The 107,480-nt window shown below is 72.6% G+C and carries 114 protein-coding genes, 2 tRNA genes and 1 pseudogene (2 of these 117 only partly in view); 65 read left to right on the forward strand and 52 right to left on the reverse strand.

Annotated elements, in window-relative coordinates:
* Together ACIBG4_RS21135 and ACIBG4_RS21140 are read left to right on the forward strand one after the other, a co-directional pair.
* Window positions 1–80: the 3' end of a YciI family protein gene (locus ACIBG4_RS21135; RefSeq protein WP_397203227.1), read on the forward strand. Its footprint begins 328 nt before the window's first position; the window shows 80 of its 408 coding nt (coding positions 329–408); its start codon lies beyond the left edge, outside the window; it ends in the stop codon at window positions 78–80.
* Window positions 81–86: 6 nt separating this feature from the next.
* Entirely contained in the window at window positions 87–1,232 is a 1,146-nt protein-coding gene (locus ACIBG4_RS21140; RefSeq protein ID WP_397203228.1) for an RNA polymerase sigma factor, read from the forward strand.
* 53 nt (window positions 1,233–1,285) lie between these two features.
* Here the strand turns inward: ACIBG4_RS21140 and ACIBG4_RS21145 are convergent, their stop codons facing one another.
* The 4 genes from ACIBG4_RS21145 to ACIBG4_RS21160 form a co-directional block, all read right to left on the reverse strand.
* The gene (locus ACIBG4_RS21145; RefSeq protein WP_397203229.1) at window positions 1,286–1,864 is read right to left on the reverse strand and encodes a dihydrofolate reductase family protein; all 579 of its coding nucleotides are present in this window, start codon (window positions 1,862–1,864) and stop codon (window positions 1,286–1,288) included.
* 82 nt (window positions 1,865–1,946) lie between these two features.
* Window positions 1,947–2,432 (reverse strand): SRPBCC domain-containing protein, encoded by a 486-nt coding sequence (locus tag ACIBG4_RS21150; protein WP_397203230.1) that lies wholly within the window; start codon window positions 2,430–2,432, stop codon window positions 1,947–1,949.
* Window positions 2,433–2,564: 132 nt separating this feature from the next.
* Entirely contained in the window at window positions 2,565–2,972 is a 408-nt protein-coding gene (locus ACIBG4_RS21155; RefSeq protein WP_397203231.1) for a DUF6069 family protein, read from the reverse strand.
* A 211-nt stretch (window positions 2,973–3,183) separates the two neighbouring features.
* Complete coding sequence (locus ACIBG4_RS21160) at window positions 3,184–4,041, reverse strand: helix-turn-helix transcriptional regulator (protein ID WP_397203232.1); 858 nt, start codon at window positions 4,039–4,041, stop codon at window positions 3,184–3,186.
* 86 nt (window positions 4,042–4,127) lie between these two features.
* Between ACIBG4_RS21160 and ACIBG4_RS21165 the strand changes: the two genes are divergently transcribed.
* The 3 genes from ACIBG4_RS21165 to ACIBG4_RS21175 all read left to right on the forward strand — a co-directional run bounded on the left by ACIBG4_RS21165 (window position 4,128) and on the right by ACIBG4_RS21175 (window position 6,344).
* On the forward strand, window positions 4,128–4,910 hold the full coding sequence (locus ACIBG4_RS21165) for an SDR family NAD(P)-dependent oxidoreductase (protein ID WP_397203233.1): 783 nt from the start codon (window positions 4,128–4,130) through the stop codon (window positions 4,908–4,910).
* Window positions 4,911–5,054: 144 nt separating this feature from the next.
* Window positions 5,055–5,729, forward strand: coding sequence for a LuxR C-terminal-related transcriptional regulator (locus ACIBG4_RS21170; protein ID WP_397203234.1), 675 nt, complete (start codon window positions 5,055–5,057; stop codon window positions 5,727–5,729).
* Between the two features lie 78 nt (window positions 5,730–5,807).
* Window positions 5,808–6,344 (forward strand): hypothetical protein, encoded by a 537-nt coding sequence (locus ACIBG4_RS21175; RefSeq protein ID WP_397203235.1) that lies wholly within the window; start codon window positions 5,808–5,810, stop codon window positions 6,342–6,344.
* Window positions 6,345–6,491: 147 nt separating this feature from the next.
* Here ACIBG4_RS21175 and ACIBG4_RS21180 read toward each other — a convergent pair whose 3' ends face one another.
* A complete protein-coding gene (locus ACIBG4_RS21180; RefSeq protein WP_397203456.1) occupies window positions 6,492–6,758 on the reverse strand; it encodes a MerR family transcriptional regulator in 267 nt (88 codons plus the stop codon).
* A gap of 681 nt (window positions 6,759–7,439) precedes the next feature.
* On the opposite strand from ACIBG4_RS21180, the gene ACIBG4_RS21185 reads away from it, so the two are divergent.
* The gene (locus ACIBG4_RS21185) at window positions 7,440–8,237 is read left to right on the forward strand and encodes a class I SAM-dependent methyltransferase (protein WP_397203237.1); all 798 of its coding nucleotides are present in this window, start codon (window positions 7,440–7,442) and stop codon (window positions 8,235–8,237) included.
* 48 nt (window positions 8,238–8,285) lie between these two features.
* On the opposite strand, the gene ACIBG4_RS21190 is transcribed toward ACIBG4_RS21185, so the two are convergent.
* Complete coding sequence (locus tag ACIBG4_RS21190; RefSeq protein WP_355437851.1) at window positions 8,286–9,122, reverse strand: EamA family transporter; 837 nt, start codon at window positions 9,120–9,122, stop codon at window positions 8,286–8,288.
* Window positions 9,123–9,235: 113 nt separating this feature from the next.
* Here ACIBG4_RS21190 and ACIBG4_RS21195 point away from each other — a divergent pair, with 113 nt between their 5' ends.
* Window positions 9,236–9,841, forward strand: a complete 606-nt coding sequence (locus ACIBG4_RS21195) for a helix-turn-helix domain-containing protein (protein ID WP_397203238.1) — start codon at window positions 9,236–9,238, stop codon at window positions 9,839–9,841.
* Window positions 9,842–9,905: 64 nt separating this feature from the next.
* Here ACIBG4_RS21195 and ACIBG4_RS21200 read toward each other — a convergent pair whose 3' ends face one another.
* On the reverse strand, window positions 9,906–10,730 hold the full coding sequence (locus tag ACIBG4_RS21200) for an SDR family NAD(P)-dependent oxidoreductase (protein ID WP_397203239.1): 825 nt from the start codon (window positions 10,728–10,730) through the stop codon (window positions 9,906–9,908).
* A 59-nt stretch (window positions 10,731–10,789) separates the two neighbouring features.
* Window positions 10,790–11,416: a TetR/AcrR family transcriptional regulator C-terminal domain-containing protein gene (locus ACIBG4_RS21205; RefSeq protein ID WP_355452139.1), complete on the reverse strand. Its 627-nt coding sequence runs from the start codon at window positions 11,414–11,416 to the stop codon at window positions 10,790–10,792.
* A 114-nt stretch (window positions 11,417–11,530) separates the two neighbouring features.
* Between ACIBG4_RS21205 and ACIBG4_RS21210 the strand changes: the two genes are divergently transcribed.
* The 5 genes from ACIBG4_RS21210 to ACIBG4_RS21230 all read left to right on the forward strand — a co-directional run bounded on the left by ACIBG4_RS21210 (window position 11,531) and on the right by ACIBG4_RS21230 (window position 16,365).
* The gene (locus ACIBG4_RS21210) at window positions 11,531–12,745 is read left to right on the forward strand and encodes a cytochrome P450 (RefSeq protein ID WP_397203240.1); all 1,215 of its coding nucleotides are present in this window, start codon (window positions 11,531–11,533) and stop codon (window positions 12,743–12,745) included.
* Between the two features lie 26 nt (window positions 12,746–12,771).
* Window positions 12,772–12,972, forward strand: coding sequence for a ferredoxin (locus tag ACIBG4_RS21215; RefSeq protein WP_355452145.1), 201 nt, complete (start codon window positions 12,772–12,774; stop codon window positions 12,970–12,972).
* A 147-nt stretch (window positions 12,973–13,119) separates the two neighbouring features.
* Window positions 13,120–14,283, forward strand: coding sequence for a hypothetical protein (locus ACIBG4_RS21220; RefSeq protein ID WP_397203241.1), 1,164 nt, complete (start codon window positions 13,120–13,122; stop codon window positions 14,281–14,283).
* A 140-nt stretch (window positions 14,284–14,423) separates the two neighbouring features.
* Window positions 14,424–15,026: a polysaccharide deacetylase family protein gene (locus tag ACIBG4_RS21225; protein ID WP_397203242.1), complete on the forward strand. Its 603-nt coding sequence runs from the start codon at window positions 14,424–14,426 to the stop codon at window positions 15,024–15,026.
* A gap of 94 nt (window positions 15,027–15,120) precedes the next feature.
* The gene (locus tag ACIBG4_RS21230; RefSeq protein ID WP_397203243.1) at window positions 15,121–16,365 is read left to right on the forward strand and encodes an MFS transporter; all 1,245 of its coding nucleotides are present in this window, start codon (window positions 15,121–15,123) and stop codon (window positions 16,363–16,365) included.
* A gap of 13 nt (window positions 16,366–16,378) precedes the next feature.
* Here ACIBG4_RS21230 and ACIBG4_RS21235 read toward each other — a convergent pair whose 3' ends face one another.
* Window positions 16,379–16,975 (reverse strand): TetR/AcrR family transcriptional regulator, encoded by a 597-nt coding sequence (locus tag ACIBG4_RS21235; RefSeq protein WP_397203244.1) that lies wholly within the window; start codon window positions 16,973–16,975, stop codon window positions 16,379–16,381.
* A 146-nt stretch (window positions 16,976–17,121) separates the two neighbouring features.
* Here ACIBG4_RS21235 and ACIBG4_RS21240 point away from each other — a divergent pair, with 146 nt between their 5' ends.
* The gene (locus ACIBG4_RS21240; RefSeq protein ID WP_397203245.1) at window positions 17,122–18,660 is read left to right on the forward strand and encodes an MDR family MFS transporter; all 1,539 of its coding nucleotides are present in this window, start codon (window positions 17,122–17,124) and stop codon (window positions 18,658–18,660) included.
* Between the two features lie 58 nt (window positions 18,661–18,718).
* On the opposite strand, the gene ACIBG4_RS21245 is transcribed toward ACIBG4_RS21240, so the two are convergent.
* Window positions 18,719–19,072: a hypothetical protein gene (locus tag ACIBG4_RS21245; protein ID WP_397203246.1), complete on the reverse strand. Its 354-nt coding sequence runs from the start codon at window positions 19,070–19,072 to the stop codon at window positions 18,719–18,721.
* A 100-nt stretch (window positions 19,073–19,172) separates the two neighbouring features.
* Window positions 19,173–19,958, reverse strand: coding sequence for an alpha/beta fold hydrolase (locus tag ACIBG4_RS21250; RefSeq protein WP_397203247.1), 786 nt, complete (start codon window positions 19,956–19,958; stop codon window positions 19,173–19,175).
* 322 nt (window positions 19,959–20,280) lie between these two features.
* On the opposite strand from ACIBG4_RS21250, the gene ACIBG4_RS21255 reads away from it, so the two are divergent.
* Window positions 20,281–21,732: an N-acetylmuramoyl-L-alanine amidase gene (locus tag ACIBG4_RS21255; protein WP_397203248.1), complete on the forward strand. Its 1,452-nt coding sequence runs from the start codon at window positions 20,281–20,283 to the stop codon at window positions 21,730–21,732.
* Between the two features lie 83 nt (window positions 21,733–21,815).
* On the opposite strand, the gene ACIBG4_RS21260 is transcribed toward ACIBG4_RS21255, so the two are convergent.
* Window positions 21,816–22,328 carry an NUDIX domain-containing protein gene (locus tag ACIBG4_RS21260; RefSeq protein ID WP_397203249.1) on the reverse strand — a complete coding sequence of 171 codons (513 nt, stop codon included), beginning with the start codon at window positions 22,326–22,328 and terminating at the stop codon, window positions 21,816–21,818.
* Between the two features lie 186 nt (window positions 22,329–22,514).
* Between ACIBG4_RS21260 and ACIBG4_RS21265 the strand changes: the two genes are divergently transcribed.
* Complete coding sequence (locus ACIBG4_RS21265; protein ID WP_397203457.1) at window positions 22,515–23,567, forward strand: calcium:proton antiporter; 1,053 nt, start codon at window positions 22,515–22,517, stop codon at window positions 23,565–23,567.
* Between the two features lie 59 nt (window positions 23,568–23,626).
* On the opposite strand, the gene ACIBG4_RS21270 is transcribed toward ACIBG4_RS21265, so the two are convergent.
* Together ACIBG4_RS21270 and ACIBG4_RS21275 are read right to left on the reverse strand one after the other, a co-directional pair.
* Entirely contained in the window at window positions 23,627–24,370 is a 744-nt protein-coding gene (locus tag ACIBG4_RS21270; protein ID WP_397203250.1) for an ABC transporter permease, read from the reverse strand.
* Window positions 24,351–25,325, reverse strand: a complete 975-nt coding sequence (locus ACIBG4_RS21275; protein ID WP_397203251.1) for an ATP-binding cassette domain-containing protein — start codon at window positions 25,323–25,325, stop codon at window positions 24,351–24,353. The genes ACIBG4_RS21270 and ACIBG4_RS21275 overlap by 20 nt, the downstream gene beginning before the upstream one ends.
* Window positions 25,326–25,608: 283 nt before the next feature.
* On the opposite strand from ACIBG4_RS21275, the gene ACIBG4_RS21280 reads away from it, so the two are divergent.
* From ACIBG4_RS21280 to ACIBG4_RS21325, 10 genes are all read left to right on the forward strand, one after another.
* The gene (locus ACIBG4_RS21280; protein ID WP_397203252.1) at window positions 25,609–26,631 is read left to right on the forward strand and encodes a GH25 family lysozyme; all 1,023 of its coding nucleotides are present in this window, start codon (window positions 25,609–25,611) and stop codon (window positions 26,629–26,631) included.
* A gap of 55 nt (window positions 26,632–26,686) precedes the next feature.
* A complete protein-coding gene (locus ACIBG4_RS21285; RefSeq protein WP_397203253.1) occupies window positions 26,687–27,214 on the forward strand; it encodes a C40 family peptidase in 528 nt (175 codons plus the stop codon).
* Between the two features lie 82 nt (window positions 27,215–27,296).
* Complete coding sequence (locus tag ACIBG4_RS21290) at window positions 27,297–27,500, forward strand: transposase (RefSeq protein ID WP_397203254.1); 204 nt, start codon at window positions 27,297–27,299, stop codon at window positions 27,498–27,500.
* Between the two features lie 79 nt (window positions 27,501–27,579).
* Window positions 27,580–27,652 (forward strand) — tRNA-Thr (locus ACIBG4_RS21295).
* A 371-nt stretch (window positions 27,653–28,023) separates the two neighbouring features.
* Window positions 28,024–28,097: transfer RNA gene (locus tag ACIBG4_RS21300), tRNA-Met, on the forward strand.
* A gap of 70 nt (window positions 28,098–28,167) precedes the next feature.
* The gene (gene rpmG / locus ACIBG4_RS21305; RefSeq protein ID WP_019632658.1) at window positions 28,168–28,332 is read left to right on the forward strand and encodes a 50S ribosomal protein L33; all 165 of its coding nucleotides are present in this window, start codon (window positions 28,168–28,170) and stop codon (window positions 28,330–28,332) included.
* Between the two features lie 232 nt (window positions 28,333–28,564).
* A complete protein-coding gene (locus tag ACIBG4_RS21310; protein ID WP_397203255.1) occupies window positions 28,565–29,014 on the forward strand; it encodes a MaoC family dehydratase N-terminal domain-containing protein in 450 nt (149 codons plus the stop codon).
* A complete protein-coding gene (locus ACIBG4_RS21315) occupies window positions 29,014–29,442 on the forward strand; it encodes a MaoC family dehydratase (RefSeq protein ID WP_397203256.1) in 429 nt (142 codons plus the stop codon). The genes ACIBG4_RS21310 and ACIBG4_RS21315 overlap by 1 nt, the downstream gene beginning before the upstream one ends.
* Before the next feature lie 182 nt (window positions 29,443–29,624).
* A complete protein-coding gene (locus ACIBG4_RS21320; RefSeq protein WP_310707057.1) occupies window positions 29,625–29,750 on the forward strand; it encodes a hypothetical protein in 126 nt (41 codons plus the stop codon).
* Window positions 29,751–29,810: 60 nt separating this feature from the next.
* Window positions 29,811–31,316 carry an aKG-HExxH-type peptide beta-hydroxylase gene (locus ACIBG4_RS21325; protein ID WP_397203257.1) on the forward strand — a complete coding sequence of 502 codons (1,506 nt, stop codon included), beginning with the start codon at window positions 29,811–29,813 and terminating at the stop codon, window positions 31,314–31,316.
* A 96-nt stretch (window positions 31,317–31,412) separates the two neighbouring features.
* Here the strand turns inward: ACIBG4_RS21325 and ACIBG4_RS21330 are convergent, their stop codons facing one another.
* Complete coding sequence (locus ACIBG4_RS21330) at window positions 31,413–34,475, reverse strand: AfsR/SARP family transcriptional regulator (protein ID WP_397203258.1); 3,063 nt, start codon at window positions 34,473–34,475, stop codon at window positions 31,413–31,415.
* 167 nt (window positions 34,476–34,642) lie between these two features.
* Between ACIBG4_RS21330 and ACIBG4_RS21335 the strand changes: the two genes are divergently transcribed.
* The 4 genes from ACIBG4_RS21335 (at window position 34,643) to ACIBG4_RS21350 (ending at window position 38,474) form a co-directional block, all read left to right on the forward strand.
* A complete protein-coding gene (locus ACIBG4_RS21335; RefSeq protein ID WP_397203259.1) occupies window positions 34,643–35,464 on the forward strand; it encodes a BTAD domain-containing putative transcriptional regulator in 822 nt (273 codons plus the stop codon).
* 64 nt (window positions 35,465–35,528) lie between these two features.
* Window positions 35,529–36,530: a hypothetical protein gene (locus ACIBG4_RS21340; protein WP_397203260.1), complete on the forward strand. Its 1,002-nt coding sequence runs from the start codon at window positions 35,529–35,531 to the stop codon at window positions 36,528–36,530.
* 74 nt (window positions 36,531–36,604) lie between these two features.
* Window positions 36,605–37,666: a UDP-N-acetylmuramate dehydrogenase gene (locus ACIBG4_RS21345; RefSeq protein WP_397203458.1), complete on the forward strand. Its 1,062-nt coding sequence runs from the start codon at window positions 36,605–36,607 to the stop codon at window positions 37,664–37,666.
* 241 nt (window positions 37,667–37,907) lie between these two features.
* A complete protein-coding gene (locus tag ACIBG4_RS21350) occupies window positions 37,908–38,474 on the forward strand; it encodes a TMEM165/GDT1 family protein (RefSeq protein WP_310707052.1) in 567 nt (188 codons plus the stop codon).
* Between the two features lie 7 nt (window positions 38,475–38,481).
* On the opposite strand, the gene ACIBG4_RS21355 is transcribed toward ACIBG4_RS21350, so the two are convergent.
* Together ACIBG4_RS21355 and ACIBG4_RS21360 are read right to left on the reverse strand one after the other, a co-directional pair.
* Window positions 38,482–41,358, reverse strand: coding sequence for an ATP-binding protein (locus tag ACIBG4_RS21355; protein ID WP_397203261.1), 2,877 nt, complete (start codon window positions 41,356–41,358; stop codon window positions 38,482–38,484).
* Window positions 41,359–41,477: 119 nt separating this feature from the next.
* Window positions 41,478–41,624, reverse strand: coding sequence for a hypothetical protein (locus ACIBG4_RS21360; RefSeq protein ID WP_310707050.1), 147 nt, complete (start codon window positions 41,622–41,624; stop codon window positions 41,478–41,480).
* Window positions 41,625–41,910: 286 nt separating this feature from the next.
* On the opposite strand from ACIBG4_RS21360, the gene deoC reads away from it, so the two are divergent.
* From deoC to ACIBG4_RS21380, 4 genes are read left to right on the forward strand one after another with little or no spacing between them, the layout of a single operon-like run.
* The gene (gene deoC / locus ACIBG4_RS21365) at window positions 41,911–42,840 is read left to right on the forward strand and encodes a deoxyribose-phosphate aldolase (protein ID WP_397203262.1); all 930 of its coding nucleotides are present in this window, start codon (window positions 41,911–41,913) and stop codon (window positions 42,838–42,840) included.
* Between the two features lie 8 nt (window positions 42,841–42,848).
* Window positions 42,849–44,273: an aldehyde dehydrogenase family protein gene (locus tag ACIBG4_RS21370; RefSeq protein WP_355435368.1), complete on the forward strand. Its 1,425-nt coding sequence runs from the start codon at window positions 42,849–42,851 to the stop codon at window positions 44,271–44,273.
* Window positions 44,263–44,460 carry a hypothetical protein gene (locus tag ACIBG4_RS21375; protein ID WP_310707047.1) on the forward strand — a complete coding sequence of 66 codons (198 nt, stop codon included), beginning with the start codon at window positions 44,263–44,265 and terminating at the stop codon, window positions 44,458–44,460. Before ACIBG4_RS21370 ends, ACIBG4_RS21375 begins: the two co-directional genes overlap by 11 nt.
* Window positions 44,453–45,304, forward strand: coding sequence for an aldehyde dehydrogenase family protein (locus ACIBG4_RS21380; protein ID WP_310707046.1), 852 nt, complete (start codon window positions 44,453–44,455; stop codon window positions 45,302–45,304). The genes ACIBG4_RS21375 and ACIBG4_RS21380 overlap by 8 nt, the downstream gene beginning before the upstream one ends.
* Window positions 45,305–45,316: 12 nt before the next feature.
* Here the strand turns inward: ACIBG4_RS21380 and ACIBG4_RS21385 are convergent, their stop codons facing one another.
* Window positions 45,317–45,508 carry a BBE domain-containing protein gene (locus ACIBG4_RS21385; RefSeq protein WP_397203263.1) on the reverse strand — a complete coding sequence of 64 codons (192 nt, stop codon included), beginning with the start codon at window positions 45,506–45,508 and terminating at the stop codon, window positions 45,317–45,319.
* A gap of 97 nt (window positions 45,509–45,605) precedes the next feature.
* Between ACIBG4_RS21385 and ACIBG4_RS21390 the strand changes: the two genes are divergently transcribed.
* Complete coding sequence (locus ACIBG4_RS21390) at window positions 45,606–46,502, forward strand: LysR family transcriptional regulator (protein WP_397203264.1); 897 nt, start codon at window positions 45,606–45,608, stop codon at window positions 46,500–46,502.
* 16 nt (window positions 46,503–46,518) lie between these two features.
* Here ACIBG4_RS21390 and ACIBG4_RS21395 read toward each other — a convergent pair whose 3' ends face one another.
* Window positions 46,519–47,649 carry a serine hydrolase domain-containing protein gene (locus ACIBG4_RS21395; RefSeq protein ID WP_397203265.1) on the reverse strand — a complete coding sequence of 377 codons (1,131 nt, stop codon included), beginning with the start codon at window positions 47,647–47,649 and terminating at the stop codon, window positions 46,519–46,521.
* Window positions 47,650–47,810: 161 nt separating this feature from the next.
* Between ACIBG4_RS21395 and ACIBG4_RS21400 the strand changes: the two genes are divergently transcribed.
* Window positions 47,811–48,848, forward strand: coding sequence for a YihY/virulence factor BrkB family protein (locus tag ACIBG4_RS21400; protein WP_397203266.1), 1,038 nt, complete (start codon window positions 47,811–47,813; stop codon window positions 48,846–48,848).
* A gap of 98 nt (window positions 48,849–48,946) precedes the next feature.
* Here the strand turns inward: ACIBG4_RS21400 and ACIBG4_RS21405 are convergent, their stop codons facing one another.
* A complete protein-coding gene (locus tag ACIBG4_RS21405; protein ID WP_397203267.1) occupies window positions 48,947–50,407 on the reverse strand; it encodes an amidase in 1,461 nt (486 codons plus the stop codon).
* An 80-nt stretch (window positions 50,408–50,487) separates the two neighbouring features.
* Between ACIBG4_RS21405 and ACIBG4_RS21410 the strand changes: the two are divergent.
* Window positions 50,488–51,687, forward strand: a pseudogene (locus ACIBG4_RS21410) (pyridoxal-phosphate dependent enzyme).
* Here the strand turns inward: ACIBG4_RS21410 and ACIBG4_RS21415 are convergent.
* The 4 genes from ACIBG4_RS21415 to ACIBG4_RS21430 all read right to left on the reverse strand — a co-directional run bounded on the left by ACIBG4_RS21415 (window position 51,677) and on the right by ACIBG4_RS21430 (window position 56,257).
* On the reverse strand, window positions 51,677–52,357 hold the full coding sequence (locus tag ACIBG4_RS21415) for a hypothetical protein (RefSeq protein ID WP_397203268.1): 681 nt from the start codon (window positions 52,355–52,357) through the stop codon (window positions 51,677–51,679). The pseudogene ACIBG4_RS21410 and the gene ACIBG4_RS21415 overlap by 11 nt on opposite strands.
* Before the next feature lie 32 nt (window positions 52,358–52,389).
* Window positions 52,390–54,876, reverse strand: a complete 2,487-nt coding sequence (gene hrpB, locus ACIBG4_RS21420) for an ATP-dependent helicase HrpB (protein ID WP_397203269.1) — start codon at window positions 54,874–54,876, stop codon at window positions 52,390–52,392.
* Window positions 54,863–55,237 (reverse strand): ArsR/SmtB family transcription factor, encoded by a 375-nt coding sequence (locus tag ACIBG4_RS21425; protein WP_397203270.1) that lies wholly within the window; start codon window positions 55,235–55,237, stop codon window positions 54,863–54,865. Before ACIBG4_RS21425 ends, hrpB begins: the two co-directional genes overlap by 14 nt.
* 102 nt (window positions 55,238–55,339) lie before the next feature.
* Complete coding sequence (locus ACIBG4_RS21430; RefSeq protein WP_397203271.1) at window positions 55,340–56,257, reverse strand: TIGR03620 family F420-dependent LLM class oxidoreductase; 918 nt, start codon at window positions 56,255–56,257, stop codon at window positions 55,340–55,342.
* 200 nt (window positions 56,258–56,457) lie between these two features.
* Here ACIBG4_RS21430 and ACIBG4_RS21435 point away from each other — a divergent pair, with 200 nt between their 5' ends.
* Window positions 56,458–57,621 carry an MFS transporter gene (locus ACIBG4_RS21435; RefSeq protein WP_397203273.1) on the forward strand — a complete coding sequence of 388 codons (1,164 nt, stop codon included), beginning with the start codon at window positions 56,458–56,460 and terminating at the stop codon, window positions 57,619–57,621.
* Entirely contained in the window at window positions 57,593–57,970 is a 378-nt protein-coding gene (locus tag ACIBG4_RS21440) for a hypothetical protein (protein ID WP_397203274.1), read from the forward strand. The genes ACIBG4_RS21435 and ACIBG4_RS21440 overlap by 29 nt, the downstream gene beginning before the upstream one ends.
* A gap of 5 nt (window positions 57,971–57,975) precedes the next feature.
* On the opposite strand, the gene ACIBG4_RS21445 is transcribed toward ACIBG4_RS21440, so the two are convergent.
* Window positions 57,976–58,806, reverse strand: coding sequence for an undecaprenyl-diphosphate phosphatase (locus tag ACIBG4_RS21445; RefSeq protein ID WP_397203275.1), 831 nt, complete (start codon window positions 58,804–58,806; stop codon window positions 57,976–57,978).
* 40 nt (window positions 58,807–58,846) lie between these two features.
* Window positions 58,847–59,668, reverse strand: coding sequence for an NAD(P)H-binding protein (locus tag ACIBG4_RS21450; protein ID WP_397203276.1), 822 nt, complete (start codon window positions 59,666–59,668; stop codon window positions 58,847–58,849).
* 74 nt (window positions 59,669–59,742) lie between these two features.
* Here ACIBG4_RS21450 and ACIBG4_RS21455 point away from each other — a divergent pair, with 74 nt between their 5' ends.
* The 4 genes from ACIBG4_RS21455 to lipB all read left to right on the forward strand — a co-directional run bounded on the left by ACIBG4_RS21455 (window position 59,743) and on the right by lipB (window position 62,073).
* Window positions 59,743–60,663: an AraC family transcriptional regulator gene (locus ACIBG4_RS21455; RefSeq protein WP_397203277.1), complete on the forward strand. Its 921-nt coding sequence runs from the start codon at window positions 59,743–59,745 to the stop codon at window positions 60,661–60,663.
* Complete coding sequence (locus tag ACIBG4_RS21460; RefSeq protein ID WP_397203278.1) at window positions 60,660–61,166, forward strand: HAD domain-containing protein; 507 nt, start codon at window positions 60,660–60,662, stop codon at window positions 61,164–61,166. The genes ACIBG4_RS21455 and ACIBG4_RS21460 overlap by 4 nt, the downstream gene beginning before the upstream one ends.
* Window positions 61,167–61,228: 62 nt before the next feature.
* A complete protein-coding gene (locus tag ACIBG4_RS21465) occupies window positions 61,229–61,411 on the forward strand; it encodes a PspC domain-containing protein (protein WP_397203279.1) in 183 nt (60 codons plus the stop codon).
* 26 nt (window positions 61,412–61,437) lie between these two features.
* Window positions 61,438–62,073, forward strand: a complete 636-nt coding sequence (gene lipB / locus ACIBG4_RS21470; protein ID WP_355434934.1) for a lipoyl(octanoyl) transferase LipB — start codon at window positions 61,438–61,440, stop codon at window positions 62,071–62,073.
* Window positions 62,074–62,081: 8 nt separating this feature from the next.
* Here lipB and ACIBG4_RS21475 read toward each other — a convergent pair whose 3' ends face one another.
* Window positions 62,082–63,611: an amino acid permease gene (locus ACIBG4_RS21475; protein ID WP_397203280.1), complete on the reverse strand. Its 1,530-nt coding sequence runs from the start codon at window positions 63,609–63,611 to the stop codon at window positions 62,082–62,084.
* Window positions 63,612–63,684: 73 nt separating this feature from the next.
* Entirely contained in the window at window positions 63,685–64,611 is a 927-nt protein-coding gene (locus ACIBG4_RS21480; protein WP_397203281.1) for a zinc-binding dehydrogenase, read from the reverse strand.
* 113 nt (window positions 64,612–64,724) lie between these two features.
* On the opposite strand from ACIBG4_RS21480, the gene ACIBG4_RS21485 reads away from it, so the two are divergent.
* The gene (locus ACIBG4_RS21485; protein WP_310707026.1) at window positions 64,725–65,276 is read left to right on the forward strand and encodes a helix-turn-helix domain-containing protein; all 552 of its coding nucleotides are present in this window, start codon (window positions 64,725–64,727) and stop codon (window positions 65,274–65,276) included.
* 66 nt (window positions 65,277–65,342) lie between these two features.
* Here ACIBG4_RS21485 and ACIBG4_RS21490 read toward each other — a convergent pair whose 3' ends face one another.
* Complete coding sequence (locus ACIBG4_RS21490; protein WP_397203282.1) at window positions 65,343–65,945, reverse strand: TetR/AcrR family transcriptional regulator; 603 nt, start codon at window positions 65,943–65,945, stop codon at window positions 65,343–65,345.
* Window positions 65,946–66,050: 105 nt separating this feature from the next.
* Between ACIBG4_RS21490 and ACIBG4_RS21495 the strand changes: the two genes are divergently transcribed.
* Window positions 66,051–67,127 (forward strand): Gfo/Idh/MocA family protein, encoded by a 1,077-nt coding sequence (locus tag ACIBG4_RS21495; protein ID WP_397203283.1) that lies wholly within the window; start codon window positions 66,051–66,053, stop codon window positions 67,125–67,127.
* 48 nt (window positions 67,128–67,175) lie between these two features.
* Here ACIBG4_RS21495 and ACIBG4_RS21500 read toward each other — a convergent pair whose 3' ends face one another.
* A complete protein-coding gene (locus ACIBG4_RS21500; RefSeq protein ID WP_397203284.1) occupies window positions 67,176–67,721 on the reverse strand; it encodes a type 1 glutamine amidotransferase domain-containing protein in 546 nt (181 codons plus the stop codon).
* Complete coding sequence (locus tag ACIBG4_RS21505; protein ID WP_310707022.1) at window positions 67,721–68,101, reverse strand: DUF2809 domain-containing protein; 381 nt, start codon at window positions 68,099–68,101, stop codon at window positions 67,721–67,723. Before ACIBG4_RS21505 ends, ACIBG4_RS21500 begins: the two co-directional genes overlap by 1 nt.
* A 46-nt stretch (window positions 68,102–68,147) precedes the next feature.
* Here ACIBG4_RS21505 and ACIBG4_RS21510 point away from each other — a divergent pair, with 46 nt between their 5' ends.
* From ACIBG4_RS21510 to ACIBG4_RS21535, 6 genes are all read left to right on the forward strand, one after another.
* The gene (locus tag ACIBG4_RS21510) at window positions 68,148–69,788 is read left to right on the forward strand and encodes an ABC-F family ATP-binding cassette domain-containing protein (protein ID WP_397203285.1); all 1,641 of its coding nucleotides are present in this window, start codon (window positions 68,148–68,150) and stop codon (window positions 69,786–69,788) included.
* Window positions 69,789–69,906: 118 nt separating this feature from the next.
* Window positions 69,907–71,718, forward strand: a complete 1,812-nt coding sequence (locus ACIBG4_RS21515) for an ABC transporter substrate-binding protein (protein WP_397203286.1) — start codon at window positions 69,907–69,909, stop codon at window positions 71,716–71,718.
* Complete coding sequence (locus tag ACIBG4_RS21520; protein ID WP_310707019.1) at window positions 71,715–72,770, forward strand: ABC transporter permease; 1,056 nt, start codon at window positions 71,715–71,717, stop codon at window positions 72,768–72,770. Before ACIBG4_RS21515 ends, ACIBG4_RS21520 begins: the two co-directional genes overlap by 4 nt.
* Window positions 72,767–73,663 carry an ABC transporter permease gene (locus ACIBG4_RS21525; protein ID WP_397203287.1) on the forward strand — a complete coding sequence of 299 codons (897 nt, stop codon included), beginning with the start codon at window positions 72,767–72,769 and terminating at the stop codon, window positions 73,661–73,663. The genes ACIBG4_RS21520 and ACIBG4_RS21525 overlap by 4 nt, the downstream gene beginning before the upstream one ends.
* A complete protein-coding gene (locus ACIBG4_RS21530) occupies window positions 73,663–74,673 on the forward strand; it encodes an ABC transporter ATP-binding protein (protein ID WP_397203288.1) in 1,011 nt (336 codons plus the stop codon). The genes ACIBG4_RS21525 and ACIBG4_RS21530 overlap by 1 nt, the downstream gene beginning before the upstream one ends.
* Entirely contained in the window at window positions 74,670–75,689 is a 1,020-nt protein-coding gene (locus ACIBG4_RS21535; protein ID WP_397203289.1) for an ABC transporter ATP-binding protein, read from the forward strand. The genes ACIBG4_RS21530 and ACIBG4_RS21535 overlap by 4 nt, the downstream gene beginning before the upstream one ends.
* Window positions 75,690–75,889: 200 nt before the next feature.
* On the opposite strand, the gene ACIBG4_RS21540 is transcribed toward ACIBG4_RS21535, so the two are convergent.
* The 4 genes from ACIBG4_RS21540 to ACIBG4_RS21555 all read right to left on the reverse strand — a co-directional run bounded on the left by ACIBG4_RS21540 (window position 75,890) and on the right by ACIBG4_RS21555 (window position 80,677).
* Window positions 75,890–76,531, reverse strand: coding sequence for a response regulator (locus tag ACIBG4_RS21540; RefSeq protein WP_397203290.1), 642 nt, complete (start codon window positions 76,529–76,531; stop codon window positions 75,890–75,892).
* Window positions 76,528–77,766 carry a sensor histidine kinase gene (locus ACIBG4_RS21545; protein WP_397203291.1) on the reverse strand — a complete coding sequence of 413 codons (1,239 nt, stop codon included), beginning with the start codon at window positions 77,764–77,766 and terminating at the stop codon, window positions 76,528–76,530. Before ACIBG4_RS21545 ends, ACIBG4_RS21540 begins: the two co-directional genes overlap by 4 nt.
* Window positions 77,767–77,846: 80 nt before the next feature.
* Entirely contained in the window at window positions 77,847–79,259 is a 1,413-nt protein-coding gene (locus tag ACIBG4_RS21550) for an alpha/beta fold hydrolase (protein ID WP_397203292.1), read from the reverse strand.
* Window positions 79,260–79,486: 227 nt separating this feature from the next.
* Entirely contained in the window at window positions 79,487–80,677 is a 1,191-nt protein-coding gene (locus tag ACIBG4_RS21555; protein WP_397203293.1) for an FAD-dependent monooxygenase, read from the reverse strand.
* Between the two features lie 73 nt (window positions 80,678–80,750).
* Here ACIBG4_RS21555 and ACIBG4_RS21560 point away from each other — a divergent pair, with 73 nt between their 5' ends.
* Window positions 80,751–81,317, forward strand: a complete 567-nt coding sequence (locus ACIBG4_RS21560) for a TetR/AcrR family transcriptional regulator (RefSeq protein WP_397203294.1) — start codon at window positions 80,751–80,753, stop codon at window positions 81,315–81,317.
* A gap of 367 nt (window positions 81,318–81,684) precedes the next feature.
* Complete coding sequence (locus tag ACIBG4_RS21565) at window positions 81,685–81,822, forward strand: hypothetical protein (RefSeq protein ID WP_310707011.1); 138 nt, start codon at window positions 81,685–81,687, stop codon at window positions 81,820–81,822.
* A 123-nt stretch (window positions 81,823–81,945) separates the two neighbouring features.
* On the opposite strand, the gene ACIBG4_RS21570 is transcribed toward ACIBG4_RS21565, so the two are convergent.
* From ACIBG4_RS21570 to ACIBG4_RS21580, 3 genes are read right to left on the reverse strand one after another with little or no spacing between them, the layout of a single operon-like run.
* Window positions 81,946–82,584, reverse strand: coding sequence for a maleylpyruvate isomerase N-terminal domain-containing protein (locus tag ACIBG4_RS21570; RefSeq protein ID WP_397203295.1), 639 nt, complete (start codon window positions 82,582–82,584; stop codon window positions 81,946–81,948).
* A gap of 19 nt (window positions 82,585–82,603) precedes the next feature.
* A complete protein-coding gene (locus tag ACIBG4_RS21575; protein WP_355434979.1) occupies window positions 82,604–82,918 on the reverse strand; it encodes a multidrug efflux SMR transporter in 315 nt (104 codons plus the stop codon).
* A complete protein-coding gene (locus ACIBG4_RS21580) occupies window positions 82,915–83,541 on the reverse strand; it encodes an FMN-dependent NADH-azoreductase (RefSeq protein ID WP_397203296.1) in 627 nt (208 codons plus the stop codon). Before ACIBG4_RS21580 ends, ACIBG4_RS21575 begins: the two co-directional genes overlap by 4 nt.
* Window positions 83,542–83,618: 77 nt before the next feature.
* Between ACIBG4_RS21580 and ACIBG4_RS21585 the strand changes: the two genes are divergently transcribed.
* Complete coding sequence (locus tag ACIBG4_RS21585) at window positions 83,619–84,164, forward strand: TetR/AcrR family transcriptional regulator (protein WP_397203297.1); 546 nt, start codon at window positions 83,619–83,621, stop codon at window positions 84,162–84,164.
* A 90-nt stretch (window positions 84,165–84,254) separates the two neighbouring features.
* Here the strand turns inward: ACIBG4_RS21585 and ACIBG4_RS21590 are convergent, their stop codons facing one another.
* The 4 genes from ACIBG4_RS21590 to ACIBG4_RS21605 are packed head-to-tail and all read right to left on the reverse strand — an operon-like array spanning window position 84,255 to window position 87,153.
* Entirely contained in the window at window positions 84,255–85,034 is a 780-nt protein-coding gene (locus ACIBG4_RS21590) for an SDR family oxidoreductase (RefSeq protein ID WP_355434987.1), read from the reverse strand.
* A gap of 32 nt (window positions 85,035–85,066) precedes the next feature.
* Window positions 85,067–86,005: a ribose-phosphate pyrophosphokinase gene (locus ACIBG4_RS21595; RefSeq protein ID WP_310707005.1), complete on the reverse strand. Its 939-nt coding sequence runs from the start codon at window positions 86,003–86,005 to the stop codon at window positions 85,067–85,069.
* 18 nt (window positions 86,006–86,023) lie between these two features.
* Entirely contained in the window at window positions 86,024–86,527 is a 504-nt protein-coding gene (locus ACIBG4_RS21600) for a GNAT family N-acetyltransferase (RefSeq protein ID WP_397203298.1), read from the reverse strand.
* Entirely contained in the window at window positions 86,524–87,153 is a 630-nt protein-coding gene (locus tag ACIBG4_RS21605; protein ID WP_397203299.1) for an HAD family hydrolase, read from the reverse strand. Before ACIBG4_RS21605 ends, ACIBG4_RS21600 begins: the two co-directional genes overlap by 4 nt.
* Before the next feature lie 150 nt (window positions 87,154–87,303).
* Here ACIBG4_RS21605 and ACIBG4_RS21610 point away from each other — a divergent pair, with 150 nt between their 5' ends.
* Complete coding sequence (locus ACIBG4_RS21610; RefSeq protein ID WP_397203300.1) at window positions 87,304–89,103, forward strand: alkyl/aryl-sulfatase; 1,800 nt, start codon at window positions 87,304–87,306, stop codon at window positions 89,101–89,103.
* A gap of 1 nt (window position 89,104) precedes the next feature.
* Here ACIBG4_RS21610 and ACIBG4_RS21615 read toward each other — a convergent pair whose 3' ends face one another.
* Window positions 89,105–89,503 (reverse strand): hypothetical protein, encoded by a 399-nt coding sequence (locus ACIBG4_RS21615; RefSeq protein ID WP_397203301.1) that lies wholly within the window; start codon window positions 89,501–89,503, stop codon window positions 89,105–89,107.
* Window positions 89,504–89,635: 132 nt separating this feature from the next.
* Window positions 89,636–90,619 carry an NAD-dependent epimerase/dehydratase family protein gene (locus ACIBG4_RS21620; RefSeq protein ID WP_397203302.1) on the reverse strand — a complete coding sequence of 328 codons (984 nt, stop codon included), beginning with the start codon at window positions 90,617–90,619 and terminating at the stop codon, window positions 89,636–89,638.
* 162 nt (window positions 90,620–90,781) lie between these two features.
* Here ACIBG4_RS21620 and ACIBG4_RS21625 point away from each other — a divergent pair, with 162 nt between their 5' ends.
* The 3 genes from ACIBG4_RS21625 (at window position 90,782) to ACIBG4_RS21635 (ending at window position 93,786) form a co-directional block, all read left to right on the forward strand.
* On the forward strand, window positions 90,782–91,333 hold the full coding sequence (locus tag ACIBG4_RS21625; protein WP_397203303.1) for an RNA polymerase sigma factor: 552 nt from the start codon (window positions 90,782–90,784) through the stop codon (window positions 91,331–91,333).
* A complete protein-coding gene (locus ACIBG4_RS21630) occupies window positions 91,326–92,504 on the forward strand; it encodes a hypothetical protein (RefSeq protein WP_397203304.1) in 1,179 nt (392 codons plus the stop codon). Before ACIBG4_RS21625 ends, ACIBG4_RS21630 begins: the two co-directional genes overlap by 8 nt.
* Before the next feature lie 130 nt (window positions 92,505–92,634).
* Entirely contained in the window at window positions 92,635–93,786 is a 1,152-nt protein-coding gene (locus ACIBG4_RS21635; protein ID WP_355435011.1) for a hypothetical protein, read from the forward strand.
* Window positions 93,787–93,794: 8 nt separating this feature from the next.
* Here the strand turns inward: ACIBG4_RS21635 and ACIBG4_RS21640 are convergent, their stop codons facing one another.
* Window positions 93,795–94,739 (reverse strand): DNA polymerase domain-containing protein, encoded by a 945-nt coding sequence (locus tag ACIBG4_RS21640; protein WP_397203305.1) that lies wholly within the window; start codon window positions 94,737–94,739, stop codon window positions 93,795–93,797.
* Between the two features lie 266 nt (window positions 94,740–95,005).
* Between ACIBG4_RS21640 and ACIBG4_RS21645 the strand changes: the two genes are divergently transcribed.
* Window positions 95,006–95,422 (forward strand): hypothetical protein, encoded by a 417-nt coding sequence (locus ACIBG4_RS21645; protein WP_397203306.1) that lies wholly within the window; start codon window positions 95,006–95,008, stop codon window positions 95,420–95,422.
* Window positions 95,423–95,430: 8 nt separating this feature from the next.
* Here ACIBG4_RS21645 and crcB read toward each other — a convergent pair whose 3' ends face one another.
* From crcB to ACIBG4_RS21665, 4 genes are all read right to left on the reverse strand, one after another.
* Window positions 95,431–95,787, reverse strand: coding sequence for a fluoride efflux transporter CrcB (gene crcB, locus ACIBG4_RS21650; protein WP_355435019.1), 357 nt, complete (start codon window positions 95,785–95,787; stop codon window positions 95,431–95,433).
* A complete protein-coding gene (locus ACIBG4_RS21655) occupies window positions 95,784–96,203 on the reverse strand; it encodes a DUF190 domain-containing protein (protein ID WP_397203307.1) in 420 nt (139 codons plus the stop codon). Before ACIBG4_RS21655 ends, crcB begins: the two co-directional genes overlap by 4 nt.
* A complete protein-coding gene (locus ACIBG4_RS21660) occupies window positions 96,200–96,715 on the reverse strand; it encodes a CrcB family protein (protein WP_310706992.1) in 516 nt (171 codons plus the stop codon). The genes ACIBG4_RS21655 and ACIBG4_RS21660 overlap by 4 nt, the downstream gene beginning before the upstream one ends.
* A gap of 120 nt (window positions 96,716–96,835) precedes the next feature.
* Window positions 96,836–98,197: a TrkH family potassium uptake protein gene (locus ACIBG4_RS21665; protein WP_397203308.1), complete on the reverse strand. Its 1,362-nt coding sequence runs from the start codon at window positions 98,195–98,197 to the stop codon at window positions 96,836–96,838.
* Window positions 98,198–98,302: 105 nt separating this feature from the next.
* Between ACIBG4_RS21665 and ACIBG4_RS21670 the strand changes: the two genes are divergently transcribed.
* The 5 genes from ACIBG4_RS21670 (at window position 98,303) to ACIBG4_RS21690 (ending at window position 103,012) form a co-directional block, all read left to right on the forward strand.
* On the forward strand, window positions 98,303–98,584 hold the full coding sequence (locus ACIBG4_RS21670; protein WP_310706990.1) for a metal-sensitive transcriptional regulator: 282 nt from the start codon (window positions 98,303–98,305) through the stop codon (window positions 98,582–98,584).
* Window positions 98,585–98,649: 65 nt separating this feature from the next.
* Window positions 98,650–98,868 carry a heavy-metal-associated domain-containing protein gene (locus ACIBG4_RS21675; RefSeq protein WP_355435031.1) on the forward strand — a complete coding sequence of 73 codons (219 nt, stop codon included), beginning with the start codon at window positions 98,650–98,652 and terminating at the stop codon, window positions 98,866–98,868.
* Entirely contained in the window at window positions 98,865–99,890 is a 1,026-nt protein-coding gene (locus ACIBG4_RS21680) for a hypothetical protein (RefSeq protein ID WP_397203309.1), read from the forward strand. Before ACIBG4_RS21675 ends, ACIBG4_RS21680 begins: the two co-directional genes overlap by 4 nt.
* Before the next feature lie 27 nt (window positions 99,891–99,917).
* A complete protein-coding gene (locus tag ACIBG4_RS21685) occupies window positions 99,918–102,182 on the forward strand; it encodes a heavy metal translocating P-type ATPase (protein WP_397203311.1) in 2,265 nt (754 codons plus the stop codon).
* Between the two features lie 197 nt (window positions 102,183–102,379).
* Complete coding sequence (locus ACIBG4_RS21690; RefSeq protein WP_397203312.1) at window positions 102,380–103,012, forward strand: DUF305 domain-containing protein; 633 nt, start codon at window positions 102,380–102,382, stop codon at window positions 103,010–103,012.
* A gap of 68 nt (window positions 103,013–103,080) precedes the next feature.
* On the opposite strand, the gene ACIBG4_RS21695 is transcribed toward ACIBG4_RS21690, so the two are convergent.
* Together ACIBG4_RS21695 and ACIBG4_RS21700 are read right to left on the reverse strand one after the other, a co-directional pair.
* Window positions 103,081–103,632 carry a hypothetical protein gene (locus tag ACIBG4_RS21695; protein WP_355435042.1) on the reverse strand — a complete coding sequence of 184 codons (552 nt, stop codon included), beginning with the start codon at window positions 103,630–103,632 and terminating at the stop codon, window positions 103,081–103,083.
* A gap of 59 nt (window positions 103,633–103,691) precedes the next feature.
* Window positions 103,692–104,249, reverse strand: coding sequence for a DUF5709 domain-containing protein (locus ACIBG4_RS21700; RefSeq protein ID WP_397203314.1), 558 nt, complete (start codon window positions 104,247–104,249; stop codon window positions 103,692–103,694).
* A 211-nt stretch (window positions 104,250–104,460) separates the two neighbouring features.
* Between ACIBG4_RS21700 and ACIBG4_RS21705 the strand changes: the two genes are divergently transcribed.
* The gene (locus ACIBG4_RS21705; protein WP_397203315.1) at window positions 104,461–105,564 is read left to right on the forward strand and encodes a YbdK family carboxylate-amine ligase; all 1,104 of its coding nucleotides are present in this window, start codon (window positions 104,461–104,463) and stop codon (window positions 105,562–105,564) included.
* Between the two features lie 33 nt (window positions 105,565–105,597).
* On the opposite strand, the gene ACIBG4_RS21710 is transcribed toward ACIBG4_RS21705, so the two are convergent.
* Window positions 105,598–106,611: a zinc-binding alcohol dehydrogenase family protein gene (locus tag ACIBG4_RS21710; protein ID WP_310706982.1), complete on the reverse strand. Its 1,014-nt coding sequence runs from the start codon at window positions 106,609–106,611 to the stop codon at window positions 105,598–105,600.
* A gap of 210 nt (window positions 106,612–106,821) precedes the next feature.
* On the opposite strand from ACIBG4_RS21710, the gene ACIBG4_RS21715 reads away from it, so the two are divergent.
* Window positions 106,822–107,480 carry the 5' portion of an LLM class flavin-dependent oxidoreductase gene (locus ACIBG4_RS21715; RefSeq protein ID WP_310706981.1) on the forward strand. It continues 376 nt past the right edge of the window, so only the first 659 of its 1,035 coding nucleotides appear in the window; the start codon lies at window positions 106,822–106,824; its stop codon lies off the right edge, out of view.

Raw genomic sequence — 107,480 nt, forward strand, 5'->3', positions numbered from 1 at the left:
CGGGCGCGGGTGGCAGGCCGATCCACGAGTGGCTCGAGGTGCGCCCGGTCCTGTCCGAACCCCCGACCATCACGGAGTGACGAACGGTGGACGAGTCCCTGCTGCGGACGCTCACCCCCACGGTGATCAGCGTCCTCGTCCGTCGCGGAGCCGACTTCGCGGCGGCCGAGGACGCCGTGCAGGACGCCCTGATCGAGGCCGTACGCGTGTGGCGGGACGACCCGCCGCGCGACCCCAAGGGCTGGATGGTCACCGTGGCGTGGCGCAAGTTCCTCGACGCGGCCCGGGCCGACACCTCCCGGCGGCACCGCGAGGTGCTCGTCGAGGCCGAGCCCGTGCCCGGCCAGGGCGAGACGGCGGACGACACGCTCCAGCTGTACTTCCTGTGCGCGCACCCGTCCCTGACCCCGGCCTCGGCTGTCGCCCTGACGCTGCGCGCGGTCGGCGGCCTGACCACGCGTCAGATCGCGCAGGCCTACCTCGTGCCGGAGGCGACCATGGCCCAGCGCATCAGCCGGGCCAAGCGGACCGTCTCCTCCATCCGGTTCGACCAGCCCGGTGACGTGGCCACGGTGCTGCGCGTTCTCTACCTCGTCTTCAACGAGGGATACACCGGCGACGTCGACCTCGCCGCCGAGGCGATCCGGCTCACCCGCCAGCTCGCGGCCAGGACCAGGCACGAGGAGGTGGCGGGGCTGCTCGCGCTCATGCTGCTCCACCACGCGCGGCGGCCGGCACGCACGGCTCCCGACGGCAGGCTCGTCCCTCTCGCCGAGCAGGACCGCAGCCTGTGGGACACCCGCCTGATCGCCGAGGGCGTGGACGTGCTGCAGGCCGCCCTCGCCCGCGACCGGCTGGGTGAGTTCCAGGCCCAGGCCGCCATCGCCGCGCTGCACGCAGACGCCCGCGCGGCCGAGGAGACCGACTGGGTGCAGATCGTCGAGTGGTACGACGAGCTGGTCCGCCTCACCGGCAACCCGGTGGCCCGCCTCAACCGGGCCGTCGCGCTCGGTGAGGCCGACGGCCCGCGGGCCGGCCTGGCCGCCCTGGCGGAGCTGGACCCGTCCCTGCCCCGCCACACCGCGGCCGCGGCGTACCTGCACGAGCACGATGGTGACCTGGTGACCGCGGCACGGCTCTACGCCGAAGCCGCCCGATCAGCGCCGAACCTCCCCGAACGCGACCACCTCACCCGGCAGGCCGCCCGCCTCAACGCGAAACTCCGGGGTTGAGCGGTCCCCTCAAGGTCCGAACGGCGGTCCAGGACACCCGCGCATGGACGGAATCAGACATGCAAGGTGGGCCGGTACGTCAGCTCCTGGGTGTGGCCGTCGAGCGTCCGGCTCTCGATCAGCTCGAGGTCGAAGTCGGCCCCACCCTGGAAGATCGGGTCCGCTCCGGTCCGACCGGTGATCACAGGGAAGAGCGTCACCTGGACACGGTCCACCAGACCGACGGCCATCAGCGCCCGGTTCAGCGACAGGCTGCCGTGCGAGCGCAACGGCACCTCGGACTCCTCCTTGAGCCGGGCGACGATGTCGACGGCGTCGCCGCTCACGACGGTCGCGTCCGGCCAGTCGAGCGGTCCTCGCAGCGTGGTCGACACCACCGTCGCCGGCAGGTTCCTCATCCGGGTGACCCATGGGTCACGAGCCTCGGATTCCTCGGCGCTCGAGGCCAGCATCTGCGCGTGTGCCCGATACGTGTTGGCTCCGAAGACCATCCGCTGCTCCTTGCCGTACAAGGCGAGGCGGTGGTCGAGCAGCTCGGGGCCTTGCTTGCCCCAGTAGCCGCCCCAGTCGCCGCTGTGGGCGCCGAAGCCGTCGAGGCTGGTGAAGACGTCGAAGGTGTAGGTAGCGGTCATGCTGCTCTCCTCGAACGCGGTTGATCGGGTGTGGACACGGACTGCTGACCACGGCGAAAGGATGGTCGTCTGGTCGGCGACATCACCTGCCGGAGACGAGCTCGGCCAGGTGGTGCAGCGAGTTGGCCAGATGCTCGGGGCCGAACGGCGGGAACTGGATGTACTCCCGGCGGAACTGCGGCACCGCCGACCAGTCGTAGGTGAGGGTGACCTCAGTCTCGGACGGACCGAGCGGCGTAAGGTCGTAACGCCAGATCCAGCCGCCGAGCTCCAGCTGACCGTCGTCCTTCTCGTACCCGGTGAGCCAGCCGATGGCGCGCGGCGGGTCGAGCACCACGACCTGGTTGGCCGTCCTGTAGTCACCGTCCGGGTGCTTGGCGTAGTGCATGTCCATCCGGAAGATCTGCCCCACCTCGGTCAGCGGCGCCCGGTCGGCGGCTTCCTGAACCCAGCCGGTGCCATCGATCGCCGCATGGGTCGTCGGGTCCGCCAGCACCGCGAACACCTTCGCGGCGGGCACGGCGACGGTCAGTGTGGCGCTCACGTTCTCCTGGTCCACGGTGTGCACGCTCCTTGTCGTCCCATCTCCGGTCTTCCGCCCCGGGCGCGTCCGTCGCGTCCGCAGGACGGTTCGTTCGGGTCCGTCCGTCATCGTGGTCGTGCCGTCGGGTACTGCTTCACGGCGAACTCCTCGAAAGGATCAGGCGGACAGGCGGCGGGCGACGGCCGGGATCACGATCGCGGCGGCGACCACGTGCGTCAGCATCAGCAGCGCCTTCGTGGCCGCGGACGCGTCCGCGAGCACATCGGGTACCAGTGACAACGCGGCGAGCACGATCGTGATGCGGACGAACGCCGCGCGCGGGCGGCGGGCCGAGCGGGCCAGCACCAGGGCCAGCACCAGGCCCACCACGGAGAAGACGACGGTCAGCAGGGCGAACCCGGAGACCGGGATCGGCACGCCGCCGACAGCGAGGCTGATCCCGGCGAAGTCACCCGCCGCGGCGAGGGCCGCGGTCGCCGCGGCGGCGACGGCCGCGGCGGCCAGGCCGCCGATGATCAGCGGCTTCGCGGGAGCGGTGGTGGTGACGGTGGTGGGGACGGACATCGTGGGCCTCCCTTGTGTGGCGACCGGCCGTTGCCGGTCTCTCACCTTGACTACGAACGCGCTCGACGCCATCCGACACCACCACCGGAAAAAAATCAGAAGACGCCACGAAGGAGGGACCGACCCCACCAGTGACGAACACACCACGGCGTCGAACTCGAACGAACCGCCGGTGCCGATCACGCCGATCGCGCGCGTTCCTGCCCCTCCGTCAGAGTGACCTGCTCGCCTTGATGTACTCGGTTCCAAGGACGGGCAGAAGAGCCAGGGCGTCGGCGCCGGGGGATCCCGGCGGTGCGCTGTAGAGAACGAGGCGCTGGTCGCGGTCGGTGAGCGTGAGCGAGTCGCAGTCGACGGTGATCTCCCCGACGACCGGGTGACGGAACGTCTTCGTCAGCGTCGGCGCGGCGTGCACGTCGTGCCGCTCCCAGAGGCGGGCGAAGTCGGGGCTGGCGTCGCGGAGCTCGTCGACGAGTTCGGTCACCGCGGGGTCGGACGAGTACCGGGCGAGGGTGGACCGGAGCCCCATGACGACGTGGTGCCGGAACTCCGCGGCGTCGGAGATGCCGTACGGCGTCGCATCGGCACGTGCCGAAGTGAGGAATGCCCGGCGCGCGAGATTGCGATCCTTGGGGGCGAGCTCGGCGAAGTCCTCCATGAGCGCGGCGGCGAGGTCGTTCCACGCGAGCACCTCGAACGTGGCCGACGTGACGATGGCGGCCGTCTGCGGCAGCCGTTCGAGGAGCGCCAGGATGCTCGGGCGGACGTCGCGCCGATGCAGCCCGGTACGGCTCGGCGCCGTACCGGCGAGGACGTGGAGGTGATCGGACTCGGCGTCCGTGAGCCGCAGCGCGCCGGCGATCCCGGCGAGGACCTCGCCCGACGGTCGCGGCGCCCTGCCCTGCTCAAGCCGGACGTAGTACTCCGTGGAGATGTGCGCGAGGACCGCCACCTCCTCACGGCGAAGCCCCGGGGTCCGGCGTCGCGGGCCCGCGGGCAGGCCTACGTCCTGCGGCCGGAGCCGCTCGCGACGGCTGCGGAGGAACGCCGCGAGTTCCTGTTTGTCCATATCGCAAGTGTGCACGCTGTGCGGCGACAGATCCTGGTACTGCCTGTGCCTGCATCCGGTCCGGTGGCCGGCCCGACACTGTCGTCATGACGAACAACATCGACATCGCACCCATCGGCCTGCTCACCGGCAAGGTGGTGTTCATCACCGGCGCCAGCCGCGGCATCGGTGCGGCCGCGGCCCGGCTCTTCGCCCGCGAGGGTGCCGCCGTCGTGCTCGCCGCCCGTAGCACCGACGCCCTGCAGCTGATCGTCACCGAGATCCGCGCCGAGGGCGGCGCCGCCGACGCCGTCACCCTGGACCTCGCCGACCGTACGAGCATCCGCGCGGCGGTCGACCGCGTCGAGGAGTTGCACGGACGGCTCGACGGCGCGTTCAACAACGGCGCGGTGATCCAGCACCCCGGCCCGCTCGACACCACGAGCGACGAGGACGTCGACGAGCAGTTCGCGGTGAACTTCCGGGCGCACTGGACCGCCATGACCGCTGAGGCCGCACTCATGCGACGGAACGGTGGCGGGGCGATCGTCAACACCTCGAGCATCGGCAGCCGCCGCGCGAACCCCGCCCTCCCCGCATACGGCGCCATGAAGCGTGCGCTCAACAGCATCACCGAGACCGCCGCGGTGAGCTGGGCTCGTGATGGCATCCGGGTCAACGGCATCACCCCCGGCGGCACCGCCACAGAGATGATCGACGCGTGGGAGGCGGCGACCCCCGGCATCGTCGAGCACGTGAAGGGATCGATCCCGCTCGGACGGATGGCCGAGCCCCGCGAAGTCGCCGAGGTGGCGGCGTGGCTGCTCAGCGACCGGGCATCGATGGTGACCGGCGCGATCGTGCCGGTGGACGGCGGCGCCGGCGCCTGAAACCTGCCGGCCGGTCTCGCCACCACGCCCGCGCCCATAACCAGTGCACCGGTCAGAATGTTGGCGGTGAGCCAGAGGACATGAGGGAGGCGTGTGGACGACAGCGGGTCGTTGAACCAGCTTATGAATCGCCTGGAAGGGGTGGTGGGCGAGCTACGAGGGATTCCCGTCGACGTCGAGCGGGTCGATGACGATGCGCTCGTCCGGCAGCGGATCGCGGAGGTGGTCCCGGCGGCCGGCGAGCTGCGGGCCATGCACCCTTGGGGCGCGGTGGACAAGCGCTCTGACGAGCACAAGAGCAGGCGCGCGGTGCTCGACGCGCTGGAGCGTGGCATGAGGATGCGCACGATCATCCACATGAGCGTGATGGACGACCCGCGCAAGGCAGCCCGGATCAGGCAGTTGCATGCCTCCGGTGACCTGCACCGGATCGTCGACGAGCCGATTCAGCAGGTGCTCATCTTCGACCGCGCCGTGGCGTTCCTGCGGATGACGCCCTTCGCGTACGCGCCGGGCACTCTGGTGATCAGGCAGCAGAGTCTCCTCACCGCCCTCATCGACCTGTTCGAGCGGACCTGGGACAGGGCCAGGGAGGTCGACGAACCCACGCACCGGCTGAGCGCCCGCGAGCGGGAGGTGCTCGCTCTGATCGCGGAGGGGCGCTCCAACAGCGCCGTCGCGCGCGCCCTCTCGATCACGGAGGCGGCCGTCGGCAAGCACGTGGCCAGCGTGTTCGCCAAGCTCGAGCTGCCCGAGACCCCTGACGACAACCGGCGGGTGCTGGCGGTGCTCGCTTACCTGCGCGGCACGGTGAGGTAGGGCCAAGCCGACCACGTTCTCGCCCCAGCCCCCCTGCGGGCGCGATCCGGGGCGCACTTCAATGACGTCATGCAACGAATGAATGGACTACTGGTCGGCGCGGTCTTCGGCGCGGTCTTCGTCATCGTGAACGCGCAGAGTCCGCTGAACACCGTGACCGTCAACCTGCTGCGGGCAGCCGCCTGCCTGGCGGCCGCGAGCGTCATCGGCATGTGGCTCGTCTCCGCCCGGAGAGAGCCGCCCACCGCGGGGCGGCAGCGGAACATGTTCAGCCGCGGCTACCTGATCGTCGTCGCCGCCGAGGCGATCCTGCTCTTCGGCGGGCTCCGGATGCTGGCCGCCCTGGGACGACCTGAGCAGGCCAACGTGGGGTGGGTGGCCTTGGTGGTGGGGGTGCATTTCATCGCGTTGGCGCCGATCTGGAAGGACTGGAGCATCGCCGTACCCGGCGTGGTTCTCACCTTGCTCGGCGCCGTGGGCCTGGTGCTGGCCTCGACGGCCGCTGTCGCCTGGGTGTCGTTCGTCAGCGGCGTGTTGTCCGGGGTGGTGCTGCTGACCGGGGCCGTGGCCTTCGGCTGGCGCGCTGTGGCGACTCGGGCGGCACAGGCGTCATGAGCGCGGCCGCCACCTCCTGGCGCGACGCCTCGGCCGGTGAAGGAGCACGGCGGGACAGCGAGCAACGGTGAGAGTTCGTCGTCGCGCGCTGTCGCAGGCGTTGGCCGGGGTGTCGTGGGCGCCGGCCGAGCGGCCCGCGCCTGGTGGTCAGTTGGGTGCTGTGTGGCGTTGGCGGAGTTCTTCGTTGATGCGCAGGGCCTCGGCGAGCTGGTCTTCCAAGATGATGATGCGGCAGGCCGCCTCCAGGGCGGTGCCGGCATCGACGAGTTCGCGGGCGCGGGCGGCCAGGCGCAGCTGGTAGCGGGAGAAGCGGCGATGGCCGCCCTCCGAGCGCAGCGGCTCGATCAGCTTGGCGGCGCCGAGACTGCGCAGGAACGCCGGGGTGACACCGAGAATCTCGGCGGCCCGGCCCATGCTGTAGGCAGGGTAGTCCTCGTCGTCGAGCCGGAGCTCGGGACTGTCACCTGAGGCGCGGACCGGCTCGTCGCTCTGGCGGGGCCGGTCTCGCCTGAGGGTGGTGGCCAATGCCTGGTGGGTTCGATCCATTCAACCTTCCCGAACGCGGACAGGGGCCCCGGCGCCATGCTGCGCCGGGGCCCGAATGAGGTTTAACACCATCCACCGGCTTTGAGGCCGGTTCACTTGCTCCGCATCTGCCTGCCCGTAAGGGCGGGACGCGGGGATCGCGTAAGCGTGACCGTAGACCACCGTCCTGTTCGTGGAGCTGCGGTACCCGTGCGGCGCCTTGCGGCCGGCGACGGGCGATCCTGATGGCGTTCAACACTCCTTTCCGTTTTTATTCGTACGTCGACACCTCGACAGCTGTGCCGACTTCGTGCAATGGCAGCGCGTCCACCGCCCCGGCCCTTCCTGCAACCGCACTGGCCGCGGCAGTCCGACCTTCTGCCTACTTCTCACTTCCAGCTTGTAGTCCACGTTCGTCCGGGCAGTTCGTCGTCGTGCTCGTACTGCGCTGCCCTCGTGGATCCGTCCCTTGCGATGTCAGGAACTCTACCCCCACTCAACGCGGATGTCTACAGCGACGGATGCAGATTTTCTTGCTCGCGAAGGGGAGAACGCTGCCAGGCTTGGCGCATGTCCCGCGATCTTCGGCTGCGAGCCACCTTCGACCGAGCGGCTGCCTTCTATCAGGACGCGCGCCCCGACTACCCGGCGGAGCTGTACTCCGACCTCCTGGCAGTCACGGGGGTCACGCCGGCCGCGCACCTGCTCGAAGTCGGATGCGGCCCGGGGAAGGCCACGCTGCCCCTGGCCCGGATGGGCTTCCGGATCACCGCGGTCGAACTCGGCGACGCCCTGGCGGCGGAGGCACGGCACCGGCTCGCTGGATTCGCCGGCGTCTCCGTGATCACGTCGTCGTTCGAAGACTGGAAACCGCCGGCCGGGGTCCGCTTCGATCTCCTCTGCGCGGCCACGGCGTGGAAGTGGGTGGACCCGGAGGTCAAGTACGCGAAAGCGGCCGCCCTCCTCGCCCAGGGCGGCCACCTGGCCGTATGGAACGCCGACCACGCCTTCCCGGCAGGCTTCGACCCCTTCTTCGCGGAGATCCAGGAGGTCTACGAGGAGATCGGCGAAGGCCATGGCGACCCGTGGCCCCCGCCTCCGCCCGAGGATCAGCCAGACCCCATGGCCACCGAGTTCGAGGCATCCGGGCACTTCACGGTGGTGGGGACGAAGCTCTACGTATGGGCCTTGCGCTACACGGCGGACGAGTACATCGCCCTGCTCGATACCTTCTCCGGCCACATCGCCATGGAGCCGGCCAAGCGCGAACACCTCTACCAGGAGATACGCCGCCGCCTCGCCGCACGCTCGGACGGAACGCTCACCCGCCACTGGTCGGCCGTCCTCACCGTCGGCCGACGCCTGTGACCGTGGGTAAGGGGTGCGGCCGGTGCTCAGGGGCCGGCCGCGGGTGGTTCAGGTCAGGGCGAGGAGGGTGACGGCGACGGCGGCGGCGCCCAGGCCGGCAAGCTGGCCGCGGCCGATGCGTTCGGCGAGCACGCCGCGGGCGAGCAGGACCGTGCCGGCCGGGTAGAGGGCGACGATCACGGCGACGACGGCGAGGTCCCCGCTGCGGGCGGCGAGCAGGAACAGCAGGTTCGCCACCGAGTCCAGCACACCCGCGGTCGCTGACATCGCGTACGCGGGCCGCTCGGAGCCCAGCCTGCGGTGCATCAGCCCGGCCGCGGTCAGGGTGACAGCCGAGGCGACCGCCCGGCCCACGATCAGCGGAGCCACCCCGCTGTCCGGCGGCGCCTGGTGCAGAAAGACGAGCTGAAGGGCGATGGCGGCGCCCGCGCCGAACGCCAGCAGCAGCGCAGTGCGTGAGGGGCGCGTCGAGCCAGCGCCGTGACCGGCGCTGACCAGCACCACCGCCGCCAGCGCGAGCGGCAGGCCCACCAGTCCGGTGGCGGACAGGTGCTCGCCCTGGAGCAGACCCACGCCGACGGGCAGCACGGCCGACACCAGCGCGGTCACCGGCGACAGCACGTTCATCGGACCGATCGCCAGAGTGCGGTAGAGCAGGGCGAACGCGGCGGCCGAGGCGACCCCCGAGGCAGCGCCCCAGCCGAGGGCCGCAGGGCTGAACGAGGCGCCGAGGGCCGGCCACAGCAGCAGCTCGACCACGAGGCTGGCCGGGGCGGCGATCATCACGGTGCGCAGCACATGAGCCTTGCGGGCGCCCAGGCCGCCGAGGAAGTCGGCGCATCCGTATGCGAGTGAGCTGCCCAGGGCGAGCAGGAGAGCGAACACAACAGACCTCACCATCAATGGAACGACCACAGAGTACAATCAATCGACCGGTAAGTGCCAATCGAACGACCGCACGGTGCATCGAAATGGTCCATTGCGAGGATGGTGATCAGATGGCCGAGACGGCCGCAGCCCTGCGGACGGTCGCGCACAACGTCAGGGCGGCGCGCACCCGCGCGGGCCTGTCCCTGGAGGAGCTCAGCCGGCGCGCCCAGGTCAGTAAGGGAGCTCTGGTCGCGCTGGAGAAGGCCCAGGGCAACCCCAACCTGGCCACCCTGGTCCGGCTGGCCGACACCCTCGGCATCTCGGTGTCGGCCCTGATGCAGGGGCCGGCCGAAGGTCGCGTCCGCGTCGTGACCGCCGAGGCCGTGGCGCCACTGTGGACCGGCGAGCGGGGCAGCGAGGCCCGGCTCATGCTGACGACCTCAGGGCCGGCCCCGGTCGAGGTCTGGCGCTGGAGACTGGAACCGGGCGAGGAGTACCCCAGCCAGCCCCACCACGCCGGAGTCGTGGAGACCGTCAGCGTCATCTCCGGCCGGATGACCCTGGTCGTCGACGGCACCGAGCACACCGTCGAAGCCGGGCAGACCGCCACGTTCGACGGCGACGCCTCGCACACCTACCGTGGCTCGGGCACCGAAACCTGCACTTTTATCATGACCGTCCATCTGCCGCCCGGCCCCGGCGCGGGCCCGCCGGAAGCCGCCCGCCGGGCGTGAACCGCCGGCCACCGAGTGGAAGGCAGGCCGCCGGCGGGCCCACGCGAGCCCGCCCGGCAGCCGTTCAGGCGGTGTCGCCGCCGTCGGCGAGCAGCGTGCTGCCGGTCATGAAGGCCGACAGGTCCGACGCGCAGAACAGCACGACGCGCGCGATGTCGTCAGGAACGCCGACCCGGCCGACGGGACCGTTCAGCATGAGGTCGGTCGGGGGGACGTCGGTCGGCGGGGCGTCGTCGCCCAGCGCGGCCGCGGCCGCCATCATGTTGCCTTCCGTGGGGACATAACTCGGTGCGACGCCCAGCACGCGGATGCCGAGCGGAGCGAGTTCGAGGGCCAGCTCCCGGGTGAGACCGCGGGCGGCGTGCTTGGATCCGACGTAGGCGGCCAGGCCGGGGGCGCTGCCGCGGAAGCCGGCGGTCGAGATGATGTTCACGATGACACCGCCCGTGCCTCCGGCCGGCATGCGCCGTGCCGCCTCACGAGCGCCCAGGAAGACGCCGCGCGCGTTCACGGCGAACACGTTGTCCCACGTCTCCTCGGTCATCTCCAGCACGGGGACGGCCGGGAAGACTCCGGCGTTGTTCACCCAGACGTCCAGGCCGCCGAGCTCGGCGAGCGCGCGGTCGGCCGCCGACGCCACGGACGCCGCGTCGGTGACGTCCATGGCGGCGCCGACCGCGCGTACGCCGTGCTGTTCCGCGATCTGCTTGGCGGCGGTCACGGCGAGCGCTTCGTCGATGTCGCCGATCAGGACGTCGGCTCCCGCCTCGGCCAGGCGCGAGGCGATGGCCTTGCCGAGCCCGCGACCGCCTCCGGTCACGACCGCACGCCGCCCGCGCAGGGAGACGAGCTCGGCCAGGGATTTGCCGGACACATCGGCAATGGACATGAATGATCTCCTTCAGGGTGAAAGGGGATGGCGCCGGCCCCGGACCGGTGTGACGCGCCTCATCGCGCGCTGTCCTCGTCGCGCGTGTCGATGCGGTAGTACCCCTGCAGCAGGGGCCAGGTCATCTCGGCGATCTCGGTCGGGGTCCGGGAGCACCCGGCCTGGAGCCAGTCGATCGCCACGCCGATGAGGGCGCCGGCGGTGAACGAGGCCGTGACGTCATGCGGGATGCGCCGCAGCGGCTCGCCGGCGCCGGTGTGGACCAGGTGTTCACGGATGACGTCGGCGATCCGGCGGCGCGTGTGCTCGACGACGCGCGCGCTGCCCTGCGGCCCCAGCAGCGCGCGATACAGCCCCGCGTGCGCGGAGAGGCTGGCGAAGAACGCCGCCAGCGACCGGGTCGCCTCCTGCGCCAGGTCGGCCGAGTCGAAGGCGGGAGCGGGCAAGGACTCGATCAGGCCGTCGATCATCGCGGTGCAGGCGTCCTCGGCCAGCTCGTGCACGTCCCGGTAATGGGCGTAGAAGGCGGAGCGGCTCACCCCGGCGCCCTCCGCGACGTCGGAGACGCTGATCCGGGCGAGGTCCTGCTCCTCGACCAGCTCGATCAGCGCGCGCGCCAGGGCTGAGCGGGTGCGGCGCACGCGCCGGTCGCCCGACGGGGTATTGCTCGCTCTGGTGCCGGCCATGCCTGCCAGCATACCGAACGACGACAGATGTAAGTTATCTTGCAGATGTAGGCGAATGTGCCTGCCGGTGGCGAGACCCTTCCCCCTTCACGATCGTTCACGAGGAGACGCCGAATGAGTGTCAATGAGCAGGTCCTGAGCTACCCGATCCCCGCCGACGCGGCACTGGAGCCGCCCGCGGAATGGGCCGAGCTGCGCGGCACGTGCCCGGTGGCTCACGTGAAGCTGCCCAGCGGTGACCAGGCGACGCTGCTGACCCGCTACGAGGACGTCAAGCAGGTGCTCGCCGATCCGCGCTTCAGCCGCCTGCTGAACGCGCCCGACGCCGCCCGGCTGTCGGCCACCGACGACGGCGGGCTGTTCAACAGCGAGATGGCGACGATCATCCCCGACGGCGGGGAGGAGCACCAGCACTGGCGGCGTCTGGTCGGCAAGTGGTTCACCGCCAAGCGCATGAACGCCCTGCGCCCCGTGATGACCCGGATCGCCGAGAACCTCATCGACGACATGGTCGAGAGCGGCGCCCCCGGCGACCTCAAGGCGTCCCTGGGCTTCCCGCTGCCGGTGTACGTCATCTGCGACATGCTCGGCGTTCCCGCCAGTGATCGGGACCGGTTCTCGTACTGGTCGGACACGCTGCTCAACCTCACCCGGTACGACAAGGCCGAGATCGAGGCCGCCCAGGCCGAGTTCTTCCAGTACATGTCCGACCATCTGGCCGCCAAGCGCGCCGAGCCGGGCCAGGACCTGCTGAGCGAGCTGATCGCGGCCGGCGGCCCCGAGGACGGCGGCCTGTCCGACATCCAGATCCTGGTCACCGGCATGGCCCTGCTGGTCGCCGGGCACGAGACCACCGCCAACATGATCGGCAAGATGATCTCCATGCTGCTGGCCGACCGCAGCCGGTGGGAGGCGCTGCTGGCCGACCCGTCGCTGATCCGCACCACGGTGGAGGAGAGCCTGCGCATGGACGCCAACTCCGGCTTCGGCCTGCCGCGGTACCTCAAGGAGGAGACCGAGGTCAGCGGCACGGTCCTGCCCAAGGGCACCACCGTGATCTGCAGCATGGCCGCGGCCAACCGCGACGAGAGCGCCTTCGAGGCCGCCGACCGGATGGACCTGACCCGCAGCCCCAACCCGCACCTGTCGTTCGGCTCCGGCGCGCACTCCTGCCTGGGCCAGGCGCTGGCCCGCACCGAGCTGCAGGTCGTCCTGGAGGTGCTGCTGCGCAAGCTCCCGTCGCTGGAGCTGGCCGTGCCCGTCGAGGAGCTGGAGCGGGTGGAGGGGCTGGCCGTCGGCGGCCTGCGTACCGTCCCGGTCCGCTGGTGACCTGGATCGAGAAGGAGGGATCCCGGATGAAAGTCACTGTGGACGAGGCCAGATGCTGCGGCGCCGGCCAGTGCGTGCTGATCGCGCCGGAGGTGTTCGACCAGCGCGACGACGACGGCATCGTCATCCTGCTGGCGTCCGAGCCCGGCGCTGACCAGCACACCCAGGTTCGCGAGGCCGCCGCCGTCTGCCCCGGCGCCGCCATCCAGGTGACCGACCAGGCCTGACCATCAGCCGTCCGTGCCCCGCGCGGGACGTGGGCGGCTGAGGGTTCGACCCGGCGGGCGGACGATGCCATTCCCGGGCGCCGACCGTACGCGACCTTGACCCTCACCTCGGCGGACGTTGCCGAACACGTTTCTAGGCTGAGCCGCATGCGACTGCCGCGGATGTTGAGCATGCTGGGCGCGTTGTCCATCGCCGTGATCTCGTGCAGCGCGCCAGGCCAGCCGATGATGGCGGCCCCCGAGCCCGCGCCCCAGCAGCCCGCGCCCCAGCGGCCGGCGCCCCCGCAGCACGCGCGGACACCTGCGCACAAGACGCCGGTGGACGTCTACGCCCACGACCGGCCCGGGATGCTCAGCCCCAAGGTCAAGGACCTGACACCGCGCGTGTACATCCCCAACAGCGAGTCCGACACCGTGGACGTCATCGACCCGCGGACGTTCCGGGTCGTGCACCGCTACCGGGTGGGCAGCCTGCCGCAGCACGTCGTGCCCTCCTGGGACCTCAGGACGCTGTGGGTCAACGAGAACAAGGGCAACCGGCTCACCCCCATCGACCCGGTGACGGGCCGCCCCGGTAAGCCGGTGCCGGTGGAGGACCCGTACAACCTGTACTTCACCCCGGACGGCTCGTACGCGCTGGTCATGGCCGAACGCCTCAACCGGCTCGACTTCCGCGACCCGCACACGATGCGCCTGATCCGCTCACTCCCCGTGCCGTGCAGGGGGATCAACCACGGCGACTTCACCGCCGACGGATCGGTGTTCCTGGCCAGTTGCGAGTTCTCCGGCCAGATGGTGGCGATCGACTGGAAACGCCCGCGGGTGCTGAAGACGATCGACGTGCACGCGGGCAACATGCCGCAGGACGTCAAACTCTCGCCCGACGGACGGCTCTTCTACGTCGCCGACATGATGGCCGACGGCGTGTGGATCATCGATGCCCGCACCTTCCGGCGGACAGGCTTCCTGCACACCGGCAAGGGCGCCCATGGCCTGTACGTCAGCAGGGACTCGCGGTCCCTCTACGTCTCCAACAGGGGAGAGGGAACGGTCTCCGTCATCTCGTTCGCCAGGCGCAAGGTGGTCGACCGGTGGCGGATCCCGGGAGGCGGCTCACCCGACATGGGCGGGGTGTCGGCGGACGGCAAGCAGCTGTGGCTGTCCGGCAGGTACCACGGGGTCGTGTACGTCTTCTCCACCGAGACGGGCAAGCTGCTCCACACGATCAAGGTCGGCCGGGGACCGCACGGCCTGTGCGTCTATCCCCAGCCCGGACGCTACTCCCTCGGCCACACCGGAGTGTTCCGGTGATCGGCCGCCGCGGCTTCCTGGCCGCCGGTGGAGCGGCGGCCCTCTCCGCCTGCTCGACGCCTCGCCCTCCGACGGCTCAACCCTCCGCGGAACCGGCCGCCGGGGCGCCACAGCCGTCGTCCGCGAGGTCGGGCCCGTCCATGCCCCGCCTGCCGGGCGAGGTGCTGCACGGTCCACGTGACCGCCCGCTGGTCGCGCTCACCTTCCACGGGGCGGGGACGCTCGCGCTGACCGAGAAGGTGCTCGCGGCGATCGAACGGGAACACGCCCGTGCCACCGTCCTCGCCGTCGGCACCTGGCTGGACCGGCCGATCGCCGACCGCATCACCGGCGCGGGCCACGACCTGGGCAACCACACCATGCACCACCTGGACATCTCCGCGCTGCCCGCGGACCAGGCCCGCAGGGAGATCGAGGACTGCGCCGCCAGGCTGCACGCGCTGACCGGGACCGTCGGCTCGTGGTTCCGCCCGTCCGCGGCCCGCCGAGCCACGCCCCTGGTCCAGGAGCTGGCCCGCCGAGCCGGATACCTGACGTGCCTGTCCTACGACGTGGACTCCCGCGACTACCTGAACCCGGGCGCGCGGGCGATCACCGCCGACGTCCTGCGCGAGGTACGGCCCGGCAGCCTGGTCAGCCTGCACCTGGGCCACCCGGGGACACTGGCCGCGATCCCCCGCATCCTGGACGGCCTGCACCGCCGCGAGCTGCGTGCGGTCACCGTCACCGAGCTGCTCACCTGACCACCGCGCTTCCCTGGTAGGCGCACCCCGCCGATCAGGAAGATCTTTGCGTGTTCGCCGGGTGCCGGGCGGGCCGGCGGCGTGATGATGCCGCATGCCGACCACGCAGGCCAAGGGCCGCATCCTGTCCGAAGCGGGCCGTGACGGACGGCTGATCATGGCGGCGCGGGCGTTGCGGACCTTCGGGTACGGCTGCACCAGCGTGCTCCTGGCCGAGTTGCTCACCCAGGACGGCGACGCTCCGTGGCAGAGCGGACTGCTGCTGGCCGTGGCGTCCGCGGGCTCGGTGGTCGCCAGCCTGACGCTGGGACTGTTCGCCGACGCCTGGGGACGGCGGCGGGCCCTGGTCGCGTGCGGCTGCCTGATGGCGGTCGCCGGCGTCGCGTTCGCGATCAGTGAGTCCTATCCCGTCCTGCTGGCCGCCGCCTTCATCGGGACCATCTCGCCGTCCACGAACGACAACACGCCGTTCTCGGGGGTGGAGCAGTCGATTCTCGCCCAGACCTGCGGTCCGGACCGGCACACGCACGTCTTCACCTGCTACAACGTCACCGCCATGGCGGCCGGCGCGCTCGGCGGGCTGGCCGCCGCCGCGCTGGGGACACAGCCGTGGGTGTCGGCGGCCGACGCCGGTTTCGCCCTGTACGCCGTCCTCGCCCTCTGCACCGTGCTGCTGTTCCGGCGCCTGTCGCCGGCGGCCGAAGCGCCCCGGTCCCCGCGCAGCGACGCGAGCGGCCAGGTGGGCGCAGGGGAGCGGCGGGTGCGCGTGCCCGGGGACGTCCGCCGGCTGGCTGGGCTGTTCGCACTCGACGCCTTCTCCGGTGGGCTGGCCGTCCAGGCGGTCCTGGCCTGGTGGTTCGCCCACCGCTACGGGGCCACCACCACGCAGCTCGGCCTGGTGTTCTTCGCGGCGAACCTCCTTCCGGCTCTCGCCCAGCTCACCGCGCCCCTGCTGGCCGCACGGCGTGGCCTGCTGGCGGCCATGCTGCTTCCCCACCTCGCCGCCAACGTGCTCCTGGCCTGCATACCGTTCGCTCCGACTCTGGGCGGGGCGGTCACCCTGCTGCTGCTCCGCCAGGCGGTCTCCAAGATCGACGTACCGGCCCGGCAGGCCTTCACCGCGGCTGTCGTCGCTCCGGAGCATCGGACGGCCGCCGCCAGCATGACCAGCCTGGCCAGGAGCGTCGCCGTGTCCGTGAGCCCGCTGGCCGCCACCACCCTGCTCACCGGCACCCTCGTGACCCTGGGCGTGCCGCTGCTCCTCGGCGCCGCCCTCGGCATCGGCTATGACGTCACGCTCTGGCGCACGTACCGCAAGACCCCCGCGCCCGAGGGCTGAGCAGCACTGGAGGTCAGGCGGGACGTCGGCCGAACGGCTCGGCGATCTGCGCGAGTGCTTCCTCCGTGAGCTCGCGCAGCGTACGCGTCTCCTGCTCGGCGCACCACCATTGCGTGGCGACGCGCAGAGCGACCAGGAACGCGGCGGTCAGCATCTCCGGGCTGACGTCGCTCTGCTGCTCCCGGCCGGCCACCGCCTGACTCAGCTCGCGCTCCAGCCGGACCCTGTTCGCCAGTTGCCTGGCCAGGAGGGAAGGGTGGCGCATGGCCAGCCGGGTGCGCTGGTGCAGCTCACGGTCGGTGTCGCCGACCTCGTCGTACAGGCTCTCCAGCGCGCCGCGCAGCGCCTGCCAGGCGGACCGGTCCGCGGGCTGTTCGCGCACGCGCTGCACCAGGGTGCCCAGGCGCTGCTCGTCGCCGTACAGCAGGGCGTCTTCCTTGCCGTCGAAGTAGTTCGAGAACGTCCGCCGGGAGATGTTCGCGGCGTCGGCGATGGCTTCGACCGTGACGTGATCCAGGCCGTGCTCGACGGTGAGGCGCAGCGCGGCCTCGTGCACCGCCTGCCGGGTCTCGGCCTTCTTGCGCTCGCGCAACCCTGCTGTGCTGTCCATGATGCGGACAGCTTACCCAACGGGAATAATTGCTCAGTGCGCAAAGTTGCCCTATGTGCATGTATGGTGTCCCAGTTACCTCTCAGTCCTCAGATCGGAGGCTGCGCGTGAGCGCACAGCCGGCAGCGCCAACCGCGGCGGAGCCGATGACCCACCGTCAAGTCCTCGAAGCCCTCAGCGGCCTGTTGCTCGTCCTGTTCGTCGCGATGATCAGCGGCACCATCGTCTCGGTGGCGCTCCCGCAGATCATCGGAGCGCTGGAGGGCAGCCAGTCCCAGTACACGTGGGTCGTCACCGCATCGCTGCTGGCCTCGACCGCCTCGACTCCCATCTGGGGCAAGCTCGCCGACCTGTTCAACAAGAAGCTGCTGCTCCAGATCTCCATCACGATCTTCATGGTCAGCTCGCTGGCCTGCGGCTTCGCCCAGAACACCGGGCAGCTCATCGCCTTCCGCGCGATCCAGGGCCTGGGCATGGGCGCCCTGCAGATCCTCGTCCAGGTCGTCATCGCCGCCATGATCAGCCCGAAGGAGCGCGGCCGCTACAACGGCTACCTCGGCGCCGTCATGGCCGTGGCCACCGTCGGCGGCCCGCTTCTCGGCGGCCTCATCGCCGACACGTCCTGGCTCGGCTGGCGCTGGTGCTTCTTCATCGCCGTCCCGTTCGCCGTCGCCGCCCTGGCGCTGCTGGCCAAGACCCTGAACCTCCCGACCCAGCGCCGCGCGAACGTGAGCATCGACTACTGGGGCGCCACCCTCATCGCCGTCGGCGTCAGCGTTCTCCTCATCTGGGTCACCTTCGTCGGCAACGACTTCGACTGGCTGTCCTGGCAGACCGCGGTCATGGCCGGCGGCGGCGTGCTGGTGCTCGCGCTGGCCACCTGGATCGAGTCCAAGGTCAAGGAGCCGGTCGTCCCGCTGCACGTCATCAGCAGGCGGACGCCCGCCCTGGCCATCCTGGCCAGCCTCGCCGTCGGCATGGCCATGTTCGGCGGTGCGGTCTTCCTCGGCCAGTACTTCCAGATCGGCCGCGGCTACGGCCCCACCGCCGCCGGCCTGCTCACCATCCCGATGATGGCGGGCGTGCTGTTCTCCTCCACCATCAGCGGCAGGATGGTCTCGCGCACCGGCCAGACCAAGCCGTTCATTCTCGTCGGCCTGGTCATCCTGTTCCTGGGCTTCACCGGCCTGGCCACGATCGACCACAAGACCGCGCTGGTGCTGGTCTCCGCGTACATGCTCGCCGTCGGCATCGGCGTCGGCATGTCCATGCAGAACCTCGTCCTGGTCATCCAGAACACCGTCCCGCTGCGCGAGATCGGCGCCGCCAGCGGTGCGATCACGTTCTTCCGCTCGCTCGGCGGCACCGTGGGCGTCTCGGTGCTCGGCGCCGTCCTGGCCAACCGGGTCGCCTCCAACATCGCCGAAGGTCTGGCCAAGGCGGGCATCCCCACCGGCGGCGGCGCGGCGGGCGGCAGCCTCAACATCGCCGCCCTGCCCGAGCCGATCAAGGTGATCGTCAGGTCCGCCTACGGCGACGCCACCGGCCACATCTTCCTGATCTCGGCCGGGATCACCGTGGTCGGCCTGATCGCCGCGGCCTTCCTCAAGCCGGCCAAGCTGCGCGACAGCCTCGACCTGCCCGAGCAGGCCGCCACGCCGGAGCCCGCGACCACCACCGCCTGACCCGATCCGGAAGGCCGCGTCCCCGCATCGCCCGCGAGGACGCGGCCTTCCCTGTTCGTCAGGGGTCCAGGCGGACGGTGACGGTCACGCGGCCCGCCTCGTCACGTCGGGCCACCGCATGCCCGGTGCGGTCGATCCCCTCCAACTCCAGCGATATCGGACCACCCTCGTCCAGGAAGTTGCGCCACCACACCTTGGCGTCGGGGAGTTGAACGCCGATCGTCACGGTGTCGGCCGCGCGCCGGAAGGCGACCGGTGTGCTGAAGGTACGTCCCGAGCGGCGTCCGGTGTAGGTGACGACCGTGAGGTGCCCGCTGACCAGCCGGCCCCATCGAGGAGAGGCGCGCAACGTCATGACACAGGAGTTGAAGCGGCCGATCGCTCGCTTCGGCAGCGGCCTCTGGAAGGGCACGGAACCTCCAAATGACGACGGTGTCTCTGACCGGCCAGCGTAGACCGGCACGTGGACAGGCCCGTCCGCTGCCGGAGATCCGCGCGCCGGAGTGGGCCGCTCAGCGGAGGAAGTCCAGGAGGACCGGGACGATGGCCTCCGGGGTGGGGCCGTGGCCCTGGCCCGGGAGGATGCGTCGGCCGGCGTGGGGGAGGGCTGCCGCCACCGCGTCGGCGGCCTCCGGCATGCCGGGGAAGGTCTGGTCGCCCGAGTACACGATGGTGGGCACGGTGATCGAGGACCAGCGGCCGGTCCAGTCCGGGTCGACGTTGATGTCGTGGACGGCCGCGAGGTCGTAGGCGAGCGTCGGGGCGACGGCGACCATGTCCGCCCATCCGGGTGACTGGGCCATCCCGTCGACGGCCTCGGACGGGACGCCGATCACCGCGGTCAGGTTGTAGCGCATCGCCTCGTCGTTCTTGCCGGCGGCCAGCAAGGAGCGCAGCGTGTCCAGATGCTCGGCATGGTCGGCGCCGGCGAACAGCGGCGGCTCGTAGAGCGCCAGCGCGGTGACCCCGACGCCGGCGGTCGCGGCGGCCAGGGCCACGGTCGCGCCCGACGAGCTGCTGTAGAGGGTCGCGGTGCCCCCGGCTGCCTCGATCAGCGCGGCGACGTCCTCGACCTCTCGCTCCAGCGCCCACGGCGCGGTGTCGCCGGATCGGCCGCGTCCGCGCCGGTCGTAGTCGATCGCCGTGAAGCCCTCGGCGCCGAGCCGCCGCGCGACCTGCCCGGTGCTCGGGTCGATGCCGCGGTACTGGGTGGCCCCGCCGACGAAGACGATGGCGGGCCCGTCACCGTGGCGGTCGTAGTCGATGACCGTGCCGTCCTGCGAGGTGACTGTGCTCAAGATCGTGCCTTCCCTGCGTGATGGCGGTCGGATGATCGTTGGTCGGGCTCCGCCCCTACGGCGTGCCGGGTGGGCACGCGCCAGGACAAGGCCGAGGTCAACGGTATGGGAGAGGGCTGACATTCTCTTCCGAGGGTCCGCGGGGGCGTCGCCGGCGCGCCTGAGGCATCCCCGTCCGCGATTTCTGGACGTTTTCTGTGCGCGCTCCCATCACGCTTGTCCGCTAGCAGGAGCGTTTCGGGGGCTCGGTGAACACGGCGCCCGCCGAGGTACGTCCTCGGCGTCCGTGCGAGGCCCCGACGTCACGTTGAGGAGACACACGTTGAAGGCTCGACTCCGCCGTCCAGCCGCGCTGTTAGCGGGCGCGATCATCCCCCTCTCGCTTCTCACGGGGCAACCGGCCGGCGCCGCGAGCGCCGATCCCGTCGCCGACGCCTTCGCGCGGGCCTCCTCCGCGTACGAGGTGCCGCGCGATCTGCTGGTGTCCGTCGCGTACGCCGAGACCCACCTCGACGGGCACGACGGCAAGCCCAGCTCCTCCGGCGGCTACGGCGTGATGCACCTGGTCAGCAACCCCAAGGTGCACTCGCTGGAGCGGGCCGCCACGCTGACCAAGCAGTCCGTGTCCGCCCTCAAGTCCGACACCGCGGCCAACATCACGGGCGGCGCCGCCGTGCTGCGCGCCTACGCCGACGAGCTGGGGCTGGGCGCCGCCGCGCGCAAGGACCCCGCGAAGTGGTACTCCGCGGTGGCCAGGTACGGCAACTCCGCCTCGCCCGAGGTCGCCCGGCTGTACGCGGACACCGTGTACGAGATCATGGGCGACGGCGTCAGCGCCACCACCCCCGCCGGCGAGACCGTGAAGGTGGCGGCGCGCGGTGTGGAGCCCGACCGGGGCACGTACGCCAAGGTCCAGAAGCTGGGCGAGCAGGACTCCACGCTCGCCGCGGCGGCCGTGGACTACCCGGGGGCCACCTGGGCGGCCGCCCACAGCTCCAACTACGCCGTGTCCGACCGGCCCAACAGCGACGCGATCGACCGGATCGTCATCCACGTGACGCAGGGCTCGTACGCCGGGACGATCTCATGGTTCCAGACCGGGCCCCGGCCGAACCCGACCTCCGCGCACTACGTCGTCCGCTCCTCCGACGGCGCCATCACGCAGATGGTCAGGGAGAAGGACCGGGCCTTCCACGCCGGCGACTACAACCGCCGGTCGGTCGGCATCGAGCACGAGGGCTACGTGGACAACGCGTCCTGGTTCACCGATGCGATGTACCGCTCCTCGGCCGCGCTGACGCGCAGCATCGCCGACCGCTACGGCATCCCGAAGGACCGCACCCACATCATCGGGCACAGCGAGGTCCCCACCGCCGACCACACCGACCCGGGTCCTAACTGGAACTGGACGACGTACATGCGGTACGTCACCAACGGCGGCGGGGCCACGAACCCGCACACGCCCGAGTCGGTCTGCGGCACCGGCTACAAGGTGATCGACTCCGCGCCCCTCGGGACGGCGGGCAACGTCTACCTGCTCTACAACTCCACCAGCGGCAACAACTGCGTGGCCACGCTCAAGACGTCCTCCCTCGGCCAGGCCACGGCCACCAGCGCCTTCCTGGAGGTGCAGGGCAAGACCCGGGTCACCGACAGCGGCAACTTCTCGTACTACGCGGGGCCGGTCATCGCGGCGGCGGCCGACAAGTGCGTCAAGTGGGGAGGCAAGGCGGGCTCGTCCACCTACGAGAGCGGTTTCGAGCACTGCGGATAGCGGCTGAGAACGACGCGAAGGGTGCTGGCCGGTTCACCGGCCGGCACCCTTTTCCGTGCGGCCGGTCCGGGGGGGGTGGCCGGTCAGCCGAGGAGGGCGCGGTGGGCGGTGAGCCACACCTGGCCGGCGCAGCGCCGTTCGACCTCCTCGGGCGCCAGCCACTCCGCCCCCGTGCTCTCCGACCCGGGAGGCGGCGCGGTGGGCGGCCCAGGCTCGGCGAGCCGGGCCTCGAACATCACCATGTACGTCAGCGGCGCGTAGCGGTAGCCGGCCGGAGGCGGGCCGGTCAGCTCTATGCGCTGCCAGGCGAACACCGACAGCCGCTCCGGCGGCAGCGCCAGGCCCGTCTCCTCGGCCAGTTCGCGGGAGGCGGCCTCGGCGGCCCGCTCGCCCGGGTCGAGGTGGCCGCCCGGGATGTCCCAGCCGCGCCCCTCGCGGCCGACGCGGGTCAGCAGCGTGCGGCCCGCGCCGTCGAGGACGAACGCGAAGGCGGAGGTGGTCTGCTCCACCGGCGGCAGGCTCCGGGTCAGCGCGACCTCCAGGCGGTGGGGCGCGGGGATCCACGGCACGGTGATGGTGGCGAGGACACGGGTCATTGGCTCATTCTCCACCGGCGGGCACCCTGGGGCGCCGATCCTCCCTTGCGTCACACTGCGCGACATTTCGCATGAAACGGGCATGATGGAAGTGATTGTCGTTGTTACTGCGAAAGAAAGGGCGTTACAGCCTATATGCGTCGTCACATCGCGAAGTGGTGGACCGTAGCAGTTCCGGCGTTGGCGGTGCTCTCGCTGGCGCTCGGCTGGGGACGCAGCCTGCCCATGGCCTGGGCAGTCCTGCTGGCCATCGTCCTGGCCGGAGCCGTGCTGGCCGCCGTTCACCACGCCGAGGTGATCGCGCACCGGGTCGGCGAGCCGTTCGGCTCGCTGGTCCTGGCGGTGGCTGTCACGGTGATCGAGGTGGCGCTGATCGTCAGCCTGATGCTCTCCGGAGGGGAGAAGACGGCGTCGCTCGCCCGCGACACCGTGTTCGCCGCCGTGATGATCACGTGTAACGGCATCGTGGGGCTGTCCCTGCTGGCCGGCACGTTGCGGCGGCGCGTCGCGGTGTTCAACGCCGAAGGGACCGGCGGGGCGCTGGCCACGGTCGCCACGCTGAGCACGCTCAGCCTGGTCCTGCCGTCGTTCACGACCAGCGCGCGCGGGCCCGCGTTCTCCTCGGCCCAGCTCGCGTTCGCGGCGGTGGTGTCGCTGGCGATGTACGGGCTGTTCGTGCTCACGCAGACCGTACGGCACCGCGACTACTTCCTCCCGGTCACCACGGAGACCAGGGAGGGGAAGGCGGAGGTCACGGAGGTGGAGCACGCGCCGCGGCCGTCCGGGCGCACGGCGCTGGCCAGCCTCGGGCTGCTGCTGGTGGCCCTCGTGTCCGTCGTCGGCCTGGCCAAGGTGGAGTCGCCGGTCATCGAGCTGGCCGTGGCGAACGCCGGGCTGCCCCAGGCCGTCGTCGGCGTGGTGATCGCGCTGCTCGTGCTGCTGCCCGAGACGATCGCCGCGGTCAGGGCGGCCCGGCGCGGTCAGATCCAGATCAGCCTGAACCTGGCGCTGGGCTCCGCGATGGCCAGCATCGGCCTGACGATCCCGGCCATCGCGGTCATGTCCATCTGGCTGAAGGGGCCCCTGCTCCTCGGCCTGGGCGGCACGCACTTGGTGCTGCTGGCGCTGACCGTGGCCGTCTCCACGCTCACCGTCGTCCCGGGGCGCGCCACGCTGCTGCAGAGCGGGGTGCACCTCGGGCTGTTCGCCGCGTTCCTCTTCCTGGCGGTCAGCCCCTGACGAACGGCCATCGGCCCGTGACACCTGGCGGCCGGCCGTGACGCCTGCCGCCCAGGGTCTCAGACGCCCTTGCGCAGGGCCCGGTTGCCGGCGACGAGGCCGAGGACGGCCACCAGCGCCGCGGCCGCCGTGCCGTACAGGACCGAGGGGTGGGTGAGGTCGCCGGAGAAGAGGGCGCGCTGCGCGTCCACGACGTGCGTGACGGGATTGACCTCGCCCACCGCCCGCAGCCAGGACGGCCCTCCGCTCATGGGCAGGAACACCCCGGACAGCAGCATCAGCGGGAACAACAACGCCTGGGTGACCAGGTAGAACAGGGTGCCGTCGGGCGCCGACCTGATGGCCAGCGTGTACGACAGCGAGCCCAGCCCCGTGGCGAACAGCAGCAGCATCGCGATCCCGGCCGGCGCCCCCGTGGGGTGGAGCCGGAACCCGAGCGGGAGCGCCAGGACGACGATGAGCAGGGCCTGGCAGAGCAGGACCACGGTGACCTTCATCGTCCTGCCGACGAGCATGGCCGTGCGGTTGAGCGGGGTGACCAGGAGGCGCTCCAGCGAGCCGCCGATCAGCTCCACCAGCATCGTGTAGCCGGAGGCCATCGGCCCGGTCAGGCACATCATCACGAGGATGCCCGGCACGAACCACTGCCAGGACGACCCGACCGCCCCGTCCAGCAGTGCCCCGTACAGGAACAGGAACAGCAGCGGCTGGCCCATCTCCAGCAGGAGCCCGGCCGGCTGCCGGAGCGCCGGGGTGACCTCGCGGCCGAAGACGATGGCGGTGTCACGCAGGAAGGTCTTCATCGGTGAGGCTTCTCCCGGTGAGAGTGAGGAACACGTCGTCGAGGGTGGGGCGGCCGGTCTCGGCGGTGACGGCCTTGACGCCCGCCTCCTCCAGCGCGCGCAGGTAGACGGGCAGGGCGGTGGGAGCTCCGGGGACGCGCAGGCGCACGGTCGTGCCGTCCACGGTGACAGCGTCGCCCGAGGTCCCGGGTGCGGCCATCGTGCGGGCGACGACCGCGGCCGCCGCCGCCTCGCCCTCGGTCCGGGTCGTGATCGTGATGTGGTCGCCGGTGAGGTCGTTCTTCAGCCGCTCGGCCGTGCCGTCGGCGATGATCCGGCCGCCGTCCACGATCACCACCCGCTCGGCCATGGTGTCGGCCTCCTCCAGGTAGTGCGTCGTCAGGAACAGGGTCATGCCGTACGCCTCGCGCACCCGCAGGATGTGCTCCCAGATGTCGGCGCGGCTCTTGGGGTCGAGACCGGTGGACGGCTCGTCCAGGAAGAGCAGGGAGGGCCGGTGGACGAGCCCCAGGGCGATGTCGAGGCGGCGGCGCTGGCCGCCGGACAGCGTGCCCGGCCGGCGGCGGGCCAGGGCGCGCAGGCCGAGCAGGTCCAGCAGCTCGTCGGCGCGCCCGGCCGCTGTCGCGGTGGTCATGCCGTAGAAGCGGCCCTGGCTGACCAGCTCGTCGCGGACCTGGAAGTTCTCGCCGGCGCTGCTCTTCTGGCCGACGTACCCGATGTGGGCGCGCACCCGGCCGGGGTCGCGGACGACGTCGTGGCCGGCGACGACGGCGGTGCCGGAGGTCGGGGGCAGCAGGGTCGTGAGCATGCGCAGCGTCGTGGACTTGCCGGCGCCGTTCGGGCCGAGGAAGGCGACCAGCCGGCCGGCCTCCACGTCGAGGTCGATGCCGCGTACGGCGTGGACGGTCTCCTTCTTCACCGTGAAGTCTCGGGTCAGTCCCCGGGTATGGATCATGCTGTGGCTCCTCTGAGCATGGCGGGGAGACCCCGGGCGGGGTCGGTCTGGGGAATCCAGGACATCTTGCGGCCGCATGTCCCTTTCCGGCAAACGTGAAACGCATGTTCATGTACGGCGCTGACCTGCGGAGATGATGGCGTGAGCACGTACTCGGTATGAGGTCTTTTCGGTCATTGAGCTGCGATTTCTAGAAATAAGGACATTTTTTGGAGAAAGCGCTTTGATAACGGTGAACTGAATCGCCTTGCGGGCCCGTACGGGCTCCACGATGATCACCGGCGTGAATCGTCTGTTGGGGGCCGCGCTCGCGGCCGTGATGGCCGGCGCCCTGAGCGCGTCCGGCGGCGCCGCCGCCGCGGCGGACGGCGCGATCGCCGGGGTGGACGTGAGCAACTGGACCGGCGAGGTCGACTGGAGCACCGTCGTGTCCGGCGGCGGGAAGTTCGCCTTCGTCCAGGCCACCGAGGGCGTCGACTACCGCAACCCGCGCTTCGACGCGCAGTACGACGGCGCCGCGGCGGCCGGCCTGGCCCGCGGCGCGTACCACTTCGCCCAGCCGCACGAGTCCGACGGCGCGACGCAGGCGGCCTTCTTCCTGCTCAACGGCGGCGCCTGGAGGTCCGACGGGTGGACGCTGCCCGGCGTGCTGGACCTGGAGGACAACCCGTACAAGGACCGCAACGGCAAGAACTCCTGCTACGGCCTGTCGCCCGCCGACATGGTGACCTGGATCAAGGGGTTCACGGGGAGGTACCTGCAGGAGACCGGCCGCCGGGCGATCATCTACACGACCGTGAGCTGGTGGCGGACCTGCACGGGCGACTCCGCCGCGTTCAGGGCCAACCCGCTGTGGCTGGCGCGCTGGGGGGCCGACCCGGGCGAGCTGCCCAAGGGGTGGAAGCGGCACACGTTCTGGCAGTCGGCCGAGAAGGGGACGCTGCCGGGCGGGCAGAACTCCTTCAACGGCGCCCAGGACGAGCTGGACGACCTGGCCAACCCGCCGGCCGAGATCACGGTCGCGGGAGCGGCCAGGGACAGGAGGCACTACACGGTCACGGTGTCCAACACGGGGCCGCACCCGGTGACGCGCATCAAGGTCTCCGGCCGCGCGTACGGCGGGCAGCGCGTCGTGGCGGCGCCCGGCTGCTCGTTCAGCGGCACGGCGGTGCGCTGCGAGATCGCCGAGCTGCGGCGGGGGCAGAAGGCCACGCTGACCTTCACCACCAGGCCCCGGTCGGCCAAGGGCACTGTCGGACTGCGGTTCGAGGTCGGGTCCGTACGGCTCACGCTGAGCGCCTCGTGAGCTGATAAGGCAGTATCTGTCCAGAGCAGACCTTTGTGACCGGAGGGAGCCCTGGGTGTCGGTGAGGCGGCGGCTCGCGCTCGTGACGGCGCTCCTCCTGCTGACCGCGACCGCGTCCGTGCCGCTCATGCCGTACGTGCAGCCCGAGATCGTGCGGATCGCGCTCCGGATCGAGGGGCAGCGCATCGCCTACTCGTGGGGCGGCGGCCACGGCGCCGAGCCGGGTCCGTCGAAGGGCACGTGCGCCGGTTACCGGGGGAGCATCCTGCCGTGCCCGGCGGAGCGGACGCGCGGGCTGGACTGCTCGGGGTTCGCCCGATGGGTGTACGCGCAGGCGCACGGCGAGGACGTGCTGGGGCCGGGTACCACCAACGACCAGGTGCGCCGGATGCGCCGGGTCGGCTCGGCCGCGCCCGGGGACCTCGTCTTCTTCGGCAGGGCCACGCGGAAGGGCCTCGACACCCACCATGTCGGGATCTATCTGGGCGACGGAAAGATGATCAACGCGCCCGAGACGGGGGCGTTCGTCCGCGTGGACCGCATCTCCCGGCTCAAGGACTTCGCCGGCTTCTACCGGCTCTGACGCCGTCCGGACCTTCTTGGTAGGGGTGTAACGACAGTCGCCTGCCGAAAAATGAGAGACCGGAGGGCTAATCTGTGCCGCTATGGACAGGCGATGGGTCGGGCCCGACGGCTATGAGATCGTTCCGGGGCTGCGCGACGGGCGGCAGGTGCTGCGGGTGTGCCGTCAGGGGCAGGTCGTCGCCGACTGCTTCTCCGTCGCCGAGGTGGCCGCGTTCGTCGACCTGGCCGATCTCTGCGAGGTCGTCAGCCTGCGGCCACGGCGGGGCTTCGAGGCCGTCGGCTAGCGCGACCTGCGCGGCCTCGACGAGTTCGCATCATCGCTGAGGGCCGTGTATGGTTACACCTGTCCGCAGCGCCGGACAGGCCCCTATAGCTCAGTCGGCAGAGCGTCTCCATGGTAAGGAGAAGGTCAACGGTTCGATTCCGTTTGGGGGCTCGCAACACGAGCAGACAGTACGCCCGACCCGCAGGAACGCGGAGTCGGGCGTTTCTCGTTGTGCCGCCTTTTCCAGCCCCGCGCACCGACCACTGATCACCGGTCCATGGAAGGGCGGGAAGAGGTCGCGCGGCCGGGGCCCCGCTGCTACGCTGACGCGCACTCCGCGCGGCCAGTGAGCCCGCCGCCCCTCCAGCCCCGCTCGGAGCGATCGGCCGCTCCCCGGAATGCGGGAACGGGCCCCTGACGTTGATTTCGTCAGAGTGGTGTTCCTGAGGCATACTGGGAGCACTCACCCGATCAGGCGAAGTACATATGTGCTTCACGGGTCGGGTATCCTCGACGGGCCGGGTCGTTTCATCCGGCTCAAAGGCGGAGTAGCTCAGTCAGGCAGAGCAAACGGCTCATAATCGTTGTGTCGCCGGTTCAAGTCCGGCCTCCGCTACTGCCCCTCCCCAGGTCGCCGACCTGGGCTTGGGCATGTCCTAGTCCCGAACGTAGAAAGGCACTCCCACGTGGCTGCCACCGACGTTAGGCCGAAGATCACGCTGGCCTGCCAGGAGTGCAAGCACCGCAACTACATCACGCGGAAGAACCGGCGCAATGACCCGGATCGGCTTGAGCTGAAGAAGTACTGCCCCAACTGCCGCTGCCACCGCGCGCACCGCGAGACCCGCTAGCTCTTCCGAGCGCGGCTCGCCCGGCAGCACTGCCTGGCCACACGCACCACACAACCGGCGCCCCGGATCGAGGCGCCGGTTTGTCGTGTTCGCCCACCGGTGTCGCTCCGCCCGGTGGCCTGATCCCCTCGGCAAAATCCCGGGAAAGCGGCGACGACAGCCGAACCTTGTTCTGTTAGCGTCTGGCTCGACGGCGCAGCCCATGCGGGGGAGCCGATGCGAAGGAGCACAGATGGCCTTGAACCGTGACTTCGTCGGGCGCACGTACACGTCCAGCGCCCCGTACGAGGTCAGCCGGGTGAAGATCAGGGAGTTCGCGGCCGCCATCGGCGACGGCAACCCCATCTACCGGGACAAGGAGGCCGCGCGGGCGGCCGGCCATCCCGACGTCGTCGCACCGCCGACGTTCCCCATCGTGTTCAGTCTCCAGGGCGGCAGCGAGGCGCTGGTGGACCCCGAGCTCGGCCTGAACATCGCGATGGTCGTCCACGGCGAGCAGCGGTTCGAGTACGTCCGTCCCATCTACGCGGGCGACGAGCTGGTCACCAGCTCCACGATCACCGACATCCGCAGCGCCGGCCGCAACGAGCTGATGACCATCCGCAGCGAGGTCACCACCGTGTCCGGCGAGGCGGTCTGCACCACGTACAACACGATCGTCGAGCGGGGAGGTGCGGCCTGATGACCGCGACGGTGAAGTACGACGAGGTCGAGGTGGGCCGGGAGCTCCCGGCCGTCGACTACCCGGTGCGGCGGGTCAACCTGGTCATGTACGCGGGCGCGTCGGGCGACTACAACCCCATCCACTGGAACGAGCGCTTCGCCAAGGTGGTCGGGCTGCCCGACGTCATCGCGCACGGCATGTACACCATGGCGCAGGCCGGCCGCTTCGTCACCGACTGGGCCGGGGATCCGGCGGCGGTGGTCGACTACGGGGTGCGGTTCTCCTCGATGGTGGTGGTGCCCGACGACGAAGAGGGCGCCACGATCACGGTCAGTGGCGTGGTGGAGGAGAAGCTGGCTGACCGGCGCGTGGTCGTCGGCCTGACGGCCCGCTCGGGCGACGCCAGGGTGCTGTCCAAGGCGCGCGCCGTCGTCCAGCTCGCCTGAGCCGTGGCCGCCTGACCCTCCGCCCGTCCGACCCTCCGCCCGTCAGACCCTCCGCTCATCCGGCCCTCCGCGTCCGAGCGCTCCGTGCTCCTCCTGCGGCGAGATCGCCGCCACACCGGCTCCACACCGGCGCTCCGTACATTCGAGTACGCCAAGCGATCAAGGAGAACGGAGCCAACAGCATGCCGACTCAGACCGTGGAAGTACCGCAGTTCACGCTGGCCGCGAACGCGACGCCGGCCGTCACGACCGACGCGCAGCACGAGCGCGCCTGGTACCCGCCCTTCGCGTCCCCCCGCGCCGAGTAACGCGAGGACGGGCGGCCGGCGGCGGGCACTCCCGCCGCCGGTCGCCCGGCGAGGTCCCCCATGAGACCCCCTGGTGAGATCGAGGTGACGCCCGTGGACGCCGTACCGAACGACGACCTGATATCCCGCATCGACCTGGCGCTCGGCTCCGACCCCCGGTTCGGCGACGCCGCCGCCATCGAGACCCGCAACCTCGCCCGTCACCGCCTCGGTCTCGGCGTGCTGGCCCGGCACCATCCGGGCGCCGCCGGCCGGCTGGAGCGGCTGGCGCAGGCCGGGGACGCCGAGCTGCGGCCCCTGATGTACGACCCGGTGCTGCGCAACGCGTTCGAGAACGACCTGACGGCCCTGGAGCGGGGAGCCGGTCGGACCGGGGCCCTCGCCGGGTTCCTGGAGAGCGGCGTCGCCGACACGCTCGACGGGGTGGGCCCGTGCGAGCGCCTGTCCGAGCCGAGGGTGCGCCCCTGGCCGGGGGCCGTCTCGTGGGTGTGGACGGACCTCCACCCGTCCTCCGGGCCGGAGCGCAAGCTGAGCGCCCGGCTGGAGGAGCTGCTGGCCGGGACGCTGTCGCAGGAGGGCTCCGGCGGCCGGGTCCGCCCCGACGCCGGCATGCTGTCGGCCCTGACCCGCGCCGCGGCGCTCCTTGGCGAGCTGCTGCCCCGCACGGGCGCCGGGGTGCTGCCGCACGTCTCGCTGACCGGGTTCGTCCGCGACGAGCTGGCCGACGGCGCGCTCAACTCGATCTCCGGCGGCGACCCGCTGCCCTCGGCGCTGTTCCTGGCTCCCGAACGGCTGGACGACCCGTGGACGGCGGCCGAGACGCTGTTCCACGAAGGGCTGCACCTGAAGCTGTTCGACGTGCTCCGCACCGGCTCCATGGTCGCGGACGCCGACCAGATGGTCCCCATCCCGTGGCGCGTGCGGCCGTGGACGCTGACGCGGGTCCTGTTCGCCCTGCACGTGTACGCCCACCTGCTGCTGTTCCAGGCGGCGGCCGCGGCGGCGAGTCCCGCCGTCCGGTCCCGGTACGGCACGCCGCCGGCGACCGCGTTCGCCGACCGGGCCACGCCCGGCAGCCCTGCCGCGGCGGAGGGCACGCACACCACCGGCCTCGAACGGGTCGCCTACCTCGCCCGGCAGGCCGCGCTGGCGTACGGCGAGGGGCTGACGGACAACGGCAGGCGCTTCGTCGACTGGCTGGTGGGAGCCGTGTCTCCCCTCGCGCCGGGCCACCTGCCCGTGCCCGCCCCCTCTCGTCCTGTCCAGGCGCGGCCGGATGTGCGGCCGGAGGTGGAGCTGGAGGCGCGCGGTTACCGCCAGGCGCGGCCGGTTCACGTGTGCCCGATCCCCGAGCAGGGGCAGCTCGTGGCCGTCTCTCCCGGAACGCCGCGGTTCCAGTGGCTCAACGGCCACGCCTGGCTGCTGTACGCCCTGTGCGACGGCGGGGACCTGACCTCGCTGCGCGCCCGCTACCGCGAGGCGGCGGGGCCCGACGCGGACGCCGGGCTCGGCGCCGGCCTGGCGGGCCTCCTGTCGGCCGGTCTCATCGAGCCGGTCGGCGCCTGACCGCCAGGATGCGGTCATGCGTCGAGCCGGTCGGCGCCTGACCGGCGGGGTGCGGTCATGCGTCGAGCCGGTCGGCGCCCGACCGGCGGGGTGCGGTCAGCCGGTCACGCCCAGCTCGTCGAAGAGCCGCTCGGCCGTCGCCAGATGGTGCCGGGCGGCCTCGGCGTCGCCCCGGGCCGCATGAGCCTCGGCCAGCTCCTGGTGGGTCTCCGCCAGCCCCTTGCGGTCTCCGATGCCGTCCCGGATGCGCAGAGCCGCGGCGTAGTGCGCCAGCGCCTCCTCCTCCCGGCCGAGCCGGTGGTAGAGGCCCGCGAGGTCGTTGGCCACCTGCCCCTCGCCCCTGCGGTCGCCCGTCTCGCGGTGCAGGGCCAGCGCCTGCCGCAGGTGCCCGAGCGCCGCCGCGTGCCGCCCGAGGGCGACCTCGGCCAGGCCGATGTTGTTGAGCGCGCGGGCCTCGCCCTTGCGGCTGCCCGCCGCCCGGCGCAGGGCCAGCGCCTCGCGGTACAACTCCAGCGCCAGGGCGGGCCGGCCCTGGGTGTTGCGGACGACGCCGAGGTTGTTGAGGGTGTTCGCCTGGCCGTGGACGTCACCGGTGCCACGGTGGACGGCCAGCGCCCGCTCGTAGCAGGCGACGGCCTCCTCCAGGCGGCCGAGGTGCCGCAGCACGATGCCGGTGAGGTTGAGCGTCCGGCCCACGGCGTCGTCGTCGCCCGACCTCTCCAGGAGGCGCCGGGCCTCGTCCAGCTCGGCCAGCGCGGCGTCGTACCGGCCGAGCAGCCAGGAGACGGCGCCGATGCTGCGCAGCGCGACGCCCGCGCCATGTGCGTCCCCGAGCCGCCGGTGGATCTCGAGCGCTCCGCGGTGCTCGGCCAGGGCCTCGGGGTAGCGGCCCAGATGCTCGAACACGGTGCCGAGGTCACCGCGGGCGGCGGCCTCCTCGCGGCTCCTTCCCGCCCGCCCCGCGGCGGCGGCGGCCAGGGCGTGCAGCTCGGCGGCGTCGATCAGGCGGTGGCGCAGCCGCAGCGGCTCGGCGAGCGCGGCGGGCAGCCGCCAGGCGGCGTCGAGGCCGTGCTCCGCGGCGTGGCGCGTGGCGGCGAGCACGTTCTCGTGCTCCTCGTCGAGCGCGAGGGGGTCGCGGAGCGTGACGTACCACTCCAGAAGCCGCCGTAGCGCCTCCTGTCGCGTGTGGGGGGCGTCCTCGGTCTCGGCCTGGTGACGGGCGTAGTCGCGGAGGAGGTCATGGAAGCGGTAACGCTCCTCGCTCAGCCGGCCGCGACGGCACTGGAGCAGGCTCGCGGCGCGCAGCGCGTCCAGCCGGGCACGGGCCTCGGCGGCGGAGACGCCGAGCATCGCGGCCGCCGCCGGAGCGGTGAAGTCGCCGCCGGGGACCAGCCCGAGGCGGCGGAACGCGACCCGGTCGGGTCCGGCCAGCGCCTCGTGCGACAGGTCGAACGCGGCCATGACCGCGGCGGCCGGGGCGTCGCCGAGGCGCAACGCGGCGAGCCGTCCCCGCTCCGCGAGGTCGGCCAGGTAGGTCCGGATCGGCCGGTGGGGGTGGCCGGCCAGGTGGGCGCCGGCGATCCGCAGAGCCAGCGGCAGCCGCCCGCACTGACGGGCCAGCTCGGCCACGGCCTCCGGATCGTCGGCGGCGCGGGGGCCGACGACCGCGGCCAGCAGCGCCACGGCCTGCGGCTCGGTCAGGACGTCCAGCTCGACGGTCGTCACCGCGTGGCGAAGGGCCAGCCCGGCGAGCCGGCCGCGGCTGGTGACCAGTGCCAGGCTGCCGCCGGTGCCCGGCAGGAGCGGCTCCACCTGGGCGGGGTCGCGGGCGTTGTCGAGCACGACGAGCACGCGCCGGTCGGCGAGCAAGGACCGGTAGGCGGCGGCGAGCTCGTCCTCCCCGGCCGGGACGCGCTCCGGCGGCATGCCGAGGGCGCGCACGAACCGGTCCAGCGCCTCCCGGGGCGTGACGGCCTCCCGCGGCCGGTGTCCGCGCAGGTCGATGAAGAGCCGCCCGCCGGGGAAGCGCCCGGCCATCCGGTGCGCCCAGTGGACGGCGAGCGCGGACTTGCCCACGCCGGGCATGCCGCTGACCACGACCACGGTCTCGCGCCCGAGGTCGGCCGGGGAGCACCCTTGGTCGGCCTCCTCCGCGGTCGCCGTCGTGTTCTCGCCCTCGGCGAGCGCGGTCAGCTCCCGCAGGGCGGCGCGATGGCCGGTGAAGTACGCCAGATCGGGCGGCAGCCCCTGGGGCTCCCCGCCGGCCTCCACCCCGGCGTCCCCCTCACCGCCGGCCCCGGAGCCGCCGTCCTGGGAGCCGCCGTCCTGGGAGCCGCCCGCCCGGGAGCCGCTGTCCTGGGAGCCGCTCGCCCGGGAGTCGCCGGTGGCGGCCCTGGCGCGGCGCCGGAGGATCGTCTGCTGGAGCAGGCGCAGCTCCGGCCCCGGGTCCAGCCTCAGCTCCTCGGCGAGCACGCGGCGCGCCTCCTCGTACGCGGCCAGTGCCTCCCCCGACTGTCCCGACCGGTCCAGCGCCAGGACCAGCCGTTCCCACAGGGACTCGCGCAGCGGGTGCTCGGCCAGCGTCCCCCGCAGCTCCCCGGCCGCCTGGGCGTGCCGGCCGAGCCGGGCGAGCACGTCGGCGTACTGCTCGACGACCGCGGGCCGCAGCCCGTCGAGGCGCGCCCGCTCGGCCGTCACGATCGGCGAGTCCGGCACGTCGGTGAGGGACTCCGCCCGCCACAGACCCAGGGCCTCACGGAAGACCCCCGCGGCGCGTTCGAGCCGTCCTGCCTCGGCCAGCTCGCGCGCCCGTACGGCCTGCCGCTCGAAGACGCGGGCGTCGAGCGTCGCCCCGTCCAGCTCCAGCCGGTAGCCGCCCGGCTCCCTGACCAGCCCGCTCAGGCCCTTGCCGCGCAGCCGGGAGAGCAGGGAGTGCAGCGTGCCGTCCGCGCTGCGCGGCGGCTCCGCTCCCCACAGCTCGTCGACCAGTCTCTCCGCCGGCAGGGGCCGCCCCGCCCTGATCAGCAGCACGGCCAGCAGCCCCCGCTGCTTCGGCGCGGTCAGCGGCACGGGAGAGCCCTCGCGCCGGAACTCCAGGGGCCCGAGGATCCGGAATTCCAGGCATCCCGTCGAACCCGTCGCACCTGTCGAACCCGTCAAGCCTGTCAAGCCTGTCAAGCCCCCTCGTACCCGGCGAAGTACCCGGCGAAGCCGCCCCATGCGCGCAAGGTCCGCGCAAGCGCGGCGTGGCAGTCTAGATCGGGATCCGCTCCGCCCGATAGCACTGATGTGGCCTGTCCGTTTCAGCAGGAGCTCAGGAGGAGTCATTGCCCCCGACGTCCCATGGAGTCCGTCTCGGCCTGCTCGGCCCGCTGCAGATCCTCCGGGGTGACGGCGCGGTGGCCATCACCGCGCCCAAGCACCGCGCCGTCCTGGCCATCCTCGCGATCAACGCCGGCCGTCCCGTCTCGGCGGACCGGATCGCCGAGGAGCTGTGGCAGGGCTCGGAGCCGAAGTTCGCGCGCAAGACGCTCCAGGGGTACGTGTGGCGGCTGCGCCGGCTGCTCGGCGACGACCTGCGCACGCGGCAGGGCTCGTACGAGCTGAGCGTGGCCTCGGAGGAGACGGACGCCGCCCGCTTCGAGCGGCTGCTCGCGGACGGCCGGCGTGCCGTCCGGGACCGGCAGCTGACGCAGGCCCGCGCGCGGCTGGAGGCGGCGCTGACCCTGTGGCGCGGGCCCGCGCTGGCCGACGTCCCCGCCACGCCGATGGTCCGGGCGCACGCCGGCCGCCTGGAGGAGGCTCGGCTGCTGGCCGTCGAGGCGGTCCTGCGGACCGACGTCGACCTCGGCCGGCCCGCGGCGGCCGTCCCGGAGCTGCGGGAGCTCACCCTGACGTACCCGGCCCGCGAGCCGCTGCACGCGCTGCTCATGCTGGCGCTGTACCGCGCGGGCCGCCAGGCGGAGGCGTTGTCGGCGTACGGCGTGCTCCGCGCGACGCTGATCGCCGACCACGGCCTGGAGCCCGGCAGGCCCGTCCAGGAGCTCCACCGCCGCATCCTGGCCGCAGACCCGGATCTCGACCGGACAGACGGGCGTCCGGACGCGGATCAGCCGAGCGAGTCGATAGGGCGGGTGGCTTCGGGGTAGCGGACTGGACATGACCGAAGCTCCGCACCATGTCACAGTCTGGCCAACGGTCCGATCGATCCCCGTGTCCGCCGTGACCGACGGCACGCCGTCGCGCCGCCTGCGTCCCCCGAGGCCGCAGGACATCGCGGGCGGCACGGGCACCGGCCGCGACACCGCGGGCGGCGCGGGCCCGGGCGGCACGGGTTCGGGCGGCGCGGGCCCGAGCCCCGCCGACCGGCCGGCGGGAAGCGCTCAGACGGTAGCCACCGGGGTCGGCACGGGCCGGGCCCGTTCCGCCGGGGCGGGCGCGGGGGGCGCCGCCGGGTCCGGCGCGCGCGGCAACCCCGCCGCGGAGTTCGGCTTCTCCGGCGACCCGGCCCAGCACGGCGACCCCGGCGACGACCTCCTCCACGCCCAGCGCGTCTGGGACGGCTCGCTGGCCGTCAACCGCCTGGACGACCTCGGCGTCAACGCCGAGCGGCAGCGGGTACGCACCGAGGACATCACGACCACCGTCGGCGTCGTGGTCGACGGGAACCCCGAGGACACGCGCCGGACGTTGCGCTCGGTGATCGAGCACACCGCCGCGCACATCCTGGCCCTCGACCTCGGCGACGTGGACGGCGCCGGAGCGGTGCTGAGCGAGCTGGCCGGCCGCCACCCGGAGCGCTTCACCGTCTGGCACGTCGAGGAGAAGCCCGCCTGGCGGGGCGGCACGGCCACGTGGGGGGAGTGCCGGGCCAAGCTGCTGCGGCTGGACACGGCCGAGGTGCACGTCGTGATGGACAGCTCCGTCGTGCTGGACGGCGACGCGATCACGCCTCTCGTCGCGGCGATCGACGACGGCGCGGTGGCGGCCGGGTGGACGGGCCTGGAGCAGGACGGCGGCGCCTGGCGCGAGAGCGGCCCGGGAGAGGCCGCGCGGGAGGTCTCCGCGCTCGGCGGCGACCTGCTGGCGGTACGGAGGTCGGCGGCCCTCGGCGACGCACCCGAGGACGCGCGGGACGGCTCGGAGCTGTCCCGGGGACTGCGCGGCGTCCAGGTGGTCCCCGGCGACCGCCTCCCGGTCCGCCGCCAGCGCTGACGAGCTCCCGATCCCGTCGAAGAGGAGAGCCTCCGGAGCGGTCCGGGCATCTCCTAAGCTTGGGGCTCATGGAGATGCTCGCGCCGTACACCACGCTGGGCCTGGGCGGCCCGGCCCGCCGCTTCGTCGAGGCAGCCACCGCTGAGCAGCTGGTCTCCGAGGTGGCCGAGGCCGACCGGACGGGCGAGCCGGTGCTCGTGCTCGGCGGCGGCAGCAACGTCGTGGTGGCCGACGACGGCTTCGACGGCCTGGTCGTGAAGGTCGCCTCCGAGGGCGTGTCGGTCTCGCGCGACGGCGAGCAGGTGCTCGTCACGGTCGAGGCGGGCGAGAGCTGGGAGTCGCTGGCCGCCCGCGCCGTGGCGGAGGGCTGGGCCGGCGTCGAGTGCCTGTCGGGCGTCCCCGGCCTGGTCGGCGCCACCCCCATCCAGAACGTCGGCGCGTACGGCCAGGAGGTCTCCCAGACCATCAGGTGCGTACGCGCCTACGACCGCCGCACGCGTCACGTCGTCGACGTGGAGGCGCGCCAGTGTGCCTTCTCCTACCGCGACAGCGCGTTCAAGCGCGACCCCGGGCGGCACGTGGTGCTCGCGGTGACCTACGCCCTGGACGTGTCCGGGCTGTCGGCGCCCATCGCGTACAAGGAGCTGGCCGGGCGGCTCGGCGTCGAGCCCGGCGAGCGGGTGCCGCTGGCGGACGCCCGTGAGGCCGTGCTGGAGCTGCGGCGCTCCAAGGGCATGGTGATCGACCCGGCCGACCCCGACACCCGCAGCGCGGGCTCGTTCTTCACCAACCCGGTGCTGAGCCGGGAGGAGGCGGAGGAGCTGGGGACCCGCGCGCCCGGTCACCCGCGCTGGGACCTGCCGGACGGCTCCGTCAAGATCCCCGCGGCCTGGCTGATCGAGCAGGCGGGCTTCGCCAAGGGCTACTCCCGCGGCCCGGCCCGCATCTCCACCAAGCACACGCTGGCGCTGACCAACCCCCAGGGCGAGGCCACCGCGGCCGACCTGCTGGCGCTGGCCGGCGAGGTGCGCGACGGGGTGCGGGAGAAGTTCGGGGTGACGCTGGTCAACGAGCCGGTGCTGGTCGGCTGCGAGCTGGACCCCGGGCAGCCGGCCGTGGCCGGGGCCCCGGAATAGGGCACACCCGGAGACTTGTTAGAGTTCTCCGGAAACACACCGAGGGGGAGTAGTCCCAATCGCGTGATCGACACACTGGCGCCGCGGCGCCCGGTCACGCGGGCCTTTGACGGGCGGACGAGACCTTCGGCCTGGCAGTCGTGGACATGTACGTCATGGACGAAGACGCTGCCGGGCCGGAGTCATGCCCGGATCTCCCCCGGGCGGCCCGCTCACGGTCCGGCCGCGCGGAAGAGGACCGTTGGAAGCGTTCTGGATCAGTCTCGCCGTCATCTTCGTGGCGGAGCTGGGTGACAAGAGCCAGCTGATGGCGATGACGTTCGCCACCCGTTTCAAGTTCTGGCCGGTGCTGACCGGCATCACCCTGGCGACGGCCGTCGTTCACCTGTTCAGCGTGGCCGTCGGCCGGCTGGTGGGCGACGCGCTGCCCACCACCGCCATCTCCGTCGTGGCGGGCATCGCGTTCCTCGGGTTCGCCCTCTGGACGCTCAGGGGTGACGAGCTGTCCGACGAGGAGTCGAACAAGGCGCAGCGCACCACCCGCAACGCGATCATCGCCGTCACCGTGGCGTTCTTCCTGAGCGAGCTGGGCGACAAGACCATGCTGGCCACGATCACGCTGGCCACGCAGCACGGCTGGCTGGGCACGTGGATCGGCTCCACGGTCGGCATGGTGGCCGCCGACGCGCTGGCCATCGTGGTCGGCCGCATGCTGGGCAAGCACCTGCCGGAGAAGGTCATCAGGTACGGCGCCGCCGCCGCGTTCGCCGTGTTCGGCGTCGTCCTGCTGGTGGAGGCGTTCGTGTGAGGCGTGCCTAGAGCGACAGCAGCGAGAGGCGGTGGGCCGCCGCGGCGGCCTCGCCGCGCGTCGTCACCCCGAGCTTGGCCAGGATGTTCGACACGTGCACGCTGACCGTCTTGGCCGAGATGAACAGCTCGCCGGCGATGTCGCGGTTGGTGCGGCCGAGCGCCACCAGCCGCAGCACCTCCAGCTCGCGCGGTGTGAGCAGCTCCGGCGTCACCTGGCCGGGCTGCTGCGGCTGGATCCCGCCGACGCGGCGGGCCAGCGCGTCGATCTCCTCCAGCAGCGGCGCGGCCCGCAGCTCCGCCGCCAGCGGCCGGGCCGGCGCCAGCCGTGACGCGGCCCCCTCACGGTCGCCCGACCGGGCCGCGACCCCGGCGGCCCGCAGGAGGGCCTTGGCCTGGTTGTGCGGGCGGTTGAGCCGCTCCCACGCCGCCGCGGCGGCGTCGAAGTCACGTGAGTACGACAGCCGGTACGCCTCGGCGACCGGCCCGCTCACCTTGAGCCGGGCGGCGACCTCGGCGGCCTGCTCGCGCACCGCGCGGGCACGGGCCGGCTCGGCGTCCTGCATCGCGTCGCAGACCACGGTCAGCAGGGCGAGCAGCCGCCAGCCGAGCATGGCCTTCGGGGACTGGGCGGGCCGGGCGAGCGTGCGCTCGGCGACCGCCAGCGCGGCGTCCGGCTCGCCCCGCAGCAGGTGCCAGCCGATGTGCAGCCGCATGCTGTTGGTGATGTCCTGGACGAAGTCCTCCGGCCGCTCGGACAGCACGCCGGTCTCGCGCAGGATGCTCTCCACGAGGTCCACCTCGCCCCGGCCGATGGCCACGTCGGCCCGCACCCGCAGCAGGTGGTGGCGGTTGCGCAGCACCGGGCCGAGGTTGAGCGCCCGATCGACGGTGTCGAGGGCCTCGTCCCAGCGGCCGATCGCCTCCAGCGTCTCGGCCATGTTGAGCAGGCTGAACAGGCCGGACAGCCGGACCCGGCCGTACTTCTTGGCCTGCCGCCAGCCCTCCTCGCCCAGCGCCAGGGCCTCCTGCCAGCGGCCGAGGTCGTTGAGCGTGTCGACGTTGTTGCCGATCGCGCGGGTGATCACCCGGCCGGAGCCCTCCTCGCGGCCGATCTCCAGCGCGCGCAGGTTGGTGGCGAGCGTGGCCTCGGTGTCGCCGGCGAGCGACTGGCCGAGCGCCACGTTGAGCAGCAGCTCGGCCTCCTGGCAACGGTCGCCCAGCTTCCTGGCCAGGGCGAGGCCCTCCTCGGCGAGCGCGAGGCCCTCCTCGGCGTCGCCGCGCAGCATGAGGTGCTGCGACATCGGCACGATGACGTCGACGCGGGCCAGGTTCGGCTCGGGCACGAGGCGCAGCGCGTGGCGGAGCTGCTCGACGACGTCGGTCTTCTCCTTGTAGACCTTGAGCTGGGCCCAGCGCACGAGCAGCTTGGCGACCCGGGCCGGCTCGCGCGTCTCGTCCAGCTCGGCCAGCGCCGCCTTGACGAACTTCAGGCCCCGGTCGAGGTCGCCGCTGGCGCGCGCGGCCTCGCTGGCCTTCTCCAGCACCGCGGTGTGGTCGGCGCCGATGCGCTCGGCCGCGTCCGGCACGCGGTCCCACAGCATGAGCACGCGTTCCAGCAGGGGGATGGCCTCGGTGTAGGCGAAGGCGTGGAACGACGCGCGGGCCGCCTCCCAGGCGGAGATCAGCGCCCACTCGTCGTCGCGCGCGCCGTGCCAGTGGTGGGCCAGCTCGACCTCGGCGCGGCCGGGCGGCACGAGCGTGCGGTCGCGGGAGATCTCCTCGGCGTAGCGGGCGTGCAGCCGCTGGTGCTCGCCGGGCAGCAGCTCGTCGTGGACGGCCTCGCGGATGAGCGAGTGGCGGAAGAGGTAGGCGCGGCCGTCGGCGATCTGTAACACGTTGCCGGCGATGGCCGGGCGCAGCGCGCCCTCCAGCTCCGGGTCGGACAGGCCGCTGACGGCGGCGAGCAGCGCGTGACCGACGCGGATGCCGCCGGCGGCGGCGATGCGCAGCACCCGCTGCGTCTCCTCGGGCAGCCGCTCGACCGCGCCGAGGATGAGGTCCTGCATCGAGGACGGGAACGCGCAGTCCACGCCGCCGTCGAGCAGCGCCTCGACGAACAGCGGGATGCCCTCGCTGCGGTCGTAGACCTTCTCCACCTTGTGGAAGGCGGGCGATTTGCCGAGGATGCCGGCCATCTGCTGGGCCACCTCGTCCTTGGACAGGCGGGGCAGGTCGAGCCGGAGAACGCCGCTGACCCGCCCCAGCTCGGCCAGCACCGGGCGCAGAGGGTGCTGCCGGTGCAGGTCGTCGGAGCGGTATGTCATGACGATGAGCACCTGAGGCGCGCTCAGGTTGCGGCACAGGAACGCGATCAGGTCGCGGCTGGACCTGTCGGCCCAGTGGATGTCCTCGATGAGGAGGACGGTCGGGCGGCTCTCGGCCAGCCGCTCCAGCAGCGTGAGGATCTGCTCGAACAGCCGTGCCCGGCCGGTGTCGGTGTCGCCGTCCCCGCTGGGCTCGCCGAACTCGGGCAGCAGCCGGGCAAGGTCGCGCTCGGCGCCCTCGGGCAGCAGTGACGCCACCCGGGCGCGGCCCTGCTCCCGGACGAGCTGCCGCAGCGCGGCGGTGAACGGCGCGTAGGCCAGGCCCTCGGCCGACAGCTCGACGCATCCGCCGTACAGGATGAGGGCGCCGTCCCGGGTGACCTGCTCGGCGAAGCGCTGCGCGAGCCTGGTCTTGCCGACGCCGGCCTCGCCGCCGAGCAGCACGGCCGTCGCGTTGCCCTGCCGGGCCTCCGCGAACGCCTGGGAGAGGGTCGTCAACTCCTCCGCCCGTCCGACGAAGACGGGACTCACCGAACGGCCCAGCATGTCTTCCAGCATGTCATGCCCTTTGGTGAGCTTTCGCCGTATTTATGAGGGATTCCCGGTGGGGACGGTTCTTCAGGTGGGCGCAGAGGCCCGGCCGCGAGGGAGGGTGCGGCCGGGCTCTCGTGACGTGCTCATGAAGAACGGCGCTTGCCGAAGACCGAGCGACGCTCGGACTTGTTGCCCTTCTCCGCCTCGCGTACCCGGCGGTGCTCCTCGGCGGCGGCGCGCAGCTCCCGCGCGTGGCTCTTCATCAGCTGGTAGTCCATCTCGGGGTTCATGGTGTCTCCTGTTTCAACCCGCTTCTTCCTGACATCCTTAAGATTCGGGCTAAGGCCCACCCCGCCACATCGGGCGGATTCCCTATCTCCGGGGCGGTTCTGGCAGAGGGGTACCTAGGACGTGGCCCCGTACCGCCTTAGACAGCCCTACGCGCACCTCAGAGCCGCCTTACGCCGCCCTGGGAGCCCTCTCCTCCGCTCACCGGACACGAGTGGCCGGACACCAGGGGAAAGATCCGGTTTGGAGCTGGCCACCCTGGTCGGCGATGCTGTGAAGGTGTCAACTATGACTACTTCGCTCGCGGACGTGGCCGCTTCCGGCACGACGCTCAGAGCGTTCCTGCACGGCCTGCCCGGTGTGGACCGGGTCGGCGCGGACCAGCGGGCGGCGATGCTGGGCACCCGTTCCATCAAGACGACGGCCAAGGCCCGGGCGATCGATCTGGCCATCTCGATGGTCGACCTGACCACCCTGGAGGGCGCCGACACCCGCGGCAAGGTGCGGGCCATGTGCGTCAAGGCCGTCCACCCCGGCGCCGGGGTCCCCCGCGTGGCGGCCGTCTGCGTCTATCCCGACATGGTTCCCGTGGCCGCGGAGGCCGTGGCCGGCTCGGGCGTGAAGGTGGCCTCCGTGGCCACGGCCTTCCCCAGCGGCCGCTCCTCCCTCGACGTCAAGGTGGCCGACACCGAGCTCGCGGTCGCCGCGGGCGCCGACGAGATCGACATGGTGATCGACCGGGGCGCGTTCCTGTCCGGCGACTACCTCAAGGTGTGGGAGGAGATCGTCGCGGTCAAGGCGGCCTGCGGCGACGCCCACCTCAAGGTCATCCTGGAGACCGGCGAGCTGGCCACCTACGACAACGTGCGGCGTGCCTCGTGGCTCGCGATGCTGGCCGGCGCCGACTTCATCAAGACCTCCACCGGCAAGGTCTCGCCCGCGGCGACGCTGCCGGTGACGCTCGTCATGCTGGAGGCGGTGCGCGACTTCCGCGACCGCACCGGCCGCCAGGTCGGCGTCAAGCCCGCCGGCGGCATCCGCACCACCAAGGACGCCATCAAGAACCTGGTGCTCGTCAACGAGGTCGCCGGCGACGACTGGCTCTCGCCCGACTGGTTCCGCCTGGGCGCCTCGTCGCTGCTCAACGACCTGCTGATGCAGCGCGAGAAGCTGGCCACCGGCCGTTACGCCGGTCCCGACTACTTCACCCTGGACTGAGGATGGCGATGTTCGAGTACGCGCCGGCCCCCGAGTCGCGCGAGGTCGTCGACCTGCGGCCGTCCTACGGCCTGTTCATCGACGGCGAGTTCACCGAGGGCTCCGGCCCGGAGTTCAAGACCGTCAACCCCGCCACCGAGGAGACGCTCGCCGAGGTGGCCTGCGCCTCGGCCGACGACGTGGACCGCGCGGTGCGCGCCGCGCGCAAGGCGTTCGGCGGCTGGAGCGCCCTGCCCGGCTCCGAGCGGGCCAAGTACCTGTTCCGCATCGCGCGGATCATCCAGGAGCGCTCGCGCGAGCTGGCGGTGCTGGAGTCCCTCGACAACGGCAAGCCGATCCGCGAGTCGCGGGACGTGGACCTGCCGCTCGTGGCCGCGCACTTCTTCTACTACGCCGGCTGGGCCGACAAGCTCGGTCACGCCGGGTTCGGGCCGAGCCCGCGCCCGCTCGGGGTGGCCGGCCAGGTCATCCCGTGGAACTTCCCACTGCTCATGCTGGCCTGGAAGGTCGCCCCGGCGCTGGCCTGCGGCAACACGGTGGTGCTCAAGCCCGCCGAGACGACGCCGCTGACCGCGCTGCTGTTCGCCGAGATCTGCCGCCAGGCCGAGCTGCCGCCCGGCGTGGTGAACATCGTGACCGGCGCGGGCGAGACCGGCGCCGCCGTGGTGGCCCACCCCGAGGTGGACAAGGTGGCCTTCACCGGCTCCACGGAGGTCGGCCGGCTCATCGCGCGGACCGTCGCGGGCACCGGCAAGAAGCTCACGCTGGAGCTCGGCGGCAAGGCCGCCAACATCGTCTTCGACGACGCCGCGATCGACCAGGCCGTCGAGGGGATCGTCAACGGCATCTTCTTCAACCAGGGCCACGTGTGCTGCGCCGGCTCCCGCCTGCTCGTGCAGGAGTCGGTCCAGGAGGAGCTGCTGGCCGCGCTCAAGCGCCGGCTCGGCACGCTGCGGCTCGGCGACCCGCTCGACAAGAACACCGACATCGGCGCGATCAACTCCGCCGAGCAGCTCGCCAAGATCCGCTCGCTCAGCGACATCGGGGAGAGCGAGGGGGCCGAGCGCTGGTCGCCGGCCTGCGACCTGCCCGAGCGCGGCTACTGGTTCCCGCCGACCCTCTTCACCGGCGTGGCCCAGTCCCACCGCATCGCCCAGGAGGAGGTCTTCGGCCCCGTGCTGTCCGTGCTGACCTTCCGCACCCCGGCCGAGGCCGTGGAGAAGGCCAACAACACCCCGTACGGGCTGTCGGCCGGCGTCTGGACCGAGAAGGGCTCGCGCATCCTGTGGATGGCCGAGCGGCTGCGGGCCGGGGTCGTGTGGGCCAACACCTTCAACCGCTTCGACCCCGCCTCGCCGTTCGGCGGCTACAAGGAGTCCGGCTACGGCCGGGAAGGCGGGCTGCACGGGCTGGAGGCGTACCTTGACGTGTGACCACCGCCGCGCCCGCCGCAGGGCGCGCCGTGCCCAGGCCACCCGTGGCCACGCCTACGCCCGCGCCGGGCGGCCCGTACGCACCGGCTGGTACGCCCACCGCTGCGGCGTGAGCCGGTGCGGCCAGGTTTTCGTGCCGGTCGAGATGTCGCAGGAGATCACGTGGAGGGGACGCGGCGATGAGTAGGTTGGCCGTGCGCAAGACCTACAAGCTGTTCATCGGCGGGGCCTTCCCCCGCTCGGAGAGTGGGAGGTCCTACACCGTGACCTCGCCCGACGGCGACTTCCTGGCCAACGCCTCCCGCGCCTCGCGCAAGGACGCCCGCGACGCCGTGGTGGCCGCGCGCAAGGCGTTCCCCGGCTGGTCCGGGGCGACGGCCTACAACCGGGGGCAGATCCTCTACCGCGTCGCCGAGATGCTGGAAGGCCGCCGCGCCCAGTTCGCCGACGAGCTCGGCCTCGGCCGCGCGGAGGCCCTCGCGTCGGTGGATGCGGCGGTCGACCGGCTGGTCTGGTACGCGGGCTGGTCCGACAAGATCGCCGCCGTGCACGGCACGGCCAACCCGGTGGCGGGGCCGTACTTCAACCTCTCGTCGCCGGAGCCCACCGGCGTGGTCGCGGTCGTCGCGCCGGCCGACCCGCTGCTCGGGCTGGTGTCGGTGGTGGCGCCCGTCGTCGTCACCGGCAACACATGCGTCGTGGTGGCCTCCGAGCCGTCGCCGCTGGCGTCGATCACGTTCGCGGAGGTGCTGGCCACCTCCGACCTGCCGGGCGGGGTGGTCAACGTCCTCACCGGGCGGCAGGCGGAGCTGGCCCCGTGGCTGGCGGCCCACATGGACGTCAACGGGCTGGACCTGACCGGGGTGGACGACGCCGACCTCGCGCTGCGCTGCGAGCAGGAGGCGGCCGGCAACCTCAAGCGGGTCCTGCGGCCGGCGCCGGAGCCCGTGGACTGGACGGCCGACCCGGGCCTGACCAGGATGACCCGCTTCCTGGAGACCAAGACCGTCTGGCATCCGCTGGGCGTCTGAGCCCCGTCCGGCTCAGGCCGCCGGCGGGATGTCGTGGTTGAGGCGGAAGACGTCGGCCGGGTCCCACACCGCCTTGAGCGCGGCCAGGCGGCGGCAGTCGCCGGGGGCGTAGGCCGCTCGTACGTGGTCGGGGGCCGCGTGCTCGCCGGACAGAAAGGTGAGCGCGCGGCCCCCGGTCGACCACGGGGCCAGGGCGTCGCGCATCCGTTCGTGGACCCGGCGCGCGGGAGCGGGCCCATGCCGGCCAGCCAGGAGTCAGAAGTCAAAGAGATGAGTGTGCTCCTGGATATAACATCCAGTTATGGAGCTTCGTCAGCTCGCCTACTTCGTGGCCGTCGTGGAGGAGGCGAGCTTCACCCGGGCCGCCGCCTCCCTGCACGTCGCCCAGCCCGGGGTCAGCGCGCAGATCCGCCAGCTCGAACGGGAGCTGGGCCAGCCGCTGTTCGACCGGTCCGGGCGCACGGTGCGGCTGACCGCGGCGGGCGAGGCCGTCCTGCCCTACGCGCGGGCGGCGCTGAAGGCCGTGGCCGGCGTCCGGCAGGTGGTGGACGAGCTGACCGGGCTGCTGCGGGGGCACGTCGTGATGGGCGCCGTCTCCCTGCCCGGCGTGCTCGACGTGCCGGGACTGCTGGCCGACTTCCACGACGCCCACCCTGCCGTCGAGATCACCCTCAAGGAGGCCGACCCCGAGACCGTGATCCAGGAGGTGCGGTCCGGGCGGATGGACCTCGGGCTGTTCGGCCTCGGACCGGCCGTGCCGCCGGGGCTGGACGTCCAGATCGTGGCGAGTCAGCCACTCGTCGCCGCCGTGAGCCTCGACCACGAGCTGGCCGGCCGGCCCGGCGTCGAGCTGGCCGACCTGGAGGGGCGGGTACTGCTCAGCCTGCCGCCCGGCACCGGGTTGCGGGCCGGCCTGGAGGAGGGGTGCGCGGCGGCGGGGTTCCGGCCCAGGGTCGCGCTGGAGGCCAGCGAGCCGCTGGTGCTCGCCCGGTTGGCCGCCCGTGGCCTGGGCATCGCCGTGCTGCCGGAGACGGCGGTGAGCGCGGCCGAGGGACGGCTGCACGTCATCCAGATCACCCGGCCCCGGCTGCGCGGCCGGATGGCCATCGCGTGGCGGTCCGAGGGACAGGCCGGCCCGGCGGCCCGGGCACTCATCGAGCACGCCAGGAGGACGCTGCCCGACCTGGGCTTCGAGTAGGCACACCGCGCCCGCTTCATGCCGCCGGACAGAACACCGATTGGAGAGCGCTGGTGACGCGTCGCGGCATGGTCATGCGCTCGGCATCGTCCATGGCCACCGTCACGGACACGGCGAACTGCAGGCGGCCGTCCGAGGAGGTGTAGGTCGCGGCGGTGAAGCCGGGGGCGCTGCCCCCGCCCCCTGCGGCGAACTCGGGGTTGCCGGCGCACGGGCCGCCCGAAGGCGGCGGCAGCTGGCCGGGCGCCGGATCAGTGATCACTTTGCGCAGCGACTCCGGCAGGAGCCTGCCCTGTCGGAAGGCGCTTTGGAAGGCGCTGACGTCGCGCGCGGTGGAGACCACTCCGCCGGCGCCGAGCATGGTGGTGACGTTGAGCCTGTCGACATCGCGCAGCTTGCCCGTCTCGTCCGGGGCGTAGCCGTGCCCGTGCGGGCCCCTGATGCCCTCGGTCGCCTTGGTGGGCAGGTAGGTGTCGCGCATTCCGAGTGGGGCGAAGAGTCTCCGGTTGAGTTCGGCCGCCAGTGACCTTCCGGACAGTTTTTCGATGATCATGCCGAGCAGGATGTAGTTGGTGTTGGAGTAGTTGAAGGTCCCAATCTCCACGGGCCGGGAGTTCCTGCGCGAGGCCGCCAGCAGGTCGGTCGGGCGGTAGTCACGCGCGGAGTCCGAGGTGTCCGGGCCGATGTAGTCGGGGATGCCCGAAGTCAGCTGGATCAGGTCGCGTACCGTGATCTCGCCGGCCCGCTCGACCAGGTCCTTCTCCGCCACCTCCGGCAGGACCGCGCCGAGCTTGTCGTCCAGGCTCAGCTTGCCCTCCTTGACCAGTTGCAGCACCACGGTGGCGGTCATGGTCTTGGTCTGCGAGCCGATCCGGTAGCGGGCGTTCGACGGGATGGCGCCGCCCTTGCCGTTGAGCAGGCGGGAGCCGGCCGATCCCTTACCGACCCGCTTGCCGTCCACGTAGACCTCGCCGATGGCGCCCACCACGTGGCCCGTCTTCACCAAGCCTTCCATGGCCTTCTGCACGTCCCCGACCTTGACGGGGCCGGCGGACACCGAGGCGGTGGCGGGCGCGGCCACGCTCAGAGCCAGCGCCGCGCACACCACCGTGGCCATGCGAGCCACTGCCGCTCGATGCGAAACCATGAGATCTCCTTTGTCGGAAGCCGAAGCATCAGATGTCGAGTCACGGTTCTAGGGAGGGGAGTGTTCAATCGGGGTAAGTCCGACCGTCCAGCGGTCGATGTCGAGCCGCGCTTACGCGTTTCTGTAGAAAACGGGTATAAGTCTTCGCCGTGGGATCTACCGTGTCCGTCCCCCAGACGCGCGCCATGGTGGGCGACGAGCTGTCCGCCGACGACGCGTGGGCGACCCTGCGCAAGTACGGCGGATGGCATCTCACGCGCGACTCGCTGATCCGGTTCAGGTACGGCGACGGCATGAGCCACTCGCGCGCGCTCGCCTTCCAGATCTGCCTGGCCATCATCCCCGGCGCCATCGCGCTGGTCGGCCTCAGCTCCGTCACCCACCAGGAAGAGCTCGGCCAGGTGCTCGAACTCACCCTGCGCCGCCTGGCCCCCGGCGATGGCGCGGCGGTCACGGAGGCCCTGGGCAACGGGCATCACGCACGGGGCGCGCTCGCCCTGTGGCTGGGCCTGGCCACCACACTGGCGGCGCTGACCACGGCGATGGCGCAGTTCGAGCGAGGCGCGAACCGGATCTACGGTGTCGAGCGCGACCGGCCGTTCCATCGCAAGTACGCCAGGGCCGCCCTGCTCGCGCTGGTCGCCGGGGTGAGCATGATCACCGGGTTCACGGCCATGGTCGGCGGTGGGGCCATCGGCGAGGCGATGACCGAGGTCTTCGGCTGGGGCGACGGGACGCGGCAGGCGTTCGCGCTCGTCCGGTGGCCGCTCGGCTTCCTTCTCGCGCTGGTGTCCACGGTCACCCTGTTCAGGGCCTCGCCACGGCGCCGGCAGCCCGGACACAGCTGGCTCGCCTTCGGCGCGCTGGTGGCGCTGGCCCTGTGGACCCTGTTCACGCTGGCCCTGGCTCTGTACACGGCGAACAACAGCACCTTCGGCGCCACGTACGGCCCGCTGACGGCGGTCATGGCGCTGTTACTGTGGTCGTTCCTCAGCTCGATCGCGCTCTTCCTGGGCGTCGCTTTCGCGGCGCAGCTCGAAGCCTGCCGGGCCGGCGGTGTCCCGCCCGCGCACCCCGACACGGGGCCCACAGCGGAGGAGGAGCGCGAGCCCCTGGTCGGGGCGGTCGGCTCCGGCGTGATCACGACTGCCCGCCGCGTCGTCACCACGCTGGGCGGGAAGCTTCCAGGCAAGCGCTGACCGCGGGCGGCGCCCGGCCCGATCGGTCGGATAGGGGGCGGCCGTCGAGCCCGAGCTCCCGGCCCGGGCGGGCGTCACGCGGACATGCCCGGCGGGCGTCACGCGGACATGCCGGGCGGGCGGACCAGCGGGTGGGCGGCTTCGAGCTGGGCGGCCAGGCCGAGGAGCTGCGGCTCGCCGCCCGGGGGCGCGACGAGCTGCACGCCGATCGGCAGGCCGCTCGAATGCGTCGCGATCGGCACGGCCAGGGCCGGCCAGCCGCACATGTTCCACGGCCCCGTCGCGGGGGCGAACCTGATGTTGGCCGGCGCGTTGCGGGCGAACCCGCGCTCCCGCCAGCCCCCGGCCGCGGGCGGCACGGTGGCCAGGACGGGCGTGATGAGCACGTCCGCGTCCCCGAACCACTGGTCGGCTCCGTACGCCTGCCAGCGCGCCCGTCCCCGGGCCCCGTCCAGGCTCAGCGCCCGCAGCAGCCGGCCGGCACGGGCCAGCGCCCGGCTGCGACGATCGAGCCCCCGGCCACCGGCCCTCCCCGCGGCCGGGAGGGCGTCGGCGGCCTGCGCCGCGCGGGACAGCCAGGTGGCGACCGTGGACGGCCCCAGCCAGAACGGCAGGCGGCGCTCATGCTCGACCACCGTGTGCCCGGCGACCCGCAGCGTCTCCGCCGCCCCGCGCACCGCCGCCCGGAACTCCCGGTCCATCGGCAGCCCCGCAGGCAGCGGCTGCGGCGCGTACGCGATCCGCAGGTCGAACGGCTCCACCTCGGCCGGCGGCGGCGGCGCGTCCCACACCTCGTCCTCGCCCGCCCACACCGACCGCAGCATCCGGGGCGCCGGCTCCAGCCGCCGGCCGGCCCGCCACGACTCGGCCAGCGTGGGATCGGCCGCCAGCACCGACAGGGCCAGCGCCAGGTCCGGTACGCGCGCCGCCAGCGGGCCGTTCTCGCTCAGCCCGTCCCAGTCGTCACCGGGCGCCGGAACGAGCCCCGCGCCGGGCTTGACCGCGTACACACCGCACGCGGCCGCCGGGATGCGCAGCGAGCCCATGCCGTCGTTGCCCAGCGCGATCCGCACCATGCCCGCCGCCACGGCCGCGGCACTGCCCGAAGAGGAGCCGCCGGCCGTGCGGGAGGGGTTCCACGGGTTGCGGACGGTGCCGAACACGCTGTCGCCGAACGCGACCAGCCCCAGCTCGGGCAGGTTCGTCAGGCCGACCACGATCGCGCCGGCCGCGCGCAGGCGGGCGACGGCCTCGTGGTCGCGCGGCGAGGGCGAGTCGGCCGTCGCGGCCGAGCCGGCGCGCATGGCTTCGCCCGCGACCTCCAGGTTGTCCTTCACCGCCACCGGCACCCCGGCGAGCGGCAGATCGGCGAGGTCACGGCGCTCGCCCACCGCCCGCGCCTCCTCCACGGCCCGCTTCCTGACCACCCGGAACGCGCCCACCTGCGGGTCGCGCCGGGCGATCAGGTCCAGGTGCTCCTCGACGACCGCGGCGGCGCTGACCTCGCCGCGGCGCACGGCGGAGGCGATCTCTCCTGCTGATCTTCCGGCCCACGACATGCCTAGAAGTGTGCAACGTCCGGCGTCCCGTGGCGAGGCCCCTTTCGGGCGCTCGTGGGTCTCCGCCTAGGCTCGGCGGAATGAACGGCCCCTCCCTCGCCACCTGCCAGCGCTCGCTGGGCGACCCGTCCGTCACGTTCCCGCTGTGGCCTCCGCAGCTGCTCGGCTGCCCCGAGACGAGCACGGACGAGATCGCCTACCCCGTGGAGGTCGATTACGACTACGCGCGCGTGGACACCGCGCTGTTCGGCCAGGAGCCCGGGCCGGACCTGGCGCGCTGGGCGCCGCTGCTGCCGCCGCTGCGCGTGCCGACGCTGGGGGAGGGCGGCACGCCGCTGCTGGAGCTGGACGGGCTGCCCGGCGTCCACCTCAAGGACGAGTCGCGCAATCCCACCTGGTCGCACAAGGACCGCCTGAACCGGGTCGCCGTCAGCGCCGCCGTGGGCGCCGGCGCGCCGGGTGTGGTCGTCTCCTCCTCCGGCAACCACGGCGCCTCGGCCGCCGCCTACGCCGCCCGCGCCGGGCTGCCCGCGATCGTGCTCGCCTCGGCGGGCTCGCCGCCGGCCGTGCAGTCGTTCGTCCGCGCGTACGGGGCCAAGGTGCTGACCGTGCCGGAGGAGGACCGCTGACCGCTGATGCGCCAGATCGTGGACCGGCTCGGCTACCACCCGGTCAGCAACCTCACCGTGACGCACACCGGGCACCCGTTCGGCGCCGAGGGCTACAAGACCATCGCGTACGAGTTGTTCGCCCAGCTCGGGCGGGTCCCGGCGGCGGTGTTCGCGCCGACCGGCTACGCCGAGATGCTGTACGGGGTGTGGAAGGGGTTCACGGAGCTGCGCCGGCTCGGGGTCGCGCAGTCGGCGCCGCGGATGTTCGCCTGCGAGCCGGCCGTGGGCGCCCCGCACGCGCGGGCCCTGGCGACGGGCGCGCCCGCGGCGATCGTCGAGACCGGGCCCACCGGCGCGTACGGCATCGCCTGCACGGTCGGCGGGCACCGGGGCGTGCGGGCGGTGCGCGACAGCGGGGGTGAGGCGGTGCCGGTCACCGACGCCGAGCTGCTGGCGGCCCGGGACGTCCTGGCCGGGCAGGGACTGTGGCAGGAGCTGTCCGGCGCCGCCGGGCTGGCCGGCTACCGGAGGCTGGGGCGGGAGTTCGACGGGCCGGTGGTGTGCGTGGGCACCTCCAGCGGGTTCAAGGACATCGAGACCGGCCGGGAGCGGGTCAGCGTGCGGGAGAACGCCGGGCTGGACGACGTGCTCCGCGCCCTCAGCTCCTGAGCCAGATCCTGAGGGGGCCGGCCGGGGTGAAGCCGTGGCGCTCGGCGGGCGCGGTGTCCGCCTCGTAGCCGACCAGCGGGCGGCCGGACCCCGTGGCCCGGGCGACCGTCCCGGCCCAGGCCGTGTCGTCGTCGCAGCCGTTCGCGAAGACGTTGGACACGCCCACCGCCTCCCCGCCGACGGTCAGCACGCAGCCGCAGACGATCTCGCCGTCCCGCCGGCCGTACAGGATCGCGACCTCCTCCAGCAGCGACGGCGGGAAGAGGCCGTCCGTCCCGCCGCCGAAGCAGGCGTGCTCCCACGCGCGGAGCTGCGGCGCCGTGCGCACCCGCCGCCAGACGACCTCCCCGGCGTTCCCGGCTCCTTCCGGGGCCGGCATCGGCGGCCGGTGGATCCACTGCGCCTCGAACAGCACGTGGAAGCCGTGCGGCGTGAGGTCCAGCGTGGCGAAGCTGTCCTTGACCGAGGCCCCCGGGCCCGCGTCGATGCCGTCGAGCACGTCGGCCTCGGTGGCGTCCGGGGAGAGGGTGACGGCGTCGGGATAGTACGGCGGGGTCCGGCGCGGGCTCGTCCAGGCGAGGGAGGTGAAGCGGCCGGTCAGCCCGTGGGCGCGGCACATCGTGTCACACCAGGCCGCGTTGTCGCGGGCCGCTGCGAGCGCGTGGGTCATGGTGTCCTCCCCGCCCGGCCGGCGGGCGCGTGTCATGATCGCCGGTTGGCCCGGCGCGTGGGCGTCGCCGTCAGTGGGTCCTCCGGCCACGGATGCCGGGGGTAGCGGCCGCGCAGCTCCGCCCGGACGGCGCGGTAGCCGTCGCGCCAGAACGACGCCAGGTCCGCCGTCACCGCCACCGGGCGCCCCGCCGGCGAGAGCAGGTGCACCAGCAGCGGCACCCCCGCGACGGCCGGGGCGGCGTCCCAGCCGAACAGCTCCTGGAGCTTGACCGCGAGCACCGGCCGCTCCCCGGAGTAGTCCACGCGCACGCGGGAGCCGCTGGGCACCTCGACGCGCTCCGGCGCGACCGACTCCAGCCGCTCGCTCCACGGAACCAGCCGCAGCAGCGCCGACGCCACGTCGATCCGCTCCAGGTCGGCCCGGCGGCGGGCCCGCGACAGCTCGGGCTCCAGCCACCGGTCGGCCAGGTCGACGAGGGCGTCCATGCCCGTCCCCCCGCCCTGGCCGCCTACGTCCGGCCAGGGGTCGCCGGCGGCGCGGTGGCAGAACGCCAGCCGGTCGCGCACCGCCAGCGCCTCCTTCGTCCAGGTGAGGACGTCCTCGGTGCGCAGGCCGTACAGGAGGGCGGCGCGCACGTCCGCGTCGGGGAGCGGCGCGGACGACAGCTCGATCGCGCCCAGCCGCTCGACGATCCGCGCGGAGACGTCGCCGCGCCGCTCGCCGGGAGGCACGCGCCAGGCGACCTCCTCCTCGAACGTGACCGGGTACGCCAGCCGTGCCGTCGCCTCGTCGATCTCCACGGCCTGCCGGACGCGAGCCGACGCCGAGCCCGTGGGACGGTCGGCCACCGCCACGGCCAGCCAGGGGGTGCGGGCCAGCTTCGAGCCCTCGCCGAGGGCGGCGGCCGTGCCGGAGGCCATCAGGTAACCGCCGCCACGCCGCCTGGCGACCCGCTCGGGGAACGCCAGCGCGACGACCAGCCCCGCGAGCGCGTCGTCCCCGGCGGCACCGCCGCCCGGCGTCCGGCCGTCGTCGCGGTCGCCTCCGGAGGCCGATCTCGACAGCCGTCCGACCTCCTGGCGCCAGCGGGCGGCGAACGCGTCGCCGCCGCGGCGGGCGGCCCGCCAGACCTCCACCAGGTCGTCGCCCGCGTCCCGGGGGAGCTGCTCCGACAGGAGGGCGACGACCTCGGCGGCGCGCGGACCGGCGTCGATGAGCGCCCGCGCCAGCCTGGGATGCACGCCGAGCCTGGCCATGCGCCTGCCCCGGGCGGTCACCCGGCCGCCGTCCAGGGCGCCGAGAGCGGTCAGGGTCCGGGCGGCGGCGGCCATCGCGGCGGCCGGCGGCGGGTCGAGCAGCGCCAGCGCCGCCGGGTCGGTCACGCCCCAGCACGCCGCCTGGAGGGCGAATCCGGTCAGGTCGGCGAGCGCGATCTCCGGTCTGGCGTGCTCGGCCAGGCGCTCGTGCTCGGCCTCGGGCCAGCAGCGGTACACGGTGCCGGGGGCCTCGCGGCCCGCCCGGCCGGCGCGCTGGACGGCGGCGGCCTTGGAGACGCGGACGGTGGTGAGGGAGCCGAGGCCGCGGGCATGGTCGGTACGCGGCTCGCGGGCCAGGCCGGAGTCCACCACGACGCGGACGCCCGGCACGGTGAGGCTCGACTCGGCGACCGAGGTGGCCAGCACGATCCGGCGGCGCGTCCCGGGCGACAGGACGGCGTCCTGCACCCTGGCCGGCGCCTGCCCGTGCACCTGGAGGAGCTCCACGGGCGCTCCCCGGTCGTCCGCCACGCCGTGCAGCAGGCCGGCCACCCTGCCGATCTCGGCCGTGCCGGGGAGGAAGCAGAGCACGTCCCCCTCGCGCTCGGTCAGTGCCCGCCGTACGACCTGGGCCACGTGCGTGAGCAGCGCCGGGTCGACGCGCAGCCCGTGCGGGGGAGCGACCGGCCGGGCGGGCGGCGCCCACACGGTCTCCACCGGATGCGGCGCCCCGGACGCCGCCACCACCGGAGCCCCGCCCAGCAGCCGCGACCAGGGACCGGCGTCGGCCGTCGCGGAGGTGGCCAGCAGGCGCAGGTCGGGGCGGAGCGTCTCGCGCACGTCCAGGAGGAACGCGAGCGCCGTGTCGGCGTCCAGGTGACGCTCGTGGCACTCGTCCAGCACCACGACGTCGGTGCCGGGCAGCTCGGGGTCGCGTTGCAGCCGCTGGAGGAGGAGGCCGGTGGTGACGACCTCGACCATGGGGTTCGCGCCCGTGTGCCGCTCGCCGCGGATCGCGTAGCTCACCCCCATCCGGCGGGCCGCCGCCCGGACGGCGAGCCGCCGCGGCTCGGCCACCAGCACGCGCAGCCCCGTCCCGGCCAGGGCCGGCGGGACGACGGTGGTCTTGCCGCTGCCCGGCGGGGCGGTCAGCACGGCCGTGCCGTGCCTCTCCAACGCCCTCAGCAACTCGGGCAGCGCGTGCCGTACGGGCAGCCCGTCCCCGGTCCCCGTCACCGAGGCCGGCTCAGGCGCTGCCATGAGCGGAAGCGCCATGAGCGGCGGGCAGGGCGTCAGGCACGGTGGTGACGTCCGTCAGCGCGGCCCGCAGGATGGTGTCGAGGAGGCCCGGGAAGCGGGTGTCGAGGTCCTCCCGGCGCAGGCGCATGTACTTCTGCCGCCCGTCCTGCCGGGTGAGCAGCACGCCGGCCTCGCGCAGGGTCCGGTAATGGTGCGAGGCCGTGGATTTGTGCACGCCGAGCTCCTCCAGCACGCTGGAGCAGTTCTGCTCCGTCTGCGTGGCGAGCCGGACGGCGATCTCCAGGCGTACCGGGTCGGCCAGCGCCCGCAGGACCTCCGTGAGCTGGATGGCCTCCGTCGCCGGATGCGGTAGCTGGCGCATGGTCAGACCCTATCTCCGTCGCATAGTTTGACAATTATCAAACTATGCGACGGTCCGATGGGTGTCCAATCGATGCGTACGGACGATCGGCGGCTGGGCGGGTCAGGTTGCGGTCAGGCCGCTGCGGGCCAGGACGCGCAGGTGCTCCAGCATGTCGCGGGGGGTGTCGGCGAGCGCCTGGACGCAGACGTGGTCGGCACCGGCGTCGTGGTGCGCCCGGACCCGCTCGATGATCGTCTCGGGGTCGCCCCACGCCACGATGGCGTCCACCAGCGCGTCACTGCCGCCGTCGGCGACGTCCCTGTCCTCCCAGCCGAGCTCGCGCAGGTTGTTCACGTAGTTGGGCAGGGAGAGGTAGAGCGACATGAACCGGCGGGCCGTCTGCCGCGCCCGCTGCGGATCGGTGTCGAGCACGACCGTCTGCTCCGGCGCCAGCACGGGATCGGGGCCGAGGGCCGCCCGGGCGCGGGCGGTGTGCTCGGGGGTGACGAAATAGGGATGGGCGCCCTGGGCGCGCCGCGCGGCGAGCTCCAGCATCCTGGCTCGGAGTGCGGCCAGCAGGCGCGGGGCGGGTGCCGGCAAGGGAGCGGCGTACTCCGTCGCGTCCATCGCGTCGAGGTAGTCGCGCATCACCGACACCGGCTTGCGGTAGTCGTGGCCTCTCATCGACACCGCGGGCGCGTGACTGACGCCGAGGCCGAGCACGAACCGGCCGTCGAACGCCTCCGCCAGAGCGTTCGCCCCGTTCGAGGCGGCGGTGGCGTCGCGGGCCCAGATGTTGGCGATGCCGGTGGCGATCAGCATCCGCCGCGTCGCGCCCAGCAGGATCGACGCATGGACCAGCGCCTCCTTGCCGTGCGGAGCCTCGCCGAACCACAGTGTCCCGAAGCCCAGGCTCTCGATCTCGGCGGCGGCCTCCCGCTCGAACGCGGCCGGCTCCCCGCCCAGCGTGCCGCTCCAGACCCCTATGCGCCCCATGCGCCGCTTCAACGCCGCGACATCGATGCTCGTGTCGGCCATCGCGGGATCACCTCCTCATCGACACCTGGTCGCCGGGTCACATCTGCTCACGATATGCAGCGCATCGTCGGGGCGGGTTAACGCCCGATTCATGACTTGCCGCATTCCCGGCGATCACCGCTTCTCCGCCAAATGGTTTGACAATTATCAAACCGTGCGACAGTTTGATGGGCGTCCAACTGACGCGTACGGAGGATCATGTGACCACCCGGCTCTACCCCCTGGCGCTGGGCAACTTCGCCGTCGGCACCGGCATGTTCGTGACCGCCGGGCTGTTGCCCCCCATCTCCCGCGACCTCGACGTCTCCCCGTCGGCGGCCGGGCAGCTCATGACCGTGTTCGCGCTGGCCTACGCCCTGCTGTCACCCGTGCTCGCCGCCGCGACGGCACGCCTGTCCCGCAGGCGGCTCCTGCTCGTCGCGCTGGCCGTCCTCGTCGTGGGCAACGCGTTGACCGCCCTCGCGCCCACGTACCCGTTGGTCATGGCGACGCGTGTGATCGCGGCGGCGGGGGCGGCGATGTTCACCCCGACCGCGTCCGGCGTGGCCACGGCGCTGAGCACCCCCGAGCGCAGGGGCCGGGCCCTGGCGCTGGTGATGGGCGGGCTCACCGTGGCCTCGGCGGTCGGCGTGCCGCTCGGGACCCTGCTGGGCGGCGTCGCGAGCTGGCGGGCCACGCTGTGGCTGGTGGCCGGGCTGGGCGTCCTCGGGTTCGTGGGCGTGGCGGCCGTGGTGCCCGACGTCAAGGTGGCCACCTCGGGGCGGCTGGCCGAGCGGTTCGCGCCGCTGGCCGACCGGCGGGTGCTGGCGGTGCTGACGACGCAGCTGCTCATGTTCGGCGCCGGGTTCACCGCCTACACCTACATCGGCTCGCTGTTCGACCTTCCGCTGCCCGCCGTGCTGTGGGCGTGGGGGATCGGCGGCGTGGTGGGCAACCAGCTCGGCGGGCGGCTCACCGACGCGTACGGGCCGCGCCGGATGGTGCTGACCGGCCTGGTCGCCTCCACCGTGGCGCTGGCCCTCATCCCCGTCGCGAACCTCGCCCTGCCCGTCGCGCTGGTGTGGGCGTTCCTGTGGGGCGCGCTCGGCTGGCTGATCGCGCCCGCGCAGCAGTACCGGACGGTCGGCGCGGTGCCCGGCAACGTGTCGATCGGCCTCGGCCTGCTGGCCTCGGCCCAGTACTTCGGGCTGTTCGTGGCGGGCATCACGGGCGGGCTCGCGCTCGACTGGTACGGCCGCGCGGGGGTCGTGGTCCTGGCGACCGGGATCGGCGTGGTGGCGGTGCTGTTCACGCTGGCGACCTACCGGCCCGTCGTGGATGCCCCAGAATTGACGCATGTCCGAGCCGCAGACCGACCCGCGTGACGAGCCCGCCCCCTTAGGAGCCGTCGTCCTCCTGACCGTCGCCTCGGCCGTGGCCGTCATGGCCGTCACCAGCCTGCTCGACGAGCCGCCCAGCCTGAAGTTTCTGCTGCTCGGGCCGATCGCGCTGGTCGTGTTCGAGGTGATGGTCCACGAGGTGTGGTGGCAGCGCTGGTGGGGCGCGGTGCCGGGAGCCGTGCTGGGGCTGACGCTCTACTTCGAGGGCCGCGAGGCGCTGGGCGACGTCGTCGGCGACTCCTGGGCCCATCCGCTCGCGTACGTCACGGCCTGGGCCCTGTTCGCCGTCGTCTTCGCCCTGGCCAGCCGCTACCCGCGCACCCTGAGCGCGTAGCGGCCTCAGCCCTGGGCGGGGATCCAGCCCAGCGTGACCGCGAGGATGACGAACAGGCCGAGCGCGATCCGGTAGACGACGAAGCCGGTGAAGCGGTGCTTGCTGATGTAGCGCAGGAACCACGCCACCGCCGCGTAGCCGACGACGAAGGAGATGATCGTGGCCAGGATCGTCGGACCCCACGCCGGCGACTGGCCCCCGCCGATCTCGCGCAGCTCCAGCAGGCCGGACGACAGCACGGCCGGGATGGCCAGCAGGAAGGAGTACTTCGCGGCGTCCTCGCGGCGGTAGTCGAGCAGGAGGCCCGCGGTGATGGTGCCGCCGGAGCGGGAGACGCCCGGGATGAGCGCCAGCGACTGCGCGAAGCCGTACACGATGGCGTGCGTGAAGCTGAGGTGCTTCTGCAGCGTGAGCCTGTTGCGGGCGGTGTGGTCCGCCCACCACAGGATGAGGCCGAACACGATCAGGGTGGTGCCGACCAGGCGGAGATCGCGGAAGACGGTCTCGATCTGGTCCTTGAGCAGCAGGCCGAGCACGCCGATGGGCAGGCTGCCGACGATGACGTACCAGCCCATGCGGGCCGCGTGGTGGGAGCGCAGCGCGGGGGTCCACAGCGAGCGCGTCCACATGGAGACGATCTCCCAGATCTCGCGCCGGAAGTAGATCAGCACGGCGGTCTCCGTGCCGAGCTGGATCACGGCCGTGAACGCCGCCCCCGGGTCCTGCCAGCCGAAGAACGCCGACACCACCCGGATGTGGGCGCTGGAGGAGATGGGCAGGAACTCGGTCAGCCCCTGGATGAGGCCCAGCACCACCGCTTCGAACCAGCCGATCACCGGAGCACCTTTCCAAAGCCGCGAAAGTGACGAGGTGAGGCTAGCGGATGCGAGGACCCCGCATGCCCTTCGCCCAGTCGCGGGCGAAGGTGGTGAAGTCGCGCGCGGGCCGGCCGAGCGCCTCCCGGACCCCGTCGGCCACGTACGCGTTGCGCCCGTCCAGCACCTCGGCGAACAGCGCGTTGAGCATCTCGATCTCGTCCTGGGGCACGCCGGCCTCGGCGGCACCCGCGGCGAACTCCTCCGGCTTGACCGGCGCGTACTCCACCGCCCTGCCCAGCGCGGCCGACAGGTCGGCGGCGGCGTCCGCGAACGTCAGCAGCCGCGGCCCGGTCAGCTCGTAGACCCGCCCCGCGTGCCCGTCCTCCGTGAGCGCGGCCACGGCCACGTCGGCGATGTCGTCCGCGTCCACGAACGGCTCCGCCACCTCCCCGGCCGGCAGTGCGATGACCCCCGCCTGGACCGCGTCCAGCAGGTAACCCTCGCTGAAGTTCTGCATGAACCAGGCGCAGCGCACGACGGTCCACTCCAGCCCCGACTCCTGGACGATCCGCTCGCACGCCTGGGCCTCCGGCTCGCCCCGGCCGGACAGCAGCACCATCCGCCGGACGCCGCTCCCGGCCGCGAGCTCGGTGAGCGCCCGGATGTCCTGCCGCGACCCGGGCACGGCCAGGTCGGGGTAGTAGGTCACGTACACCGACTCGGCGCCCTGCAGGGCGGCCGGCCAGCCGTCGAGGTCGGCCCAGTCGAAGGCCGGCGTGGAGGAGCGGGACCCGGACCGCACGGGACGGCCGAGAGCGGTGAGCCTGTCGATCACACGGCGGCCGGTCTTGCCGGTGCCGCCCAGCACCAAAGTTGTCATGCCTCCAGTAAGCCCGATGATCGTTGGACTCTCCATGGTTGAGAAGCGCACTTCCATATGCGATCGTCTAACGCATGGATCATCTGGCCGCACTGCTCGACGGCCCCCGCGCCCGCGGCGCCTTCCTGCTCCGCTCCCTGCTCGACCCGCCGTGGTCGCTGCGCGTGCAGGACGAGGCCCCGCTGACGCTCGCCGCGCTCGTCCGGGGCGCGGCCTGGGTGGTGCCCGACGGCCGTGAGCCCGTGCGCCTCGCACCCGGTGACGTGGCCCTCATGCGCGGGCCCGAGCCGTACACCGTGGCCGACGACCCCGCCACCCCGCCGCAGATCGTCATCCACCCCGGCCAGCGCTGCACGACGCTCGACGGCGAGGCGCTCTACCAGTCCATGGAGCTCGGCGTGCGCACGTGGGGCAACGACCCCGAGGGCGCCACCGTGCTCATCACCGGCACGTACCAGGTGCAGGGCGAGATCAGCAGGCGGCTGCTGGAGGCGCTGCCGCCCCTGCTCGTCCAGTCGGGCGGCCCGGTGATCGGGCTGCTCGGCGCGGAGATCGTGCGGGACGAGCCCGGCCAGGAGGTGGTCCTCGACCGGCTGCTCGACCTGCTGCTCATCTCCACGCTCCGCTCGTGGCTCGCGGACAACGACGCCCCCGCCTGGTACCGCGCGCAGAGTGACCCGATCGTGGGCAGGGCCCTGCGCATGTTGCACAACAACCCCGCCCACGCGTGGACGGTCGCCTCGCTCGCCGCCGCCGTCGGCGTCTCCCGTGCGTCGCTGGCCAGGCGCTTCACCGACCTGGTGGGGGAGCCGCCCATGGCGTTCCTCACGGACTGGCGGCTGGCGCTGGCCGCCGACCTGCTGCGCGAGCCCGACGCCACGATCGGCTCCGTCGCCCGCAGGGTCGGCTACGGCAGCTCGTTCGCGCTCAGCGCCGCCTTCAAGCGCGTGCGCGGGATCAGCCCGCAGGAGCACCGGGCTGGAGTGGCCGGATGAAGCCGCTGCTGCTCGTCGACGTGGACGGTGTGCTCAACCCGTTCGGCCGGCCCGACCCCGGCTTCCGCCGCTACCGGTGCACGGTCGGCCACGAGGTCTACACCGTCCATCTCAACCCCCGCCACGGGGCCCGGCTGCTGGAGCTGGCCATCGCCACGGGCGCGGAGCTGGCCTGGGCCACCACCTGGGAGGACCACGCCAACGAGTGGATCGGCCCGCGCATCGGCCTGCCGGAGCTGCCCGTCGTGCCGATGGGGCCGGTGCTGGGCAGCGACATGGGCGAGATGTTCAAGACGCCGCACGTGGCCGCGTACGTGGAGCGCAGGCCGTTCGTCTGGTTCGACGACCAGGTGCGGTGGGAGGACGAGAACTTCCTCAGGGAGCGCCAGGGTCTCGACGACTTCCTGCTCGTCCACGTGGACCCCAGAGGGGGCCTGACCAGCGAGCATCTGGCGCGGGCGCACCGGTGGCTGACCCTGTCAGGGTTTTCTCAGGGTGCGTGAGGGGAGAGCGAACGTCTGGTTGTCCGTTGTCCAGATAGGTGCAACCACACGGAGGAAACAGCATGTACCGCTCACGAGACCACAGAATCCTGGCCGGCGTCTGCGGCGGTCTCGCCGACAAGATGGGCCTGCCGCCCACGCTCGTCCGCGTCCTGTGGCTGATCCTGTCGCTTCTTCCCGGCCCCATGTGGGTCCTGTACGTCGCCATGTGGCTCCTCGTGCCCGAGGAGCCGAGGAAGTACTGACCGCGCGGGCGGCCTATCCTCTAACCATGAAGGCTAGGCCGCTGACCCTCATCCAGGACGAGCTGGTCGACTACGACAAGGCGATGGAGCGCATGGGCGACCTCGTCGCCGAGCGCCAGCGAGACGAGCGGCCGGACACGCTCTGGCTGCTCAGCCACCCGTCGGTCTACACCGTGGGCCGCCGCACTCCCGCGGCCCACCTGCCCGACCCGTCGCGCGGCATCCCCGTGGTCGAGACCGGCCGCGGGGGCCAGCTCACCTACCACGGCCCGGGCCAGCTCGTCGGCTACCTCGTCGTCAAGCTGGCCGAGGACGAGGGGATCGTCGACTACGTCCGCGAGGTGGAGCTGCGGCTCGTCGAGGCGCTGGGCGCGCTCGGCCTGCCCGCCGAGCGCCGCGACACCCCGCCGGGCTCGGAGCTGCTGACGGGCGTCTGGACGTCGGCCACCGGACGCAAGATCATCTCGATCGGGATGCGGCAGAGCCGCGGCGTCACCAGCCATGGCTTCGCCCTCAACGTGGACGGCGACCTGGAGCCCTGGCACTGGGCGGTGGCCTGCGGCATGCCCGACGTGGACATGACCTCGCTCAAGCGCGAGCTGGGCGAGACCACGATGGACAAGGTCCGCGCCGCCGTGGCGGCCTCCTTCGAGGCCGCCTGACGTGTGCGTCAGCTGACGGGGAGTTCGTCGACGGTGCGGCGGGGGCCGGTGAACCAGTGGCGGGCCGACAGGGCCCACCACAGGGCGATGCCGATCAGTACGACGCCCACGGCGAGCGGGGCGTAGTTGACCGACGTCCACGTGAACTTCGGGTCGCCCGGCACACCCGCCGGTGAGAACGGCATGATGAAGTAGACCGACACGACGGCGATCTCCGCGCAGGCGATCCAGCCCATCACCCGGTACTTCCCGCCGAGCGTCCACGGCCCCGGCCGGAACCTGTCACCCATCCGCAGCCGCAGCCAGATCGGGATGATGAACGCCAGGTACAGCCCGATGACCGCGATCGACACCACGGCGAAGAAGGCGACCGGCGTCGTCGTGCCGGGAGGCGCGTACAGGGCCGGGAGGGTGATCAAGGCGGCCACCGCGCAGCCCGCGAGGATGGCGTTGACCGGCGTGCGGTTGCGGTCCACCTTCGACCACAGCCGCCATCCCGGCACCGCGCCGTCCCGCGAGAAGGCGTACATCATCCGCGACATCGACGTCACGCAGCTCATCCCGCAGAAGAACTGGCCGATCGTGGAGATCGCGAAGATCACCGTGGCCAGCGGCGAGGACAGGGCGGTCTCGAAGATGGCGCCGACGAAGCCGGACTGCTTGTTGATCTCGTCCACGTCCGTCGCGGCGAACAGGAACGCGAGCAGCAGGATCCAGCCGCCGATCGCCGAGTAGAAGATCGACTGCCACAGGCCGCGGGCCGCCGTCCTGGCCGCGCCCTGGGTCTCCTCCGACACGTGCGCGCACGCGTCGAAGCCGGTGATCGTGTACTGCGTCAGCAGGAAGCCCAGGGGCAGCACGTACAGCCAGAACGGCAGCCCTCCGTCGCCGCTGCCGAACCCGGAGTTGTTGATCTTCTCGGTGAAGACGAACCCGAGCGACTGGTGCTCGGCCGGCGCGAAGACCAGGATGGCGACCACGACCGCGGCGCCGGCCACGTGCCACCAGACCGAGACGTTCTGCAGCAGCGAGATGAGCCGGTGGCTGAAGATGTTGATCAGCGCGTGCAGCACGAGGACGACCACGAAGAGCAGGAACGCCTGGTGCAGCGTCGCCTCCCAGGCGCCGCCCGTCACCCGGTTGAGGGTGATGCTCAGGAACGTGGCGCAGCCGTAGTCCACCGAGGCGGTCACCGCGATGAGCCCGATGAGGTTGAGCCAGCCGGTGAACCAGCCGTGGATCGGCTTGCCCATCGTGGCGGCCCACCAGTAGATGCCGCCCGCGGTCGGGTAGGCGGAGACCAGCTCCGCCAGGCATAACCCGATGATGAGGATGAACACGGAGATCAGCGGCCAGCCCCACGAGATGGCGATGGGGCCGCCGTTGTTCCAGGCCTGTCCGAAGGTCGTGAAGCAGCCGGCGAGGATCGAGATGATGGAGAAGGAGATCGCGAAGTTGGAGAAGCCGCTCCAGGTCCTTGCCAGCTCCTGCTTGTAGCCGAGCTCGGCGAGCCGCCTGGAATCCTCTTCAGTGGTCATGAGGTCTCCCTGTGCGCGGGGGGAGTCACTGATTGGTCTACCTGTAGACCATTTCGGAGGACAGGGCAAGGCGTTACAGCTGATTGTTGGCGGGGTCATCGGTCCTTGTCGGATCCATGTCGATGATCGCCTTGCCGCGGACCTTCCCGTCGCGGATCGCGGCCGCCATCTCGCCCGGCCGCTCCCATGACCACCGCCCGCCCACTCCGGCAGACAGCTCGCCCCGCGCCACCAGCTCCACCAGGTACGCCAGGTCGGCCGCCGGCGCGGCGGCGTCGCCGAACGAGCTGATCGTCCGCGCCTCGCCGAGCACGAACGTCGAGTTCGGGACGAACACCGCGGGCTCGCCGGCCGCCCACCCGACGCTCTGCAGGTTGCCGCCCGGCCTCAGCAGCCGCCACGCCGCCACCAGGTACGGCCCGCCGAGCAGCTCGATGACCGCGTCCACCGGCTCCACGCCGTCGAGGTCCGTCACCGTCTCGGCCCCCAGGTCGCCCGCGCGTGCCGGGTCCCGGACCTGGGCGATCACGTGCGCCCCGGCCCGCCGGGCGAGCTGCACGGCCAGCCGCCCCGTCGCCCCGGACGCACCCGTCACCAGCACCCGCCTGCCCAGCAGCGGCCCGGTGGCGCGCAGGGAGCGCAGCGCCGCGAGGCCCGCCATCGGCAGCGCGGCGGCGTCGGCGAGGTGGACGCCGTCCGGCACGACGGCCAGCGCGTCCGTCGGGAACGCCGCCCGCTCCGCCCACGCCCCCGCCGCGAAGGCCACGACCCGCGCGCCGGCGGCCGGCCCGGTGCCGTCCTCGGCGGCCCGGAGGACCACGCCGGCCGAGTCGTAGCCGAGGACGGCCCCGTCGGGGAAGTGGCCGATGTGGCGCAGCTCGGAGGGGTTCACGGAGGCGTGGTGGATCTCGACGAGCGCCTGACCGGGGCCGGGCTCGGGGTCGGGGACGGTGACGGGTGCGGCGGGAAGGGCTCCGCCGGAGACGATCAGGGCACGCATCGCTTGACTCCTTGACATCCAATTAGCGGACTGACGGTCCGCTTCGCTGTGGGGATAGTATGGGGACCGTTGGTCCGGTTGCAAGTGGGCGAGACGGAACGAGGTGGGCCGGGTTGCGAGCCGACGCGACGCGTAACCGGGAGGCGATCCTGCGCGCGGCCGAGGAGCTGCTCGCCGCGCACGGGGCCGAGCACGTCTCACTCGACCGGGTGGCCGCCGCGGCGGGAGTGGGCAAGGGCACGGTGTTCCGCCGGTTCGGCAGCCGTACGGGGCTGTTCCAGGAGCTCCTGGCGGAGCGGGCGGAGGCGCTGGCGCGCGCCATCGACACCCCGGGCTCGCCGCTGGGTCCCGGCTCGCCGCCCCTGACGAGGCTGCTCGCCTTCCTGGACGAGCTGGCGGGACTGGCCGAGCGCAACCTCGCGCTGTTCGCGGCGCACGAGCGGGCGTGCGCGGAGGACAAGTACGCCGACCCGACCTACGTGCGCTGGCACGCGCACGTCACCGCGCTCGCCGGGCAGGCGCGGCCCGGCCTCGACGCCTCCTTCGCGGCCCACGCCCTGCTGGGGCTCTTCGACGCCGACCTGGTCAGGCACGTCATGCGCGAGGGCGGGGTGACGCGGCTGCGGTCGTCGGTCCGCGCCTTCGCCGAGGCCCTGCTGGGCTGATCCGGCGCCAGACCGGGCAGGCCGGGCAGACTGGACGGATCGGGCGGATCAGGCGGATCAGGCGGATCAGGCGGGCTCGGGGATGTCCGTGAGCTCCGCGAGGACGGTGCGCAAAGCCAGGTCCGCCACCTGGCGCAGCTCCTTGCGGGTGCGGCCGCTCGCCGCCTGCACCGCGATGCCGTCCGTGACGGTGTGGACCAGCCGGGCCAGGACGGCCGGGTCGCAGCCCGGTGGCAGGTCGGGCGCCTGCTCGAAGCGCCGCCGCAGCGCGGTCTCGGCGGCCCTGCGGCACGCGATCGCCGCCTCACGGGCGGTGGCGGAGTCGGGGCCGCAGGCGTGGACGCTGTTGACGCTCAGGCAGCCCGGCCCGCCGGCGCCGGTGGTCAGCTCGACCGCGCCCTCGACCAGGCGCCGGACGACCTCCCGGATCGTGGGCGCGATCAGGGCCTCGGCGGCGAAGGCACCCGGGCCGCTGACGTAACGGTCGAGCGCCTTGGCGAACAGCTCCTCCTTGTTGCCGAAGGCGGCGTACAGGCTGGGCCGGTTGACTCCCATCGCCGCGGTCAGATCAGACAGCGACGTCCCCTCGTAGCCCTGTCTCCAGAACACCTCCAGCGCCCGGTCGAGCGCGATGTCGGCGTCGAAGGCGCGTGGTCTGCCGCCGGGCATGCCGTACCTCCCCAGTTTTATACCTATCGGTACGTTACCTCTTGATCCCGCGCTCCGCCTCCCCTAGTTTTATACCGATCGATACGTAACTAGGAGAGGTCGGACATGATCAGAGCCGGAGTCGTCGGAGCGAGCGGCTGGGCGGGGGTGTCCCACCTGCCCGCGCTGGCCGGGCTGGACGGGTTCGAGGTGACGGCGGTGGCCACCACGAACCGGGCCAGCGCCGGGAAGGCGGCGGCCGAGCACGGCGTGCCGCTGGCGTTCGCCGACGCCGGCGCGCTGGCCGCCCATCCCGACGTGGACCTCGTGGTGGTGTCGGTGAAGGCGCCCGGGCACGCCACGGTCATCAGGGCCGCGCTGGAGGCGGGCAAACACGTGGTGTCGGAGTGGCCGCTGACCGTGGACCCGGCCGAGGCGGACGAGCTGGCCCGCGCCGCCACGGCGGCCGGCGTGGTCCACGCCGTCAGCCTCCAGGGTCATCACTCGCCGGACGCGCGCTTCGTCCGCGACCTGGTCGCGGCGGGCCGTGTCGGCCGGCTGGAGTCGGCCGTCCTGGTCGCCGCGGGCGACCCGCTGGGCGGCGCCGTCATCCCGGCGGGCATGGAGTGGAGCACCGACCCCGCCGGCGGCACCACCATCCTCACGATCATGGCCGGCCACTTCCTCGCGACGCTGGAGCGGATGGCGGGCCCGCTGACCGAGGTGTCGGCGCGGCTGCCCCGCCGGTACGACACGGTCGCGGTGGGCGACACCGGCCGGACCGTCGCGAACCGGGTACCGAGCCAGGTGCTGCTCCACGGCACCCTGGCCGGCGGCGCCACCGCCTCCGTCACGGTCCACGGGGGCAGCGGCAGCCCGGACGGGTTCCTCGTCAAGCTCGTCGGCTCCGAGGGAACGCTGACCGCCGGCCCTGCCCGGCCGGGCGTGTACATGCACTGGACCGACTGGGAGATCCGCGTCGGCGGCGAGCGCGTCGAGGTGCCCGCCTCCTACCGGACCGTGCCCTTCGACCCGGCCGGCGGCCCGGTCGCCAACGTCGCCGCCTTCTACCAGGAGGTCGGGCGGGCCATTCGGGAGGGCCGTCCGGCCGATCCCGACTTCCACGCCGCGGCGCGCCTGCACCGGCTGCTCGCGGCCATCGAGCGCGCCGCCCTGAGCGGCGGCGCGGAGGAGGTCTCGTGAAGTGCGGCGGGCGGGCCGTCTCCTGGCCGCCGTGCGTGCCGGACGAGCTCAGGCGCTGAACGCGTCGACCGTCGCCTGGTTGAACGCCTTGAGGTCGTCGGGCTTGCGGCTCGTGACCAGGATGTTGAGTCCCGTGGTGTCCACCACGACCTCCTTGTCCACCCAGGTGGCGCCCGCGTTGCGCAGGTCCGTCCGGAGGCTGGGCCAGGAGGTCATGGTGCGGTCGCGCACCACGTCGGCCTCCACCAGCGTCCAGGGCGCGTGGCAGATCGCGGCCACGGGCTTGCCCGCGTCGAAAAAGTCGCGGACGAACCGCACGGCCTTCGGCTCCATGCGCAGGAAGTCGGGGTTGGCGACGCCGCCCGGCAGCACCAGGCCGTCGAAGTCCGACGCCGAGACCTCGTCCACCGTGGCGTCCACGGCGTAGGTGTCTGACTTGTCCAGGTGGTTGAAGGCCTGGATCCGGCCGGAGGCGGTGGAGACGAGCTTCGGAGTGCCGCCCGCCTGCGTGACCGCCTTCCAGGGCTCGGTGAGCTCCACTTCCTCGACCCCCTCGGGGGCGACGAGGAACGCGATCGTCTTGCCGTCCATCATCAGGATTCCTCCTTGGAGCGGATGTCCTCACCCCCTATCCGGCGTCCTGGGATGTATGCGTGCGCGGCCCACGCCGCGGCGGCTCCCACGGCGTACCAGAGCAGGTCGGGCGGGTTGAAGGTGCTGCCCAGCACCGGCCGCAGGACCGGGGGGATCTCGGCGAGCTGGGCGAACTCGATCGCCCAGCTCAGCCCGCCCGCCACGAGCGCGGCCACGGCGGGCCGGATCCGCGGGCGGACCAGCACGACGAGCGTGTAGAGGAGGACCGTGTACAGCGCGTCGCCCGCGTACTTGGCGAAGGCGCCGTCGGCCAGCGCCCGGACCCCGAGCCCCGCCACGACCGTCAGGACGGCGACGAGGGCGACGGGCAGGCGCGGCATCGGGCCACCCTAGCCGGGTTGACGCGGCTCGATACCATCGGACCACATGAGCGCGACCATGGTGGTGAAGGACCTCGCGGCGGGTCACGGGGATCGGGTGCTGTTCTCGGGGCTCGACCTGGTGGTGAGCCCAGGCGACGTCATCGGCCTGGTCGGGGCCAACGGCGCCGGCAAGTCGACCCTGCTGCGGATGCTCGCCGGCCTCGACGCCCCCGAGGAGGGCGCCGTACGCCTGAGCCCGGCGACCGCGACCGTGGGCCACCTGCCGCAGGAGCCGGAGCGCAGGGCGGGCGAGACGGTCGGGGCGTTCCTCGCCCGGCGCACCGGCGTGGCGGCGGCGCAGCGCGACCTCGACGCGGCCACGCAGGCCCTCGTCGAGGAGCGGCCCGGAGCCGACGACGTCTACAGCGACGCCCTGGAGCGCTGGCTGGCGCTGGGCGGCGCGGACCTGGAGGAGCGGGCCGAGGAGGTGGCCGCCGACCTGGGTCTCGCCGTGGACCTGGGCCAGGCCATGACCTCGCTGTCCGGCGGCCAGGCGGCCCGCGCGGGGCTCGCGTCGCTGCTGCTCAGCCGGTACGACGTGTTCCTGCTGGACGAGCCGACGAACGACCTCGACCTCGACGGGCTGGACCGGCTGGAGCGGTTCGTCACGGGCCTGCGGGCCGGCACGGTGCTGGTGAGCCACGACCGCGAGTTCCTGGCCAGGACCGTCACCAAGGTGCTGGAGCTCGACCTCGCCCAGCAGCGGATCCGGCTGTACGGCGGCGGCTACCAGGCGTACCTGGAGGAGCGGGAGGTCGCCCGCAGGCAGGCCCGCGAGCAGTACGAGGAGTACGCGGGCACCCGCGCCGACCTGGAGGCCCGCGCCCGCACCCAGCGCGCCTGGATGGAGAAGGGCGTGAAGAACGCCCGGCGCAAGGCCACCGACGGCGACAAGATCGGCCGCAACATGCGGGTGGAGTCGACCGAGAAGCAGGCCGCCAAGGCCCGCCAGACCGAGCGGCTGATCGAGCGCATGGACGTCGTGGAGGAGCCGCGCAAGGAGTGGGAGCTGCGCATGGAGATCGCCGCCGCGCCCCGCGCGGGAGCGGTCGTGGCGACCATGCGCGGCGCGATGGTGCGGCGCGGCACGTTCACGCTCGGACCGGTGGACCTGGAGGTGGGCTGGGCCGAGCGGATCGCGATCACCGGCGCCAACGGCTCGGGCAAGACCACGCTGCTCGGCGCGATGCTCGGCCGGATCCCGCTGGACGAGGGCAACGCCGCGCTGGGGCCGGGCGTGGTCGTCGGCGAGGTGGACCAGGCCAGGGGGCTGTTCGAGGGGGAGGAGCCGCTGCTGGACGCGTTCTCCGGGCACGTGCCCGAGATGGTGCCCGCCGACGCGCGGACGCTGCTGGCGAAGTTCGGGCTGCGGGCCGCGCACGTGCTGCGGCCGGCCTCGACGCTGTCGCCGGGCGAGCGCACCCGGGCCGCCCTGGCGCTGCTCCAGGCCAGGGGCGTCAACCTGCTGGTGCTGGACGAGCCGACCAACCATCTCGACCTGCCCGCCATCGAGCAGCTGGAGTCGGCCCTGGACGCCTACCCCGGCACGCTGCTGCTCGTCACCCACGACCGCCGGATGCTGGACGCCGTCCACATGGATCGCCGGCTCCGCGTGGATCAGGGCAAGGCCATCCAGACCGACTGAAAATTTACACCGGATCAGGAAACGAAGATGAAACAATTTTCCGTCACTCGTTGACACGCACTGTTCGTATGGTGTGCCTTTCTCTACACAGGAATTCCCGCCTGAAGGTGAGGCACATATGAGGAAATGGATCGCACGCCTGGCTGTGCTGGGCGTAGCGCTGTTACTGGCAGGTCAGGGTCAGGTGGCACTGGCCCAGGAGCCTGCGGCGGGGAAGAAGGTCCTCCGTGTCGGGGCCACCCAGGCGGTGGACTCGATGAACCCCTTCCTGGCGGTCCGTCTCGTCTCCACCTCGATCCACCGGTGGATGTACGGCTACCTCACGGTGCCCGACTCGAAGACCCTCCAGCCCAGCCCCGACCTCGCCGAGTCGTGGACGTCCTCCGAGGACGGCCTCACGTGGACGTTCAAGATCCGGCAGGCCAAGTGGTCCGACGGCCAGCCGGTCACGGCCGACGACGCCGCCTGGACGTTCAACAAGATCATGACCGATGACGCCGCGAAGACCGCCAACGGCCCGGCCGTGGAGAACTTCGAGAGCGTCACGGCCAACGGCCAGGACCTGGTCATCAAGCTGAAGGCGCCCCAGGCCTCCATCCTGGAGAACCCGATCCCGATCATGCCCAAGCACGTCTGGGAGAAGGTGACCGACCTCGCCAACTACGAGGCCGACACCTACCCGGCCGTCTCCAGCGGGCCCTACATCGCGGTCGAGCACAAGAAGGACCAGTACGTCAAGCTGCAGGCCAACCCCAACTACTGGCGGGGCAAGCCGAAGATCGACGACCTCCAGGTCATCTTCTACGACAACCCGCAGGCCGCCATCGCGGGCCTGAAGAAGGGTGACATCGACCTCATCGGCCGCCTCGCGCCGCCGGAGTTCCAGGCCATCCAGAACGACCCGAACATCGTGGCGTGGAACAACCAGGGCCGCCGTGCCGCGTACCTGGAGGTCAACCCCGGCGCCACGACGACCGACGACAAGCCGGTCGGCGACGGTCACCCCGCGCTGAAGGACGTGAAGGTCCGCCAGGCGCTGCACTACGCGATCGACAAGCAGAAGCTCGTGGCCGAGGTGCAGAGCGGCCTGGCCAAGCCGGCCGACGGCTCGATCGTGCCGCCGATGTACAAGGACTTCTTCTGGGAGGCCACCGGCGACACCAAGGTCACCTACGACCCGGCCAAGGCCAACAAGATCCTCGACGACGCGGGCTACAAGAAGGGCGCCGACGGCGTCCGCACGATGCCCGACGGCAAGAAGAAGCTGGAGTTCCGCTTCACGATCCACACCGACACGCCGATCGAGGACAAGCTCGCCGAGTACCTGACCGGCTTCTTCAAGGAGATCGGCGTCACGCTGACCACCGTGAAGCTCGACTCCAGCAAGTTCTCCGAGGAGACCGGCGTCACGGGCAACTACGACATCGCGATCAGCGGCTGGTCGGTCAACCCCGACCCCGAGGAGGTCCTGGCGACGCACCTGTGCAGCCGCCGGCCGACCCCCAAGGGTGAGGGCGGCGGCACCGAGTCGTTCTACTGCGACCCGACCTACGAGAAGCTCTACCAGGAGCAGCTCAAGGAGCTCGACCGCACCAAGCGCGCCGACCTCATCAAGCAGATGCAGGAGCGCCTCTACACCGAGGCCCCGATCATCGCCGTCTACTACACAAATGACCTTGAGGGCTACCGCAAGGACCGGATCACCAGCATCACCTCGATCCCCGAGCAGAACGGCCTGCTCTACGGCGGCAGCGGCTACTGGCCGTTCTACACCGTGGACACGGTCGCGGCCCCGGCCGCCGGCTCGACCGCCGACGGCGGGTCCAACACCGGGCTGATCCTCGGCGTGGTCGGCGGCGTGGTCGTCCTCGGACTGGTGGTGTTCCTCGTGACCAGGCGACGCAAGGGCGTCGCGGACGAGCGCGAATGACAGCACCGCTCGAAGCAGCAGAGCCCGCCGCCGTCCAGGCGGCGGGCCCTGGTGACGAGCGCTCCACCCACGGCGGCACGCTGCGGTACGCGCTGTCGAAGCTGGGTGGGGCGCTGTTCAGCATCGCCATGGTGATCGTCGGCACGTTCTTCGTGTTCCGGCTGCTGCCCGGCGACCCGGTGCGCAACCTCGCGCAGGGCCGCAACATGACCCCCACCCAGCTCGCCCTGGAGCGCCACCGGCTGGGCCTGGACAAGCCGGTGCTCGACCAGTTCGTCGACTTCGTGGGCAAGACGCTCCGCTTCGACCTCGGCACCTCCTACGAGTACAAGCGGCCCGTCCTCGGCCTGATCGGCGAGCGGCTCGGGCCGACGCTGCTGCTCGCCGGCGTGGGCCTGGTCATCGCGGTCAGTCTCGGGCTCTGGCAGGGCACGCGGGCCGGCTGGCGGCACAACTCCCGCTTCGACCGGGTCTCGACCGGGATCTCGCTGGTGCTGTGGTCCGTGCCGACGTTCTGGCTCGGGCTGCTGCTGCTCATGGTGTTCGGCGTGGGCATCGGGCCGATCCCGGGGCTGTTCCCGACGCGGGGCATCGAGAGCGTGGACGCGCCCGACGGGTTCGCGTACGTGCTGGACGTGGCCTCGCACATGGTGCTGCCCTGCCTGACGCTGGTGGCCGTGGTCTACGCCCAGTACCTGCTGGTCATGCGATCCTCCCTGCTGGAGGAGGTCAGCCAGGACTACGTGACGGTGGCCCGCGCCAAGGGCCTGCGCGACGACGAGGTACGGCGCCGCCACGCGGTGCCCAACGCGCTGCTGCCCACGGTGACGCTGGTGTTCATGCGCATCGGCTTCGTCGTCGGCGGCGCGGTCACCGTGGAGACCATCTACAGCTGGCCCGGTCTCGGGCAGCTCTTCTACGAGGCGATCAAGGTGCCGGACTTCACGCTCATGCAGGGCACGTTCATGCTCATCACCGTCGCGGTGATCCTCATGAACACGCTGGCCGACGTGGTCTACCGGCTGCTCGACCCGAGAGTGAGGTCGGCGTGACCACCGCCACTGTGGAATCCGTCGCCTGGAGCCGCAGGCGGCTGGCGTTCGGCCGGTTCTGGCGGAGCTTCCGGCAGAACAAGGCCGGGATGGCCGGCCTGGTGGCGCTGGTCGTGGCCGTGGTGCTGGCGCTCGTCGCGCCGCTGTTCATCGACGAGAGCGTGACCAGCGTCGTGTCGGGCACCAGCGCCAAGTGGGCGCCGCCGAGCCTGGCCGAGCCGTTCGGCACGGACGAGTCCGGCCGGTCCATCCTGCTGATGGTCTGGTGGGGCTCGCGGGCCTCGCTGCTCATCGGCTTCCTCGCCGCGCTGCTCAGCATCGTCATCGGCATGGTCGTCGGCATCGCCGCCGGGCACTTCCGCGGCTGGCTGGGCGGCGTGCTCATGCGGGTCACCGACTGGTTCCTGGTGCTGCCCTCGCTGATCACCGCCATGGTCCTGGCCGCCATCCTGGGCGGCAGCACGTTCACCATCATCGTGGCGATCGGCGTGACCACCTGGCCCACCACGGCCCGCCTCATCCGGGCGCAGACCCTCGCCGTGGAGGCCCGGCCGTACATCGAGCGGTCCAGGGCCCTCGGCGGCGGCCACTGGCACATCACCACCCGCCACGTGCTGCCGAACGTCGCGCCCCTGCTGCTGGCCAGCACCACCCTGGAGGTCGCCAGCGCCATCGTCACCGAGTCGACGCTGGCCTTCCTCGGCGTCAGCGCCAACAAGACCTCGTGGGGCACCATGCTGCGCGCCTCCTACGACTTCGGCGCGGCGACGCAGGGCGCGTGGTGGTACATCCTCATCCCCGGTCTCTGCATCCTCGCCGTCGTCATGGCGTTCACGCTCTGCGGCCGGGCGCTGGAGGCCGTGCTCAACCCGCGACTCAGGAAGGCGGGCTGATGGCTCTGCTCGAACTGGACGACGTCTCCGTGACCTACCGCATCGCGGCGGGCGAGGTGCCCGCCGTGCGCGGGGTGTCGCTGGCGCTGGACGCGGGGACGGCGCTCGGGGTCGCCGGCGAGTCGGGGTCCGGCAAGTCGACGCTGGCCATGGCGCTGCTGCGGCTGCTGCCGCGCGACGCCCGCGTCGGCGGCCGGATCCTGCTCGACGGCGAGGACGTCCTGACCATGAAGTGGGGCCGGATGCGCGCCGTCCGCTGGGCGGAGGCGTCGATCGTCTTCCAGGGCGCGCAGCACGGGCTCAACCCGGTGCAGCGCATCGGCGACCAGATCGCCGAGCCGCTCCTCGTCCACGGCCTGGCCCGGCCCGAGGCCGCCCGGGGGCGCGTCGCCGAGCTGCTGGAGCAGGTCGGTCTGCCCGCCTGGCGGGCGCGCAGCTACCCGCACGAGCTGTCCGGCGGGCAGCGGCAGCGCGTGATGATCGCCATGGCGCTCGCCTGCTCGCCCCGGCTGATCATCGCCGACGAGCCGACGACCGCCCTCGACGTGATGGTCCAGGCGCAGGTGCTGACCCTGGTCAAGGAGCTGCTCGCCGAGCGCGGCATCTCGCTGATCATGATCTCGCACGACCTGTCGGTGCTCGCCGACGTCTGCGACCGCCTCGCCGTCATGTACGCCGGCCGGGTGGTCGAGCACGGACCGTCGCACGAGGTGTTCCACAAACCCCGGCATCCCTACAGCGCCGCGCTGGCCGCCGCCTTCCCCACGGTCGGCGACCCGGTCTCGCGGCTCGCGCCCAAGGGGCTCGGCGGCGACCCGCCCGACCCCATGGAGCTGCCGACGGGCTGCTCGTTCCACCCGCGGTGCCCGGTCGCGGTGGAGGAGTGCCCCACCCTGGACGTCGAGCTCTGGCGTGCCGGCCCCGAACACCGCGCGGCCTGCGTACACGTACGGCCGGCCGCCGACGCCGCCACCGAGCCCGCCGAGCCCGCCACCCTGGAGACCTCGTGACCGAGACGCAAGCCCCCGTGGAGACCGTCGGCACGGTCCGCCCCACCCTGCTGGAGGCCCGCGACCTGCACGTGGAGTTCCCCTCGCGCGGGCGGCGCGCCCGCGCCGTCGACGGGGTGGACCTCGCGATCGGCGAGGGCGAGATCGTGGCGCTCGTCGGCGAGTCCGGCTGCGGCAAGACCACGCTCGCCCGCACCCTGCTCGGCCTCGAACGCCCCACCTCCGGCTCCGTCCTGTACGGCGGGACGGCCCTGCAGTACGGCTCCAAGGCGCTCAAGGCGTACCGCCGGGAGGTGCAGCTCGTCCTGCAGGACCCGATGGGCTCGCTCAACCCGCGCCAGACCGTCTACGAGGCCGTCGCCGAGGGGCCGCGCATCCACGGCCTGGCGGGCGAGCAGGAGGTCGTCGCCTCGGCGCTGTCCCGGGCCGGGCTCCGGCCGCCCGAGAGGTTCTTCCTGCGCTACCCGCACGAGCTGTCCGGCGGCCAGCGCCAGCGCGTCGTGATCGCCGGGGCGCTCGCCCTGGAGCCCAAGGTGCTGATCGCCGACGAGCCGGTGGCCTCGCTCGACGCCTCGGTGCGGGGCGAGATCCTCGCGCTGCTGCTCCGGCTGCGCGACGAGCTGGGCCTGTCGGCGCTGGTCGTCACCCACGACCTCGGCCTCGCCTGGAACATCGCCGACCGGGTGGCGGTCATGTACCTGGGCCGGATCGTCGAGTCGGGCCCGGTCGAGCAGGTGCTGACCGCGCCCCGGCACCCGTACACGCAGGCCCTGCTGTCGGTGCTCCCCGAGTCGCCCGAGCGGATCGTGCTCACCGGCGAGCCGCCGGACCCGACGCGCATCCCCGGCGGATGCCGCTTCCACGCCCGCTGCCAGGTGCTCGCCTCCGGCCGCGCGGCTGAGGCGGGGGTGGACGGCAGGTGCCGGGCGGAGCCGCTGGCCGTCCTGCCGGCGGTGCCCGCGGCCCAGGCGGCCTGCCACTACGCGGCGGCCACCACCGGCCCGGGAGACCACTAGCCAGCTCACCAGACGTCATTGAGGAGCACGATCCCGCCGCCGGCAGGCCTCGGCCGACTGCCCCACGGACTGGGACGGGTCGATCATCGCGGCGGCCCGGGCGGCCTGGGAGCGGTGCCGGTGTTTGAACGCCTCCGGCAACGTCTCGGACACCACATCGTGGACCTGCCGCTGCTCCGGCGGGAGACCGTCCGGTGCGTCTACTCGTCCGGGGGCACCAGCCCTGATCGATACGCGTAGATCGCGGCCTGGACACGGGTGCGCGTGCCGATCTTGGCAAGGACGCGTGACACGTGGATCTTGACCGTTCCCGCGGCGATGCCGAGTTCGTCGGCGATCTCAGCATTGGTCCGGCCCAGCGCGACCAGCCGGAGCACCTCCGTCTCCCGCACCGTGAGCTCGCGGGCGTCGGCCTGGACGGGCGGGGTCGCGAAGCGGCGCACGAGCCTGCGGGTGACCTGCGGGTCGATCAACCCCTGACCTCGGTGGGCCGCGCGCACCGCCGCCAGGTAGAGGTCGGGGTCACCGTCCTTGAGCAGGAAGCCCACGGCGCCCGCTTCGAGTGCCCCGAAAAGATACTCGTCTGTGTCGAACGTGGTCAGCGCGATGATCGCCATGTACGGCGCCCGGGCCGTCAGCCGCCGGATGGCCGTGATCCCGTCCGTGCCCGGCATGCGGAGATCGGTGAGTATCACGTCCGGGTGGTGCTCGCTCGCCATGCTGACCAGCTCGGCCCCGTCGCGCGCGGCGCCGAGGAAGGCGATGTCGGGCTCGTGGCTCAGCAGTTGCCGTAGTCCCTCACGGGCGAGATGCTGGTCGTCGGCGATCAGGAGGCGGATCACGAACCCACCCGCCGGACCGGACGATCGTACCCGGGCGACTCCGGGGAAGGGCCGCCACCGCCAGCCTTCGCCGCCGGCCCACGATCCACACGGGCGTCCGGGGGGAGCACGGGGAGGTCGGCGCGCACCCGCCAGCCGTTCTTGCCGCGTGACCCGATGTGGCAGTGCCCGCCCAGCGCCTCCACGCGCTCACGCATGCCCGACAGGCCGCGCCCTCCGCTCGGAACGCGGTCGTCCGCCAGGCCGCCGCCGGCCGATGAGCGGGGCGGACCCGGGTCGTCGATGGTGACAACGACCCGGCTGTTCGCCCCACGAACCTTGACCGAGGCCGTTCCGGCCGTGGAATGCCGCGCCACGTTGGTCAGCGCTTCCTGCACGATCCGGTAGGCACAGGCCGCCGTCTCCGGGTGGACGGTGCTCTCCAGGTGGGGATCGACGTCGAGGGCGACGGCCAGCTCCGACCCGCCGCTGCGCTCCGCGAGCGCGGGCAGGTCGGCGAGGCCTCGCTCCTGCGGCTGGTTCTCGCTGTCCGACCGGACCAATGTCGTGAGCAGCGCCCGGATCTCGGCCAGCGCCTCGGCCGACAGACCGGCGATGCCGGCCAGTGCGCGGTCGGCCTCGGAGTCGCGACCGGCCAGCGCCCGCCGGGCGCCGACCGCCTGGAGCCTGATCGCACTGAGGTGGTGACCGACGATGTCGTGGACGTCTCGGGCGATCCGTGCTGCCTCCTGCGAGCGTGCCCGCTCCTCCCTGGCACGTTGCAGCCGCGCCGCTTGAGCGGCGCGGTCGGCCCGCAGTCGCAGCGCGTATCCGGCGGCGACCGGCGCCGCCCCGGCCGCCGCGTAGACGGACATGCTGGTGAGGCCCGGCGTGGACATGCCCCCGATGCCTGCCGCCACCGCCCAGACGACGGAGCCGATCAGGAGCGCCGAGCGCAGGCGGTGGCGGTGGAAGGCCGCCGACGCGACGGTCAGGCCCAGGATCCAGGTGCCGGTGTCGCGCTCCAGAGCGAGACTGACCGCCGGCATCACCGCCGCGGAGGCGGCGACCGCCGTCAGCGGCAGCCGCCTGCGTATCACCAGCGGTGCGCAGGCCGCCAGGGTCGGCACCGCCCACAGCGCCGCCGCGCCCACGTCGGTGAGCTCAGCAGGCCGGTCGCGCCACCATCCGTCCAGCGCCGAGAGCGTCAGCGCGATGATCGCCGTGGCGCAGGCCAGCAGGGCGTCGCGGCCCATGACGGGGATACGCCTCCAGACGCCGTCCGCGTCCCGTGCCAAGGACCGGAAAGCCGCTGACCGTCTCACGCGACCAAGTATCACGCCGGCCTTGCGGGGCAGGTGGCGCCGGGAGCCGGGAGCGTACCGTTGATCAAGTATCTGTCCACGTGCTCGGCCACGCAGGGATCGCCGTGGTTGACGTACAGGCCGTGGCCGATGCCGTCGTACCTGACCGTGACCGAGCCGGGGACCTGGTCGGTGATGGCGTGGACAGAGCTGTACTCGTAGACGGGCCCGACGCCGAGCAGCGGCGGAAGCGCGCGGGCAGGCAACGGCGCCGGCGGGTTGGCGGCCTCGGCAGCCCACGGCGAACACGCGAGACGCGCGTTCTCCCGGACGCCGGAGAAGTTCGGCGACACCTTGGCTGAGCGCCGCACCGCCGTACGGTAGGCGCGGTAGCCGTCATAGCGGAACCCGTCGGCGCACGTCACCGCGAGCAGGGCGCTCGGCTGCGGCGGCACGCCGCGGCCCTGCGGGTCGAAACCGGACGCGTCGCCCTTCGAGGCGCTCGCGATGGCTTTGGCGAACGCGGGCCAGCCCGCCTCGCGCAAGATCATGCCCTGCGCCAATGCCTTGAGGTCGTCCCCGTCGTAGCGGCGGTCCCCAGCGGCCGCGGAACCGGGCAGGGGATGGCGCTCGGCCCGCTTCACGACGTCCTGCCAGGCCGTTTCCGCGTCGGTCCCGCGCAGCGCGCAGTCGGAGGAGCCGGCGCACCATCGGACGAAGCGCTTGAACACCTCCTCCAGGCCCTTGTACTGCAGCCGCTCGGACTCCGCGACCGGGGACACGTGGTCGGGCACGCTGTCCAGCGCCATGGCGCGCACCCGCTGCGGGAACAGCCGCGCGTAGGAGGCGCCCAGCACGCCGCCGTAGGAGTTGCCCAGATAGGAGAGCTTCTCCTCGCCCAAGCCGGCGCGGATAGCGTCCATGTCGCGGGCCTGGGTGGCGGAGTCCATGTGGCCGAACAGGCCGGGCGCGGCTTCCCTGCAGGCAGCGACTGCGGCGGCGTTCGCCTTGAGCGCCTGGTCGTACTCGCGCCGGTTCTCCGGAGTGGCGAACGCGGGCCCGGTCGCGCAGGACGCCAGCGGGAGGTGCTCGCCGCTCTGCCCGCCGCGCGGGTTCCATGTGACGACGTTCATCCGGGTACGCAAACCGGCGAAACGGGGCAGTGACCGGGACAGCGCCTGAACGCCGGCGGCGCCAGGACCTCCGGGACTGAACAGGACGGTGCCCGCGGCCTCGCCGGTCGCGGATGCCCTGGCCAGGGTGAGGGAGATCGTCTTGCCGCCGGGATCCTTCCAGTCGACGGGAACGGCCAGTTCGGCGCACCGCAACTCGGCCGGGACGTCCGGGCCGCACGCGGACCAGGTGAGGGACGGCGCCGGTGGCGCGGTGGATGAAGTGGACGAAAGGGAGGCGGCGCCCGCGGGAGCATACGCTCCCAGCGTCATCACCAGAGGCACAGCGAGCAAGGCTGATCTCGGCCAGATCATCGAATCCTCCACAGGTGGTGCGGCGAGCGCCGCGGATGTCGTCACAGGCTAGGCAGAGGCATGTCCCGTCACATCTGCCACAGGGCATACATCCGACCCGCCGGGGCTCGGCCTGGCCTTCTTCGACGGACTCCACCCGCGCGGCGCGATCCCGTGGATCCTGGGCGGATGAGGAGGTCCTGGCTCTAGCCCTCCACGGTCGTGTAGTCGGCCAGCGCGATGGCGTTGGCGGCGCGGTGGATGGCGCCGGCGACCCGCTCGATCATCCGGTCGCGGCCGGGCAGGTGGGGCAGCAGCCTGATCATCATGAGCTGGATCCGGATGGCCAGGCGCGACCCGATCACCATCCCCTTGAGGTTGGCCGGGCCGAGCTTCTGGTTGGCCTCGACGAACGGCCGCAGCACGGCCTCGTACCGGTCGAGCGCGCCCTCGGCGCCCCGGGCCAGCTCGCCCGCCAGCACGTACGCGCCGACCAGCGCGAGGCTCGTGCCCTGCCCGGAGGCCGGCGAGGCGCAGTAGCCGGCGTCGCCCACCAGCACGACCCGGCCGCTCGACCAGCGGTCCATGTGGATCTGGCTGACCGAGTCGAAGTAGAAGTCGTCGGAGCGCCGGACGGCCTCCAGCAGCTCGGGCACCTCCCAGCCGGTCCCGGCCATGGCCTCGGCCAGCAGCTCCTTCTGCCGGGCGGTGTCGCGGTGGTCGTAGGCGAGGGGCGCCGACGACCACATGAACAGCGCCTTGGCGGTCGGGTCCTGCCGGGTGCTGTAGACGTTCGCGGTCCTGCCGGGCGCCACGTGCACGGCCTCCTCGCGGTCGAGGCCGAGATGGTTCGGGACGGTCGAGATGGAGATGTGGCAGCCGAGGTCGCGCCGGAACCGCTCCTCCTCGCCGAACACCAGCCGCCGGGTGACGGAGTGGACCCCGTCGGCCCCGATGACCAGGTCGAACCGGCGCGGCGCGGAGCGCTCGAACGTCACGGTCCCGTCCTCGGCGATCCCCGTGATCGTGTCGTCGAAGATGTACTCGACGTCGTCGCGCGTCAGGTCGTACAGCAGCTCGTTGAGGTCGCCGCGCATGATCTCCGCGTCGCCGCCGTGCCGGCCGCCGAACAGGTCGGCGTCCATGGTCGCGACGCGACGGCCCATGGCGTCGTAGTGGGTCACGTGGCGCATCTCCGTGCTCCGGGCGCGGACCGCCTCCAGCAGGCCCATGCGCTCGATCACGTCGATCGCGGCACCGCGGATGTCCACCTTGTAGCCGCCCTCACGGATCGCGGGCGCCCGCTCGACCACGGTCGGTGTGAAGCCGTGGCGGCGCAGCCAGTAGGCGGCCGTGGTGCCGGCGATGCTCGCCCCGGAGATCAGGATGTTCGTCATGCCCTGAACGGTACACGTGTGTCAGACGCTTGTCCAGAACGCTTGTATGAGACGGTTGTGCTACTCTCCTGGCATGGGAAATCGTGAGGACCTGCTGGCCGGGGCGAAGCGGTGCCTGATGGAGAAGGGCTACTCCCGCACCACCGCCCGCGACATCGCGAGCGCCTCGGGAGTGAGCCTGGCGGGCATCGGCTACCACTTCCGCTCGAAGGACGCGCTGATGAACGAGGCGCTGTTCGAGGCGATGCGGGAGTGGGGCGACGAGCTGGCGGCCACGCTGGCCGGCTCCGTGGATCCCGGGGCCACGCCGCTGCGGCGCTTCGAGGTGGCGTGGGACCGGGTCGTCGAGTCGCTGGACCGGCTCCGGCCGCTCTGGATCACCCAGTTCGAGCTGGTCGGCCAGGTGGACCATCTGCCGGAGGTGCGCGCCTACCTCGTCCAGGGGCTGCGGGCGGCGCAGGACGGGCTGGCGGAGCTGTTCGCGGGCATCGACCCGGCGACGGACCCGGAGCGAGCCCGGCTGGTGGGCTCGCTGTACCAGGCCATGCTGACGGGCTTCCTGTCGCAGTGGCTCCTGGACCCGTCCAGTGCCCTCAAGGGCCATGAGGTGGTCCAGGCCCTGCGCCTGGCCACCGCCTGACTCACGAGGGCGGGGGCGCCGTGACGATCGCGAAAGATTTGACGTAGCCGGCTCTCACCCGCAGCGTCGCGGCGACTCCTAGACCGCCGACCAGAGAGCGGTTCGCGACCGGGGCGGCAGCGGCGCACGACCCGCGAGAACCGCACGCGGCCGCGGTTCATGGCATCCGGGTCGCGTATCGGCCCCGCAACGCCAACGGACGATCGGACCAGGTTGGCACGCGGCCAACCTCGGGCGAAATGCCCCCAAAGCCACGCGTTTTCCTGGAAGCCTCCCCTCGCGCACCTGGTTGGAGACATTGAATCGCTCGAAGCCGACATGCCGGTCCGCATCCGACCGGCGAACCAGAGATGAGTGGGGAGACGTCATGTCGATCCAGCACTCCATGTCCATCCAGCACTTCCTGCCTTTCGTGTTCCGGCCGCCGAAGCAACCGGACGTCGCGCTGCAGGAACTCCAGCAATCCAGCGACAGGCGTCGCCGCAGTAGTCGCCGCCGTCACTGAGCGCTCGCCTCCGGCACGTTGACTCCGTGCCGGACGGATCAGGCGCGGGCCCCGGGCCCGCGCCTGATCCGCTGTCGGGCCGCCGCTGTCGGGCCGCCGGGTCGCGGGTGACGGCCCCTGGTCCTAGAACGCGCTGATGGTGGCCGGGGCGCGCTCCGTGCGGCTGAGGGTGCGGATGACGGCCGTCGCGCCGTGCCGGTGGACGGCGAGGCGGGCCAGGAGGTCCACGACCGGGTCCACGACCGTCGAGGGCAGGGCCGGTGTCCCCACGCCCACGCTTGCCGCCAGGTCGTCGGAGTGGACGACCAGCTCGATCACGCGCGTCAGGAGGAAGTCGTCCAGCAGCAGCGACCAGCCCGACGGCAGGTCCAGGACCCGGTCGGCCGGCTCGGCGGGCAGGGTGGCGCGCTGGTGCTCCAGCAGCTCGGCCGTGGCGGCGGCCAGCGCGGCGGGGCCGGCGGAGGCGGACTCCTCGCCGGCGCGCCTGATGCCGACGTTGATCTCGTGGTCGAGGCCCGCCTCGACCCATGGGGACCTGGCGTAGTGCTCCAGCAGGCCGATCGGCTCCGTCCCCGGCGTCGTGCCCGCGGCGAGCAGCCGGTCGACCCGGACGAGCTGGTGGGCGAGGTGTCCGGCCAGCCCAGCGACGCTGAACTCGGTGAGGGCGCTCGGCTTGTCCCAGGCGGCGGCCACGGCGGGATCGCCCAGCAGGGCCACCGCCGACTCCGCGGCCGTCAAGTAGGACGCTCTGATCTCCCCCATAAGCTCCGACCCTTTCCGCCTATGTCGTGATTCGCGCCAACACTATCCCCACGACGATCAGGCTCACCGCCGCCATCCGCCCCACCGAGATCGGGTCGTCGCCGAGCACGACGCCCAGCGTGATCGCCCCCACCGCCCCGATGCCGGTGAACACGGCGTAGGCGGTGCCGACGGGCAGCGTGTTCATGGCCTGGGAGAGCAGCCAGACGGCGGCGGCCATCAGGGCGAGGCAGAGCAGGGTGGGCACCGGGCGGGTGAAGTTCTGCGTCGGCTTGATGCTCTGGGACCAGGCCACCTCCACCAGCCCGGCGAGGAGGAGGACGAGCCAGCTCACGACGACACCGCCTTCAGGGCCGCGGCCAGCGACTCCTCGTGCTTGCCGCGCAGGTGCGCGAGTGCCGGGTCGAGCCCGGAGTTGACCAGCTCGGCGTGGAAGAACGTGACGTCCTCGACCGCGAAGTGGCCCTGGAAGAAGTCGCGCAGGTAGCGCTCCTGGTGGTCGTACGGCTCGCGCGGGGTGCCCGGGCCGTACGCGCCGCCGCGGGCGCCGGTGACCACGAACGAGCGGCCCTTGAGCGACATCTTCGGAAAGGTGATCTGGTCGATCCAGGCCTTCAGCGACGACGGGATCGAGAAGTTGTACATCGGCGTGCCGATCAGCACCACGTCGGCCGCCACCACCTCGTCCAGCAGCGGCTTCACGATCGCCCAGGCCTCGCGCCGGGCGGGGGTGCGCACCGCCTCCTCGTAGCGGGAGATGTCGGTGATCTGGTGCTCGAGGATGTGGTCGCACAACTCGGTCCACGCCTCGCCGATGTGCGGCACGGGGTCGGCGGCCAGGTCGCGGTAGACGTATCCCGCGTCGGGGTGCGCGGCGCGCCAGCTCTCGGCGTACGCCTTCGACAGCCGGCGGGAGAACGAGGCGCGGCGCGCGCTGGCGTCCAGGTGGAGCAGCATGGTTTCTTCCGATCTCTAAGCGGACACTATGTCCAGTTAACCATAACCGGACGCGATGTCCACCTAAACTGGTGGGCATGGAGAGAGCCGACGCTGCCCGCAACCGCGCCCGGATCCTCGAAGCCGCCGCCGCGCTGTTCGCCGCCAGGCCGCCGCACGAGGTGACGATGGACGACATCGCCAAGGCCGCCGGAGTGGGCCGGGGCACGCTCTACCGCCGCTACCCGGACCGCGCGTCCATCGCGGTCGCGCTGCTCGACGAGCACGAGCGGGAGCTGCAGGAGCGCCTGCTGCGCGGCGACCCGCCGCTCGGCCCGGGGGCGCCGCCGGCCGAACGGCTCGCCGCGTTCTACGCCGCGATGGTGCGGCTGCTGGAGGACCACGTCCACCTGGTGCTGGGCAGCGAGGTCGGCCGCACGCGGTTCGAGACCGGCGCGTACGGCTTCTGGCGGGCGCACGTCCGCTCGCTGCTCGTCGCGGCGGGCACGCCGCGCCCGGACGCGCTCGTCGACCCGCTGCTCGCGCCGCTCGCCCCCGAGGTGTACTCCTACCAGCGCTCGGACCTCGGCCTCACCCCCGAGCAGATCACGGAGGCCCTGGCCAGGCTCACCCGCGTCCTGTGACCGCCGGTGAAGCGAGGACCCCTGCCCACCGCGACGACAGCGCGACGCCGCCTCCTCCACGGCCGCCGGCCTAGGTCGGCCGGCGCTGGCTCAGAGGGCGTGGCCGCCGGCGACCTGAAGGACCTGGCCGGTGATGTACCGGGCCTGACGCGAGGCCAGGAACACCACCGCGCCGGCGATGTCGGCCGGCTCCCCGGCCCGTCCCAGCGGCACGATCGACCGGACGTGCTCCTCCGTGGCGGCGTCCATCCAGCCCGTCTGCACCGGCCCGGGGGCCACCGCGTTGACCCTGATCCCGGCCGCTGCCAGGTCGAGCGCCGCCGCCCGGGTCAGCGCCTCCAGGGCCGCCTTCGAGGTGCCGTACCCCACCTGGCCGGGGAACGCGCGGGCCGCGTCGGTGGAGACGTTGACCGCACTGGCTGAGTGCCCTGGCCGCCGGCGGCGAGCCAGCTCGGCGATGAGCAGGGTGGGAGCGATCGCGTTCACCTGGTAGGCGCGCGCGAGCCCGGCCGCCGTGACCGTTTCGAACGTGTCGGGGCTCTCGCAGTGGGCGGCGTTGTTCACGAGCACGTCAACGGGCCCGAGCCGGCTCTCGACCACGTCGAACAGCCGCACGGGGGCGTCCGGCTCCATCAGGTCGGCACGCACCGCGATCGCGCCGCCGCCCAGCCCGGCCGCGAGCTCCTCGGCCTCGTCCAGGGGAGGGGTGACGTGCTCCCAGGTGACGCCCGGTGGCGGCGCGGATCCCGCGAACCCGTGGACGGCCACCCGCGCGCCTTCGGCCGCGAAGGCGCGCGCGATGGCCGCCCCGATGCCGCGGCCGCCGCCGGTGACGAGAACGACCTGGCCGGCGAGTCCCGTGTCGATCACCTGACGAGCATGACACGCCGCCCGGACGACGATCAGGACGTGCTGAACAGGGCGCTCACCGACTCGCCGTCGTGGATGCGGCGCATGGCCTCGGCCAGGGCGGGCGCGATCGACAGGACCGTGAGCTTGTCGCTCGGCCGGGGCGGCGGGACGGTGTTGGTGCAGACGATCTCGGCGACCTCGGGCAGCGCGCCGAGCCGTTCGATCGCGTCGGCCGCGAACAGGCCGTGCGTGCAGGCGATCCGCACCGAGTTGACGCCGCGCTCCCGCAGCCGGTCGAGCAGCTCGATGACCGTGCTGCCCTTGGCGATCTCGTCGTCCAGGATGATCACGTCCTTGCCGGCGACGTCGCCGATGACCGAGCTGATCACCACCCGGTCGTCGCTGAAGCGCTGCTTGGCGCCCATCGCCACCCCGGCCCCGAGCAGCCGGGCGAAGGCCGCGGCCTCCTTGGCGTTGCCGAGATCGGGCGAGACGACGACGGTGTTGGACAGGTCGTAGCGGCGGAAGTGCTTGGCCAGCTCCCGCAGCGCGTGCAGGTGGTCGACGGGCACGCTGAAGAAGCCGTGGACCTGCGGCGAGTGGAGGGTCATCGCGAGCACCCGGTCGGCGCCGGCCGCCACCATGAGGTCGGCGACGAGCCGGGCCCCGATCGAGATGCGCGGCGCGTCCTTCTTGTCGCTGCGGGCGTAGGCGTAGTGGGGCAGCACCACGGTCGTGCGAGCCGCCGACGCGCCCCGGGCCGCGTCCAGCATCAGCAGCAGCTCCACGAGGTGCTCCTGCACGGGCGGCACGAGCGGCTGGATGAGGAACACGTCCCGCTCGCGGCAGTTGGCCTGGAGCTGGACCTCCAGCACGTCGTTGGCGAAGCGGTTGATCGCCACGGGGTGGAGCGGAGTGCCGAGATGGGCGCAGATCTCTTCGGCGAGCTGCGGGTGGGCGGAGCCGGAGAAAACCGTGATGTCACGCACGATTTCCAGAGGATATCCCTAGGGGTTCACGTAGTGGTGCAGCAGGGCGGGCTCGCCCGCCGCGTTCAGCCAGTCCGCCCGGCTGCTGGCCACGCGCCGCCAGCCGGTCCGCTCGTAGAACGCGATCGCGGCGCGGCCCTCGCTGGAGACCTCCAGGGCCAGGGGCGGGCCGTCGGCGGCGTGCGCGGCGCGGGCGGCGGCGAGCAGGCCGGCCGCCACGCTCCGGCCGCGGGCGCGCGGGACGACGAACAGGCGGGACACGACGGCGCCGACCGGTACGCCGACGAGCCGTCTGACGTGCTGGTCCGGCCGGGCCAGCCCGACGTGGCCGAGCACGGTCCGTCCGTCGTCGTCGACGGCCACCCATGCCTGGGCGAGGTCGTCGGGCGTGAGCCAACCGGCCGGGTCCGTGGGCCAGTCCACGGGGTAGCGGTCGGCGGCGTGGACCTCCTGCAGAGCAAGTACGCAGGCGGGCAGGTCGTCAGCGGTCCGGGGGCGGATCAGGGCGGGGCGGCGGGTCATGGCTGGAGGGTCTCCGGGGTGAGCTTGCCCAGGTCGTGGACGACGAGCCAGGCCAGTTCCAGGGCGTCGGGCGCGGGCGGGTACCGGGGGTGCGGGACCGCGACGACCCGCATCCCGGCCGCGTGCGCCGACCGGAGCCCGTTGCTGGAGTCCTCCACGGCGAAGCAGGCGCGGGGGTCGATACCCAGCCGGGCGGCAGCCTCCAGATAGCCGTCGGGGGCGGGCTTGCCGCGCTCGACCTCCTCGGTGGAGACCGTGGCGGCGAAGCACTCGTCCAGCCCTGCGGCGTCGAGGACGACGTCGATCAGCCGCCGGGGCGAGGAGCTGGCCAGTCCGAGGGTGAAGCGCCCGGCCAGCCGCCGTACGGCCTCCTGGGCGGCGGGCATCAGCGGGATGGACTCGCGGTAGCGTTCGGCCATCGCGTCCACCACCTGGCGGGCGATCTCCTCCGGCGGCCGGCCGACGCCGAGCTCGTGCAGGTACGCGGCCCACTCGCCGGTGCTCATGCCCATGAGCCGGGACTGCGTGTCGGGCCGCCACGTGCCGCCGTTGTCGGCGACGTAGGCGCGCCGTACCTCCTCCCAGACGGGTTCGGAATCGACGAGCACCCCGTCGAGGTCGAACACACACGCTTCCACCGCGAAACCCCCATGACGATCAGTCAGCCTCCAGCCAATCACACGGCGCCCGCGCACCTCCGGCAGAGGTAGGGGTTTGTCCGTATTGCCAGACTCTGTTGACCCTGTCCGTACCGGAAGGCGGGCATGCAGGGGAGCATGTCGGACCTTCCATTCCATGATCGTGACGACTCCGACGACGCCGGCCGTGGCTTCGTCGCCAGGCTCGACCCCGGGGTGATCAGGAACAGCGACGGCAGGGTCGTCTGGGACGGCGACTCCTACGCCTTCCTCCAGGAGGAGTGCCCCGACAGCGCGCATCCCGGCCTGTGGCGGCAGGGCCGGCTCTGCGCCCGTCAGGGCCTGTACGAGGTGACCGAGGGCGTCTACCAGGTGCGAGGGCTCGACCTGTCGAACATGACGCTGGTCGAAGGCGACACCGGTGTCGTCGTGGTCGACCCGCTCGTCTCGGTCGAGTGCGCGGCGGCGGCCCTCGGCCTGTACCGCGCGCACCAGGGGCACCGGCCCGTCACCGGTGTCGTCTACACGCACTCCCACGTGGACCACTTCGGCGGCGTGCGGGGCGTCACGAGCGGCGGCGTGCCGATCCTCGCGCCGGACGGGTTCATGGAGCACGCGGCGTCCGAGCACGGCCACGCCCGCTCCGCCGTGACGCGCCGCTCGGTCTACACGTACGGCCAGGCGCTCGAACGCTCCCCGCTCGGTCAGGTCGGCGCGGGCCTCGGCCTGGCCGCCTCCACGGGCGCGATCTCGTTCGTCCCGCCCACGGTGACCGTCACCCACACCGGCCAGGAGGAGGTCGTGGACGGGGTGCGGATGGAGTTCCAGCTCATGGCCGGCGCGGGCGACCCGCCGCAGATGGCGTTCCTCTTCCCCGGCCACCGGGCCCTCTTCCTGGCCGAGAACGTCACCCGTGACCAGCACGACCTGCTGCCCCTGCACGGCGCGGCGGTCCGCGACCCCCGCGTGTGGGTCCGCTGCCTGACCGAGACGATCACGCGGTTCGCCGGCCGCGCCGACGTCGCGCTCGCCTCGCACCACTGGCCGGTCTGGGGAGCGGACGGCGTCGCCCGGTTCCTGACCGGGCAGCGGGACCTGCACACGTACCTGCACGACCAGACGTTGCGCCTGATGAACAAGGGGCTCACCGCGTCCGAAATCGCCGAGACGCTTCCGCTGCCGCCGGCGCTGGAGGACGCCTGGCACACGCGCGGCTACCACGGCGCGCTCAGCCAGCACGTCCGGGCCGTCTACCAGCGCTACCTCGGCTGGTTCGACGGCAACCCCGCGCACCTGTGGGAGCACCCGCCACGCGAGAGCGCCATCCGGTACGTCAGGTGCCTGGGCGGCGGCGGCGCCGTGGTGGAGTTCGCGCGCGGCTACCTCTCGCAGGGCGACCTGCGCTTCGCCGCTCAGCTCCTCAACCACGCGGTCTTCGCCGACGAGGGCAACAAGGAGGCCCGCGACCTGCTCGCCGAGGTCTACACCAGGCTCGGGCACGGCGCGGAGAACGCCACGTGGCGCAACCTCTACCTGACCGGGGCGCTGGAGCTGGCCGATGGAATCGTGCCCGCGGTGCCCGCCGCCCAGTGCCCCGACCTGGTCGCGGCGCTTCCCGTGGACCGGATCTTCGACTCGATCGCCATCCGCCTGCACGGACCGCGCGCCTGGAACGAGAGCCTGGCGATCGACTGGCACCTGACGGACCTGGGGGAGCGCCACCGCACGACGCTGTCGAACGGCGCGCTCGTCCGGCAGCAGGACCCGCCGGACGGGCCGGTGGACCTGACGCTGCGGCTGAGCAGGCAGCAGCTCGTCGGGCTGCTCTGCGGCCGGGGCGCGGAGGGCGTCGAGCGGGAGGGCAACATCGGGGCGCTGCAACGCCTGGTGGCCCTCCTGGACGACGCCATGCCGGACTTCCCGGTGGTCACGCCCTGAGTCACAGGCCGGTGTGGGTGATCATCAGTACGACGGACCCGCAGGCCAGCACGCTCGCGGCGAACGCGCCCGCCCACAGGGGCAGCGCCCGCGCGCAGGTGAGGGCGAGCGGGAGGACCAGCCAGACGAACGGCGGCGCGGCGGCGGCGAGCGCGGCCCAGGTCAGCACGACCGGGAGCAGGCACAGCAGCGCGAGCCCCGGCCGGCCCGGGACCAGCTCGCCCTCCAGGAGCACCCAGGCGACGTACAGGCCGCCGAGCAGCGCGCCGCCGGCGGCCACGGCCGTGCCGCCGTCGCCGGCGGTCATGGCCAGGGCGGACACCAGCAGCGCGCCGAACGCGCCGTGGGAGATCCACCGGAGCACGCCCGGCCGCCGCGGTGAGAACAGGAATCGACTCATACGATCACCCACGGTAACCGTCGCGAAGGCGCGAGGCACTCACCGGGGCCCCGCGAGTCCCAAACACCGGGTCTCGGCTTCCCGTGAAGGCGCCCGGCGGCCCGCGAACGCGACCGGGCCTCGGTAAGCCGGTCAGAGGCTGAGGAGCTTGGCCTCCGCCTCCGGGGTGAGGCCCACCGGGGGGCGGCCGGGGCGGGGCGGGGCCTGGCCGCCGATGCCGGTCAGCCAGGTCCAGGTGTCGGCCACCGTCTCCTCGACCGGACGGCACCGCAGGCCCGCCGCCACCGCCTTGGACACGTCGCCCTGGTGCATGGTCTCGTGCCCCTCGTCCACGGCCCAGATCGGCAGGTCGGTCCACTGCTGGACGCCCGCCGCGAGGACCGCGCCGGCGTCGATCCAGCGCAGCTCCGCGTCGGAGCCGGTGACCCGGACGCAGGTCTCCAGCAGCTCGCCCATCGTCGTGAACTCCGGGACGCTCACCGTGTTGTAGGCCCCGCCGAGCCCGCGCCCGGCGGCGTCGAGGCACCACAGGGCCAGGTCGCGGGCGTCGATGTACTGCAGGCCGAGGCCGGGGGAGCCGGGGGCGGGCACCGTGCCGCCGCGGGCGATGCGGCTCAGCCACCACGGCAGCCGCCCGATGTTCTCGTACGGGCCGAGGATGAGCCCCGGACGGGCCAGCAGCGCCCGGTCGCCGAACGCGGCCACGGCCGCCAGCTCGCCACCCGCCTTGGCGTGGACGTAGTCGACGTCGCCGCCGTCGTCGGGTGACGCGTCCACCACCGGCGCGCTCTCGTCGGCGCCCGCCGCCGTCGGATAGGGGTGGACGGAGCGGCTGGAGACGTACACGTAGTGCTCGGCCCGCCCCGCCAGCAGGTTGGCGGCATCGCGGACGGCCGACGGCGCGGAGGACCAGGTGTCGACCACGACGTCCCACTCGCCGCGCTGGATCGCGGCCAGCCCGCCAGGGGCCGACCGGTCGCCGCGCAGGGCCCTCGCCCCCACGGGGGCCGCCCGGGTGCCCCGGTTGAAGACCGTCACGTCGTGGCCGAGGGAGAGCGCCTCCTCGGCGAAGGCCCGGCCGACGAAGTCGGACCCGCCCAGCACCAGCAGCTTCATGCCCCACACTCTGGCGCACTCCGGCACACCCGGGCGGCTCCGCACGCCCACAGCGGAATCGCCCACAGCGGAAGCCGGGCGGGAGGGCGGGCCGTGAAAGCATCGGGGCCCTCCGGGAAAGAAGGGGCGATCGTCGTCCACCGACCCAGCGGAGATGCCTGCATGGCCGTTCCCCCTGACCTGGCCGATCCGCCCGATCTCCGGGCCGGTTTCGAGGAGGTCTTCAACGCGCACTTCTCCGAGATCCACCGTTACATCGCCAGGCGGCTGCCGGACGACGCCGCCGACGACCTGGCGGCGGAGGTGTTCCTGGCGGCCTACCGAGGCGGCTACGACGCCTCACGCGGAGGGGTGCGGCCCTGGCTGTACGGCATCGCCACCAACCTCGTCGCGCGGCACCGCCGTACCGAGATCCGCAGATGGAAGGCGCTCAGCCGCACGGCCGAGCGCCCCGAGCACGACCACGAGGACGCCACGCTGGCCCGCGTGGCGGCCGGCGGGCTGACCGGCAGGCTGGCGGGGGCGCTGGCCGGGCTCAGCCGCGGAGACCGTGACGTCGTGCTGCTCAGCGTGCTGGGCGACCTCAGCCACGCCGAGGTCGCCGCCGCCCTCGGGATACCGGCGGGGACGGTCGCCTCCCGCCTCAGCCGGGCCCGCAGGAAGCTCCGCAAAGCACTCGGCGACGTCAACCCCTTGGAGGAGACCCATGGATGAGCTGAAGCTCCTGGCGAGGTCACTGCCGGACGCGCCGCCGCCCCGGGCGGAGGTGGTCGAGAAGGCGCGCGCCCGGCTGGCCGCGGCCCGGAAGGAGCCGGTACGGCCACGCCAGGCGGGGCGGGCAGGGTGGCGTGGCAGGACCTGGGGGTGGACCCTGGGGACGGCCGCGGCCACGGTCGCCGTCGTCATGGCCGTCGTCGCGCTGGTCGCGAACCTGACCACCGCGCCCGCGCCGCCGCCGGTGCTCGCGCCCGACGCCGGCGCCGGCGCCCTGCTCCGGCTGGCGGACCGGGTCGCCGGTCTGCCCGACGACAGCGACGCCTACTGGCGCAGGCCGCTGCTCGACAACGGGCTCATCCGCGTCCGCGCGGGCGACCGGGCGTTCAACGTGCTGTACTCCGACCGGATCGACCTCTGGCAGCCGCGCGACCCCGGCGATCCCGTCCAGGCGGAGCAGCGGAAGATGTTCGTCCGGCCGGCCACCCCGGCCGACGAGCGGGTCTGGCGGGCGGCCGGCTCTCCGACGACTCTCAAGCGCGTCTGCGCGCCCGGGGCCGACGAATGCATGAAGGTGCGGCTGCGGTCCAAGCCCTCCGACTGCCTCTACACGCGCGCGGCCGAGCCGGGCGGCGTGTTCGGCGACCGGCGGCTGGGCGAGCTCACCGTCGCGGACCTCGCCGCGCTGCCTGACGACGCCATCCGGCTGCGGGAGGTCCTGCGAACCCGCTGGGAGGGGCGTGAGGACAGGATGGGCCAGGTGAGCTTCGAGGAGTTCCTTCCCCGTGCCGGGTATCTCCTGGAGATGCCGGTCAGGCCCTCGGTCCGGGCGGCCGCCCTGCGGCTGCTCGCCGGACTGCCGACGACCAAGGTGATCGGCCCGGCCGTCGATCCCCTGGGCCGGGAGGGCCTCGCGGTCACGTTCAACAAAGGCCGCGGCTCCTTCGGCGAGTTCGGGGCGGACGACGAGGTGCCGGAGGTGTACGCCACCATCCTGGACCCGCGGACCGGCACAGTCCTCGCCCACACCACCGCAGCGGGCAGGAGCATCGAGGGGGCCGCGAAGGGGACGATGATGTACTACCAGGCGTGGGCGCCCGAGGCGGGATGGACGGGCGAGCGCCCTGAGCGGCCCCGCGCCTGCCGGCTCAGCGACACTCCCATCCCCTGACGGGCAGGAGGCCCGCCGAACCGTTCCGGCGCGCGTCGCGCGGAGTTTGACTTCCGGCCATGGACGGGGCGGAAATGGTCTGTAAGGATCTTTCGAGTACTTTTCCCCCTCGGAAGGCACACGGAAGAACATGCGGGTCGCACACGTACTGCTCACGGCAGCCCTCACCTCCACGCTCTCTGGCGCCCTCGCCTCCGCCCCGGCCGTCGCGGCGCGGGCGGAGGCACGGCCGATCGAGCTACCGGCGGAGGTGAACGGCGGAGCCTGGCAGTCGGGTCACGTGCAGGGCATCGCCATCGACCAGAAGAAGGGGTACATGTACTTCTCCTTCACCAACCTCCTGGTCAAGACCGACATGAAGGGCAAGCCGGTGGGCTCGGTCACCGGGTTCACCGGCCACCTGGGCGACCTCGACTTCAACGACAAGGACGGCCGCGTCTACGGATCGCTGGAGTACAAGGACGCCAAGGCGTTCTACATCGCCATCTTCGACGTGGACCGGATCACCAGCCTCGGCATGAACGCCGAGGGCTCCGACGTGGTGACCGCCGTCTACCTCAAGGACGTGGTGGACGACTACAGCGCCGACATGAACGGCGACGGCGTCTTCGACGGCAACACGGGCAACACCCCCGACCACCGCTACGGCTGCAGCGGCATCGACGGCGTCGCCTTCGGGCCGGAGTTCGGCAAGCGCGGCGGCCGGCAGAAGCTGACCGTCGCCTACGGCATCTACTCCAACACCACGCGCCAGGACAACGACCACCAGGTCATCCTCCAGTACGACATCCGCGACTGGCGCCGGTACGAGCGCCCGCTCACCCAGGCCCAGCCGCACACGGCCGGCCCGGAGCGGTCGGACGGCAAGTACTTCGTCCGCACCGGCAACACCACCTACGGCGTGCAGAACCTGGAGTACGACCGCCGGTCGGGCAACTGGCTGATGGCCGTCTACAAGGGCGTCAAGCCGCAGTTCCCGAACTACTCGCTGTTCGTGGTCGACGGCTCCGCCCGCCCGGTGGAAGGCCCGATCGAGGGGCAGCCGCAGCCGGAGCGGGGCGCGCTCCTCCCGCTGCTGCGCCAGGGCCTGCACCACGACGCGACCGACGTGTGGGGATGGGAGTCGGGCGGCCAGTACGGCCTGGCCTCGCTCGACGACGGCCGCTTCTACCTGGCCAAGGACGGCACGGTCGTGGAGGACGGCGTGACCAAGCAGACCGGCCGCGCCCAGCTGCACCGCTGGACCGGCCAGGCCCCGACCCCGTTCGAGCAGATCCAGTAGCGACGAGGTCACTCGCCCCGGCGGGCACGGGCGCGGCGCTTGCCCTCGTGCATGGCCTGCACCCGTGCCACCGGGATCGTGTGCCCCTCCTCGACCAGGCCGGCGGGCAGCCGCTGCGGCGGCGGCATCAGCTCCGCCCACGGGTCACGGCCGTCCAGCAGCCCCGGCACGGACCGGACGGTGAAGTCGCGCGGGCTCACCTGTTCGAGCTCCTCCCAGGGCACCGGGAACGACACCGGCACGTCCGGCCGGACGCGCGGGCTGTAGGCGGCCACCACCGTCGCGCCGCCCGCCCGGGTCGAGTCGATGAACACCTTGCCCTCGCGGTCCTCCCGGATGAACGCCGTCGTGGCCAGCTCCGGGTCGAGGCGCGCGGCCCGGGCGCCCACGGCCCGGGTGGCCGCCGCCAGGTCCTCCGCCGGGACGCCCTCCTCCACGGGCACGAACACGTGCGCGCCCTTGGCGCCGCTGGTCTTGACCGCCCCGGCCAGGCCGGCGTCGGCGAGCGCCTGCCGGACGAGCAGGGCCGCGCGCACGGCGAGGTCGAACGCGGTGCCCTCCGGCGGGTCGAGGTCGAGCACCAGGTGGGTGGGGACGCCGGCACGCGCCAGCGCCGGGTGGTACTCCACCGCCCGCTGGTTGGCGAACCACAGCAGCGTGCGCCGGTCGTCGCACAGGGCGTACGACACCTGCCGGTGGGACGCCTCGGCCCAGACGGAGACCGTGCGCACCCAGGACGGGGCGTACTTGGGGACGTTCTTCTGCATGAAGGCCGGCTGACCGGGGCGGACCCGCACGACCGACAGGGGGCGCTCGCGCAGGGCGGGCAGGATCCGGTCGCTGACGGCGTCGAGGTAGTCGACCAGGTCCCGTTTCGTGGCGCCGGACCCGTCGAACAGTGGCTGGTCCAGGTTGGTCAGCGGCACACCGTCGCGCGTCTCATCACTGCTCACCCGCCCCACCCTGCCCGCCTCACGGCTCGTCAGGCAACACCTCCACGCCGCCGGCGGGCCGTACAGCGACCTGGACGCTCTCAGGTCCTCCCTGGTCCTCCGCCAGGCGGACCACCGGCCACAGGTGTAACGTCGGCACCTCCCGCCTCCCGGCTCTCCCGCCGGGCGGAGGCTTCCCGGGCGCGACACGCCGAGTCTGCTCGGGGGAGGCGAATTGTGGTGTTTTGGGCGAGGTTAGGGACGGTATTCCGCTTGTGGGGGGTGCCATGAAACAGATCGTTGCCGCTGGTCTCGGGGTGGTGGTCATGCTCGGCCTGTGCGCCGCCTCGGCGCGGGCCGACGGGGATCTTCGCGACCTGAGCTCGGCGAGTGCCGACGGCCATGGGGCCGCTGCGGACGGGGACGGCGATGGCCAGAACGTCAGCAGCCGCCAGTACCGAATCCTGCTCCGCCAGTGCTCGTACGCGAACACGCCCGGCGCGCGCGCCCGCTGCCGCTCGAACGTGAGGGCCACCTACCGCATCGGCGCGGCCGACCCGTCACTGGACTGCCGGACCTACTCCGGCGTGACGGTGTGCGGGAAGCTCATGCTGAGCCCGTCCGAGCGCTCCTGCGTCACGGACTCGGTCGCGCAGGGGCTGTCCTACCGGCGCTCCGAGGTGGAGTGCTACGTCTTCCTCTGATCCGGCGATCACAGGGCCAGGGCGACCGTCATGCCGCACCACGCGGCGCCGAACCCGGCCGCCACGCTGCCCAGCGCGTTGAGCAGCGCGTACGTCCCGGCGCCGTCGCGGACCAGCCGCACGGTCTCGTACCCGAACGTCGAGTACGTGGTCAGCGCGCCGCAGAAGCCGGTGCCCAGCAGGGCCATGACGGGGCCGGGCGCCGGCACGGCGGCGAGGAAGCCCAGCAGGGCCGAGCCGAGCACGTTGACCGTGAGGGTGCCCCAGGGGAACAGGGAGTCGTGGCGCGCCTGCACGGCCCGGTCGGCCAGATAGCGCAGCGGGGCGCCGACGGCGGCCCCCAGCGCGACGAGCAGCACGGTCACGAGTCGCGCCCGCCCGCGCCGGTCCCGTACGGCCCGTCCGCGTCCGTCCCGTCCGCCGGTTCCGGGAAGTCGGCGTCTCCGGAGGAGCGGCCCGCGTAGCGGATGACCTCCACCTCGTCGAGGATCACCAGCCCCTCGGTGACCAGCTCGTCGAGCTGCGGCAGGAAGGACCGCACCTTGTCCGGCGCGTCCACGATCACGATCGCCAGCGGAAGGTCCTCCGACAGCGACAGGATCCGGGTGGTGTGGATGCGGCTGGAGGCGCCGAAGCCCTCGATGCCGCGCATCACGCTGGCCCCCGCCAGCCCCGCGCGGTGGGCCCGGTGCACGATCTCGTGGTAGAGCGGCTTGTGCCGCCACACGTCGCTCTCCCCGACGTAGACGGTCAGGCGCAACGCCGAGCCGTGGAGTCTCATCGCTCCTCCTCTCTCGACCGCCGGTCCAGGAACAGCAGGCGGCCCAGGCGGTCGCCCAGGTGGACCGCCAGCAGCGCGGCGACCAGCGTGCCCGCCAGGTAGGCCAGCGCCGTGCGCGGCTCGCCCGCCTGGAGCGTCCGCTGCGCGTCCACCACGTACGTCGAGAAGGTGGTGTACCCGCCCAGCACGCCCACCCCCAGGAAGGGCCGCACCAGGGGGTGGACCCGCCACGCCTCGGTCACGGCGACCATGAGCACGCCGATCAGCAGGCACCCCGTCACGTTGACCCCCCACGTGGCCCAGGCGAACGCCCCGGGCGCGTGGGGGAAGGCCAGCGTGATGCCCCAGCGGGCCAGCGCGCCGAGCATCCCGCCCACGGAGACCGCGCCGAGCGTGGCCCAGGGCACCCGCCGCAGCCGGCGCCCCAGGGGCCGGTCCGGGCGCGGCGGCCGCGGGCCGACGCCGGTCTCGGCGAGGCGGGGCGCTCCGGACTCCGGGCGGGCGTCGGACATGGCTCTCCTACCGGCTCTTCCACCGGGCGTTCTCGCCGGGCGTTCCGGCCGGGCATCTCTCATGGGGCACGTCCATCAGGTGCCGGCTCTCGTAGCGAGGCTACCCGCGGGCGGAGATCCTCAGCCGACGATCACCCGTTCCTCCGGCAGCTCGTAGCGGCGGGTACGGTCCTTCAGGGCCAGCGCCGACCCCAGCGTGAGCGGCCCGATCCGGCCGGCGAACATGAGCGCCACGAGCAGCACGTGCCCGGCGGTCGTCACGTCGGAGGTGATGCCGGTGGACATCCCCGCCGTGCCGAAGGCCGCCACCACCTCGAACAGCACCCGGTCCAGACCGTGCGGCGTCAGGACCAGCAGCACGTACGTCGAGACGACGACGAGCGCCATGCCCATCGCCGAGATCGACACGGCCTGCCGCTGCGCCGACTCGGGCAGCCGCCGCCGCCCGACCGCGACGTGCCGCTCGCCCCGCAGCTCGGCCCAGATGACGAACGCCAGCAGCCCGAACGTGGTCACCTTGATCCCGCCCGCGGTGCCCGCGCTGCCGCCGCCGACGAACATCAGCACCTCGGTCACCAGCCAGCTCGACGGCTGCATCTGGGCGATGTCCAGGCTGTTGAAGCCGGCCGAGCGCGCCATGACGGAGGTGAAGAAGGCCGCCAGCAGCTTGCCGCCGTCGTCCAGCGGGGCCAGCGTCGCCGGGTTGCGCCACTCGGTGGTGAGGTACGCCAGCGTGCCCGCCCCCAGCAGGATGAGCGTCGCCCCGACCGTGACGCGGGTGATGATCGACCACCGGCTCGGCCGCCGCCAGGAGCGCAGCAGCTCGAACACGACCGGGAAGCCGAGCCCGCCCACGATCACGGCCGTGGCCACCGTCAGGCAGATCCACGGGTCGGCCACGAACCGCATCAGGCTGTCCGGCCACAGCCCGAACCCGGCGTTGTTGAACGCCGACACCGCGTGGAAGGCGCCCAGGTAGAGAGCCCGGGACAGCGGCTCGTCGTACCCGGCGACGAAGCGGGCGGTGAGCACGACGGCGATGACGGCCTCGCAGGCGAGGCTGAAGAGCGCCACCTTGCGCACCAGCCGCCGCACCTCGGCCATGCTGAGGGCCTTGGTCTCGGCCTGGGCGAACAGCCGCGCCCGCAGTCCGAGCCGTCCGGCGACGAGCACGGTGAACAGGGTGGCCAGCGTCATGATGCCCAGCCCGCCCGCCTGCACCAGTCCGGCGATCACCACCTCGCCGAACACGGACCAGTGGGAGGCGGTGTCCACCACCACCAGCCCGGTCACGGACACGGCGGAGGTCGCGGTGAACAGCGCCGTCACCAGTCCGGCGGACTCCCCGGTCGTGGTGGCCACGGGCAGCGAGAGCAGCCCCGTGCCGAGGGCGATCGCCGCGCCGAACCCGGTGGCGATGACCTGTGCGGGGTGGTGGAACCGGTCGAGGAGGGACGAGTAACGTCCGGCGCGCCGTCTCATCGCGCAAACCGTAACAGCCTTCGTGGCAGGTTCCGCACCCCCGTCGGAATACGGTAGGGGGGTATCGTGTTAGAGTGGGTGACAGCGAGGGAGAGGGGGATCGGCATGGCGGGATACTCCGCACGCAAGGACGACCACAGCCGGCGGCTGCGCCGGATCGAGGGGCAGGTCCGCGGGCTGCAGCGGATGGTGGAGGACGACAAGTACTGCATCGACGTCCTGACCCAGGTGTCGGCGGCCACCAGCGCCCTCCAGTCGTTCGCCCTGTCCATGTTGGAGGAGCACCTGGCCCACTGTGTCGCCGAGGCCACCCGCGAGGGCGGGCCCGAGGCGCAGGCCAAGGTCAAGGAGGCGTCCGACGCGATCGCGCGGCTCGTCCGCTCGTGACCCGGCTTCGAGCTCCGTTTTTGATTCAGCGTTCTTCCACCGACGTTATCGAGGAGTGATTCGGTATGGCCACCACCACCGCTACCTACACCGTCAAGGGCATGACCTGCGGCCACTGCGTCAGCTCGGTGAAGGAGGAGGTCGGCGAGGTGCCCGGCGTGACGGGTGTCGAGGTCGACCTGGCCAGCGGGCTGCTGACCGTCGGCAGCGAGCAGCCGATCGAGCCGGAGCGCATCGTGGCCGCCGTCGAGGGGGCCGGTTACACGGTGGAGAGTGCGTCGTGAACACGGCCGGCAGGCTCGGGCTGTACGCCCTGGGCCTGGCTGTGGCGTTCGGCGGGGCGTTCGGTGTGGGCGGCGCCGTGGGTGACACGGGCACGCCGGGGACCGCGGTCCCCGGCGCCCACGCCGAGCAGGCCGGAGAAGGTCACGGCGGCGAGGGTCACGGCAGTGAGGGCCGGGGCACAGGGGCACAGGCAGGTGCGGCGGATACCCCCGGGGGGCTTCAAGTGTCAGAGAGCGGCTACACCTTCGTCCCGCTGACCGGCGAGATCCGGCCCGGCGAGCCCACCGACTTCCGCTTCGCCGTGACGGGCCCCGGCGGGCGCAACGTCACCGGCTTCGACGTGCGCCACGACAAGCGGCTCCACCTCATCGTGGCCTCGCGCGACCTGACGACGTTCCAGCACGTCCATCCGGAGATGTCGGCCGACGGCGTCTGGACGGTCAAGCTGACGCTGCCCGCCGCGGGCGCCTACCGGGCCTTCGCCGACTTCGCGCCGGCCGGCGGCCCCGCGCTGACCCTCGGCGCCGATGTGTTCGTGGCCGGCGGCTACACGCCCCGGCCGCTGCCCGCGGCGAGCCGTACGACGACCGTGGACGGCTACACGGTCGAGCTGGCCGGCGACCTGGTCCCCGGCCGGTCGAGCAGGCTGGCGCTCAAGGTGACCAAGGCCGGCGAGCCGGTCACCGACCTGCAGCCGTATCTGGGGGCGTACGGGCACCTCGTCGCCCTGCGCGGCGGCGACCTGGCGTACCTGCACGTCCACCCGGAGGGCGCGCCCGGCGACGGCGTCACCAAGGCCGGTCCCGAGATCGTCTTCTACGCCGAGGCGCCGAGCGGCGGCGACTACCGCCTGTTCCTGGACTTCCAGCACCAGGGCCAGGTCCGCACCGCCGCCTTCACCGTCCACGCCGGCCCGTCCGGCGCGCAGCCGGCGCCCAGCGGCACGCCGAGCACCACGCCCAGCGGCACGCCGAGCGCCGGCGAGGGTGACCACGCCGACCAGGGCGAGCACGCGCACTGAGCGCGGGACGCGACGAAAGGAGAGGCGATGTCTCCCATCACGGAGTCTCCCATCACCGGCGAGAGGCCGCACGACGCGGTCGAGCTGTCGATCGGTGGCATGACCTGCGCGTCCTGCGCCAACCGCATCGAGCGCAAGCTGAACAAGCTGGACGGCGTGACCGCCACGGTCAACTACGCCACGGAGAAGGCCAAGGTCATCTTCCCCGACGGGCTGGACCCCCACATCCTGGTCGCGGAGGTGGAGAAGGCCGGCTACAGCGCCGCGCTCCCCGCTCCACCGGCGCCCGAGACCGACGAGCCGCGAGAGCCGGAAGCGGCCCAGGACGAGCTCGCGCCGCTGCGGGCCCGGCTCATCACCGCCGTGGCGCTGAGCGTCCCGGTGATCGCCATGGCGATGGTGCCGCCGCTGCAGTTCACCAACTGGCAGTGGCTGTCGCTCACGCTGGCCGCGCCGGTCGTGGTCTACGCCGGCTGGCCGTTCCACAAGGCCGCCTGGACCAACCTGCGGCACGGCGCGGCGACGATGGACACGCTGGTCTCCCTCGGCACGCTGGCCGCGCTCGGCTGGTCGCTGTGGGCGCTGTTCTTCGGCACGGCCGGCGTGCCCGGCATGACGCACCCGTTCGAGCTGACGATCGCCCGCACCGACGGCTCGGGCAACATCTACCTGGAGGCCGCGGCGGGGGTGACCGCGTTCATCCTGGCCGGGCGCTACTTCGAGGCCCGCTCCAAGCGGCGGGCCGGGGCGGCGCTGCGGGCGCTGATGGAGCTGGGCGCCAAGGACGTGGCCGTGCTGCGCGACGGCGCCGAGGTGCGCGTCCCGATCTCGCGGCTGGCCGCCGGCGACCGGTTCGTGGTCCGGCCGGGCGAGAAGATCGCCACGGACGGCGTGGTCGACGAGGGCACCTCCGCGGTCGACGCCTCGATGCTGACGGGCGAGTCCGTCCCGGTCGAGGTACGGCCGGGCGACGCGGTCACCGGCGCCACCGTCAACGCGGGCGGCCGGCTGGTCGTGCGCGCCACCCGGGTCGGCTCCGACACCCAGCTCGCCCAGATGGCCAGGCTCGTGGAGGAGGCCCAGACCGGCAAGGCGCAGGTGCAGCGGCTGGCCGACCGGATCTCCGGCGTGTTCGTGCCCATCGTGATCGCTCTGTCGCTGGGCACGCTCGGCTTCTGGCTCGGCGCGGGCGCGGGCCCGGCGGCGGCCTTCACCGCCGCGGTGGCCGTGCTCATCATCGCCTGCCCGTGCGCCCTGGGCCTGGCCACCCCGACCGCGCTGCTGGTCGGCACGGGCCGGGGCGCCCAGCTCGGCATCCTCATCAAGGGGCCGGAGGTGCTGGAGTCGACCCGGCGGGTGGACACCGTCGTCCTGGACAAGACCGGCACCGTCACCGAAGGCCGCATGACGCTGGTCGAGACGCACGTCGCCGACGGCGAGGACGAGACCGAGGTGCTGCGCCTGGCCGGCGCCCTGGAGAACGCCTCCGAGCACCCCATCGCCCGGGCCGTCGCCCGGGGCGCGGCCGAGCAGGCCGGCGAGCTGCCCGTGCCCGAGGACTTCGCGAACGTCGAGGGCCTGGGCGTGCAGGGGATCGTGGACGGGCACGCCGTTCTCGTCGGCCGGCCCCGGTTGCTGGCCGAGTGGTCGCAGCACCTGCCGCCGGACCTGGAGCGGGCGCTGGACAAGGCGCAGGAGGCCGGTCGCACGGCCGTGGCGGTCGGATGGGACGGCAAGGCCCGCGCGGTGCTCGTCGTGGCCGACGTGGTCAAGCCCACCTCGGCCGAGGCGATCCGGCGGCTGCGGGCGCTCGGCCTGAAGCCGGTGCTGCTGACCGGTGACAACGAGGCCGTCGCGCGGAGCGTGGCCGCCGAGGTCGGCATCGACGAGGTCATCGCCGAGGTGCTGCCCCAGGACAAGGTGGACGTCGTCAAGCGGCTCCAGTCCGAGGGCAGGTCGGTGGCCATGGTCGGCGACGGGGTCAACGACGCCGCCGCGCTCGCCCAGGCCGACCTGGGCCTGGCCATGGGTACCGGCACGGACGTGGCCATCGAGGCGTCCGATCTCACGCTCGTGCGGGGCGACCTCCGCGTGGCGGCGGACGCGATCCGGCTGTCGCGGCGGACGTTGCGTACGATCAAGGGGAACCTGTTCTGGGCGTTCGCCTACAACGTGGCCGCCCTGCCGCTGGCCGCCATGGGGTTGCTCAACCCCATGATCGCCGGTGCCGCGATGGCGTTCTCCAGCGTCTTCGTGGTCAGCAACAGCCTGCGGCTGCGCGGGTTCAAGTGATCGACGCGCAGCCGCCCGAGAGCGGCCGAGGCGGCCGGTGACGAGAGAGTCCCGGCCGCCTCGGCTCTGTTTCCGGTCAGGCGCGGGTCAGGCGGGGCTCGGTCTCCGGACCGCCCGCGTGTCGGTGCCGCGCGCACGGGCCGATCACTCCCACGATTACGGTCAACGCACAGTCCATCGCCGGGAGTGACATCGCCATGCTCGCCCACCGCATGCTCGCCCACCGTACGACCGCCCGCGCCGCGACCGTCGCGGCCGCCGCTCTCGCGCTGCTGACCGCCTGCGGCGGGACCGGCGACGAGGCCGCCGCTCCCGGAGCGGCGGCCGACGCGCCCGTGCCGGCCGCCCGGCAGACCAGCGCCCAGCCCTCCGGCGAGCACGACGACGCCGACGTGATGTTCGCGCGGATGATGATCCCGCATCACCGGCAGGCCGTCGAGATGGCCGACCTGGCCGCCACCCGCGCCGAGGACCCCGAGGTCAGGAAGCTGGCCGAGCGCATCAAGGCCGCTCAGGAGCCGGAGATCGCCGCCATGAGCGGCTGGCTTCGCGAGTGGGGCGAGCCGGAGTCCGCCGGCGGGCACATGAGGCACCGCATGCCCGGCATGATGTCCGCCGACGACATGGAGGACCTCGAAGCGGTCAGCGGCGAGATCTTCGACAAGGAGTTCACGCGGCTGATGATCGAGCACCACAAGGGGGCGGTCGAGATGGCCCAGACCGAGCAGCGGCAGGGCCTGAACGCCGGCGCCAAGCAGCTCGCCCGGAGCATCGAGTCGTCGCAACGGGATGAGATCGACCAGATGCGGCGCATCCTCGACCGCCTCTGAGCCCGGCGCCCGCGTGCAGGCGCCGCGTGCCGGCGCCGGGGCAGGCCCTGTCATGCCACGTCGTCGTGTCAGGTGTCGTACGGGCGGCCGGTGCCCTCGCCGGGCAGGTAGCCGCCGTCGTCCGCGTCCGTGCGGCCGGAGCCGCCGTCGGGGTCGTCCGCGTCCGAGGCGGACCAGTCCAGGTCGCCCGTCACGTGCCCCTGCTCCGGCTGCCGGGCCGTGGCCGGGCGCTTGACGACGTCGTCCTCGACCACCCCGTGGGTGGCCTCGTCCACCGGCCCCTCGACCCGGAACTCCGGGTGCCCGTCGTGGCCCTGCTGCTCGACCGCGCCGGGCGGCATCGGGTGCGGGCTGGGTCCCGCCGTCTCCAGGTGGTCCTCGATCTCGTCCGTGCGCGCCGCCACGGACTTCTCGCCGGAGCCGGCCGTCACGCCCCACTCGTCGTCGCGGCCCGTGACGTACCCCATGGGCTCGGCGTAGCCGCTCTTCGGCTCGGCGTCGTCGCGCGGCTTGCCGCCGGGGCCCGGGTTGGAGCCGCGGATGGAGGCGGGGCCGATGTCGCCTCCCATGTTGTGCAGGTCACCGTCGAAGGTGGTGCCCTTGTCCTCTTCCCTGGTCATGTGCGCTCCTCACAGGTCAGGTCGTGCTGTCCACTGGCGGGGCCGCTCCGGGGCAGGGCTCACTCGGGCTCCACGCGCATGGCGGCCTCCTCGGCGGTGAAGCCGCCCGCGTCCGGGCCGACCTCCCGGGCCACCTCGTCCGGCTCGACGTCCCCGCGAACGCCCTCGTCGGGCGCGACCAGCCGGCCCGCCGGTCGCGGGTCGTCCCAGACGGCGCCGGACGGCTCCTCCGGCTGCGCCTGCCAGGAGGGGTCCACGTCGTCGTCCGGCTGGAAGTCGGTGTCGAGGTCCGAGCCGACGCCCAGCCCGCTGTCCTCGGTCACCCGCTCGTCGTCGTCCCCGGCGGTCTCGTCGCGTACGGTCGCCGGACCGTCCACCTCGTACAGCGGCTGGTCGTCGGGCACCTCGCGGCTCAGGCGGCCGTCCAGCGACTCGCCCTGGATCTGCTCGTCGATCGTCGTCCCGTGCTCGTCCACCGCGATCGGCCGGTCGCCGGGCAGCGGCGCCTCCTGCGGGTCCACCGCCCACTGCTGCTCGGGAGTGCCGTCCTGGAGGTCCGGGATGCCCTCGTCCTCGAACCGCGAGCGCGGGTCGTGCTCCGGAGTGTGCTGCGTCACTGCGTCCCCCTCGTGGTCTCTGGTGTCGTGCCTCTGGTCTTGTCCGAACCCCGCACGTACCCCCGGCCGCCGCGGCCTCACGGATTCGGTCCGGTCTTTCGAGGGGTCCGCCCCGGCAAACCCGCACGAAGGGTGACAAAAAACTCAGGTGGGTAGAACCACGGACGACCCCCTCTGTGCGCATAGCTAGTGATGGCGAGGAGGTGGGCACGTGGTCATCACCTCCGAGGCGGTCGGAGCCGCGACCCGGACGCTCACGATGGGTGTGGAGGAGGAGTTCCTCCTCGTGAACCGCGCAGGCGGCGACCTCTCCCTGTGCGGCCCTGAGATCACCGGCCTGCTCGGCGACGAGCGGGTCAAGACCGAAGTCATGCGCTACCAGCTCGAAACGGTCACAGGCGTGTGCGGCTGTCCCGAGGAGGCGGGCGGCCAGCTCCTGGAGTTGCGCCGCCGCGCCGCCGCTGCCGCGGCCGAGACGGGCTGCCTGCTCCTGGCCTCCGGGGTCGCGCCGCAGCGCCTTCCCGGCGGGCCCGCCGTGACGCCCGACCCGCGATACCGCGAGCTGGACAGGCGCTTCGGCCGGCTGCTGGCCCGCACCGGCACCTGCGGCTGCCACGTCCACGTCGGCATACCGTCGCGCGAGGTGGGCGTGCGGGTGCTGACCCGGATGCGGCCGTGGCTGGCCACACTGCTCGCGGTCAGCGCCAACTCGCCGATCGCGAACGGCCACGACACCGGCTGGGAGAGCACCAGGTACAAACGCTGGACGCGCTGGCCCTCGGCCATGGCGCCCCGGGCGTGGCGATCGGCCGCCGACTACGACGCGGCGGTGTGCCGGCTGATCCGCCGGGGGAAGGCGATCGACGAGCGCGGCGTGTACTTCCACGCCCGGCTGTCGTGCCGCTACCCGACGGTTGAGCTGCGCGTCATGGACACCGGCCTGTCGATCGACGACACCGTCCTCGTGACCGGTCTGGCGCGGACGCTGGTCGGCCTGGCCCTGGCCGAGCTGCGGGCGGGCGAGCCGATCCGGCGCATCGGCGACATGCGCGTCGCCGCCGCGCTGAACGCCGCCGCCCGCCACGGGCTGGGCGCCCTCACGCGCGACCCGTACACGGGCCGGGTGGTGAACCACGAGCGGATGCTCGCCACGCTGCTGGACCGCGTCGCCGATCCCGGCCCGATCGCCGGGCTGCTCCAGCGCTTCCGGGAGCGGGGGACCGGCGCCGCGCGGCAGCGGGCGATGTGGGCGGCGGCCGGCTCGCCCCAGGAGTTCGCCCGGATGATGGCCGACGCCACGCTGCGCAGGGGGTGAGACGGCGGCGCCCGGAGCCCTGCCCGGCCTCGCTCAGGCGTCCATGTGCAGGACGGCGGCCCCGGTGACGCGGTCGGCCGCCAGGTCGGCGAGGGCCTGCCCGGCCTCGTCCAGCCCGTACGGGACCGTGGTGACGTGCAGCGGGCTGCGCGCCGCGTGCTCCAGCAGGGCGCGGCCGTCGGCGCGCGTGTTCGCGGTGACGCTGCGCAGGGTGCGCTCCTGGAACAGGTGCTCCTGGTAGTTCAGGGACGGGATGTCGGTCAGGTGGATCCCGGCCACCGCGAGCGTGCCGCCGCGGTCCAGGGCGGCCAGCGCGACCGGCACCAGGTCGCCCACGGGCGCGAACAGGATGGCGGCGTCCAGCGGCTCCGGCGGCGCGTCGTAGGCGTCGCCCGCCGAGGCGGCGCCCAGCTCCAGCGCCAGCCGCCGGGCCTGCGCGGCGCGGGTCAGCACGTGCACGGTCGCGCCCCGGGCGATGGCCACCTGGGCGGTCAGGTGGGCCGAGGCGCCGAACCCGTACACCCCGAGGCGCCCGCCGGGCGGCAGCTCGGCGCGCAGCAGCGCGCGGTAGCCGATGATGCCCGCGCAGAGCAGGGGCGCCAGCTTCTCGGCCGGAGGGTCGGCGGGCAGTGGGTGGACGAAGTCCTGGGGGGCGGTCAGGTACTCGGCGTAGCCTCCGTCGGCGTCCCAGCCGGTGTAGCGGGAGTACGGGCAGAGGTTCTCGGCGCCGCGGACGCAGTAGCGGCAGGTGCCGCAGGCCGAGCGCAGCCAGGCCACGCCCACGCGGGCGCCGTCGGGCAGGTCCGCCCCGGGGCCGCGGCCCGCGACGCGGCCCACGACCTCGTGCCCGGGGACCGTGCGCGGCCGTCGCGGCGTCAGGTCGCCCTCCGCGAGATGCAGGTCGGTACGGCAGACGGCGCACACCTCGACCTTGACGAGCACCTCGCCGGGGCCGGGTACGGGCACGGCCGTCCGCACGCGCTCCAGCGGTCCCGTGGCCATGGGCCCGGGCCGCGCCACCACCCACGCGGTCATCGTCTCCGCCATACCTCCATGGTCACATGCCGGCCCGGCCCCGCCCTGTCGCGCCCGCCCCGGCCCCGTGCCCGTCGAAAGGGTCGCTGACAAAAAGGGACAAAGGGGTTGACCTTGAAACCTAGTTTTCCTACAGTTTTTATAGGTAATACGGCGACGACCCCAGGGGCCGCCGCCGGCCGACCACTACGAGCCCGACCGCTACGAGCCCGTGGGGGCACGATGAAGTTCCTGCTGATCACCCTGATCACGTACGACGGCCGGAAGTCCGCCACCGAGCGGTTCCGCGAGGTGGTCGCCAACGCCGTGCTCGCCGAAGAGCTCGGCTTCGACGGGTTCGGCGTGGGGGAGCGGCACGAGCGGCCGTTCATCTCGTCCTCGCCACCGGTCGTGCTGAGCCACATCGCCGCCCACACCTCCACCATCCGCCTGTTCACCGCCGTCACCACGCTCAGCCTGCTCGACCCCGTCCGTGCCTACGAGGACTACGCCACCCTCGACCACCTGTCCGGAGGCCGCCTCGAACTGATCATCGGCAAGGGCAACGGCGCCGCCCAGGCCCAGCTCTTCCACGTCACCCCCGAGGACCAGTGGGCGCGCAACCAGGAGGGCTACGAGCTGTTCCGGCGGCTGTGGCGCGAGGACAAGGTCACCTGGGAGGGCCGCTTCCGCCCGTCGCTCACCGACGCCGAGACCTGGCCCCGCCCGCTCCAGCGGCCGATCCGCGTCTGGCACGGCAGCGCCACCAGCAAGGACTCCGTCGAGCTGGCCGCCAAGTACGGCGATCCGCTGTTCTCGGCCAACGTCACCAACCCCATCGAGCCGTACGCGGAGCTGATCGACCACTACCGCGAACGCTGGGCCCACCACGGCCACGACCC

The sequence above is a fragment of the Nonomuraea sp. NPDC050383 genome (assembly GCF_044459125.1).
Taxonomy (GTDB): domain Bacteria; phylum Actinomycetota; class Actinomycetes; order Streptosporangiales; family Streptosporangiaceae; genus Nonomuraea.

What these genes read in the sequence shown, in the direction of transcription:
- ACIBG4_RS21145 (WP_397203229.1), bottom strand. Translation starts at nt 1,864, where the DNA reads ATGACCGCTACCTACACCTTCGACGTCTTCACCAGCCTCGACGGCTTC.
- ACIBG4_RS21155 (WP_397203231.1), bottom strand. Translation starts at nt 2,972, where the DNA reads ATGTCCGTCCCCACCACCGTCACCACCACCGCTCCCGCGAAGCCGCTG.
- ACIBG4_RS21160 (WP_397203232.1), bottom strand. Translation starts at nt 4,041, where the DNA reads ATGGACAAACAGGAACTCGCGGCGTTCCTCCGCAGCCGTCGCGAGCGG.
- ACIBG4_RS21165 (WP_397203233.1), top strand. Translation starts at nt 4,128, where the DNA reads ATGACGAACAACATCGACATCGCACCCATCGGCCTGCTCACCGGCAAG.
- ACIBG4_RS21175 (WP_397203235.1), top strand. Translation starts at nt 5,808, where the DNA reads ATGAATGGACTACTGGTCGGCGCGGTCTTCGGCGCGGTCTTCGTCATC.
- ACIBG4_RS21180 (WP_397203456.1), bottom strand. Translation starts at nt 6,758, where the DNA reads ATGGGCCGGGCCGCCGAGATTCTCGGTGTCACCCCGGCGTTCCTGCGC.
- ACIBG4_RS21185 (WP_397203237.1), top strand. Translation starts at nt 7,440, where the DNA reads ATGTCCCGCGATCTTCGGCTGCGAGCCACCTTCGACCGAGCGGCTGCC.
- ACIBG4_RS21195 (WP_397203238.1), top strand. Translation starts at nt 9,236, where the DNA reads ATGGCCGAGACGGCCGCAGCCCTGCGGACGGTCGCGCACAACGTCAGG.
- ACIBG4_RS21200 (WP_397203239.1), bottom strand. Translation starts at nt 10,730, where the DNA reads ATGTCCATTGCCGATGTGTCCGGCAAATCCCTGGCCGAGCTCGTCTCC.
- ACIBG4_RS21205 (WP_355452139.1), bottom strand. Translation starts at nt 11,416, where the DNA reads ATGGCCGGCACCAGAGCGAGCAATACCCCGTCGGGCGACCGGCGCGTG.
- ACIBG4_RS21210 (WP_397203240.1), top strand. Translation starts at nt 11,531, where the DNA reads ATGAGTGTCAATGAGCAGGTCCTGAGCTACCCGATCCCCGCCGACGCG.
- ACIBG4_RS21215 (WP_355452145.1), top strand. Translation starts at nt 12,772, where the DNA reads ATGAAAGTCACTGTGGACGAGGCCAGATGCTGCGGCGCCGGCCAGTGC.
- ACIBG4_RS21220 (WP_397203241.1), top strand. Translation starts at nt 13,120, where the DNA reads ATGCGACTGCCGCGGATGTTGAGCATGCTGGGCGCGTTGTCCATCGCC.
- ACIBG4_RS21225 (WP_397203242.1), top strand. Translation starts at nt 14,424, where the DNA reads ATGCCCCGCCTGCCGGGCGAGGTGCTGCACGGTCCACGTGACCGCCCG.
- ACIBG4_RS21230 (WP_397203243.1), top strand. Translation starts at nt 15,121, where the DNA reads ATGCCGACCACGCAGGCCAAGGGCCGCATCCTGTCCGAAGCGGGCCGT.
- ACIBG4_RS21235 (WP_397203244.1), bottom strand. Translation starts at nt 16,975, where the DNA reads ATGGACAGCACAGCAGGGTTGCGCGAGCGCAAGAAGGCCGAGACCCGG.
- ACIBG4_RS21240 (WP_397203245.1), top strand. Translation starts at nt 17,122, where the DNA reads ATGACCCACCGTCAAGTCCTCGAAGCCCTCAGCGGCCTGTTGCTCGTC.
- ACIBG4_RS21260 (WP_397203249.1), bottom strand. Translation starts at nt 22,328, where the DNA reads ATGACCCGTGTCCTCGCCACCATCACCGTGCCGTGGATCCCCGCGCCC.
- ACIBG4_RS21270 (WP_397203250.1), bottom strand. Translation starts at nt 24,370, where the DNA reads ATGAAGACCTTCCTGCGTGACACCGCCATCGTCTTCGGCCGCGAGGTC.
- ACIBG4_RS21275 (WP_397203251.1), bottom strand. Translation starts at nt 25,325, where the DNA reads ATGATCCATACCCGGGGACTGACCCGAGACTTCACGGTGAAGAAGGAG.
- ACIBG4_RS21290 (WP_397203254.1), top strand. Translation starts at nt 27,297, where the DNA reads ATGGACAGGCGATGGGTCGGGCCCGACGGCTATGAGATCGTTCCGGGG.
- ACIBG4_RS21310 (WP_397203255.1), top strand. Translation starts at nt 28,565, where the DNA reads ATGGCCTTGAACCGTGACTTCGTCGGGCGCACGTACACGTCCAGCGCC.
- ACIBG4_RS21315 (WP_397203256.1), top strand. Translation starts at nt 29,014, where the DNA reads ATGACCGCGACGGTGAAGTACGACGAGGTCGAGGTGGGCCGGGAGCTC.
- ACIBG4_RS21320 (WP_310707057.1), top strand. Translation starts at nt 29,625, where the DNA reads ATGCCGACTCAGACCGTGGAAGTACCGCAGTTCACGCTGGCCGCGAAC.
- ACIBG4_RS21325 (WP_397203257.1), top strand. Translation starts at nt 29,811, where the DNA reads ATGAGACCCCCTGGTGAGATCGAGGTGACGCCCGTGGACGCCGTACCG.
- ACIBG4_RS21345 (WP_397203458.1), top strand. Translation starts at nt 36,605, where the DNA reads ATGCTCGCGCCGTACACCACGCTGGGCCTGGGCGGCCCGGCCCGCCGC.
- ACIBG4_RS21355 (WP_397203261.1), bottom strand. Translation starts at nt 41,358, where the DNA reads ATGCTGGAAGACATGCTGGGCCGTTCGGTGAGTCCCGTCTTCGTCGGA.
- ACIBG4_RS21360 (WP_310707050.1), bottom strand. Translation starts at nt 41,624, where the DNA reads ATGAACCCCGAGATGGACTACCAGCTGATGAAGAGCCACGCGCGGGAG.
- deoC (WP_397203262.1), top strand. Translation starts at nt 41,911, where the DNA reads ATGACTACTTCGCTCGCGGACGTGGCCGCTTCCGGCACGACGCTCAGA.
- ACIBG4_RS21370 (WP_355435368.1), top strand. Translation starts at nt 42,849, where the DNA reads ATGTTCGAGTACGCGCCGGCCCCCGAGTCGCGCGAGGTCGTCGACCTG.
- ACIBG4_RS21380 (WP_310707046.1), top strand. Translation starts at nt 44,453, where the DNA reads ATGAGTAGGTTGGCCGTGCGCAAGACCTACAAGCTGTTCATCGGCGGG.
- ACIBG4_RS21385 (WP_397203263.1), bottom strand. Translation starts at nt 45,508, where the DNA reads ATGCGCGACGCCCTGGCCCCGTGGTCGACCGGGGGCCGCGCGCTCACC.
- ACIBG4_RS21390 (WP_397203264.1), top strand. Translation starts at nt 45,606, where the DNA reads ATGGAGCTTCGTCAGCTCGCCTACTTCGTGGCCGTCGTGGAGGAGGCG.
- ACIBG4_RS21395 (WP_397203265.1), bottom strand. Translation starts at nt 47,649, where the DNA reads ATGGTTTCGCATCGAGCGGCAGTGGCTCGCATGGCCACGGTGGTGTGC.
- ACIBG4_RS21405 (WP_397203267.1), bottom strand. Translation starts at nt 50,407, where the DNA reads ATGTCGTGGGCCGGAAGATCAGCAGGAGAGATCGCCTCCGCCGTGCGC.
- ACIBG4_RS21415 (WP_397203268.1), bottom strand. Translation starts at nt 52,357, where the DNA reads ATGACCCACGCGCTCGCAGCGGCCCGCGACAACGCGGCCTGGTGTGAC.
- hrpB (WP_397203269.1), bottom strand. Translation starts at nt 54,876, where the DNA reads ATGGCAGCGCCTGAGCCGGCCTCGGTGACGGGGACCGGGGACGGGCTG.
- ACIBG4_RS21425 (WP_397203270.1), bottom strand. Translation starts at nt 55,237, where the DNA reads ATGCGCCAGCTACCGCATCCGGCGACGGAGGCCATCCAGCTCACGGAG.
- ACIBG4_RS21430 (WP_397203271.1), bottom strand. Translation starts at nt 56,257, where the DNA reads ATGGCCGACACGAGCATCGATGTCGCGGCGTTGAAGCGGCGCATGGGG.
- ACIBG4_RS21440 (WP_397203274.1), top strand. Translation starts at nt 57,593, where the DNA reads ATGTCCGAGCCGCAGACCGACCCGCGTGACGAGCCCGCCCCCTTAGGA.
- ACIBG4_RS21450 (WP_397203276.1), bottom strand. Translation starts at nt 59,668, where the DNA reads ATGACAACTTTGGTGCTGGGCGGCACCGGCAAGACCGGCCGCCGTGTG.
- ACIBG4_RS21455 (WP_397203277.1), top strand. Translation starts at nt 59,743, where the DNA reads ATGGATCATCTGGCCGCACTGCTCGACGGCCCCCGCGCCCGCGGCGCC.
- ACIBG4_RS21460 (WP_397203278.1), top strand. Translation starts at nt 60,660, where the DNA reads ATGAAGCCGCTGCTGCTCGTCGACGTGGACGGTGTGCTCAACCCGTTC.
- ACIBG4_RS21465 (WP_397203279.1), top strand. Translation starts at nt 61,229, where the DNA reads ATGTACCGCTCACGAGACCACAGAATCCTGGCCGGCGTCTGCGGCGGT.
- lipB (WP_355434934.1), top strand. Translation starts at nt 61,438, where the DNA reads ATGAAGGCTAGGCCGCTGACCCTCATCCAGGACGAGCTGGTCGACTAC.
- ACIBG4_RS21475 (WP_397203280.1), bottom strand. Translation starts at nt 63,611, where the DNA reads ATGACCACTGAAGAGGATTCCAGGCGGCTCGCCGAGCTCGGCTACAAG.
- ACIBG4_RS21480 (WP_397203281.1), bottom strand. Translation starts at nt 64,611, where the DNA reads ATGCGTGCCCTGATCGTCTCCGGCGGAGCCCTTCCCGCCGCACCCGTC.
- ACIBG4_RS21490 (WP_397203282.1), bottom strand. Translation starts at nt 65,945, where the DNA reads ATGCCCGGCGGCAGACCACGCGCCTTCGACGCCGACATCGCGCTCGAC.
- ACIBG4_RS21495 (WP_397203283.1), top strand. Translation starts at nt 66,051, where the DNA reads ATGATCAGAGCCGGAGTCGTCGGAGCGAGCGGCTGGGCGGGGGTGTCC.
- ACIBG4_RS21500 (WP_397203284.1), bottom strand. Translation starts at nt 67,721, where the DNA reads ATGATGGACGGCAAGACGATCGCGTTCCTCGTCGCCCCCGAGGGGGTC.
- ACIBG4_RS21505 (WP_310707022.1), bottom strand. Translation starts at nt 68,101, where the DNA reads ATGCCGCGCCTGCCCGTCGCCCTCGTCGCCGTCCTGACGGTCGTGGCG.
- ACIBG4_RS21510 (WP_397203285.1), top strand. Translation starts at nt 68,148, where the DNA reads ATGAGCGCGACCATGGTGGTGAAGGACCTCGCGGCGGGTCACGGGGAT.
- ACIBG4_RS21515 (WP_397203286.1), top strand. Translation starts at nt 69,907, where the DNA reads ATGAGGAAATGGATCGCACGCCTGGCTGTGCTGGGCGTAGCGCTGTTA.
- ACIBG4_RS21520 (WP_310707019.1), top strand. Translation starts at nt 71,715, where the DNA reads ATGACAGCACCGCTCGAAGCAGCAGAGCCCGCCGCCGTCCAGGCGGCG.
- ACIBG4_RS21530 (WP_397203288.1), top strand. Translation starts at nt 73,663, where the DNA reads ATGGCTCTGCTCGAACTGGACGACGTCTCCGTGACCTACCGCATCGCG.
- ACIBG4_RS21545 (WP_397203291.1), bottom strand. Translation starts at nt 77,766, where the DNA reads ATGGGCCGCGACGCCCTGCTGGCCTGCGCCACGGCGATCATCGCGCTG.
- ACIBG4_RS21550 (WP_397203292.1), bottom strand. Translation starts at nt 79,259, where the DNA reads ATGACGCTGGGAGCGTATGCTCCCGCGGGCGCCGCCTCCCTTTCGTCC.
- ACIBG4_RS21555 (WP_397203293.1), bottom strand. Translation starts at nt 80,677, where the DNA reads ATGACGAACATCCTGATCTCCGGGGCGAGCATCGCCGGCACCACGGCC.
- ACIBG4_RS21560 (WP_397203294.1), top strand. Translation starts at nt 80,751, where the DNA reads ATGGGAAATCGTGAGGACCTGCTGGCCGGGGCGAAGCGGTGCCTGATG.
- ACIBG4_RS21565 (WP_310707011.1), top strand. Translation starts at nt 81,685, where the DNA reads ATGTCGATCCAGCACTCCATGTCCATCCAGCACTTCCTGCCTTTCGTG.
- ACIBG4_RS21570 (WP_397203295.1), bottom strand. Translation starts at nt 82,584, where the DNA reads ATGGGGGAGATCAGAGCGTCCTACTTGACGGCCGCGGAGTCGGCGGTG.
- ACIBG4_RS21580 (WP_397203296.1), bottom strand. Translation starts at nt 83,541, where the DNA reads ATGCTGCTCCACCTGGACGCCAGCGCGCGCCGCGCCTCGTTCTCCCGC.
- ACIBG4_RS21585 (WP_397203297.1), top strand. Translation starts at nt 83,619, where the DNA reads ATGGAGAGAGCCGACGCTGCCCGCAACCGCGCCCGGATCCTCGAAGCC.
- ACIBG4_RS21600 (WP_397203298.1), bottom strand. Translation starts at nt 86,527, where the DNA reads ATGACCCGCCGCCCCGCCCTGATCCGCCCCCGGACCGCTGACGACCTG.
- ACIBG4_RS21610 (WP_397203300.1), top strand. Translation starts at nt 87,304, where the DNA reads ATGTCGGACCTTCCATTCCATGATCGTGACGACTCCGACGACGCCGGC.
- ACIBG4_RS21615 (WP_397203301.1), bottom strand. Translation starts at nt 89,503, where the DNA reads ATGAGTCGATTCCTGTTCTCACCGCGGCGGCCGGGCGTGCTCCGGTGG.
- ACIBG4_RS21620 (WP_397203302.1), bottom strand. Translation starts at nt 90,619, where the DNA reads ATGAAGCTGCTGGTGCTGGGCGGGTCCGACTTCGTCGGCCGGGCCTTC.
- ACIBG4_RS21625 (WP_397203303.1), top strand. Translation starts at nt 90,782, where the DNA reads ATGGCCGTTCCCCCTGACCTGGCCGATCCGCCCGATCTCCGGGCCGGT.
- ACIBG4_RS21630 (WP_397203304.1), top strand. Translation starts at nt 91,326, where the DNA reads ATGGATGAGCTGAAGCTCCTGGCGAGGTCACTGCCGGACGCGCCGCCG.
- ACIBG4_RS21635 (WP_355435011.1), top strand. Translation starts at nt 92,635, where the DNA reads ATGCGGGTCGCACACGTACTGCTCACGGCAGCCCTCACCTCCACGCTC.
- ACIBG4_RS21645 (WP_397203306.1), top strand. Translation starts at nt 95,006, where the DNA reads ATGAAACAGATCGTTGCCGCTGGTCTCGGGGTGGTGGTCATGCTCGGC.
- ACIBG4_RS21655 (WP_397203307.1), bottom strand. Translation starts at nt 96,203, where the DNA reads ATGAGACTCCACGGCTCGGCGTTGCGCCTGACCGTCTACGTCGGGGAG.
- ACIBG4_RS21660 (WP_310706992.1), bottom strand. Translation starts at nt 96,715, where the DNA reads ATGTCCGACGCCCGCCCGGAGTCCGGAGCGCCCCGCCTCGCCGAGACC.
- ACIBG4_RS21665 (WP_397203308.1), bottom strand. Translation starts at nt 98,197, where the DNA reads ATGAGACGGCGCGCCGGACGTTACTCGTCCCTCCTCGACCGGTTCCAC.
- ACIBG4_RS21670 (WP_310706990.1), top strand. Translation starts at nt 98,303, where the DNA reads ATGGCGGGATACTCCGCACGCAAGGACGACCACAGCCGGCGGCTGCGC.
- ACIBG4_RS21675 (WP_355435031.1), top strand. Translation starts at nt 98,650, where the DNA reads ATGGCCACCACCACCGCTACCTACACCGTCAAGGGCATGACCTGCGGC.
- ACIBG4_RS21685 (WP_397203311.1), top strand. Translation starts at nt 99,918, where the DNA reads ATGTCTCCCATCACGGAGTCTCCCATCACCGGCGAGAGGCCGCACGAC.
- ACIBG4_RS21690 (WP_397203312.1), top strand. Translation starts at nt 102,380, where the DNA reads ATGCTCGCCCACCGCATGCTCGCCCACCGTACGACCGCCCGCGCCGCG.
- ACIBG4_RS21695 (WP_355435042.1), bottom strand. Translation starts at nt 103,632, where the DNA reads ATGACCAGGGAAGAGGACAAGGGCACCACCTTCGACGGTGACCTGCAC.
- ACIBG4_RS21710 (WP_310706982.1), bottom strand. Translation starts at nt 106,611, where the DNA reads ATGGCGGAGACGATGACCGCGTGGGTGGTGGCGCGGCCCGGGCCCATG.